Here is a 113,350-nt window from a genome sequence, read left to right as displayed (position 1 = left end):
GGGTCTTCGGCCACGCCGTTGTGCGGCACGTTGGGCGGCAGGTAGAGCATGTCGCCCGGGGCCAGCACCCAGTCATGGGTGGGTTTGAAGCGGCGCAGCAGCTTGAGTTCGACGTCGTCGCGGAAATCCAGCGGCGGGCGCTTGCCCTTGGTCGATTCGCTGGCATCGATCTGCCAGCGGCGGTGGCCGTGGGCCTGCAGCAGGAACACGTCGTACTGGTCGACATGGGCGCCGACCGAGCCGCCGGTGGCGGCGAAGCTGATCATCACATCGTCCATGCGCCAGCGCGGCAGGAAGTCGAAGTGGCCGATCAGGGCGCGCACGTCCGGGTCCCACTTGTCCACGTCCTGCACCAGCAGGGTCCAGTCGTGGTCGGGCATGCCCGGGAACTCTTCTTCCTGGAACGGGCCGCTGCGCACGGTCCAGCCGTCGCTGGCGCGGTCGTGGCTGATCAGCCGCGACAGCGCGCCTTCCTCGCAGGCCAGGCCGGCCAGGTCTTCGGGCTGGACCGGGCTCTGGAAATCGGGGAAGGCGGCGCGGATCAGCAGCGGGCGCTTCTGCCAGTAGTCGCGCAGGAAGGTGGCCGCGGGCATGCCCAGCGGCAGGCCCGGACGGGCCTGGATTTCGATGACGGGGGTCTTGGTCTTGCGGGCAGCCATGGGGGACATCCTTGCAGCATGTAGACGGGAATGCGGGGGCGCGGCCGTGGCCGGCGCGTACCGGGCTATTGTCCGCTGGTTGAGGGGGGATGTGCACCTGCGCCGGGATGTCACGGCAGACGGCGCTGGCGCGCCGGGCGGTGGTGGTGCCGGGCTCCGGCCGGGGTCATGCCTTCGCCGCGATGATCGGCGTCATCGGCAGTTGATCGGGATGCGACCCTACCAGGGGGTGTTGACGCATGCGGAGGCGGCCCTGGTAGGGTCGGTTCCCAAACGACTGCCGGTGGTGCTTCCGCGCCCGGCAACGCATTGCGACGAACGGAGCGGAAGGGACCCAGGCCACACCCGCGTCCCTCCGGTGTATCGACCGTTGGCGCGATCCTCAGATCGCCTTGGCCAGGTCGGCGGCCAGGCCGATGTAACCGCCCGGGGTCAGGGCGCGCAGGCCCTGCTTGGCGTCTTCGGGCAGGTCCAGCGATTCGATGAAGCTGCGCATCGAATCGGCGGTGATGCCGTGGCCGCGGGTCAGGGCCTTGAGCTGTTCGTAGGGATTGGGCAGGCCGTAACGGCGCATCACCGTCTGCACGGCTTCGGCCAGCACTTCCCAGGACGCATCCAGGTCGGCATCCAGGCGTTCGGGGTTCACGGTCAGCTTGCCCAGGCCCTTGGCCAGCGAATCCAGCGCGACCTGGCTGTGGCCGAAGGCGGTGCCGACCGCGCGCAGCACGGTGGAGTCGGTCAGGTCGCGCTGCCAGCGGCTGATCGGCAGCTTGGCGCTGAAATGTTCGAACAGCGCATTGGCGATACCGAAGTTGCCTTCGGCGTTCTCGAAGTCGATCGGGTTGACCTTGTGCGGCATGGTCGAAGAGCCCACTTCGCCTTCCTTGAGCTTCTGCTTGAAGTAGCCCAGCGAGATGTAGCCCCAGATGTCGCGGGCCAGGTCGATCAGGATGATGTTGGCGCGGCGGGCGGCATCACCGATCTCGGCGACGTTGTCATGCGGTTCGATCTGGGTGGTGTAGGGGTTGAACACCAGGCCCAGGCTCTCCACGAAACGCTGGGCGAAGGCCGGCCAGTCCACGTCCGGGTAGGCGATCACGTGGGCGTTGTAGTTGCCGACCGCGCCGTTGATCTTGCCGGTCAGTTCGACCGCGGCGATCTGGCGGCGCTGGCGCTCCAGGCGTGCCACCACGTTGGCCACTTCCTTGCCCAGGGTGGTGGGCGAGGCGGTCTGGCCGTGGGTGCGCGACAGCATCGGCTGGGCGGCCTGGGCGTGGGCGAGGGTGCGCAGCATGCCGGCGATGTTGTCCAGCGCCGGCAGCAGCACGTCCTGGCGGGCCTGCTGCAGCAGCAGCCCATAGCTGAGGTTGTTGATGTCTTCGCTGGTGCAGGCGAAATGCACGAATTCCAGCGCCGGGCCCAGCTCGGCATCGGCCTGCAGCTGTTCCTTGATGAAGTACTCCACCGCCTTGACGTCATGGTTGGTGGTGCGCTCGATTTCCTTGACCCGCGCGGCGTGGGCCGGGGCGAAGTCGTCGGCCAGGGCACGCAGGCGGGCCGCTGCGGCGGCCGGGAACGGCGCCAGCTCGACGATGCCCGGCTCGTCGGCCAGGGCCAGCAGCCATTCCACTTCGACCTTCACACGGGCCTTGATCAGGCCGTATTCGGAGAAGATCGGACGCAGCGCGTCGACCTTGCCGGCATAGCGGCCATCGAGCGGGGACAGGGCGAGCAGGGCGAATTCGGACATGGTGGGCGCGGGGCGATGGCAGCGGGGGCCGTCATTCTACGCTGCCGGGGCCGCCACGGTCGGTGCCCGGCGCCGGCAGGCCGCGCCCACGGCCGCCTGGCCGGCCTGAACGTCGGCGCATTGCCCCGGCCCGGGACGCGACCGCGCCTGTGTTTGGGCGGCGCATCGGAGTATCGTTCATGCAGCCGCAAGCCAGGGAATCAGGCCCGTTGCCAGCCGCAGGTTCCCTTTCCAAACCGAAAGCATCGCGGAGTGAAGCAATGAGCAAGGGTTTCAGGATCGAACACGACAGCATGGGCGAGCTGCAGGTACCGGCCGATGCGTTGTGGGGCGCGCAGACACAGCGCGCGGTGAACAATTTCCCGGTGTCCGGGCAGCGCATGCCGCGCGGCTTCATCCGCGCGCTGGGGCTGGTCAAGGGCGCGGCCGCCGCGGTCAACGTGGAACTGGGCCACCTGCCCAGGAACATCGGCAAGGCGGTCCAGGCCGCCGCGGCCGAGGTCGCCGCCGGCCAGCATGACGCGCATTTTCCGATCGATGTGTACCAGACCGGTTCGGGCACCTCCTCGAACATGAATGCCAACGAGGTCATCGCGACCCTGGCCAACCGCGCCGGCAAGGCCGGCAAGGCCGGCAAGCTGGCGGTGCATCCCAACGACCACGTCAACCAGGGGCAGAGCTCCAACGATGTGATCCCCACCGCGCTGCGGGTGTCGGCCCTGCTGGGCGTGCAGGAACAGCTGCAGCCGGCGCTGACCCACCTGCGCAAGACCATCGACAAGAAGGGCCGCAGCCTGCGCAAGGTAGTCAAGACCGGCCGCACCCATCTGATGGACGCCATGCCGCTGACCTTCGAACAGGAGTTCGGCGCCTGGTCGGCGCAGCTGGCCTCGGCCCAGGAGCGCATCGACGACAGCCTCAAGCGCCTGCGCCGGCTGCCGCTGGGCGGTACCGCGATCGGCACCGGGATCAACGCCGACCCGCGCTTCGGCGAGCGGGTGGCCAAGCTGCTCAAGCAACAGACCGGGGTGAAGTTCGACAGTGCGCAGAACAAGTTCGAGGGGCTGGCCGCGCAGGACGATGCGGTGGAGCTGTCCGGCCAGCTCAATGCGCTGGCGGTGGCGCTGATCAAGATCGCCAACGATCTGCGCTGGATGAATGCCGGCCCGCTGGCCGGGCTGGGCGAGATCGAACTGCCGGCGCTGCAGCCGGGCAGCTCGATCATGCCGGGCAAGGTCAACCCGGTGATCCCCGAGGCGATGGTGATGGTGTGCGCGCAGGTGATCGGCCACCACACCGCGATCACCGTGGCCGGGCAGACCGGCAACTTCCAGTTGAACGTGACCTTGCCGCTGATCGCGGCCAACCTGCTGGACGGGATCGGCCTGCTGGCCAACATCACCCGGCTGCTGGCCGACAGCGCGATCGCCGGGCTGACGGTGCGCGAGGACCGCGTCCGCGAGGCACTGGGCCGCAACCCGATCCTGGTCACCGCGCTGAACCCGATCATCGGTTACGAGAAGGCCGCCGCGATCGCCAAGCGCGCCTACAAGGAGCAGCGCCCGGTACTGGACGTGGCGCTGGAGGACAGCGGGCTGGCCGAAGCCGAGCTGCGCCGGCTGCTGGACCCGGCCGCGCTGACCGCCGGCGGCATCCATGCCGGCGGCGGCGGTTGAGCCTGCGGCCGGAGTGAAACGAAAACGGGCCGAAAGGCCCGTTTTTGTGGTTCACCGCCGTGGGGCGGCGCAAAGGCAACACGCCGCCGCGCGCAGGTAATGCCGGCCGCTGGCCGGCAACCGCACCGATGCTTGGCCAAGAGCAGCGTCTTGATCTTCCCTGTGGGAGGAGGACGGGCAGCCCCATGCGGGACACGCCGTAAACCCATCCGTGGGGGCTTGGCGAAAACTTGCTCGGGTGCGCTGTCCTGCGTACCCGGCAAGGCCGGGGTTGGGCATCCTGCCCAACCCGTCCGGCGTATACGCCGGACCCATGTTTTCGACAGTCCCACATGGGGCTGCCCGGCCTCCTCTGGATAGAGTGACGTGTGCGGCTGGGCGAGCCCAAAGCTCTTCGTTCCAATACGCGCTGTCTGACCATGGGTCAGAACTACGGGCGTACCCGCTCGCCTCGGCGCGAAATAAGTGAACCGATGCTATTTAAAGCCGGGCAGGTCTAGTGCCGATCGGCCTGCAGATTGCCGAAGGTCTCGGTGTAATCCTTGAACTCGGGAATGCGCTGCACCAGGTCCGGTGGAATCGGCTGCAGGCCGGCCGGAACCTGGATCCTGACCGCGCGCTTGGCCGGGTCCGGCGGGGCGTCGGTGAGGGTGTTCTGGCGCAATACCTGCAGCTGGCCGAACATGGTCTGCAGCATGGCCTGCTGGTCCGGCTTGAGCGGAATTTCGATCTCATCGATCTTCATCCGGCCATCGGGCAGCACGATGATGTTCGGTGCCGGCGCACGGCGCACGATCAGCATGCCGTCGCTGACGGTGATCTTCGGCTTGCCGCGCTCGGCGCGGTGGTTGCGGTATTCCTGGTCGCAACCGGTGGCGGCCAGGCAGAACAGGGCAAACAGCAGCAGACAGAGCTTCTTCATCGGCGCAGCGCACAAAAAGGGGGAGGCTAGTGTAGTCCTCCCCCGTCCAGCCGCGCCGGCCTGCGACCGTACGTCGCAGGCCGGCGGGGCTTACTTGCCGCAGTCGTCGATATCGCTCTGGTCCATCGTGGCGTAGGGCTTGAACGCCGGCAGCGCGGCGGCCAGCGCCTGCTGCCTGGCCATCATCTCCGGCAGCAGCGTGCACAGCCGCTTGGCTTCGGCTTCGATCTTGCTGCTTTCGGCATTCACCCGCTCCTCGATGCCCTGGGTATCCCCGGAGAAGATGCCCTTGAGCGCCTCGCCGGCCGCCTTCACGCCCAGGTTGGCGCCGGCCACGCCTATGTTCATGCCGGCCCCGGCCAACGCCTCCACCTGCCGCCGGTAGTCCAGCAGCAGCTTCCGCTGGTTGGCGTCGGTGGGCACGGTGGTGCCGTCGATCAGCAGGTCCCCCTGCGGGGTGATCTCGGCCTTGGCGCTGTTGCTGCCGGAAATGGAGATATTGCCCTGGGCCAGTTCCTTGCGCGCCTTGTCGGTGGCCTCCTGCACGGTCTTGCCGATCGAATCGGTGTCCACCGCGGCCGCGGTCTTGCCGGCCGGTTGACCGGCGGCGGGGGCGGGGGCGGTCTTGCCGGCATCGGGGTTGCCGCAGGCGGCCAGGGGCAGGCACAGCAGCAGGGCGGGCAGCAGTCTGGAAGTCATCGGACGATCCTCGAAGAAGGGGTTACTTGCCGCGCGGCAGATTCACCGGGCCGCTGACATTGCCGTGGCGCACCTCGCCACTGCCGCTGCGCGATACCGTCAGCGAACCGCCGACGTCGTGCACGGTGACATCGCCCGAGCCATGGCGTTCGACGCTGACATTGCCGCCGGCGCCGCGGATGTCCACATCGCCCGAACCCACCGTGCCGATGGTGACATTGCCCTTGACCTGGCGCACGTCCACGTCGCCCGAGCCGATGTCGCCCAGCGCCACGTTGCCCTGCACGCCGGTCAGGCCGAGGTCGCCCGAGCCGACGTTGCCGACCTTGGCATTGCCGCGCACGTTGCGCGCCTTGAAATCGCCCGAGCCCACCGAGAGCAGGTTGAGCGAACCGGCGCCGTCAAGCTCCACATCGCCGGAGCCGACCGCGGCGGTGACCAGGCCCTTGATCTCGCGCAGCGAGACGTCGCCCGAGCCGACGTCGGCGCTGAGCGAGTGCGCGCCGCTGACGCTGGCATCGCCCGAGCCGACCTTGAGCTGCACCAGCAGGGTGTCCGGTACGCTGCCGCGGATGTCCAGGTAGGCATAGCTGTTGCCGCCCAGGGTGATGGCGCGCTGGGCGCGCTGCAGGCGTACCACCAGCTTGTCGCCCACCTTCTGCTGGGTCAGGGTCAGCTCGCCCAGCCAGTCGGCGTTGGAGGCGCAGGCACGCCCGCCCAGCCGGGCCGGGCCGGGCCCGGCCTGCAGCACCAGGTCGTGCTGGTTGACCTCGAACACCACGGCCTTGGCACCGGCCAGGTCCAGCTTCAGATCACGCGCTTCGGAGAACTTGCACTGCGGTTCACTGGCCAGCGCGGCCAGCGGCAGCATCAACAGGGAGGCAACAGCGAGGGTGCGGATCATGGGTGGCTCCTTGGAGGGCGGTCAGATTTCGCCGGCGCGGCGGCGCAGGCGGATGGCGAGGACGATGAACACCACGCCGGCGGCGGCACCGATCCACACTTCCGGCAGGCTCAGCGCGGCCAGCTGGTTGGACGGGGCCAGCGCGGCGACCAGGTCGTCGCGGTCGCCGATCAGCGCACGCAGCTGGTCGGTGCGGTAGAGCATGTCGCTGCCCGGCAGGGTGCCCAGCAGCAGGCGGCCGACGATGTGCTTCCAGAACCAGCCACTGGTCAGGTCGAAGGCACTCATCAGGTGCGTGGTGCTGACGATGATGCCGGCAAACAGCGGCAGCATCACCGCCCACAGGAACGGCTTGGTCCTGGCCCAGGCCGAGCACAGCAGCAGCCAGCCCACGGTCGGCAGCGCCCACAGCAGGTACACCGGGATCCAGGACAGGTGGCCGGCCACGATGTTCAGCGGGCTGGCCGGGCCCCATACCAGGGTCATCGCATCGCCGCCATGGGCCAGCACCACCACCGTGATGATCAGCAGGAAGCCGAACATGGTCACGATCGAGGCGGCCACTGCCACCAGCGGCGCCACCAGCAGCGCGCTGAGTGCCTTGGACAGCACGGTCTGGGTGTCCGACAGCGGCAGCGATTTCCAGAACAGGATGCTGCGGTCGCGGCGGTCGTCGTACAGCGCGCCCAGGCAGTAGAAGAACACCACGAAGGCCAGCACGATGAACGGCCACAGCGAACTCAGCACCAGGGTCAGGTCCAGCCCGTTGGCCAGGTCGTGCATGTTCTTGGCGTCCAGCTTGCTGGTCAGCAGCGCCAGGTCCAGGCCGTTGACGCTGACGTTTTCATCGTCCAGCACCAGGCCGCCGCTCTTGGCGGCGCGGTGCATGGCCAGCAGCCCGAACAGGATGCCGACCAGGCTCATCACCAGCGAGATCGCGCCGGCGATCAGCGGGGCGTACAGGAACCCGCCGCGGTTCTCCCAGTACTCGCGCTTGAGCATCCACTTGAAGGTACTGGCCTTGCTGATGGGGTGGTGGACGGTGTTCATGCGTAGGTTCCCTTCATGATGGCCACGAACAGATCCGCCAGCCCCGGGCTGCGGATTTCGCCCAGGGGCGTGAGCTGGGCGCGTGGCACCCCATCGAACAGCAGCACGGTCTTGCCGAACGGCAGCGCGCGTTCGTCGATCGGCTTGAGCGCGCGTGCCGCCTCCAGCGTATCGGCCGACACCAGCACTTCGCTGTAGCGCTCGCCGATGTCTTCCATGTCGGTGGTGAGCACGATGCGGCCATCGCGGATGAACATCACATCGGTGAGGATGTGTTCGATCTCTTCCACCTGGTGGGTGGTGACGATGATGGTCTTCTGTTCGTCGAAGTAGTCTTCCAGCAGGCGCTGGTAGAACTCCTTGCGGTACAGGATGTCCAGGCCCAGGGTCGGCTCGTCCAGCACCAGCACCTTGGCATCGATGGCCATCACCAGGGCCAGGTGCAGCTGCACGATCATGCCCTTGGACAGCTCGCGCACGCGCTGCCTGGGCTGCAGTTTGGTGGAGGCCAGGAAGCGCTCGCAGCGGGCGCGGTCGAAGCGCGGGTGCACCCCGGCGACGAAATCGATCGCCTCGCGCACCTTCATCCAGCGCGGCAGCACGGCTACGTCGGCGATGAAACAGACCTCGTTCATCAGCGCGTTGCGCTGCACGGCCGGGTCCAGCCCGAGCACCTGCAGCTCGCCTTCCACCGTGGTCAGGCCGAGCAGGGCCTTGAGCAGGGTGGTCTTGCCGGCGCCGTTGGGGCCGATCAGGCCGGTGATGCGGCCCGGGGCGATGGTGAAGTTGGTGTTGTCCAGCGCCACGGTCTGTTTGTAGGCCTTGCGCAGGCCGCGGGCGGAAATGACGACATCACTTGCAACGGCATTCATGAGGATTTCCCCTGGGGCAGCAATTCGTCGAGGTTCAGGCCCAGGCGCTGGATACGTTCCAGCACCAGCGGCCATTCTTCATTGAGGAACCGGTCGCGCTCGCTGCTGCGCAGCTGCGTGGCCGCTTCCTCGGTCATGAACATGCCCAGCCCGCGGCGTTTCTCGACCAGGCCTTCATCGGCCAGTTCCTGGTAGGCACGCGATACGGTGATGGGGTTGAGCTGGTACTCGGCGGCTACCTGTCGGACCGAAGGCAGGGCGTCGCCGGGCTTGATGATGCCGTCAAGCATCATGGCGATCACGCGTTCCTTCAACTGACGGTAGATCGGAGCACCATCGCTCCATTGAATATCGCTCATGGTCAGCTCCGTGGGTTCAGCGACTGTGCGAACGAGAAGTAAGGCATGGACAGGGAGCTGTGCAGCCGGCGGGGGCGGGCGGGGGTGTCGTCGGCGGTCCCTGCCTGGATCACGCCTGCGTCCTGCGGGCCGGGCAACGCACTGCCGGCGGCGGCGCCGCCGGCATCACCGTCGGGGGTGCCGAACCAAGCGAGCAGCAGCAGTGCCGAAGCGGCGGAAACAGCGTGGGTGGTTCGGCGGCGGCGCATGCGGTTCATGGGCTTCCCCTGCATCAGGTGACTGGTGTTGTATGCAACTATAACACCGGCACGCCGGAGTGCAAGCGATGACCGACCCCAACTGATGGCAGGGGGGTGACAAGGTGCTGGGATTGAGTTGCAAGCCATTGATTTAAAAACGATCAATTGGATTTTTCGGGGCGGGCTGGCGTCTGCTTACGTTCAGCCACATCAATGGTATGAGACGCCGTGTGCCCATTCAGCAGATAAGCGAGGCGCCGAATCCACGTTGGCCAAGGCCGTCATCGTCGGCAAAGCCGGCCCTGCGGCGCCTGTCGGGGGAGGTCCGAATCCGGGTCGGACGCTGCAGCGCCGCGGCGGTTGAAACCGTCACAGCAGGGCCGCCGCCGTCTTGCGCATCCCATCCACGCCCGGTAACGGCCGGCCGCGCCGCGCACGCGGCGGTAAAAGGCCCGGTGATATAGTCCGCAATGGCCCGGCCAGGGCGGTTTTTTCGCGGTTCCGGGCCATTGCCGTCTCCTTTCCCGAACCCTGCCGGAGTGTTGCGATGCCCCAGATCCGTTCCCTGCTTTCCCTGCCCGGCGCCTGGCGCGTGCGCGGTGGGATGGCGCTGCTGCTGGCGTGCGGGCTGCTGGCCGCCACCGGTGCCCAGGCTGCCGGCCTGCTGGACCTGAGCTACCGGCCACTGGCCGGCAAGGGCGAGGTCAACCTGCAGAAACAGTACGGCGGCAAGGTGCTGCTGGTGGTCAATACCGCCAGCAAGTGCGGCTTCACCCCGCAGTACGAGGGTCTGGAGGCGTTGCAGAAAAAGTACGCCGCGCGCGGCTTTTCGGTGCTGGGCTTCCCCTCCAATGATTTCAAGGGCCAGGAGCCGGGCGATGAAGCCCAGATCCAGGAGTTCTGCACGCTCACCTACGGGGTCAAGTTCCCGATGTTCCAGAAGGTGCAGGTCACCGGGCCGGCGGCCACGCCGCTGTACCAGCGCCTGGCCGCCGCCACCGGGGTGGCGCCGGGCTGGAACTTCCACAAGTATCTGATCGCCCGCGACGGACGGGTGGTGGCGCAGTACCCGAGCAAGACCACGCCCGATGATGCCGGGCTGCTGGCTGCGCTCGAACGCGAGCTGTCCAAACCCGCGCCCAAGCGCTGACGTTCTCGACATCTCGCACGTGCGTGCGACAATGATCGCTTTCGCGCCGACGTCGGCGTCCAGTCACTTCCAGGAATGCAGCGAATGAAGATGGGAATGCGCGGCGCCGCGGCGTCGGTTCTGATTCTGGCGATGGGTGCCACCGGTACCGTGATGTCGCAACAACCGGCCGCAGGTGCGGCTGCCAAGGAGACTTCTGCTTTGAACTCCCAACGGGAAAAGCTCGGCTACGCCATCGGCATCGATGTGGCCAACTCGTTCGCCCCGATCTCCAGCGAGATCGACCTGGCGGCGTTGCGCCGTGGCGTGACCAATGCCTTCGCCGGCAAGCCGCCGCTGATCAGCCAGGAAGAGGCACAGAAGACCGACGCCGCGCTGCGCCAGGCGATGATGGTCAAGAGCGGCCAGCCGGTGCCGGGCATGGCCCCGGGTACCCCGGCGCCGAAGGTGGACCGTGAAAAGGTCGGCCTGATGCTGGGCAGCTACGCGGTCGGCCCGTCGCTGGCGCCGATGAAGGAAGACCTGGACCTGGACGCGCTGTTCGACGCGGTCGGCACCACCTTCAACAAGGGCACCCCGAAGATGACCGCCGAGCAGGCCAAGGCCACGCTGGAAGGCTTCATGTCGGCCAAGCAGGCCCAGGCCCAGGCCGATGCGGCCGCGCAGGGCGGCAAGAACCGTGAAGCCGGCAATGCGTTCATGGCCAAGAACAAGACCGTGCCGGGCGTGGTCACCACCCCGTCGGGCCTGCAGTACCAGGTGCTGCGCCCGGGCAACGGCGAGCGTCCGCTGCCGACCAGCAAGGTCCGCGTCAACTACGAAGGCAAGCTGCTGGACGGCACCGTGTTCGACAGCAGCTACCAGCGTGGCCAGCCGATCGAGTTCGGCCTGGACCAGGTGATCAAGGGCTGGTCCGAAGGCGTGTCGCTGATGCCGACCGGTTCCAAGTACCGCTTCTGGATCCCCGGCGAGCTGGCCTATGGCGAGCAGGGCACCCCGGGTGGTCCGATCGGTCCGAACGCGACGTTGACCTTCGACGTTGAACTGCTGAACGTTCTTCCGTAACGGACTCTGGAGCCACCACGGCCATGCGTGTAGCGATTTTTGGTACCGGCTATGTCGGTCTTGTCACCGGCACCTGCCTGGCCGATGTCGGCCACCAGGTGATCTGCGTGGACATCGACCAGGCCAAGGTCGACGGCCTGAACCGTGGTGTCATCCCGATCTATGAGCCCGGCCTGGAGCCGATGGTCAAGGCCAACCACGCTGCGTCGCGGTTGACCTTCACCAGCGATGCGGCCGCGGCGATCACCCACGGCCAGGTGATCTTCATCGCCGTGGGCACGCCACCGGACGAGGACGGCAGTGCCGACCTGCAGTACGTGCTGGCGGTGGCCCGCACGATCGGCACGCACATGCGCGTGCCGACTGTGGTGGTCAACAAGTCGACCGTGCCGGTGGGCACGGCCGACAAGGTGCGTGCCGCCATTGCCGAGGCATTGGCCGCGCGCGGGGAGGAGATCGCCTTCGACGTGGTCTCCAACCCGGAATTCCTCAAGGAGGGCGACGCGGTCGCCGACTGCATGCGGCCGGACCGCATCGTGGTGGGCGCCTCCAACCCCGATTCGGTGGCGTTGATGCGCCGCCTGTACGCGCCGTTCAACCGCAACCACGACCGCGTGGTGGAAATGGACGTGCGTTCGGCCGAGCTGACCAAGTACGCCGCCAACGCGATGCTGGCCACCAAGATTTCGTTCATGAACGAAATCGCCAACATCGCCGAGAAGGTCGGTGCCGACATCGAGCAGGTCCGCCAGGGCATCGGCTCGGATCCGCGCATCGGCTGGCACTTCATCTATCCCGGCGCCGGCTACGGCGGCTCGTGCTTCCCCAAGGACGTGCAGGCCCTGGCCCGCACCGCGCAGCAGCACGGCCACGAGCCCAGGCTGTTGAATGCGGTCGAAGCGGTCAACGATGCCCAGAAGGGCCATCTGTACCAGCTGATCCAGCGCCACTACGACCGTGGCGAGGATGAAGGCGTGCGCGGCAAGACCTTCGCGGTCTGGGGCCTGGCCTTCAAGCCCAATACCGACGACATGCGCGAGGCCTCCAGCCGGCGCCTGCTGGCGCAGCTGTGGGAAGGCGGTGCGCGCGTGCGCGCCTACGACCCGGAAGCGACCGAAGAAGCCCGCCGTATTTTCGGCGAGCGCGAGGATCTGGTGTTCTGCGACAACGCCTATGAGGCGCTGGACGGCGCCGATGCGCTGGTCGTGGTCACCGAATGGAAGCAGTTCCGCAGCCCGGATTTCGTCCGCCTGCGTGAAACGCTCACCGACGCGGTCGTGTTTGACGGCCGCAATCTGTACGACCCGCAGGAAATCGAAGCGGCGGGCGTGGCCTACTACGGCATTGGCCGGGGACGTTCGTTGCATGCATGATTCCACCCCCACACCGCGTGAGCAGGCGCTGGAAGCGCGCCTGGTCGAGCTGGAAATGCGCGTGTCCTTCCAGGAACAGGCCTTGGCCGAGCTCAGCGAAGCCTTGGCCGATGCGCGCATCGAGGGCAGCCGCAATGCTGACCTGACGCGCCTGTTGCTGGAGGACCTGGGCAAGGTCCGCAATGCGCTGTATTCCGATTCGGGCGAAGAACCACCGCCCCCGCACTACTGATCGATCCGACGTCATGAGCGATACCCTCCGCGACCAGCTGCTGGGCCTGGGCTTCAAGTCCGCGCCCAAGCCCGAACGCAAACCCGATGCCCGCCGCGATGGCCGGCCGGGCAATCCCCCCAAACCCCAGGGCGCGCGTACGCCGGCCAGGGCCGGCGATGGCCCGCGCCCGCCGCGCGATGGCGACAACCGTCGCGCCGGGCCCGGCAAGGGCCGCCCGGGCGGTGGCCGCCCCGGTGGTGCCCGTCCCCAGGGCCAGGCGCCCGGCCAGGGCAAGCCGCGCTCGCGCGAGGATATCGACCTGGCCAAGGCCTATGCGATCCGCGCGCAGAAGGAAAAGGACGATCGCATCGAGGCCGAGCGCCTGAAGCAGGAAGAGGCGCGCCTGCGCCGCGAAGCCAAGGCCAGGCTGGACGTGCTGCTGGAAGGCAAGGGCCTGAACGATGCGGCGGCCGAGATTGCCCGCCACTTCAATTATGGCGGCAAGATCAAGCGCATCTACGTCACCTCCGACCAGCTCAAGGCGCTCAACGCCGGCGAACTGGGCGTGCTGCAGCAGAATGGCCGCTACCTGCTGGTGACCGCCGCGGTGCTGGACGAAGCCGAGGCGGTGTTCGCCCCATCGGTGGCATTGCGCGTGGATCCCAACGCGACGGTGGAAGAAGACCCGTACGCCGATCCGGCCTACCAGGTGCCCGACGACCTGGTCTGGTAACCACGGCAACATGCACCAATGCAAAGGGCGCCATCAGGCGCCCTTTGCATTGGTGCGGCCCGGGCAGGGCGCGTTCGGGCAATGCGACGTCCGCGCGCATACCGGTACCGACCAACGGTCGGTACCTACCGGCGCTGGCAGCCCCCGACCGAACGACGGTAGCCCTCGACCGTTGGTCGAGGGGGATTATTCGGGATCGTAATCCAGGTTGGAAGCCAGCCAGCGTTCGACCTGGGCGCGGTCCACGCCCTTGCGCTTGGCATAGTCGCTGACCTGCTCGCGGGTGACCCGGCCGACCACGAAGTACTGGCTGCGCGGGTGGCTGAAGTAATACCCAGACACCGCCGCGGTCGGCAGCATGGCAAAGCTCTCGGTCAGCTGCATGTCGGCGTTGCGCTCGGCATCCAGCAGCGTGAACAGCGTGGCCTTCTCGCTGTGCTCGGGGCAGGCCGGGTAGCCGGGGGCAGGGCGGATACCGCTGTACTTTTCGGCGATCAGCGATTCGTTGTCCAGCGCCTCGTCAGGCTGGTAGCCCCAGTAATCGGTGCGCACGTGCTGGTGCAGGCGTTCGGCCAGGGCTTCGGCGAAGCGGTCGGCCAGTGCCTTGAGCAGGATCGCGTTGTAGTCGTCGTGGTCGGCCTCGAAGCGCGCCACGTGCGCGTCGATGCCGATCCCGGCGGTGACCGCGAAGGCGCCGATCCAGTCCTGTCGGCCGCTGCTGGCCGGGGCGATGAAGTCGGCTAGGCAGAAGTCCGGGCGCTCGACCGGCTTGTCCACCTGCTGGCGCAGGAAGTGCAGCACCGCCGGGCCGGCATCGGTGCTCAGGTGCACGTCATCGCCGACGCTGTTGGCCGGCCACAGCCCGAACACCGCCTTGGCGGTCAGCCACTTCTCCTCGACGATGCGCGCCAGCATCGCGCACGCGTCGCGGTACAGCTCGGTGGCCTGCGGGCCGACGATTTCGTCGGTGAGGATCGCCGGGTACTTGCCGGCCAGTTCCCAGGCCTGGAAGAACGGGGTCCAGTCGATCACCTCGACCAGGTCGGCCAGCGGGTAGTCGTCCAGCACATGCAGGCCGGGCTTGCGCGGGGCCGGCGGCTGGTAGTGGGCCCAGTCGCCGTCGAAACGCTGCGCGCGGGCCTTGGCCAGGGTGACCAGGCGCTTGGCGTCGCCGCGGTTGCGGTGGCGCTGGCGGATGTCGGCGTAGTCGGCTTCGTTGGCGGCCACGAACGGCCCGCGCAGCTCGCTGGAGATCAGCGACTGGGCCACGCCGACCGCGCGCGAGGCATCCTTGACCCATACCGTGGGCGCCTTGTAATGCGGGTCGATCTTCAGCGCGGTATGCGCGCGCGAGGTGGTCGCCCCGCCGATCATCAACGGCATGGTGAAGCCCTGGCGCTGCATCTCGCGGGCGACATGGCTCATTTCCTCCAGCGAGGGGGTGATCAACCCGGACAGCCCGATGATGTCGGCGTTCTCGGCGCGCGCGGCATCCAGGATCTTCTGCGCCGGCACCATCACGCCCAGGTCGATCACCTCGAAATTGTTGCAGGCCAGGACCACGCCCACGATGTTCTTGCCGATGTCGTGCACATCGCCCTTGACCGTGGCCATGATGATCTTGCCGTTGCTCTTGGCGGTGTCGCCGCTGCGGGCCTTTTCCGCTTCGATCCAGGGCAGCAGGTAGGCCACCGCCTTTTTCATCACGCGGGCCGACTTGACCACCTGCGGCAGGAACATCTTGCCGGCGCCGAACAGGTCGCCGACGATGTTCATGCCGTCCATCAGCGGCCCCTCGATCACGTCCAGCGGTCGGGTCGAGCGCGCCCGCGCTTCCTCGGTGTCCTGCTCGACCCAGGCGTCCATGCCGTGCACCAGCGCATGCGCCAGGCGGTCGTTGACCGGCTTGTCACGCCAGGCCAGGTCTTCGCTGCGCACCTCGCCCTTCTTGCCCTTGTAGCGTTCGGCGATCTCCAGCAGGCGTTCGGTGCCGTCGCTGCGGCGGTTGAGGATCACATCCTCCACCCGCTCGCGCAGCTCCGGGTCCAGCTCGTCGTAGATCGGCATCGCACCGGCGTTGACGATGCCCATGTCCATGCCGGCGGCGATGGCGTGGTACAGGAACACCGAATGGATCGCCTGGCGCACCGTTTCGTTGCCGCGGAAGGAGAACGACACGTTGGAGACGCCGCCGGAGACGTGGCAGTGCGGCAGGGTGCGCTTGATGATGCGGGTGGCTTCGATGAAGTCCACCGCATAGTTGTCGTGCTCTTCGATGCCGGTGGCCACGGCGAAGATGTTCGGGTCGAAGATGATGTCCTGCGGGGGGAAGCCGACCTGATCGACCAGGATGTTGTAGGCGCGGGTGCAGATTTCCACCTTGCGCGCGCAGGTGTCGGCCTGGCCATCCTCGTCGAAGGCCATCACCACCGCCGCGGCACCGTAACGCAGCACCTTGCGCGCGTGCTCGATGAACTGCGCCTCGCCTTCCTTGAGCGAGATGGAGTTGACCACGCTCTTGCCCTGCAGGCACTTCAAGCCGGCCTCGATCACGCTCCACTTGGACGAATCGACCATCACCGGGATGCGCGCGATGTCCGGTTCGGACATGATCAGGTTCAGGTAGCGCGTCATCGCCTTTTCCGAATCGATCAGGCCCTCGTCCATGTTGACGTCGAGGATCTGCGCGCCGCTGGCGACCTGCTGGCGCGCCACTTCGACCGCTTCCTCGTAGCGTTCTTCCTTGACCAGCTTGCGGAACTGCGCACTGCCGGTGACGTTGGTGCGCTCGCCGATGTTGACGAACAGCAGGTTCGGCGTGATCACCAGTGGCTCAAGGCCGGACAGGCGGGTGTGGCGGGAAGGCGTCATGGGCAGGCGGGCACGGTCTGGCAAGGGAGGGTCAACAACAACGGGGTGGGGCAGGGGCGCCGTGGCTCAGGCGGCATCCTCGAGCCGGTCGGGCAGGGCGCGTGGCGGCAGGCCGGCCACCGCCTCGGCGATGGCCTGGATATGCGCCGGGGTGGTGCCGCAGCAGCCGCCGACCAGGTTGAGCAGGCCGGCTTGGGCGAACTCGCGCAGGGTGGTGGCCATTTCGTCGGGGGTTTCGTCGTACTCGCCGAACGCATTGGGCAGGCCGGCGTTGGGGTGGGCGCTGACCAGGCAGTCGGCCACGGTGGACAGGGTTTCCACGTGCGGGCGCATGTCGGTGGCGCCCAGCGCGCAGTTCAGCCCCACCGACAGCGGGCGGCTGTGCGCCACCGAGGCGTAGAAGGCCTCGGCGGTCTGCCCGGACAGGGTGCGGCCGGACGCGTCGGTGATGGTGCCGGAGATCATGATCGGCAGGCGCGCGCCGCGGTCGTCGAAGGCTTCTTCGATCGCGAACAGCGCGGCCTTGGCGTTGAGCGTGTCGAAGATGGTCTCGACCATGAGGGTATCGGCGCCGCCGTCGATCAGGCCGTCGATGGCTTCGCGGTAGGTCTCGCGCAGCGCATCGAAGCTGGTGTTGCGGAACCCCGGGTCGTTCACGTCCGGGCTGATCGATGCGGTGCGGCTGGTCGGGCCGAGCACGCCGATCACAAAGCGCGGCTTGCCCGGGGTGGTGGCGGCCACCGCATCGCAGCAGGCGCGCGCCACCGCGGCACCGGCCTTGTTGAGCTCATAGACCAGGTGCTCGAGATGGTAGTCGGCCTGGCTGACCGAGGTTGCGTTGAAGGTATTGGTTTCCACCAGGTCCGCGCCGGCCTGCAGGTAGGCAGTATGGATGCCGGCGATCACCTCGGGCTTGCTGAGCAGCAGCAGGTCGTTGTTGCCCTTGAGGTCGTGGCCTTCCGGGGCCGGCCCGTCATGCGCGCAGCCCGGGCCATGGGCATGGTCGTAGCCGTCGGCGAAACGCTGGCCGCGGTAATCCTCTTCTTCCAGCCCGTGGCGCTGGATCATGGTGCCCATGGCGCCATCGATGATCAGGATGCGCTGGGCCAGGGCCTGTTGCAGGGCGTGGACGCGTTCGGGGTGCAGCCAGGGCAGGGATGACATGGGCGGGCCTCAGGGCTTGCTGGCGATCAGCGAAATGACTTCGAAATGCGGCGGGCGCTTTTCGCGGGTCACCGTTTCCAGGTTGGAGACGACCAGACCGGCCTTCTCGGCGAACTTGCGCAGTTCCTTGTCGCTGAAGCCCAGGTTGACGTGGCCATAGGCCTCCACCGCTGCCTTGTGCTCGTGGCGGGCCAGGCTGCACAGCAGCAGGCGGCCGCCCGGGCGCAGCACGCGCGCGCCTTCGGCGACGGCCTGGGCCGGTTTGGCGGCATAGGTCAGGGCGTGCATCAGTACCACCAGGTCGAAACTGCGGTCCTTGAACGGCAGGGCGTGCATGTCGCCTTCGCGCACTTCCACATTGGCCAGCCGGCGCAGGCGTTCGCTGGCGGCAGCCACCACGCGCGCGCTGGTGTCGATGCAGATATAGCGTTTGGCATGCGGGGCGACCAGTTCGGCCAGTACGCCGTCGCCGGAGGCGATGTCGAGCACGTCGCCGGTTTCCAGCAGCGGCAGCGCGGTGCGCGCCAGCGCCTCCCAGGTGCGGCCGGGGGAATAGTGGCGCTCCATGTCGCCGGCCACGCTGTCGGCCCAGTTCTGGTCGGCCGCGCGGCTGGCCAGTACCGAGGCCACCCGTTCGGCATCCTGGCGCAGCAACGGATCGTCGCTGCCGGTGCTGAGCGCATGCCACAATGCGCGCTGGGCCGGGTCCAGCGCGGCATCGTCGAAGCGGTAGTAGGCCGATACCCCGGAGCGGCGGTCGCGGACCAGGCCGGCTTCCTTGAGGCGGGCCAGGTGGGTGGACACCCGCGGCTGGGCCAGCGTGGTGATGGCCGACAGCTCGGCCACGGTCAGCTCCTCCTGCTCCAGCAAGGTGAGCAGGCGCACACGGGTGGCGTCGGCGAATACCTTCAGCCGGACCGACCAGTCCTCCAGATCCATAAATATCTACCTATCGCGATATAGAGATATTTTCGTCCCTCGGCCCCGGCGCGGTCAAGTCAGCCCCGATCCACCGCCGCTGGGTACAATGCCGCACCATTTTCCCGGGAGGGTGCTGTGGATTTCAGTTTCACCGAAGAGCAGCTGATGCTGCAGGACGTCGCGCGGCGCATCGCGCAGGAAAAGATCGCGCCCAGCGCCGAGCACCATGACCGGACCGGCGAGTTCCCCCTGGACAACATCCGCCTGTTGGGCGAAAACGGCCTGATGGGCATCGAAGTGCCGGCCGAGTATGGCGGCGCGGGCATGGACCCGATCGCCTATGTGCTGGCGATGGTGGAGGTGGCCGCCGGCGATGCGGCGCATTCGACCATCATGTCGGTGAACAACTCGCTGTTCTGCAACGGCATCCTGACCCATGGCAGCGAGGCGCAGAAGCAGAAGTACGTGCGCGCCATTGCCGAGGGCGAGGCGATCGGCGCCTTTGCGCTGACCGAGCCGCAGTCCGGTTCGGACGCCACGGCGATGCGCTGCCGGGCGGTCAAGCAGGCCGACGGCAGCTTCGTGATCAACGGCAAGAAGAGCTGGATCACCTCCGGCCCGGTAGCCAAGTACATCGTGCTGTTTGCGATGACCGACCCGGACCAGGGCGCGCGCGGCATCACCGCGTTCATGATCGACACCGACAAGCCCGGCTTCCACCGCGGCAAGACCGAGCCGAAGCTGGGCATCCGCGCCTCGGCTACCTGCGAGATCGAGTTCCAGGACTACCAGGCTGCTGCCGAGGACGTGCTGGGCAAGGAAGGCGAGGGCTTCAAGATCGCCATGGGCGTGCTCGACGCCGGCCGCATCGGCATCGCCTCGCAGGCGATCGGCATCGCCCGCGCGGCCTATGAGGCGACCCTGGAGTACGTGCGCGACCGCAAGGCCTTTGGCGCTGCGATCGGCACCTTCCAGATGACCCAGGCCAAGATCGCCGACATGAAGTGCAAGCTGGACGCGGCCTTGCTGCTGACCCTGCGTGCGGCATGGGTGAAGGGGCAGGGCAAGCGTTTCAGCAACGAGGCGGCGATCGCCAAGCTGACCGCGTCCGAAGCGGCGATGTGGATCACCCACCAGGCCGTGCAGATCCACGGCGGCATGGGGTATTCCAAGGAAATGCCGCTGGAACGTTACTTCCGCGATGCCAAGATCACCGAGATCTACGAGGGTACCTCGGAGATCCAGCGGCTGGTGATCGCGCGCAACGAGACCGGGTTGCGCTGAACCTGGTTGGGTTGAATCGAAGAGGCCACGACCGCATGTCGTGGCCTTTTTTTGGGGTTCTTCGACGATTTGCGTGGGAGGTCAGCTGCAAAGCACGGCCTCAGATCAAAGGCCGTGATCTAGGTTTGCGCTGATGGGGCTGGCGCGGATGGGTTGGCGGGACACGCCGTGAACCCATCCGTGGGGGCTTGGCGAAAACATCCATGTTTTCGACAGTCCCGCCAACCCATCCGCGCCAACCCTCCACACTTGGCTGGCACGCATGGGAAAGCGTAGGTCCGAGCCACGCTCGGACAACGTGATGCCGAGGCGAAGCGTGTCCGACCATGGGTCGGACCTACCCTGATGGGGTTGCCGGGAACTGGAGCAGTAGGGCCGAGCGCTGGTCGGACGCTGTTGCCGTTGTTGCTGTTGCTGTTGCTGTTGCTGTTGCTGTTGCTATTGCTATTGACCTTGATCTACCTCCCCCTTGGAGCGAGCCGAGCATCGCAGCGGCGGCAAGGGCGAAGAGGTGCGGGTGTCTGAGCGCAGCGAGTTCCGCACCGTCCCTTGCCGACGCGAGAAGCGCAGGGCACCGGCAGGCGTAGCCTGACGGCGAGCGGACGGGGCGTGTTCTTTGGTTACTTTCTTGCACGAGCAAGAAAGTGACTCGCGCCCCGTAGGGGCACGAAACGCTTTTAAAGTTATCCGCGAAGCGGAAACAGCAACGCCAATGCATCCGACAATGGCCGGCTGTAGTCCCGCACATAGGCGAAGAACCACAAAAAAACCCGCGGAGGCTGGAGGGATGTCCAACGTCCGCGGGTCGGTTCAACGCGCCGGGCCTTTCGCTTCAGCGCATCACCGCCGGATCAACGATCCGGACGGTGCGCGGCGTTGCCTTCGCTCTGGCGTTCCAGGAACTCCCTGGACGGCTCGTCCAGCTTGTCGCCCAGCATGCGCCGCACCACCACGAAGAACACCGGGATCATCAGCAGGCCCAGGAAGGTGGCAAACACCATGCCGCCGATCACGCCGGTACCGATGGCGTGACGGGCATTGGCACCGGCGCCGGTGGAAATGGCCATCGGGATCACGCCCATGATGAAGGCGAACGAGGTCATCAGGATCGGGCGGAAGCGCAGGCGCGAGGCCTCGATGGTGGCTTCGCGCAGGTTCTTGCCCGCCGCGCGTTGCTCCACCGCGAACTCCACGATCAGGATCGCGTTCTTGGCCGCCAGGCCAATCACCGTGATCAGGCCGATCTTGAAGTACAGGTCGTTGGGCAGCCCGCGCGCGAGCGAGAACGCCAGCGCACCGAGCACGCCCAGCGGCACCACCAGCAGCACCGCCACCGGGATCGACCAGCTCTCATACAGCGCGGCCAGGCACAGGAACACCACCACGATCGACAACACCAGCAGCAGCGTGGCCGCGTTGCCGGCCAGGATCTCCTGGTAGGACATGCCCGACCAGTCGTAGCCGAAGCCGGCCGGCAGGTCGTCGGTGACGATCCGCTGCATGGCGTCCATCGCCTCGCCCGAGCTGCGCCCCGGTGCCTGCGAACCGACGATGTTGATCGCCGAGTAGCCGTTGTAGCGGCTCAGCGACGGCGGCGCGGAGACCCACTCGGACTTGACCACGGTGCTCAGCGGAATCATCGCCGGGGTACCGTCGGGGTTGGTCTGCAGCGCGCTGGGCGTGTAGAAGCTGTTCAACGACTCGGCACCGGTGCGGTACGGGCCATCGGCCTGCATGGTCACCCGCTTGATGCGGCCTTCATAGAAGAAGTCGTTGACGTACACCGGGGCCAGCATCAGCTGGATGGTGCTGTACACGTCCGACACCGACAGGCCCATGGTCTGGGCCTGCACGCGATCCACGTGCAGCTGCAGCTGCGGGGCGTTTTCCAGGCCGTTGGGGCGCACGCCGGTGAGCAGTTCGCTCTCCTGCGCGGCCTTGCCCAGCAGGATGTTGCGGGCCTCGGTGAGTTTCTCGAAGCCGGCACCGCCGCGGTCCTGCAGCCACATGTCAAAGCCGCCGAACTGGCCCAGGCCCTGCACGGTGGGCAGGTTGACCACGAAGATCTGGGCTTCCTTGATCCCGTAGAACGCGCCGTTCATGTTGTTGATGAACTCGGGCACGGTGATGTCGCGGTCGGCCCAGGGCTTGAGCCGGATGAAGCCCATGCCGACGTTTTCGCCGGAACCGACGAAGCTGAAACCGGCCACCTGCAGCATGCCTTCGAAGCCATCCTGCTTTTCCAGCACGCCGCGCATCTGCGCGAAGGTGGCGTTGGTCTGGGCCTTGGTCGAGCCCGGCGGCAGCTGCACGATCGCCAGCGCATAGCCCTGGTCTTCCTCGGGCAGGAAGCTGCCGGGCATGCGCGTGAACAGGAAACCGCACAGCACGGTGAGCACCACGAACAGGATCATCCAGCGCGGCGCGTGCTTCACCGCCGAGGTGATGTGGCCCACGTAGGTATTGCTGACCTTGTCGTAGTACTTGTTGAAGGTACGGTAGACGATGTTGGGGTGGTCGTTGTGGGTCGGCTTGAGGAAGGTCGCGCACAGCGCCGGGGTGAAGCCCAGCGCCAGGAACGCCGAGAACCCCATCGCAATGGCGATGGTCAGGGCGAACTGCTTGTAGATCTCACCGGCCGCGCCGCCCTGCAGGGCCGAGGGAATGAACACCGCCGCCAGCACCACGGTGATGGCCACCACCGCACCGGTGATCTGGGTCATGGCCTTCTGGGTGGCGGCCTTGGGCGGCAGCTTCTCCTCGGTCATGATCCGCTCGACGTTCTCGATCACCACGATCGCGTCATCGACCACGATGCCGATCGCCAGCACCATCGCAAACAGGGTCAGCTGGTTGATGGTGAAGCCGATGATGCTCATGCCCAGGAAGGTGCCGAGCAGCGCCACCGGGATGACCAGGGTGGGGATCAGGGTGGCGCGGAAGTTCTGCAGGAAGATCAGCATCACCAGGAACACCAGGAACACCGCTTCGATCAGCGTCTTGACCACTTCCTCGATCGAGATCTTGACGAAGGTGGTGCTGTCGTACGGCGAGAACCAGCTCACCCCGGCCGGGAAGCTGGGCTGCAGCTCGTCCATCTTGGCGGTGACCGCGTTGGCCACGTTCAGGGCATTGGCGCCGGGCAGCAGCTGGATCGCGAAGGCGCCGGTGGGCTTGCCGTTGTACTGGGTGTCAAAGCCGTAGTTGTTGGCGCCGAAGGCGATCCGGGCCACGTCCTTGAGCATCACCCGCGAACCGTCGGCATTGGCGCGCAGGATGATGTTCTCGAACTCCTGCGGCGAGCTGAAGCGGCCCTCGGCCGAGACCGTGGCGGTGAAGTAATGCCCGGCCGGGGACGGGTCCGAGCCCAGCGAGCCGGCAGCGAACTGCACGTTCTGGTTCTTGATCGCGGCCAGCACCTGGCTGGCCGACAGGCCGTAACCCTGCATCTTCTCCGGATTGAGCCAGATGTTCATGGCGTACTCCGAACCGAACTGCTGGGTGCTGCCCACGCCGGGGATGCGTGAGATCTGGTCGAGCACGCGTGACCCGACGATGTCGTTGAGCGCGTCGCGGTCGATCGCCGCGCTGTCGGACTGCAGCGCCACCACCATCAGGAAGCCGGCGTTGGCCTTGGCCACCACCACGCCCTGCTGGGTCACTTCGGTGGGCAGGCGCGGGGTGGCCAGCGACACCTTGTTCTGCACCTGGACCTGGGCGATGTCCGGATCGGTACCGGTTTCGAAGGTCAGGGTGATGCTGGCGCGGCCGTTGGAGGCCGAGGACGAGTTGAAGTACAGCAGGTGATCGATACCGGTCAGCTGCTGCTCGATCACCTGGGTGACCGACTTTTCGGTGGTGTCGGCGCTGGCGCCGGGGTAGGTGGCGCTCACCGTCACCTGGGGCGGTGCGATGCTTGGATAGGACTCCACGCCCAGGCCAAGGATCGAAATCACGCCCGAAAGCGAGATCAGGATCGCGACCACCCAGGCGAATACCGGGTGTTCAATGAAAAATTTAGGCATGACCGAGGGTTCCCGTTATTGCTTGTTCGGTTCGGCGGCCGGAGCGGCGTCGGACGTGTCGGCGGCGGCATCGGCCGGCGCGGCGGCAGGCTTGGCCGCCGCGGCCGGGGCGGCGCCTGCCGCGGCGGGGGCCTTGCCGGTGCCGTTGGCAGCGGCCGGGGTCCACGGGGTGGCCTTGGCCGGCGCGCCTTCCTTGACCTTCTGCACGCCGGCCACGATCACCTGGTCGCCGTTGTCCAGTCCACCGCTGACCAGCCAGTTGCTGCCCTGCTGGCCTTCGCTCTTGACGTTCTTGCGGACCACCTTGCCGTCCTTGCCGACCACCATGACATAGCCGCCGACGGTGTCGCGCTGCAGGGCCTGCAACGGCACCAGGAAGGCGTTGTTGCGCTCGCCCAGGGTGGCCTGGAAGCTGACGAAGGCACCCGGCAGCAGGATCTGCTGCGGGTTGGGCAGCACCGCGCGCAGCGAGACCGCGCCGGTGGCCGGGTCGACCGTGGTCGAGGAGAAGTCCAGCGTGCCCGGCTGGTCGTAGACGCTGCCGTCGGACAGCTTGACCTGCACGGTGGACTTGCCGTCCCCGCTCAGGGCCAGCTGGCCCTTGGCCTGGGCGGCGCGCATCTGGGTCAGCTCGTCCACGCTCATCGAGAAGTTCACGTACAGCGGGTCCAACTGGTCCACGGTGGTCAGCAGGGTCACATCGCCCTGGCCGACCAGGGCGCCTTCGGTAACCTGCTGCTTGCCGGCGCGGCCGCTGATCGGCGAGGTCACTTCGGCATAGCCGAGGTTGATCTTCGCGCTGGTCAGGGCGGCCTGGGCCTGCTGGACGGCCGCCGCAGCGGTGCGTTCGGCCGCTTCGGCGCTGTCCAGGTCCGAGCGCGAGACGAACTTCTGCGGGGCCAGCGAGCGGGCGCGGTTGGCCGCGGCCTTGGCATTGGCGTAGGTGGCCTGGGCCGAGGCCAGTTCGGCCTGCGAGGCGTTCAGCGAGGCGCGCAGCGGGGCCGGGTCGATCAGGAACAGGACCTGGCCCTGGCGGACATCGGCCCCTTCCTGGTAGACGCGCTTGAGCAGCACGCCCGGTACCCGGGCGCGCACATCGGCGCTGCGGAACGGCGACAGCCGGCCGACCAGCTCACGCTGCAGCGGCAGGGTCTGCGGTTTGGCTTCGATCACGCCCACTTCCGGCGGCGGGGGCATCTGCTGCTCTGGCTTCTTGCAGGCGGTCAGTGCAACAGCAACTGCGCACGTCAGGGCAAGGGTGCGGAGTGGGGCGATCATCAGGAGAAACTCCGGTGTTGGTTTGAAGAAGGGTCCGGGGCCGCTTCGGGCGTGGCGAACGCGCGCAGGAAGCTGTCGACGGAAAATTCTGCCCAGCGGCGGCGCACGGTGGCGTCGGCGCGATGGGGGGTATGGAAGCGCTGCTTTTCGACATCCAGGCCGATCAGCATGCTCAATAGCAGTTCGGCCATGAAGTGCGGGTCGTCATGCCGCAACTGGCCACGGGCGCAGCGCGTATCGATCCATTCAGCAACGTGAATAAGTAGCGCCCCGGCGCCGTCGCGGTAGAGCGCGCGGGCTTCCTGGGGGAACTGGCCCGAATCGGCGGCGATCAGCCGGCGGGCCTGGATCACATGGGGTTGGTTGCTGTGCTCCAGGTAGTCGGTGGCGAACTGCAGCAGGCTGCCGCGCAGGTCGCCTTCGTCCAGGCTGTGCAGGCCGGCGGTGGCGCGGCTGACATGCCGTTGCATCACCCGGCGCAGCAATTCCTGTTTGCTGCCGTAGCGGCTGTAGAGGGTCTGCTTGGAGCAGCCGGCCTGCTGGGCCACCGAGTCCATGCTGATCTGCATGCCCTGGGTGGCGAACAGGTCGCGCACGGCGTCGAACACGCGCTGGTCGCGCGCATCCATGGCGCTGGCGGCGGGGTGTGGGGGAGTCACGGGGTGGACTATACCGTCCAGTTCACAATTGGAGAAGCCTTGCATTTCGCTGGCGTGTGATGGCCGACGTCAAGTTGCAACCGCAGCGGCCGATGCTGGCGAGCATGGCATCGCGCAGGGGGCGTCCGTACCCGGCCGGATCGCGCGGTGTCGATGTAAACGGCACCCAACCCGAAATGGCTTATTCCGTCCTGCAGCAAGGTATTTTTGTGCGGTAGGCCTACAATTTCATTTTCCCAACTGGGCAACACCACCGCTCCGTCATGAAACCGCAGAAACCAGCAGCCAAGACCGTGAAAAACAAATCCACCCCAGCCGATACGCAGACTGTTTCGCCAGTGGGCTTCTCGCTGGAGCCGGTGTACACGGCCTTGCGCAAGCGTTACCCGGCGGCCGGGCAGGCCGAAGCAGTGGCGTTCGCCGCCGGCTTCTACAAGCGCATGGAGCCGGACGAGTTCCCGCACCATACCGCCGAGGAGTGGGCCGCCCTGGCCGCCGACACGCTGGAGTTCGCGCGTGTCCGCAAGTCGGGCAAGGCCAATGTGCGCGTGTTCAACCCGAGCCTGAAGGGCAACGGGTGGGAATCGGCGCACACGGTGCTGCAGATCGTCAACGACGACATGCCGTTCCTGGTCGACACGGTGACCATGTCGCTGGCCGAGCACGGCATCGGCGTGCACGTGCTGGGCCACCCGGTGCTGCGCTTTGCGCGCGACAAGGCCGGCAAGCTCTCCGGCGTTGGCCAGGGCAATGCCGAGTCGGTGATGCTGCTGGAAATCGACCGCCAGCCGGCCGATGCCATGGCCGACGTCGAAAAGGCGATCACCAAGGCGCTGGACGAAGTGCGGGCCATCGTGCGCGACTGGGAGGCCATGCGCGGCAAGGCGCTGGCCCTGGCCGAGGACCTGGGCAGCCGCCAGCTGCCGGTGGATGCCGCCTCGCGCGGCGAGGCGCAGGAATTCCTGCGCTGGGCCGCCGACAACCACTTCACCTTCTTCGGCTACCGCGAATACCGCGTGGAGAAGCAGGGCAAGGAAGAGGTGCTGGCACCGCTCAACGATACCGGCCTGGGCCTGATGCGCGGGCAGGACAAATCCGCCGCGCGCCCGGTCAAGACCCTGGCCGCGCAGGGCCTCAACGCCACCACCGGGTTGAAGGACGCGCTGATCCTGACCAAGACCAATGCCCGTTCGCGCGTGCACCGTTCCGGTTACATGGATTACATCGGCGTGCTGGAATTCGACGCCAAGGGCAAGATCATCGGCGAACAGCGCTTCCTGGGTCTGTTCACCTCCAGCGCCTACAACCGCCGCCCGTGGGAAATCCCGCTGGTGCGCCAGCGCCACGAATACGTGATGAGCCAGTCCGGCCTGGCCCCGGCCAGCCACAGCGGCAAGGCGCTGCGCCACATCCTGGAAACCCTGCCGCGCGAAGAACTGTTCCAGTCCAGCGAGGACGAGCTGTTCCGCACCGCCATGGGCGTGCTGGGCCTGCAGGAACGCGTGCGCAGCCGCCTGTTCCTGCGCCGCGACAAATACAGCCGCTTCATCTCCGCACTGGTCTACCTGCCGCGCGAACGCTTCAACACCGATGTGCGCCTGCGCATCGAAGCCATGCTCAAGGACGCGCTGCAGGGCGAGTACGTGGACAGCTCGGTGGTGCTGGGCGAATCGCCGCTGGCCCAGGTGCACCTGATCGTGCGCCCCAAGGCCGGCCAGACCCTGGAAGTGGACACCAGCGAACTGGAACAGAAGCTGGCCCAGGTGTTGCGCAACTGGCAGGACGACCTGCGCGAAGCGCTGGTGGCCCGCCACGGTGAAAGCGAAGGCCTGCGCATCGCCGCCCGCATCGGCAAGGCGCTGCCGGCCGGCTACATCGAAGACTCCAGCACCGAGATCGCCGCCAACGACGTCAGCCAGCTCGATGCGCTGACCGGCCCGGACGACCTGCGCCTGAGCCTGCAGGCCGTGCAGCGCGAAGGCGGCGATGGCCTGCGCCTGAAGCTGTACCGCCAGCTGGACGACATTCCGCTGTCGGACGCGCTGCCGATGATGGAAAACATGGGCCTGCGCGTGATCGCCGAGCGTCCGTACCGCCTGACGGTGGACAACGCGCCGGTGTATGTGCAGGACTTCGAAGTGGAATCGGTGGCCGGCGCGATCGACGCCGCCAGCGTGGATGCCGCCTTCGGTGAAACCTTCGCCCGCGTCTGGCACGGCGATGCCGAGAACGACGGCTTCAACCGCCTGGTACTGGCCGCCGGCCTGCATTGGCGCCAGGTGGCGATGCTGCGTGGCTACTGCAAGTACCTGCTGCAGACCGGCGTGCCGTTCTCGCAGGCCTACGTGGAAGGCACGTTCGCCCGCTACCCGCTGCTGGCCCGCCTGCTGGTGGAGCTGTTCGAAGCGCGCTTCGACCCGGCCACCGGCAACGAAAGCAAGGACGCCATCGCCGAAGGCCAGGCCCAGCTGCGCACGCACTTGAATGTGCTGTCCGGCGGCGACGAGGCCACCTTGAAGGTGCTCAAGACCGTGGTCGAGGCCCGCAAGGGCGACCGCAAGGCACAGATGGATGCCGCTCGCGAGGCCCTGCTCAAGCTGATGGACCGCGTCTCCAGCCTGGATGAAGACCGCATCCTGCGCAGTTTCATGGGCGTGATCGACGCCACCCTGCGCACCAGCTACTACCAGACCGATGCCGACGGCCAGCCGGGCCACTGCATCAGCTTCAAGTTCGATTCGGCGCTGGTGCCGGACCTGCCCAAGCCGCGCCCGTACCGCGAAATCTTCGTGTATGGCCCGCGCGTGGAAGGCACCCACCTGCGCTTTGGCGCGGTGGCCCGCGGCGGCCTGCGCTGGTCGGACCGTCGTGAAGACTTCCGTACCGAAGTGCTGGGCCTGGTCAAGGCGCAGATGGTCAAGAACACCGTCATCGTGCCGGTCGGCGCCAAGGGCGGCTTCTTCGCCAAGACGCCGCCGCTCAACAGCGACCGCGACGCGGTGTTCGCCAACGGCGTGGCCTGCTACAAGCTGTTCATCCAGGGCCTGCTGGACATCACCGACAACATCGTCAACAACAAGATCGTGCCGCCGGTGGACGTGGTCCGCCACGACATGGACGACCCGTACCTGGTGGTGGCCGCCGACAAGGGCACGGCGACCTTCTCCGACATCGCCAACGGCCTGGCCCTGGCCCATGGCTTCTGGATGGGCGATGCGTTCGCTTCCGGCGGTTCGGTCGGTTACGACCACAAGGGTATGGGCATCACCGCGCGCGGTGCGTGGGAGTCGGTCAAGCGCCACTTCCGTGCGCTGGGCCGCGACAGCCAGAGCCAGGACTTCACCGCGGTGGGCGTGGGCGACATGTCCGGCGATGTGTTCGGCAACGGCATGCTGTTGTCGCGCCACATCCGCCTGGTCGCCGCGTTCGACCACCGCCACATCTTCCTGGACCCCAACCCGGATGCGGCCACCACTTTCGTCGAACGCGAGCGCCTGTTCACCGTGCCGCGCTCCAGCTGGGCCGACTACGACGCCAAGCTGATCAGCAAGGGCGGCGGCATCTTCCCGCGCACGCTGAAGTCGATCGAACTGACCCCGCAGGTGCGTGAGGTGCTGGGCCTGGACGACAGCGTCAAGGCGCTGTCGCCCAACGACCTGATGAGCGCCATCCTCAAGGCCCCGGTGGACCTGCTGTGGAACGGCGGCATCGGTACCTACGTCAAGGCCGCCAGCGAGCAGCACAGCGACGTGGGCGACCGCGCCAACAACGCACTGCGCGTCAACGGTGGCGAGCTGCGCTGCAAGGTGGTGGGCGAGGGCGGCAACCTGGGCATGACCCAGCTGGGCCGCATCGAGGCTGCCCAGGCCGGGGTGCTGCTCAACACCGACTTCATCGACAACTCTGCCGGCGTGGATACCTCCGACCACGAAGTCAACATCAAGATCCTGCTCAACGATGTGGTGCGGGCCAAGAAGTTGACCATCGAACAGCGCAACAAGCTGCTGGCCTCGATGACCGACGAAGTGGCCGCGCTGGTGCTCAACGACAACTACCGCCAGAACCAGGCCCTGAGCCTGATGGAGCGGATGGCGGTCAAGCGCCTGGGCTCCAAGCAGCACTTCATCCGTACCCTGGAACAGCAGGGCCTGCTCGACCGCCAGATCGAGTTCCTGCCGTCGGACGCCGAGCTGTCGGCCCGCAAGGCGCGCGGCCAGGGCCTGACCCGTCCGGAGCTGTCGGTGCTGTTGTCCTATTCCAAGCTGGTGGCCTTCCAGCAGCTGCTCGAATCGGACATCCCCGAAGACCCGTACCTGTCCAAGGAGCTGCAGCGTTACTTCCCCACGCCGCTGCAGAAGAAGTACGCCGACGCGATGGAGCGCCACCGCCTGAAGCGCGAAATCATCGCCACGGCAGTGACCAACCAGACCATCAACCGGATGGGCGCCACCTTCCTGATGCGCATGCAGGAAGACACCGGCCGCAGCGTGGCCGAGGTCGCCAAGGCCTATACGATCAGCCGTGAAACGCTGGACGCGCGCGCGCTGTGGGCGCAGATCGACGCCCTCGACGGCACCTTGCCCGAGTCGGTGCAGATCGACGCGCTGGAAGTGATCTGGAAGCTGCAGCGTTCGTTCGTGCGCTGGCTGCTGTCGCGCCAGGGCGCGATGCCGGGCATCACCGAAGCGGTCAACCGTTACCAGGCCGCCTTCAACGATATCCGCGTGGCCTCCGGCGTGCTGCCCGATTCGCAGCGCCCGGCCTACGAGGCCAGCGTGGCCGAGTGGAAGGAAAAGGGCCTGCCGCCGGCACTGGCGCAGCAGTTGTCCGAGCTGCAGTTCCTGGAACCGGCGTTCGACATCATCGAACTGGCCCGGACCCGCAAGCTCAAGCCGGTGGATGTGTCCAAGATCCACTTCCGCCTGGGCGATGCCCTGCAGCTGCCGTGGCTGTTCGAGCAGATCGATGCGCTGGAGGTCAACGGCCGCTGGCACGCGGTGGCCCGTGGCGTGCTGCGCGACGAGCTGGCCGCCCATCATCGCAACCTGGCTGCCCAGGTACTGTCGATGAAGGGTGGCAGCGCCGAAGCCAAGGTAGCCGCATGGATCGGCCGTGACGACAGCAGCCTGCGCTTCACCCTGGCGATGCTGCAGGAGCTGGCCGAGCAGAAGACGCTCGACTACCCGACGGTGTCGGTGGCGGTGCAGCGCCTCGGCCAGCTGGCCGCGCACGGCGCGTAACTGGCGCGGTGGTGCCGGGCTCTGCCCGGCAATGGCTACATGACAAGGCCCCGCCACCGGCGGGGCCTTTTCTTTAGAAGCTTGGTCGCGGTCTTCGATCGGATCTGCGGCGCGCGTTGAAGCAGACGCGGCTGCCGATGGGTCGAGTGCGGGGCCGCCATACCCTTGCCTGCGAATGTCCCCCGGCGTCGGCCTTCGGCCGCCCCCTCCTCCTTTACTTCGCCACAAGGGCATGGCGGCCCCGCACTCGCCCCACCGGCGTTGGCACCGTGACATCCGCTTTTCCCTGCGGACCGCAAGCCGAGCCCCGTCGCGGCCGGTAGGTCCCTGGCAAAGTAAAGGAGGAGGGGGCGGCCGCAGGCCGACGCCGGGGGACATTTGCATAGGGGCCTGCCGGCCGCGACGGGGCCCTCAACGCTCGCGGCAGATCTGATCGAAGACCATGCGCCAAGCTTCCAAAGCCCTTCCGTGCCGCGACCGGGTATGCTTCCTGCACATGCCATTCGCAGAAACCCCATGAGCGATTCCCCCCGCGTCGCCTTCCTGGCCAGCAACACCGAGGCAGCGCAGCAGGCGTTGGCGCAGATGGTGGCCCGCTACGGCGACCATCCGCCGGAACAGGCCGATGTGCTGTGCCCGCTGGGGGGCGATGGGTTCATGCTGCAGACCCTGCATCGCCACGGGGCGCTGGGCCTGCCGGTGTTCGGCATGAAGCTGGGCACGGTGGGGTTCCTGATGAACCAGTACCGTGAAGATGACCACGACCTGCCGGCGCGGCTGGCGGCGGCCGAGCCGGCCAACCTGCGCCCGCTGGAGATGCTGGCGCTGACCGAATCGGGTACCACCACCGGCTCGCTGGCCTATAACGACGTCTCACTGCTGCGCCAGACCCGCCAGGCCGCGCATATCGGCGTGGACCTCAACGGCCAGGAACGGGTGGCCGAGCTGATCGGCGACGGCGTGCTGGTGGCCACCCCGGCCGGCAGCACCGCCTACAACTATTCCGCGCATGGCCCGATCCTGCCGCTGGGCTCGCATACCATCGCGCTGACCCCGCTGGCGCCCTACCGCCCGCGGCGCTGGCGCGGGGCCATCCTCAAGGCCGACACCGAAGTGCGGTTCCGGGTGCTGGACCCGTACAAGCGCCCGGTCAGCGTCACCGCCGACTCGCACGAGACCCGCGACGTGATCGAAGTGACCATCCGCGAGTCGCGCGAGCGCCGGGTGACCCTGCTGTTCGATCCGGAACACAACCTGGAAGACCGGATCCTCAGCGAACAGTTCATGTTTTGACCGACAATAGCTCGCCGGCCACGTTGGCCGCATTGGATCTGTGACTGCCATGGGCGACAACACCCCCCGTTTGCTGACCGTAGCTGTGACCTCGCGCGCCCTGTTCGACCTGGAAGAGGGCCATGCGCTGTTCGAGGCCGAAGGCGTGGATGCCTACGCCGAGTACCAGCGCCAGCACGAGGACGACGTGCTGCGTCCCGGCGTGGCCTTCCCGGTGGTGCGCAAGCTGCTGGCGCTCAACCAGGGCCAGTCGCCGGAGTCGCCGCGGGTGGAAGTGATCCTGCTGTCGCGCAACTCGGCCGATACCGGCCTGCGCATCTTCAATTCGATCCAGCACTACGGGCTGGGCATCATCCGCGCCACCTTCACCGCCGGCGAGCCCACCTGGCCGTACGTCAAGCCGTTCGGCACCGACCTGTTCCTGTCGGCCAATCCCGAATCGGTGCGTCGCGCGCTGGCCCATGGCATTGCCGCGGCCACCATCCTGCCCAAGCCGCCGGGCGAGACCATCGCCGCGGCCGAGCAGGTCGACCTGGGCCGGCCGCTGGGCCAGCTGCGCATCGCCTTCGACGGCGATGCGGTGATTTTCGGCGATGAAAGCGAACGCATTTCGCGCGAGCAGGGCGTGGAGGCCTTCGGCCGGCACGAGCGCGAGAACGCGCGCGAGCCGCTCAGTGGCGGCCCGTTCCGCAATTTCCTCTCGGCCCTGCATACCCTGCAGGCGGTGTTCCCGTCCGGCGAAGATGCGCCGATCCGCACCGCGCTGGTCACTGCGCGTTCGGCGCCGGCGCATGAGCGGGTGATCCGCACCCTGCGCGAGTGGGGCGTGCGCCTGGACGAGGCGCTGTTCCTCGGCGGCCGCCACAAGGGGCCGTTCCTGGAGGCGTTCGGCGCGGACATCTTCTTCGACGATTCCCAGCACAACATCGACAGCGCCCGCCAGCACCAGAGCGTGGCCGCCGGGCACGTGCCGCATGGCGTGGCCAACGACGGGTGATCCACCGCCGGGACGGCCGGTGCGGGCGCCGGCGGTAGGCCGCCACCGTTGGTGGTGGCGCGTACCGGTGATCGGCACCGCATCGTATCCACCAACGGTGGCTACCTACCGCGTTGGGGGTGGTGCGTCGCTGAGCGGCAGTTGGATATCCACCAGTTTCCAGCGCAGGCCCGAGCGCTGCAGCACGAATACCAGCGGCGCGCCCTGTGGGGTGCGGGCGGTGGCGGTGAAGCGCGACAGCGACTGGAAACGATGCTCGGCGCCCTGCAGTGGCCGCGGCTTGCGCGGCGCGGCGTAGGCGTCGCTGCTTTCCAGGTCGTTGCTGGCGCGCTTCCACAGGGTATGACCTTCCAGCAATGCGTCGATCCCGGTCGGGGTGACCATCGCGTCCACCGCGGTGCCGGTGAGCTTCTCGCTGGCACCCAGCAGCAGCGCGCCGAGCAGGTTCGATTGCAGCTCCGGCCCGGCACGGCGCACCATGTAGTCGTTGAGCTGGGCGCGCAGGTTGGCGCGCAGCATCGGGAAATCGACATAGCGGTCGAGCTTGGCGGTGTCGCCGGTTTCGATCGCCTGGGCCAGGCCGCGCAGGGTCAGGTAGGGGCCGCTGACGCCGATCCCGCCCAGCAACAGCAGCACGGCCAGCAGCACCCAAGGCAGTTTCTTCATGTATCACGCATCGGCAGGAGTCCTCGATGAGCTTGCCGCAGCGCGCGTCAATCGGCGTGAAGGCCGCCGGCCCAGGCGCGGGTTGATGGTCAGAATTCCAGGTCCAGTGCCGCGCACAGGTAGTCCACGAACGGGCCGAGGATGGCCAGGTCGGCGGCCAGGGTCTGGCGCAGCCGCGGGCCGGTCATCACCGCATCGTCCAACGCGCGCCAGAACACCCAGTTGCGGTGCTTGAGATCGTCGATGAACTCGAAGTCCGGCTCGAAGCCGCGCGGCGCCCGCACCAGCTTTTCGCTTTGTTCGAAGTCGAATTTCCTGCGCAGCACCGGCGAGTGCGCAGCGGCCTTCCAGCTGCCCGGGTTGTCGACGATGAAGTGCCGCAGCTTGCGCTGGGTGGCCGGCTCGGGGTGCCACAGGCCGGCGCCGACGAAGCTGCCGCCGGGCTGCAGGTGGATGTAGAACGACGGCGCCGGCACCTGCTTGCGGCGCTCATGGAACAACCGCGCGCCCTGCCAGGTCTTGTACGGCGACTTGTCATTGGAGAAGCGCGCATCACGGTAGATGCGGAACAGCGAGCCGCCGACGCTGCGTGGGTCGGCGCGGAAGTGCGGGCTGACCGCGGCCAGGTCCGGCTGCAGGTCGGTGATCAGGCGCAGGAACGGTTCGCGTACGTGCGCTTCGTACTTGGGCTTGTGCTCGTTGAACCAGGTCTTGTCGTTGTGGCGGGCCAGCCCGCGCAGGAAGGTGAAGCTGGCAGGGGTGAAATAGGTACTCACAGGCTCTGCTCCAGGTGGGTGCCCCAGTCGCGCAGCTGCTGCAACAACGCCAGCTTGCCCGGGTCGGTGGCGTGCTCGGTGGCCAGCGCCTCCAGCTGCGCGCGGTACTGCGGCAGGGTCTGCTCGCCCAGCGCGGCGTCGCCCAGCAGGCGCTGGCGGCGGTAGTGGTTCCAGCGCGTGCGCTCGGTCGCATCCAGGCTGTCGGGATGGTTGCGCGCGCGGTAGCGGAACAGCAGCTCGGGCATGCGCGGATCGCGCAGGCGCTCGGCGAAGCTGGCCAGCTCGGCCGGCGGGCTGGTGCGGATGCGGGCCATCAAGGCCTTGTCGCCATCGGCAAGGAAGCCGTCATACAGCGAGGCGTCGACATCGCTGGGGCCCAGTGCGCGCTCGCCGCCGAACACCTGGCGGACCTTCTCGGCCAGCGCCGGGCCCAGCGCGCGCAGCTGCGCGGCCTTGGCCTCGATCGCGGCCACGTCCAGGCCCAGGCGCGCATGGTCGGCCGGGCGCAGGTGGTTCCATGCCACCAGCGCCGGCACCTTGTTGAGGTGCACTTCCTTGAGCGGCACGCGCTGCTCGCCTTCGGCCATGTCCGCCGCGCGGGTATACAGGCGTGCGGCGATGGTTTCCGGCGGCAGCTCCAGCAGCGGCGCGATGTCGCCGTCCAGGTCGAGCACGATGACGCGGTTGTTGATGAACGGGTGGCGCGCCAGCGGCAGCACCGGGGCGGCGCACAGCCGCTGGGCCGGGTAGCGCATGGAAATGTGCAGCACCGGCTGCATCGCATCGACATCCAGCAGGCCGCCGACAAAGCGCTTGTCGCGCAGCTTCAGCGCGTACTCCCACAACCGCGGCTGGGCCTGCTTGAACAACCGGGCCAGGCCGATGGTGGCATGCACGTCCGACAGCGCTTCGTGGGCGTCGCCCTGGCGCACCTGGTTGGCGCTGGCCAGGTGTTCGAGCTTGAACGAGGTGGCGCCGTCTTCGCGCTGTGGCCAGACCACGCCGTCCGGGCGCAGTGCATGCAGCAGGCGCATCATGTCCAGCAGGTCCCAGCGCGAGTTGCCGTTGCGCCACTCGCGCTCGTAGGGATCGTAGAAATTGCGGAACAGGCCGTGGCGGACGAACTCGTCGTCGAAGCGCAGCGTGTTGTAGCCCAGCGTGCAGGTGCCCGGCCGCGCCATCAGGTCGTTGATGCGCGAGAACGCCTCGGCTTCGCTGATGCCTGCCTGCAGCGCGTGCTGCGGGGTGATCCCGGTGATCAGGGTGGCGATCGGCGAGGGCAGGATGTCGTCGGCGGGCTTGACGTAGAAGCTGACCGGCTCGTCGATGATGTTCAGGTCGGCATCGGTGCGGATGCCGGCGAACTGCGCGATGCGGGTACGGCGCGGGTCCTGGCCGAAGGTTTCCAGGTCGTAGAACAGGAAGCTGTCAGTCATCAGTGCGCGCCCTCCAGCACGGGGAGCTGCGCGTGCACGATGCGCTCCAGCGCGGTCCAGTCGATGCGGTCCAGGCTGTCGTGCCCGGCGATGGCGTCCTGGAGGATGCGCCGCTGCAGTTCGGTGCGTTCCAGCGCCACCGCGTACGGGGTGTGCAGGAAGGTGACCATCGTGTAATGCGGCACGAAGCGGGTCGGCCAGCGCGCCTGCAGTTCCTGTTCCAGTTCGCGCTGGAGCAGGAACTGCGGGTCGGCGACGCGGTCGCGCATTTCCAGGTAGTTTTCCAACGCCATCTGCTGGATGGCCTGGGCGTTGGGCTTGCGGTCGGCCTCGAAGGCGGCGAAGGCCTCGGCCAGCGAATCCTGTTCCAGCAGGTGGCCGGCCAGCGCGATGCAGTCCTCAAAGGCGCAGTTCATGCCCTGGCCGTGGAAGGGCACCATCGCGTGGGCGGCGTCGCCGAGCAGCACCGCGCGGCCCTGCAGGTGCCAGTGGGCCAGGTGCAGGGTGCCGAGCAGCCCGGGCGGATGTTCTTCCCAGTCGCGGCGCAGGTTGGGGATCAGCGCCAGCGCGTCGGGGAAATCGCGCGCGAACAGGGCTTCGGCTTCGGCGCCGCTGTTGGTGGTGGCAAAACTCGGGTCGCCTTCGTTGGGCAGGAACAGGGTGACGGTGAAGGTGCCTTCGTGGTTGGGCAGGGCGATGCACATGTAGTGCCCGCGCGGCCAGATGTGCAGCGCATTGGCCTCGATGCGGAAGCCGCCGTCGGCGGTCGGCGGGATCTCCAGCTCCTTGTAGGAGTGGTCAAGGAATTCGGTGCGTTCGTCCAGCGGCTGTTTGCGGTTCATCGCCGCGCGCAGGGCCGAGCCGGCACCGTCGGCCCCGATCAGGGTGTCGAAGCGGATGTCGAAGCGGATGTCGTGCGGCTGGTCGTCGCGGTCGTCGATGAAGCGCGCGTAGCCGGCGTCGAAGTCGACCGTATGCAGGCGGCGGTGGAAATGCACGGTGGCGCCGGCGTCTTCGGCCAGCTGCAGCAAGGTGGTATTGAGGTCCCTGCGGTGGATCGACCAGATCACCTCGCTGTCGTCGCGGCCATAGCGTTGCAGCTGCGGCTGGCCCTGGCGCGGGTGGACCATGCGCCCGCGCATCATCACCGCCTTGGCCATCACCGCGTCTTCGACGCCGGCCTGGCGCAGCGCATTGCGGCCGCGTTCGGCCAGCGCCAGATTGATCGAGCGGCCGGACTCGTAGTCGCTCACGCGCGGGTCGCCGCGGCGTTCGTACAGGGTGATCCGCCAGCCCTGGCGGGACAGCAGGATGGCCAGCAGGGAGCCGGCCAGGCCGGCGCCGATGATGCTCAGCGAGCGGGAGGGGGTAGCGATCAAGGCGGTGTCCGTGGGGGCGGGGAGGGCAGGCGGGCTTACAGGCCTGCCCAGGCTTCCACTTCGTCGATGAAGTGGTGCAGGTCCTGGTAGCGGTTGTACAGCGGGGTGGGCGAGATGCGGATGACATCCGGCTCGCGCCAGTCGCCGAGCACGCCGACGGTCTGCAGGTATTCGAACAGGCTGCGGCCGCGTTCGCGGCCGCCGGCCACGCGCAGCGAAAGCTGGCAACCGCGGCGGTCCGGTTCGGTGGGGGTGAGCACGTCGAGTACGCCGGGCAGGCGGGCGCGCACCAGGGCATCGAGCAGGCCGGTCAGGCGCAGCGATTTGTCGCGCATGGCGGCGATGCCACCGGCCTTGTCGACCACGTCCAGGGCCGCGCGCAGCGGCGCCAGGCCGAGCACGGGCGGGTTGCTGAGCTGCCAGCCCTCGGCTCCGACGGCCGGGACGAACTGCGGGGCCATCTTGAAGCGGGTGGCTTCTTCGTGCCCCCACCAGCCGGCGAAGCGGGGCAGGCTGGTGTCGCGGTGGTGGCGTTCGTGCACGAAGCAGCCGGCAACCGCGCCGGGGCCGGCGTTGAGGTACTTGTAATGGCACCAGACCGCGAAGTCCGGGGCGATGTCGTGCAGCTGCAGCGGCACGTTGCCGACCGAGTGGGCCAGGTCGAAGCCGACCCGGGCGCCCTGCAGGCGCGCCATGCGGGTGATGGCATCGAGGTCGAACACCTGGCCGCTGCGGTACTGCACGCCGGGCCACAGCACCAGCGCCAGGCGCGGGCCGTGCTCGGCGATGGCGCGTTCGATGGCCTGCAGCGAGATCGTGCCGTTGGGTTCGTCGGGCTGGACTTCGATGAGGTCGGTGGCCGGGTCGAAGCCGTGGAAGCGGATCTGCGATTCGACCGCGTGGCGGTCGGTGGGGAAGGCGCCGGCTTCCATCAGGATCGCCGGACGCTGCGCGGTGGGCCGGTAGAAGCTGACCATCATCAGGTGCAGGTTGACGCTGAGGGTGTTCATGGCAACCACTTCAGACGGCAGGGCACCGACCACGCGGCCGAGCTGTTCGCTGACCAGGCGGTGGTAGCGCAGCCATTGGGTATCGCCGGTGAAGTGGCCTTCGACGGCCAGGCTGGCCCACTTGTCCATCACTTCCTGCACGGCGGCTTTGGCGCCGCGCGGCTGCAGGCCCAGCGAATTGCCGACGAAGTAGGTCTGGTCGCGGTGGTTGTGCTGGGGGAACACGAAGTCGTTGCGGATGGCGCGCAGCGGATCGGCGGCGTCCAGGGCAACGGCATGGGTGCGGCTGAGGATCTCGGACATGGTACGGCCAGCGGTGACAGTGGCCGACAGTTTACCGGGTGGTGGGGGTGTGGGCTGAATCTTGGGGGCGCTGGCAGGTTCAACGGCAACAGCAGCGAGTGTCAGCCCCGCTTGTGGGAGGGTCGGCATGGGTGGGGTTACGGGACACGCCGTAAATACATCCCTGTAGGCTCGTGAGCGCCATCCATGGCGCCCAACGGTCCCGTAACCCCACCCATGCCAACCCTCCGACGATTGACTGGTGGCCTGGGAAGAAGCGGGCAGGGCTGCGCCATGCTCGGCACCTCCCCACCTAAAAACAGGAAACCGTGTGCTCTTGGTGGAGCCGACCGCAGGTCGGCTGCATTCCGTTCGGAGGTCATGCTGCCACCGGGCGGGGAGAGGGTATCGGCAGTCGATCGAGGATCGACCCTACCAGCGCGTCTTGTTCGTGCATGAAACGCTGGGCGTCAAGCGATTTTCCCGTGAGCACCAGCCAGCTATGGAAGGGTTGGCGCGGGTGGGTTTGCGGGACTGTCGAAAACATGGATGTTTTCGCCAAGCCCCCAAGGATGGGTTTACGGCGTGTCCCGCAAACCCACCCGTGCCAACCCAGCCTATGGACACTGGACCGTGCAGCTCCAAGCTCTGTGGCTTCTCGGCTTCTCGGCTTCTCGGCTTCTCAGCCTTCAGCCTTCAGCCTTCAGCCTTCAGCCTTCAGCCGCAACAGCACCCGGCAACGGATCCACATGCCCACAATTCGCGCACGTCCGCAGTGCCAGCGAAGACTGATACCGCGCAAACACCTTCGGCAGATCGGTCTCGATGTTCTCCAGCGTGAAGTACTCTTCGTGCAGCTTGTGGTTGCACCGCTCACAGAACCACAGCAGCCCGTCGCGCTCGTGCGCCAGCCGCTTGCGTTCCACCACCAGCCCCACGCCACCGGCTGGGCGCCGCGGCGAATGCGGCACCTTGCCCGGCAGCAGGAAAATCTCGCCGGCGCGGATCGGGATGTCGCGCACCGCGCCGTCTTCCTGCACCTTCAGCACCATCTCGCCTTCGAGCTGGTAGAACCACTCCGGGCCCTCGTCGTAGTGGTAATCGGTGCGGCTGTTCGGCCCGCCCACCACCATCACGATGAAGTCGCCGTTGTCGATCATCTTGTTGCCCACCGGCGGCTTGAGCAGGTGCCGGTGTTCCTCGATCCAGGCCAGCAGATTGATGGGGGGGGCGAGCATGGGGGCGGTTCCGTGAGGGAAAGGGTCAGTCGCGCCGGCCGCGGCGCGGAACATGCGCCAGCGCCTGCTCGTAGGCCGGCATCAGGTCTTCCGGGCGGCCCACGTCGATGCCCATCTCGCGCACCCGGCCGTCCTTCAGGCTGTACACCCAGCCATGCACCATCAGCTTCTGCCCGCGCGCCCAGGCATCCTGCACGATCGTCGAACGGCAGGCGTTGACCACCTGCTCGATCACGTTCAACTCGCACAGCCGTGCATGCTTGAGGTCCGGTTCCTCGATCGCATCCATGATCGCCGCATGCTTCTGCGCCACATCGCCGACATGCCGCAGCCAGTTGTCGGCCAGGCCCACCCGCGTGTTGTGCAGGCTGGCGTGCACCCCGCCGCAGCCGTAATGGCCCACGATCAGGATGTGCTTGACCTTGAGCTGGTCCACCGCGTACTGGATCACGCTCAGGCAGTTCAGGTCGGTGTGCACCACCACGTTGGCCACGTTGCGGTGCACGAACACCTCGCCCGGGGCCATGCCGATGATCTGGTTGGCCGGCACCCGCGAATCGGAGCAGCCGATCCACAGGTATTCCGGGTGCTGCTGCCTGGCCAGCTGCTGGAAGAAGTCCGGGTCTTCCTTCTCGATCCGGTCGGCCCAGTCGCGGTTGTTCTGCAGCAGCTTGTGGATGTCTTTCATCGTGCGGTGTCCCTGACGTGAGGTGGGGGCAAGGCGCGGCCGGCGGGGCCGCGTCGTCGCGGGAAACAGGGAGGGTCAGTCGGTGGCCGTGCCGCCCTCGCGGCGCCAGCGCATCCACTGCGCCAGCTCGCGTGAAGCAGGAGCCTCCAGCGCGGACAGCGCGTCGATCACGCTGTGCTGGTTGGCCTCGGGATGGTTCTGGCTGAGCTTGAGCTTGATCTGCACCTGCGCCGGGCGGAAGCGGAAACCGACGATGCCGCCCAGCATGCGCTGCTGCCGGGGATCGATCGGCAGCAGATCCCAATCGCCACCGACCTGCGCCTCGTAGTGTGCGCTCAGGCCGTCCAGCATGCCGATCAGCGTTTCCGGATCCGTGGTTGGTTCCAGCACGCCACGCAGTTCCGCCGCGGCGTAGTTCCAGGTGGGCACCCGCGCCTGCGCTTCCTTGTCCGGATACCAGCCCGGCGACACGTACGCGTGCGGCCCATGCACCAGCATCAAGGCCGGGCCGGCGTGACCCGCCTGCGGATTGGGCTTGGCCCAGTGGCCTTCGATCAGGATGCCATCGGCATCGCGCTTGTACAGCACCGGCAGGCGCGTGGCCTGCGGCAGACCGTCGGCCCCGGTGGTGACCAGGGTGACGAATGCATCGCGTTCCAGCAGCCGGTCCAGCCAGGTCAGGTCGGTCTCAGCGAAAGCGGAAGGGAGGAACATGGCCGGTTACGCCCTCGCGCCCAGGCTCTGGATCATGCGGCCGTGCAGCGCGTCGTCGCTGTCGGCCTGCGGCGGCTGCACTTCATGCAGCGAGAAGCCGCGGATCAGCGCGTCCTCTTCGTCCAGGCCGTCGTAGGCGACGAACTCGGCGTCGAACAGCTGCGAACGCGCGGTGTCTTCGCTGTCGTAGCTGAGCGTGTTGCCATCGCTGTCCAGCACTTCGGCGGTGCCGCCCGGGCGGACCCGCAGCCGTGCCCAGATCAGCGTGTTGCCCAGGCTGGCCAGGAACCATTCGTCGCGGTTGGAAAGGGTGTCGTTCATGTCATCACCATCGAAAGCAGCCAGAGCAGGGCAGCCATGCCCAGTCCGGCCAACAGGGTCAGCAGCGCGACCCAGGCTGGCGTGGCCAGCCCGGACAGCGCCCGGTCGGGGGTCTGGCGGTAGTGCCGGCCAAGCAGCCAGCCCAGCGCGTCCGGGCGCAGGAACGCACCGGCGCCGAAGCGATCGGCCAGGGCCGGGTGGCGGTCGCGGATATGCACCAGGGTCAGTGGCCAGAAAATCACGAAGGCACTGAACCCGGCGATCGCCACGCCGACGAAACACAGCGCGAGGAACAGGGTCATGGGTCAGTGCCTCCTTGGGCGGGCCAGAACGCGTGGATCAGAGCGCGTGGATCAGAACTCGGCGCTGCCCGGCGCGCGCGGGTAGGGGATCGCGTCGCGGATGTTGCCCAGCCCGCACACGTACACCACCAGGCGCTCGAAGCCCAGGCCGAAACCGGCATGCGGGACCGAGCCATAACGTCGGAAATCGCGGTACCAGCTGTAGTGCTCGCGGTCCAGGCCGAACTGCGCCATGCGCGCGTCCAGCACGTCCAGGCGCTCTTCGCGCTGGCTGCCGCCGATGATCTCGCCGATGCCCGGGGCCAGTACGTCCATCGCCGCCACGGTCTTGCCGTCGTCGTTCAGGCGCATGTAGAACGCCTTGATGTGCTCGGGGTAGTTGGTCACCACCACCGGGCGGCCGATGTGTTCTTCGGTCAACCAGCGTTCGTGCTCGGTCTGCAGGTCCAGGCCCCATTCGACCGGGAAGTCGAACTTCCTGTCGGCCTTCTGCAGCAGCTTCACCGCCTCGGTGTAGTCGATCTGCTCGAACGGGGCGTTGATGAAGCCTTCCAGCTTGGTGATCGTATTCTTGTCCACGCGCTCGGCCAGGAACGCCAGGTCGTCGCCACGCTCGTCGAGCACCGCGCGGAACAGGTACTTGAGGAACTGCTCGGCCAGGCGCGCATCTTCGGCCAGGTCGGCGAAGGCGATTTCCGGCTCGATCATCCAGAACTCGGCCAGGTGGCGGGTGGTGTTGGAGTTTTCGGCGCGGAAGGTCGGGCCGAACGTATAGACCTTGCTCAGGGCCAGGCAGTAAGCCTCGACGTTGAGCTGGCCGGACACGGTCAGGAAGGTTTCCTTGCCGAAGAAATCGCGGCTGAAATCGACCTCGCCCTTTTCGTTGCGCGGCAGGTTGGCCATGTCCAGGGTCGAGACCCGGAACATCTGGCCGGCGCCTTCGGCATCGGAGGTGGTGATGATCGGGGTGCTGATCCAGTTGAACCCGTTCTCATGGAAGAACCGGTGCACGGCCTGGGACAGGCAGTTGCGGATACGGGTGACCGCACCGAACAGATTGGTGCGCGGGCGCAGGTGGGCCACTTCCCGCAGGAACTCGGCGCTCATCGGCTTGGGCTGGATCGGGTAGGTCAGCGGATCTTCGACCAGGCCGACGATCTCGATGTGGCTGGCCTGGATCTCGAAGGACTGGCCCTTGCCCTGGGACTTGACCAGGGTGCCGCGGGCGATCACCGAGCAGCCCGGCGTCAGGCTCTTGATGTCGTCGAAGTTGACCAGGGTGTCGTTGGCCACCACCTGAATGGGGGCGAAGCAGGAGCCATCGGTGACATTGACGAAGGCCAGCGCCGCAGAGCCGCGTACCGTACGTACCCAACCGCGTACGGTTGCCTCGCCGCCTTCCGGGATCTTCCCGGCAAGCGCATGTTCAACGCTGACCACCGTCATGACTTGAATCCTCTGTTGATCGACTCGATCTCTGAACACGGAGTTTAACGGGTGCGGTGTTCGGCTTGCGAGGCATTTCTCGCGATGGTCCGGGGCTGTTGCCCGCATGAACCGCGGGCTGCGCCCGGTGCTCCCCGGGGCGCGCCACCCTCTATAATGATCACGATCCGCTGGAGTCACCTGTCATGGCCGTAAGCCTTACCCCTGTTGCCTTTGCCCGTGTGCGCACGTTCGTCGAGCAGACCCCCGGCGCGCTGGGCCTGCGTTTCGGCGTGACCCGCACCGGCTGTTCGGGCTGGGGCCACGTCACCGACCTGGCCCGCGACCAGCGCGAGGGCGATACCGTGTTCGAGCAGGACGGGGTGCGCATCTACGTGGATGCCGACAGCCTGGGCCTGGTCGACGGCACCGAAATCGACTTCGGCAAGCAGGGCCTGAGCGAGACGTTCATGTTCAGGAACCCCAACGCCACCGCCGAATGCGGCTGCGGGGAGAGCTTCACCACCGAGGCCGACAAGGCCTGATCGGGGCCGGCGCGGGGCGTCCAGCCCCGTTGTTGCTTGCCTGCGGGCGCTGCTGCTGCCATACTTTGCGGCTTCCTGCCTGATTCCGGGCAGGACCCTTGCCCCACCGCGTTCACCTGCGGGGGGCTGTCCGGCCCCCAAGGGGCCACATCCGAAAGGTAAAAACACATGAGTCGTCATTACGAAGTCGTGTTCCTGGTCCATCCGGACCAGAGCGAACAGGTTCCGGCCATGATCGAGCGCTACAAGTCGCTGGTCGAGAACGGCAGCGGCACCATCCACCGTCTGGAAGACTGGGGCCGTCGTCAGCTGGCCTACCCGATCCAGAACCTGGTGAAGGCCCATTACGTCATGCTCAACATCGAGTGCGACCAGGCCGTGCTGAGCGAGCTGGTGGAAAGCTTCCGCTTCAACGACGCGGTGCTGCGCAACCTCGTCATCAAGCGTGACGAAGCCGACACCGAGCAGTCGCTGATCATGAAGAGCAAGGACGAGAAGGGTGACAAGCCCGAGCGTGGCGAGCGTCGTCGTCGTGATGACGAAGAAGGTGAAACCACCCCCGCCGCTGACACCGATGCCGGCGAAGACGCCGCTTCGGCCGCTTAAGGAGCACTGACATGTCCAAGTTCTTCCGTCGCCGCAAGTTCTGCAAGTTCACGGCCGAAGGTGTCAAGGAGATCGATTACAAGGATCTCAACACCCTGCGCCAGTACCTCACCGAGAACGGCAAGATCGTGCCGAGCCGCGTGACCGGTACCAAGTCGAAGTACCAGCGCCAGCTGGCAACGGCCGTCAAGCGCGCCCGTTTCCTGGCCCTGATCCCGTACACCGACAACCACGACGTCTGATGAAGGCCGGCGGCTTCGGTCGCCGCTTTCGTGGACCTGGCCGCCCGCGCCGTGAAGCGTCGGGCGGTTTCCAGGTCTGCCGTTCGGATATTCGGACAGCCATCCGCTGCGGGGCCTGGGCCTCGCTAACGAATACATTTGGAGCTACATCATGAAGCTGATTCTTCTTCAGAAGGTCACCAACCTCGGCGGCCTGGGCGACCTGGTCGACGTGAAGCCGGGCTACGGCCGCAACTTCCTGGTCCCGACCGGCAAGGCCGTTCCGGCCACCGCCACCAACGTGGCCGAGTTCGAAGCCAAGCGCGCCGAATACGAAGCCAAGGCCCAGTCGATCCACGCTGACGCCGAAGCCCGCAAGGCCAAGCTGGAAGGCAAGAGCGTGCTGATCGCCGCCAATGCCTCGACCGAAGGCAAGCTGTACGGTTCGGTCGGCCCGCGCGATATCGCCGAAGCCTTCACCAAGATCGGCCTGCCGCTGGAAAAGAGCGAAGTCATCCTGGGCGAAGGCGCCTTCCGCAACGTGGGCGAGTACGAGGTGACTGTTCACCTGCACGCCGACGTGGAAACCACCGTCAAGGTGGTTGTGGAAGCCGAAAAGGCCTGATCCCTGCCGAAAGGCGGGAGTCACTGAAACGGGTGCCCGCAAGGGCGCCCGTTTTTGTTTGTGCCGGTTCGGTTTTGTTTGTTGGAAGCTTAAAGCCAGAAGCCAGATCAACGGCAACTGCCGGCGCTTTGATGCTTCCGAGGGGAGGGTGCCGGGTAGCCTTGGCCGGGACACGCCGTAAACCCCGCTCCGCGGTCCGGCCCAGCCGCTGGCGGCTGTGCGTTCGACCGCATGCGAGGCAGTGCCTCGCAAGCAATGCGCTCTCACCCTTGGGGGCTCGTGGACGCCATCCATGGCGCCCAACGGTCCCGGCCAAGGCTACCCGGCACCCTCTTCCAATGGGTCGGTGTAGGCGGAGGATAGAGCTGAAGCGCCGGTTTAATGTCAAATAAATCAATAAGATATGAAATATATCCTGCCGTGCCGAGTGAGCTAGAGGCGTCAGCCTGAGCCGAATGCGGGAAGCATGCATGGCGATGCTCTACCCATGCTCGGCGGACGGCGCGCGGGCCTTGGTTTGGCATTTTCCATGCGCGCCGACCAACTGTCATAGGCCGGTGCGGTAGGGTTCGCGGGACCGTTGGGCGCCATGGATGGCGCTCACGAGCCCCCAAGGATGGGTTTACGGCGTGTCCCGCGAACCCTACCGCACCGGCCTTCACTGATGAAGTACGGGACAAAGCCTTGTTGTGGCTGTGGCTTCGCCTTTGGGCGACCCACCGCCCGTGGAACACCCGCCCCGTTATACTCAGCCTATCGCGTCGCCCTCGAGGCCATTGAATTCCAGCAACATCAATGGCTTGGGGGTGGGATTCGCCCCGACATCCACCCTGGCGGGGGTCGCTTCAGGCCCTTGCCCCGGAAACCAACCACGCCATGCGTCTGTCCACGATCAAGCTCTCCGGCTTCAAATCCTTCGTCGATCCGACCACGCTGCACCTGCCGACCAACATGACCGGCGTGGTGGGCCCCAATGGCTGCGGCAAATCCAACATCATCGACGCGGTGCGCTGGGTCATGGGCGAAAGCTCGGCCAGCCGCCTGCGCGGCGATTCGCTCACCGACGTCATCTTCTCCGGCTCCTCGGCGCGCAAGCCGGTGTCCCAGGCCACTGTTGAACTGATCTTCGACAATACCGACCACACCATTTCCGGCGAGTACGCCTCGTTCAACGAAATCTCGGTCAAGCGCCAGGTCAGCCGCGACGGCAGCAGCAACTATTACCTCAACGGCACCAAGTGCCGCCGCCGCGACATCACCGACCTGTTCCTGGGCACCGGCCTGGGCCCGCGCAGCTACTCCATCATCGAACAGGGCATGATCAGCCAGATCATCGAAGCCCGCCCCGAAGACCTGCGCGTATACCTGGAGGAAGCCGCCGGCATCTCCAAGTACAAGGAACGCCGCAAGGAAACCGAAACCCGCATCCGCCACACCCGCGAGAACCTGGACCGGCTCGGCGACCTGCGCGAGGAAATCGGCAAGCAGCTCGAACACCTCAAGCGCCAGGCCCGCCAGGCCGAGCAGTACCAGGCCCTGCAGGAAGAGCGCAAGGTCAAGGATGCCGAGTGGAAAGCCCTTGAGTTCCGCGGCCTGGACACCCGCCTGAGCGGCCTGCGCGAAGCGTTGTCGCAGGAAGAAACCCGCCTGCAGCAGTTCATCGCCGAACAGCGCGATGCCGAAGCCCGGATCGAAACCAGCCGCGTGCGCCGCGAAGAAGCGGCCGATGCGCTGAGCACCGCCCAGGCCGAGGTCTACCAGGTGGGCAGCACCCTGGCCCGGCTCGAACAGCAGATCCAGCACCAGCGCGAAATGTCCCAGCGTCTGCACAAGGCCCGCGACGAAACCCAGCAGGCGCTGGCCGAACTGGGCCAGCACATCGGCGGCGACCAGGCCCGGCTGGGCGTGCTGCGCGAATCGGTCGAGCTGGCCGAGCCGCAGCTGGAACAGCTGCAGGAAGAAAACGAAATCAAGCAGGAAGCCCTGCGCGACGCCGAGGGCCGCCTGGCCGACTGGCAGGCGCGCTGGGAAGCGCATACCCGCAGCACCTCCGAAGCCTCGCGCGCCGGTGAAGTCGAACGCACCCGCGTGGACTACCTGGACCGCCAGGTGCTGGAAGCCGACCGCCGCCGCGAAGCCCTCAGCGCCGAGCGCACCGGGCTGGACCTGGATGCGCTGGCGCAGACCTTCGAAGAACTGCAGCTGCAGCACGAAACCCAGAAGGCCGCGCTGGACGGGCTCAACGAACAGGTCGAGCTGCGCAAGGAGGCCGTGGCCGGCCTGCAGGAGCGCCAGCGCAGCGGCCAGACCGAGCTGGCCGACATCCGCAAGCAGGCCCAGGCCGCGCGCGGCCGCTTGTCTTCGCTGGAGACCCTGCAGCAGGCCGCGCTGGGCCAGGAACAGGGCGCCGCCGTGGCCTGGTTGAAGGCGCGCGGGCTGGATTCGGGGGCACGCGTCGGCGAGCGCCTGGAGGTGGAAGCGGGCTGGGAAAATGCCGTGGAAAGCGCGCTGGGCCAGCTGATCGAAGGCGTGCTGGTCGATGCTCCCGAGCACCTGGTCGGCGAACTGGCCGAGCTGGGCGATGGCCGCATCGCCCTGGTGTCGGCCGATCAGCAGCCGCTGCAGGTCGCCCCGACTTCGCTGGCGGCCAAGGTGCAGGGCCCCACCGCGATCCGGCGCCTGCTGGCCCGCCTGCATGCCGCCGAGGACCTGGAACAGGCGCGCGCCCTGCAGGCGCAGCTGGGCGAGGGCGATTCGGTGATCACCCGCAGTGGCGAGCGCCTGGGCCAGGGCTGGGTGCGCGTATCGCGCTCCGGCGCGGCCAAGCAGGGCGCCCTGCTGCGCGAACGCGAGATCGTCACCCTGCGCGAGCAGATCGACGGCCTGCAGGAACGCGAAGCCGCGTTGGAAGCGCGCCTTGCCGAGTTCCGTGACCAGCTGCTGGCTGGCGAACAACAGCGCGAAGACGCGCAGCGCCAGCTGTACCTGGCGCACCGCAGCGTGTCCGAACTGGGCGGCCAGCTGCAAAGCCAGCAGGGCAAAGTCGAGGCCGCGCGCACCCGCATCGACCGCATCGAAGGCGAGTTGTCGCAGTTGCTGGAAACCCTGGATGCCGGCCGCGAACAGGTGCGCGAGGCACGCGCGCGGCTGGACGATGCGGTCAACAGCATGGGCGACCTGGAAGCGGTGCGGCAGGCGCTGGAAAGCGAACGCCGCCAGCTCAGCGACGCCCGCGACCAGGCCCGCGAGGCCGCGCGCAGCGTGCGCGAAAGCGCGCATGCGCTGGCCTTGACCCTGGAATCGCAGCGTACCCAGGTCGGCTCGCTGAGCCAGGCGCTGGAACGCATGAGCACCCAGCGCAGCCAGTTGGAGGGGCGCCTGGGCGAACTGCATGCGCAGCTGGACGATGGCGATTCACCGGTGCAGAGCCTGGAAGCCGAACACCAGAACGCCCTGGGCGAGCGGGTCCGCGCCGACCGCGTGCTGGGCGAGGCGCGCACCCTGCTCGACGGCATCGACGCCGAGCTGCGCAGCTTCGAACAGACCCGCCACCAGCGCGACGAACAGGCGCTGGCCCAGCGCGAACGCATTTCCCAGCGCAAGCTGGACCAGCAAGCGCTGGTACTCAGCGCCGACCAGTTGTCGGCGGCGGTGGAGAAGGCCGGTTTCGTGCTGCAGGATGTGATCAACAGCCTGCCCGACGAGGCGCGCATCGGCGACTGGGAACAGGCGGTGCACCAGATCGACGGGCGCATGCGCCGGCTGGAGCCGGTCAACCTGGCCGCCATCCAGGAGTACGGCGAGGCCTCGCAGCGTTCGGAGTACCTGGACGCGCAGAACATCGACCTGACCACCGCGCTGGATACCTTGGAAGAGGCGATCCGCAAGATCGACCGCGAAACCCGCGGCCGCTTCAAGGACACCTTCGACCGGGTCAATGCCGGCGTCCAGCAGCTGTACCCGCGCCTGTTCGGTGGCGGCCACGCCTACCTGGAACTGACCGGCGAAGACCTGCTCGATACTGGCGTGGCGATCATGGCCCGGCCGCCGGGCAAGCGCGTGTCGAGCATCTCGCTGCTGTCCGGTGGCGAGAAGGCGATGACCGCGGTGGCGCTGGTGTTTGCGATCTTCCAGCTCAACCCGGCCCCGTTCTGCCTGCTGGACGAAGTCGATGCACCGCTGGATGAAGCCAACGTCGGCCGACTGGCCAATATGGTCAAGGAAATGAGCGAGAAGGTGCAGTTCCTGTTTGTCAGCCACAACAAGGCCACCATGGAGGCCGCGCACCAGTTGTCGGGCGTGACCATGCGCGAACCGGGCGTGAGCCGTCTGGTCAGCGTGGACCTGGAAGAGGCGGCACGATTGGCGGGCGCCGCCTGACGTGCCATGCTTATCTGAATGATTTAGCCGGAGACTCCCCGAATGTCCGACATGGCACTGCTCCGCATCGGCATCCTGGCCGCCGGCCTGCTGTTGATCGCCGCGATCTTCCTGTTTGGCCGTCCCAAGAAAAAATCGCAGGGCCGCCGCGTTGAAGGCGCCGAAAACGCCAACGGCGCGCGCCGTGAGCCGGTGCTGGGTGAGCCGGGCAGCGCGCCCGATGGCGGCAGCGAATCCGGCCAGGACGGGGTCACCCAGCCCGAACTGGGCTTGCCCGAGGTAGATGGCGCACCGGCCAGCGATCTGGGCAAGCGCGCCAACCAGGACTTCGACAAGATCGTCTCGCTGTTCGTGGCCGCCCGTGCCGGCGAACAGCTGCGCGGCGAAGACATCGTGGTGGCCGCGGAAAAGACCGGCCTGGTGTTCGGCCACATGAACGTGTTCCACCGGCTGGTGGAAGGCCACCCCGAACGCGGCCCGATCTTCTCCATGGCCAGCATCATGAAGCCGGGCAGCTTCGACATGGCCAACATCCGCGAGATGGAAACCCCGGCGATCGCCTTTTTCCTGACCCTGCCGGCACCGCTGACCGCGCTGGACGCCTGGGAAAAGATGCTGCCGACCGTGCAGCGCATGGGCGAACTGCTCGATGGCGTGGTACTCGACGACGGCCGCAACGCGCTGGGCCGCCAGCGCATCGCGCACATCCGCGACGAACTGCGCGCTTACGACCGCCAGCACCAGGCACCGCCGTTGACCAAAGCACCCCGCTGGTAAGGCTCACGGTCGCCTTACCAGCGGGTCGCATGCGCTGTTGCGCATGCGACCGGCGGTTTGCGCTGCAAACCACCGGCCCCCCGTCATGCCACCAGATCCCCGCGCCTTTATGCCCGCCGTCCTTGGCGGGCACCCTTCGGGCCGTTGCCCGGCAACGTTGGGAATCGCTCCTGCGATTCCCAGCGGCGCGCCCCCTTGACTCAAGGGGGCTCTTCGTCGGAGCCAGCACCACACCCTCCGGCAATCACAGGCCGCCACCGGTAGGGTCGGTTCCCAAACGACTGCCGACGGCGCCGATCAGCACATTGACGCAGCCAACCGGGCCGAAGCCGCGCCGTCGTTCCGGCATCACTCCCGCCGTCGCCGTTACCCCACGCCCGCCACCGCCGCAAACGCCCCACCGAACCGCGCCATCTCCGCCGCGGTGCCCACCGTGACCCGTACCCGCTGGGCACTGCACATTGACCACGAAACAATTCGCCTCCGACCACACACAGGCAAACCCGCGCTTGCCCAGCCAGGCAACCGTTGCCTGGCGCACCTGCGCGTTCTCGGCGCTGCGCCACCAGGCCGGGCGCGCGCAGGCCGGCGGCTACGGCGGTCACCGGCAATGGGTTGTCGCCCAGCTGGCCAGCTCGCGCAGGCGCTCGGTGTGCGCGGCGGCCACGCCCAGGCGCAGCCCGGCCATCCAGCTCTTCCTGGCGGGCGAGCTCACCGGCCAACGGGAACAGATAACGCCCGCTGCCCCGGCGAGGATGTCGCGCGCGGCGGCCTGCGCGGGGTCGTACGGGCATTCGTTGAAATTCAGCAGCACCGGACCGGTGTTGTGACCTGCGTGGCCTGGGCGGCTGCCTCCCTGGCGGTCGGCAGGCCCAGGCCGGACAACGCCAGGCCGGTGCCGGCCAACTACAGGAACGAACGGCGGGAAGGGATCGGGAGTGAGGAGGGAAGTTCAACAGGGGGGGGGGGCAGCTTCATCCCGGTTGAACCGAGGAAAACGATAGAATTCCTACGCCGTACCACGAAGCCGTTTCCCATGAAGCCCACCATCCCCGAGCGCGCCGCAGAACTCCGACTGATCATTGGTAAGGCATCTGATGCCTACAACGATCAGGACTACTCGATCATTACTGATGCTGAGTACGACGCTCTCGTCAGGGAGCTGATTCAAATTGAATCGGATCATCCAGAGCTGATCGTTGTCGACTCGCCCACTAGAAGAGTGGGTGGGGACGTTAAACGTTCATTTCGAAAGGTCATGCACGAAATTCCGATGCTGTCCTTGGATAACGCGTTTTCAAAAGAAGAAGTGATGGAGTTCGCTCGTAGAATTGAGCGGCGCCTGGGTAAAAGTCGAGTTATGTACGCAGCGGAACCCAAGATTGACGGCCTTGCAATGAGCCTTCGATATGAGTTGGGTGATCTGGTACAGGCGGTTACTAGAGGTAATGGGGCGGTCGGCGAAGACGTTACCGCCAACGTTCGCACTATTACCGATGTGCCAAAGAAGCTCTCTGGAAAAAAGTTCCCGGCCGTCTTGGAGGTTCGTGGCGAGGTCTACATGCCTCGAAAGGGCTTTCAGGCTTACAACGAACGTGCTCGTCGAGAAGATGGAAAGGTTCTAGCAAATCCGCGAAATGGCGCAGCAGGATCAGTTCGCCAACTAGATTCAAGGGTTACGGCGACCAGGCCGCTTGGTTTCTTCGCCTACGGTTTAGGTGTCGTGGAGGTTGAGCCTGATTTCTTTGAAGGACGTGATTCAAGGCTCGCAGCTTCACATTTCGATGGGCTGATGCTTCTGCGGGAGTATGGATTCCAGGTCTCACGCCTTGCGGAAAGAGTGGAGGGAACAGATGCGTTGCTTGACTACTACAGCAAGGTAGGAGGGATTCGCGACACGTTGGATTTTGATATCGATGGCGTTGTCTACAAAGTAGACGGTTTTGACGAGCAAGAAAAAATGGGCTTCGTCTCGCGGGCACCGCGCTGGGCGATCGCGCACAAGTTCCCGGCGCAGGAACAGACCACCACCGTGGAGGCGATCGAGATCCAGATCGGCCGTACCGGCGCGGCCACGCCGGTGGCGCGGCTGAACCCGGTCGCGGTGGCCGGGGTGATCGTCTCCAACGCCACCTTGCACAATGCCGACCAGATCGCGCGGCTGGACGTGCGCGTGGGCGACACGGTGATCGTGCGCCGCGCCGGCGATGTGATTCCCGAAGTGGTCAGCGTGATCGCCGAGCGCCGGCCGGCCGGCACTACGCCGTGGACCATGCCCAGCCATTGCCCGGTCTGCGGTTCGGAGATCGTGCGCGAAGAGGATGCGGCCGCCTGGCGCTGCTCGGGCGAGCTGAGCTGCCCGGCCCAGCGCAAGGAAGCGATCGCGCACTTCGCCTCGCGCCGCGCGATGGACATCGACGGGCTGGGTGGCAAGTACATCGAAACCCTGGTCGATGCCGGCATCGTGCGCGGCGTGGCCGACCTGTACCGGCTTACCCGCGACCAGCTGCTGCAGCTCAAGCTGGCACTGGACGCCGAATCGCCCGAGGCGCTGGCCGCCCAGATCGGCCTGCACCTGCCGCCGGAAGGCAGCGGCGACTACCTGCGCGGCATCCTGCAGCTGGACGGCAAGGAAGAAGGCTGGCGCGCGCGCGCGCTGGCGATGCCGGCCCGGTTCAACTGGAACACGAAGAAGATCGCGACAAAGTGGGCCGACAACCTGATCGCCGCGATCGATGCCAGCCGCACCACCACGCTGGAACGGCTGCTGTTCGCGCTGGGCATCGAACATGTGGGCGAAAGCACCGCCAAGGCGCTGGCCGCCTGGTTCGGCGACCTGGAACTGATCCGCCACCTGCCTTGGCCGCTGTTCAAGCGCGTGCCCGATATCGGTGGCGAAGTAGCGCGCTCGCTCGGTCACTTCTTCGAGCAGCCGGGCAACCAGCAGGCGATCGATGCGCTGCTGCAGGTGGGCCAGGTACGCATCGGCGATGTGCACCTGCCTTCGCCGAAGTTGCGCGACGGCCTGGATTTCGCCCAGCTGCTGGTGGAGGCCGAGATTCCCGGGATCACCCGCCTGCGTGCCGAGAAGCTGACCGCCATGCTGCCCGATGCGGCATCGCTGCTGGATGCCGAGCCGGTGCAACTGGTCGCCGCCGGCCTGCCCAACGAGGTGGCGCTGGGCCTGGCCGATTGGCTGGACCGCGACGGCCATGGTCCGCTGCTGCTCAAGGCCGAGGACTACCGGCGCAGGCTGCTGGAACTGGCCCCGGAACAGGCCGAACAACCCGCCGGTGCGCTCGACGGCCAGACCGTGGTGCTGACCGGCACGCTGGCGCAGATGAGCCGCGACGAGGCCAAGTCGCGGTTGGAGGCGCTGGGCGCCAAGGTGGCCGGCAGCGTGTCGAAGAAGACCGCCTTCGTGGTGGCCGGCAGCGAAGCCGGCTCCAAGCTGGCCAAGGCCGAAGAGCTCGGCATCGAGGTCTGGGACGAAGACCGCCTGGTCGCTTTCCTGGCCGCGCATTGAACCCACTGCGGGGCGCGCCGCGCCCCGCTACCTGCCACACACGAGAAACCGCATGCATACCGCCCCCCTCGATTTCCGCCTGGCCACCGTCGCCGACACCGAGTTGCTGCTCGGGCTGATGCGCGCGTTCTATGCCGAGGACAAGCTGGACTTCGACGCCGCGCGGGTGGCCCCGGCCCTGGCCGCGCTGCTGGAAGACCCACGCAACGGCGAGGTGCTGCTGTGGTTGTCCGAAGACGGCAGCGTGGTCGGTTACGCCGCGCTGGCGATGGGTTTCAGCCTGGAGCAGGGCGGCCATTTCGCCCTGCTCGATGAGCTCTATCTCGGCCATGCCGCGCGCGGCCGCGGCCGCGGCAGGCAGGCACTGGCGATCCTGGAGCAGCGCGCCAACGCCCGCGGCGTGCAGCGCATGCGGCTGGAGGTGAACCACCACAACGAACTGGCACGGCGGCTGTATCTGGCCACCGGCTACGTCGATGACACCCGCAACCTGCTGACCCTGCCGCTGGCCGAGCGCCTGCGCGACGCCCGCGCATGATTGCCGCCCTGCGCCAGCGTGCCGCGCTCAATGCCCTGATCCGCGGGTTCTTTGCCGCGCGCGATGTGCTCGAAGTGGAAACCCCGATCCTGTCGGCCGCCGGCAACACCGAACCGAACATCGACAGCTTCCACACCTGCTTCAGCGGGCATGTCGATGCCGGCAGCGCGCAGCGCTGGCTGCGCACCTCGCCGGAGTATCCGCTCAAGCGGCTGCTCGCCGCCGGTGTCGGCGACTGCTACGAGTTGGGCCGGGTGTTCCGCAACGGCGAGGCTGGAGGCCGCCACAACCCGGAGTTCACCATGCTGGAGTGGTACCGGGTCGGCTGGGACCACCACCGCCTGATCGAAGAAACCGTCGCGCTGGTGCGTGCCGCGCTGGGGCTGGTGCAGCGCCAGGCCGGGCTGCAGGTCATCGACTACCGCAGCCTGTACCAGCAGCGGCTCGGCCTGGACCCGTTCACCGCCACGCTGGAGCAGTTGCAGGCCCCGCTGGCCGATGTCCGCATCCACGCCGACGGGCTCAACCGCGATGACTGGCTGGATCTGTTGATGACCCACCGCATCCAGCCCGGCTTCAACCAGGACACGCTGACCGTGGTCCACGACTGGCCGGCCAGCCAGGCCGCGTTGGCACGGGTACGCCCGGGCACGCCGCCGCTGGCTGAACGCTTCGAGCTGTACCTGGGCGCGGTTGAGCTGGCCAACGGCTACCACGAACTCAACGATGCGGCTGAACAGCGCGCACGCTTCGAACGCGATCATGCGTTGCGCCGCGCGCGTGGCGCGGTATTGCCGCCGCTGGATGAACACCTGCTTGCCGCGCTGCCGGCATTGCCCGATTGCGCCGGCGTTGCGGTCGGCGTGGACCGGCTGCTGATGGCGCTCAACCGCACCGGCCGGATTGCCGATGTACTGGCGCTGGATTTCGCTCGTGCATGAACGGCGCAACCTGACTGACGGATGTCTTGCGCGGCCTGCATGATGATGCTCTGATCACGCAGGATGTCCGAAGGTGGTCATGTGATCGTTCAGGTGCGGCGGGGACTGTGTTGATGAAGCTGTGGGAAGTAACCGACCTGCCCGTGCGCGGCGTACCGCGCTGGACGCTGCCGCTGTGGACGCTGGTGCTGTGCGGCGCGGTGCTGCCGGCGCTGGCGGCCGAGCCGCGCCAGGCCGGCTATGCCGGCCAGGTGGTGCGCTGCGAATCGCGCGACATGGAATGGGTGCATTGCGATATGCCGGTGGAGCGGGGCGTGGACCTGGTCCGCCAGCTGTCGGACAACAGCTGCATCCGCGGCACCGAGTGGGGTACCGATCGTTCCGGAGTGTGGGTGACGCTGGGGTGTCGTGGCGAATTCCGCAGCCGCGCGCCGGCAGGCGGCAGTGCCGCCGGCGGGCCGCGCCTGGTGCGCCGGGTGTTGCGCTGCGAATCCAACGGCCGCCCGCAGAACTGCCCGGTGGTGCTGCAGGGCGCGCCGGTGCGGCTGCTGCGCCAGCTGTCGGCCATTCCGTGCCGTGAAGGCCACAGCTGGGGCGTGCGCCGCAACGAAATCTGGGTGACCCGTGGCTGCCAGGGCGACTTCGAGATCGGCGCCGCCGACGGCTCGGGGTTCCTGGATGTGCCGCGCACGGTGGTGTGCGAATCCAAATCGCGCCAGCGCCGATTCTGCGGGGCCAGCATCGGCAAGGGCGCGCGCCTGAGCAAGCAGCTGTCCGGCAGCCCCTGCGAAGAGGGCACCGGCTGGGGCTGGGACGCGCGCGGGGTCTGGGTCGACAAAGGTTGCCGGGCCGAATTCCTGGTGAACTGAGTACCGTCGGCCGCTGCCGGAACGGGCACTGGGCGATGGGTTCAGCGCAGGGCGCTGATCGATGCGCGGTGCGCCGTTACAATGGCCGGATGAACGCATCCACCGACATCGACTACGCCCGCTACGACCATATCCGCCCGATCCTGTGGACCGGCCAGACCCTGCAACTGCTCGACCAGCGCAAGCTGCCGTTCGTGGTTGAGCACGTGGAATGCCGCGACAGCGACGCGGTGGCCGAGGCCATCCACGCCCTGACCGTGCGCGGTGCGCCGGCGATCGGCATCGCCGCGGCCTGGGGCGTGGTGTTGGCCGCCGGGCAGGTGCAGGCCGCCGACGGCGCCCAGGCGCTGGCCCTGCTGGAGCCGGCGCTGCAGCGACTCAATGCCGCCCGCCCGACCGCCGTCAACCTGGCCTGGGCGCTGGCCCGGATGCGCCGCGCGCTGGCCCCGGCCGGCGCCGACTGGCAGCAGGTGCTGGCCGCCGAAGCGCAGGCGATCGCCGACGAGGACCTGGCCGCCAACCGCCATATGGGCGCCCTCGGCGCCGGCCTGATCGAGGCCGGCAGCGGCGTGCTGACCCACTGCAATACCGGTTCGCTGGCCACCGCTGGCTTCGGCACCGCGCTGGGCGTGATCCGCGCCGGCAAGGCCCAGCAGCGCATCGCCAAGGTGTTCGCCGGCGAAACCCGGCCGTGGCTGCAGGGCGCGCGCCTGACCGTGTGGGAACTGCAGCAGGACGGTATCGACGCCACCCTGATCGCCGATTCGGCTGCCTCGCACCTGATGAAGACCGGGGCGGTGCAATGGGTGATCGTCGGTGCCGACCGGATCTGCGCCAACGGCGATACCGCCAACAAGATCGGTACCTACCAGCTGGCCATCGCTGCCCGCCACCACGGGGTCAAGTTCATGGTGGTGGCCCCGTCCTCGACCGTGGACATGGACACCGCCGACGGCGAGCAGATCGAGATCGAACAGCGCGACCCGGGCGAGCTGTACGGGGTAGGGGGCACGCGTACCGTGGCCGAAGGCATCGCCGCCTGGAACCCGGTGTTCGACGTCACCCCGGGCAGCCTGATCGACGCGATCGTCACCGAGCGCGGGGTGATTCTCAATCCGACGGCGGTGAACATGCGCGCCGCGTTCGGGTAAGCGACCACGGCTGACGGTCGCCCGGTGCCACGACCAATGGCCGCCTAGTACCACGACCAACGGTCGCCTCGTGCCACGACCAACGGTCGTGGCCTACCGGGATCCGGGTGGACGGCCGAACCCTTCGCGGGTAGGTACCGGCCGTTGGCCGGTACGGCTTTCCCGACCGAACCCCGACCACGCCTGCAACGCCCCCGTAAGTTCCTGATTCTTGCAGGTAAAACGCCGTTGAACACGGGCGGAAATCGGCCCGTTGTGGTAGACTCCAACGGTTAATCGAGATTCCGGCGCCGCCGCCCCGCAAGGGCTGGCGCGACGGACTGGACCGCACCCAGACAACGGAACCCGAATGGCAGAAACCGCCAAGGAAATCATCCAGGTCAACCTGGAAGACGAGATGCGCAAGAGTTACCTCGATTACGCGATGAGCGTGATCGTGGGGCGCGCACTCCCGGATGCGCGCGATGGCCTCAAGCCGGTGCATCGCCGCGTGCTGTTCGCAATGAGTGAGTTGAACGCGCACAGCAACAAGCCTTACTTCAAGTCGGCGCGTATCGTCGGTGACGTCATCGGTAAGTACCACCCGCATGGCGATCAGTCGGTGTACGACACGCTGGTGCGCCTGGCGCAGCCGTTCTCGCTGCGCTACATGCTGGTCGATGGCCAGGGTAACTTCGGTTCGGTCGACGGCGATTCGGCCGCGGCGATGCGTTACACCGAAGCGCGCATGTCCAAGCTCACCCATGAGCTGATGGCCGACCTGGACAAGGAAACCGTCGATTTCCAGCCCAACTACGACGAAAAGGAACTGGAGCCGACGGTCATGCCGACCCGGTTCCCGAACCTGCTGGTCAACGGTTCGGCCGGTATCGCGGTGGGCATGGCCACCAACATCCCGCCGCACAACCTGACCGAATCGATCAACGCCTGCATCGCGATGATCGACAACCCGGACATCGATGTCGACGGCCTGATGGAGTTCATTCCCGGCCCTGACTTCCCGACCGCAGGCATCATCAACGGTACCGCCGGCATCATCGCCGGCTACCGCACCGGCCGTGGCCGGGTGCGCATCCGCGCCAAGGCCGATGTCGAGGTGGCCGACAATGGCCGCGAATCGATCATCGTCACCGAGATTCCCTACCAGGTGAACAAGGCCCGGTTGATCGAGAAGATCGCCGAGCTGGTCAAGGAAAAGAAGCTCGAAGGCATCAGCGAGCTGCGCGATGAGTCCGACAAGGACGGCATGCGCATCTACATCGAAATCAAGCGCGGCGAGTCGGCCGAGGTTGTGTTGAACAACCTCTACCAGCAGACCCAGATGGAGTCGGTGTTCGGCATCAACATGGTGGCGCTGGTCGATGGCCGCCCGCAGTTGATGAACCTCAAGCAGATGCTCGAGGCCTTCGTGCGCCATCGCCGCGAAGTGGTCACCCGTCGCACCGTGTTCGAGCTGCGCAAGGCGCGTGCACGTGCCCACGTGCTGGAAGGCCTGACCGTTGCTCTGGCCAACATCGACGAGATGATCGAACTGATCAAGACCTCGCCCAACCCCACCGAGGCGCGCGAACGCATGCTCGCCCGCCTGTGGGCGCCGGGCCTGGTCGGTTCGATGCTGGGCGCTGCCGGTGCGGAAACCTCGCGCCCGGAAGACCTGCCCAAGGGCGTTGGCCTGCTCGACGGCGGCTACCAGCTGACCGAGATCCAGGCCACCCAGATTCTGGAAATGCGCCTGCACCGCCTGACCGGGCTGGAACAGGACCGCCTGACCGAAGAGTACAAGCTGCTGCTGGAAACCATCGCCGGGCTGATCCACATCCTGGAAGATCCGGACCGCCTGCTGCAGGTGATCCGCGAAGAGCTGATCAACGTGCGTACCGAGTTCGGCGACGAGCGCCGCACCGAGATCCGCCACAGCGAAGAAGACCTGGACATCCTCGACCTGATCGCCCCGGAAGACGTGGTGGTCACCCTGTCGCACGCCGGCTACGCCAAGCGCCAGCCGGTCAGCGCCTACCGGGCCCAGCGCCGCGGTGGCCGTGGCCGCAGCGCGGCGTCGACCAAGGAAGAGGATTTCATCGAACAGCTGTGGCTGGTCAACACCCACGACACCCTGTTGACCTTCACCAGCGCCGGCAAGGTGTTCTGGTTGCCAGTGCACCAGCTGCCCGAAGCCGGTTCCAACGCCCGTGGCCGCCCGATCATCAACTGGATTCCGCTGGAAGCCGGTGAGCGGGTGCAGGCGGTGCTGCCGGTACGCGAGTACGCCGAAGGCCAGTTCGTGTTCTTTGCCACCCGCAACGGCACGGTCAAGAAGACCCCGCTCAGCGAGTTCGCGTTCCGTCTGGCGCGCGGCAAGATCGCCATCAACCTCGATGAAGGCGATGCGCTGGTCGGCGTCGGCCTGACCGATGGTGAGCGCGACATCCTGCTGTTCGCCTCCAACGGCAAGACCGTGCGCTTCGGCGAAGACAAGGTCCGCTCGATGGGCCGTACCGCCACCGGCGTGCGCGGCATCAAGATGCCCAAGGGCGAGGAAGTGGTCAGCCTGATCGTGGCCGAAAGCGCCGGCGGCAACGGCGATGAAGCCGAGGATGACAGCCAGGTCGAAGAGGCCGCGCCCGATACCGGCGATGCCGCGATCGAGAACGGGGCCGACGACGACAACGCGCTCTACATCCTGACCGCGACCGAGAACGGCTACGGCAAGCGCACCCCGCTGCCGGATTACCCGCGCAAGGGCCGTGGCACGCAGGGCGTGATCGGCATCCAGACCACCGAGCGCAACGGCAAGCTGGTGCGTGCGGTGCTGATGGGGCCGCGCGACGAAGTGCTGCTGATTTCCGACGGTGGCACCCTGGTGCGTACCCGTGGTTCGGAAATCTCGCGCGTCGGCCGCAACACCCAGGGCGTGACCCTGATCCGTCTGTCCAAGGAAGAGAAGCTCCAGGCGGTCGAACGCATGGATGCCTCGCTGGACGAGGGTGTGGAAGAAGATGCACCGGCGGCGCTGGATGCCGACGTGGTGCAGGTGCCGCCTCAGGCCTGAGCCTGCCGCACGGTACCGCGGACAACGCCGGCGCAAGCCGGCGTTGTCCGTTGTGGCGCCGACATCGTCGCGCCCGGCATCGGGCTGCGTAGCTGCCCGGCAGGTGCGGGGCAGGGGTGGCCTTCCAGCCGCGATCGGCAGGCAAAGAACGCGTTGCTTTCACGATGGCGGTGGGATAACCACCAACGGGACCGGCGGCAACGTCGGCGATGCAGATGCCTCGGGAGACTGCGATGTCCACCTCCACGCCGAACCGCTCTGCGCTGCTGGCTGCGCTGGCGCTTGTGATCCTGCTGCTGGGCGCGGTGCTCACCGCCGGCGGGGCGTGGTTGGCCAGCCTGGGCGGCTCCTGGTACTACGTGCTGGCCGGTATCGGCCTGCTGATTGCCGGTGTGCAGTTGTGGCGTGGCCGCTACAGCGGCGCGCTGTGGTTCGCCCTGGTTCTGGCCGGCACCGTGCTGTGGACCTGGTGGGAGTCCGGCGGCAACTATTGGCGCTGGGTGCCACGGCTGGGGTTGATGGTCGGCCTGGCCTTCGTGCTGGCGCTGCTGTTGCCGCGCCTGGACCGTCCGGTGTCGCGCACGCTCTCGCGCAGCATCGCCGGCGTGCTGGCGCTGGTGTTCGTGGCCGCCTTCACCCTGGCCTTCGTGCCGCACGGGGTTACCGCCGCCAGCGGCGCCTTCCCCGAGCCGATCACCAGTGCCGGGCTGGCCCCGGCCAGCGATGCACCGCTGCAGCCGGCCGACCGCCCGGCCGAGGGCGACTGGGCCGCCTACGGCCGCAACAACGCCGCCACCCGCTTCTCGCCGCTGCAGCAGATCACCGCCGAGAATGTCGGCACCCTCCAGCAGGCCTGGATGTTCCGCACCGGTGACCTGCCGGAAAAACGCTGGGGCGCCGAGACCACGCCGCTCAAGGTGGGCGACAGCCTGTACCTGTGCACCGCGCGCAACCAGTTGATCGCGCTCAACGCCGCCGATGGCAGCGAGCGCTGGCGCTTCGACCCCAAGGTCAAGGACGCTTCCATCCCGTACACCGCCGCCTGCCGCGGCGTGGCCTATTACGAAGTGCCGGCCACCGCACAGGACGCGGCACTGGCCGATGTGGCCGCCGACCTGGCGGTACCGCCGGCCGGCGTGCCGCTGCTGACCAACCTGCCGCGCAGCGCCTGCGCGACGCGGATCATCGAAGGCACCCTGGACGGCCGCCTGATCGCGGTGGACGCGGCCACCGGCAAGCCCTGCGCCGGCTTTGGCAACAACGGCCAGGTCGACATCACCGCAGGCATGGGCGACAGCCCGCCGGGGTATGTGTCGATCACCTCGCCGCCGGCGATCGTGCAGGGCGTGGTGGTCACCGGCCACCAGGTGCTGGACGGCCAGCGCCGCGATGCGCCGTCGGGGGTGATCCAGGCCTACGACGCCGTCACCGGTGCGCTGCGCTGGGCCTGGGACATGGACCAGCCCGGCCGCAGCGGCGCACCGCCGCACGGGCAGACCTATACCCGTGGCACCCCGAACATGTGGACCACCGCCACCGGCGATGACCAGCTCGGCCTGGTCTACCTGCCGATGGGCAATGCGGCCGGCGATTACTGGAGCGGGTCGCGCACCGACGCCCAGAACACCTACGCCACCTCGCTGGTCGCCATCGACGTCAACACCGGCAAGCCGGTCTGGCATTTCCAGGCGGTGCGCAAGGACGTCTGGGACTACGACCTGGGCTCGCAGGCCACCCTGGTCGATTACCCGACCGCCGCCGGCAAGGTGCCGGCCCTGCTGTTGCCGACCAAGCAGGGCGATCTGTACGTGCTGGACCGCCGCACCGGCCAGCTGCTTACCCCGGCCGAGGAACGCGCGGTGCCCGGCGGTGGGGTGGAACCGGAGCAGCGCGCCCGCACCCAGCGGTTCTCGCTGTACCACACGCTGCGCAAGCCGGACCTGACCGAGCGCGACATGTGGGGCATGACCCCGATCGACCAGCTGGTATGCCGCATCCAGTTCCGCAAGGCCAGCTACGAGGGCTTCTACACCCCGCCGACCGCCGACCGCCATTCCATCGAGTACCCCGGTTACAACGGCGGCTCGGACTGGGGCAGCGTGGCGGTGGATCCGCGTCGCGGGGTGATCGTGGCCAACTACAACGACATGCCCAACTACAACCTGCTGGTACCGCGTGCCAGGGCCGACCAGCTGGGCTGGGTGCCGCGCGAACAGGTGCGCGCCGACAAGGGCGGTGCCGAAGGCGCCGGCGACCCGCAGGCCGGTACGCCGTATGCGATCGACGTCAACGCCGGCTGGCGCCTGCCGTTCACCAGGCTGCTGTGCAAGCAGCCCCCTTACGGCGGCATCCGCGCGATCGACCTGCGTACCGGCAAGACCCTGTGGGACCGCCCGTTCGGCAGCGCCCGCGGCAATGGCCCGTTCGGTATCCGCTCGGGCCTGCCGATCGAGATCGGCACGCCCAACAACGGCGGCGCGGTGGTCACCGCCGGCGGCCTGATCTTCATCGCCGCGGCCACCGACGACCTGCTGCGCGCCATCGACCTGAAGACCGGCAAGGAACTGTGGCACGCCAAACTGCCGGCCGGTGGCCAGGCCAACCCGATGGTCTATGCATCCGGCGGGCGCCAGTACGTGGTGATCATGGCCGGCGGCCACCACTTCATGGAAACCCCGGCGGGCGACTACGTGATTGCCTATGCGCTGCCGAAGTGACCGCCAGTGGGGCGGGGGCATCGATTACGATGCGTTCACCCCACCGCCCTTCCAACGCCCATGAGCAGCACCTGCGCCGCGCGCCTTCCATCGTTGTCCCTGTGCTGCCTGCTGGCGCTGGCCGGCAACGCCATCGCCGGCACCCGCGATGCGGCCGCAGCGCTGGCCGAGTGGGAAGTCAACGGCCGCAGCGTCGGCCTGGCACGCCCGGATACGCCGTGCCAGGACTTCCTGCAGGCGCTGGGCGGCAAACCCGACACGGTCCAGTACGTAGGCTGCGAACAGGATGATGCCTCCTACCTCCAGCCGATGACCGCCCGCTATCGGGTAAGCGGGGCGTCCGCGGCGGCGGTGGAGGCCTACCTGCACCAGACCTTCGGCATGCCCACGCTCACCTATGAATGCTGCGGCTGGAGCAGTGGCGGGCCCCACATCTGGCGCGCGGGCGCCGACGCGGTGGGTTACCAGATCGGCATGGGCGTGGAAACCGTCCGTCATCGGCGTGGGCAGTGGGAGCAGATCCCCAGCTTCGACATCACGGTGGGCGTGATCAGGCGTAGTCCCTAGATCCCCGGCCCGGGGTCAGCGGGGGACCCGCACCATGCGGTTCAACAGGTGCTCCACCACCCCGGACGGATCGGCGGTGCGGCCCACATGCGTGCTGGACATCTGCACCACCGAGCTGCGCTTGGCGGTGAGGAAATGGAAGCGCGCGCGTGCCGGCAACTGCGCGATCGGGCCGGCGTCGGCGTCGCCGCGGCAGATCGCCACGATCGCATCCAGCCAGGGGTGCAGCGCGTCCAGGTCCAGGCTGGGCGCGAAGGCGTGCATCCGCGCCGGGTCGATCTCGATCGCCGCTTCCAGATGTTTGGCGCCGGGGCAGGACACGATCACCCCGACGTTGATGAACTCTTCGCGTTCGACCCGCGGCACCACGCGGATCACCGCATAGTCATAGGTATGCAGCGTGGGCACCGATGGCCTCCTGGACGAACGCGGCACGCGCCTGCAGGCGGCGCTTGAGGTAATCGATATAGGCCTGGCGGTACGCCGCCGGGCCGTCGAACGCCGGCTCATCCACCAGCCAGCTGTCGGGTACCCGCGCGACGATGCGCTCGATCTCGGCATCGGGCAGCAGGCCGGCCAGCTCGACGTCGGCCTCGGCGATGCGGCTGGCGAACGGCAGCAGCACATGGTCGCGAATCAAGACGAACGGCTTCTCGCAGGCCTCGCCGGCGTTTGCCCAGTCGTGGTGGAAGTACATCGCCGCGCCATGGTCGATCAGGTACAGCTGGCGGTGCCAGACCATCAGGTTCGGGTTGCGCGCGGTGCGGTCCACGTTGCTGATCAACGCGTCGAACCAGACGATGCGCGAGGCCAGCCCGGCATCCACCGGCATCGCGGCCGGGTCGTAATTGATCGCACCGGGCAGGTAATCGCTGCCCAGGTTGAGCCCCTCGCTGGCGCGGATCAGGTCCTGGATCTCCGGGTCCGGTTCGGTGCGGGCGAACTCCCGGTCCAGTTCGACCAGCACGATCTCCGGAATCGGCAGGCCGATGCTGCGCGCCATCTCACCGGCGATCAACTCGGCGATCAACGCCTTCGGCCCTTGCCCGGCACCACGGAACTTGAGCACCACCATTCCGTCGTCGTCGGTCTCGACCACGGCGGGCAGCGAGCCGCCCTCGCGGAGCGGGGTGATGTAGCGAAGTGCGTGCACGGTGCGCATGCCGGATCCATTGACGGGGTTGCGGCGTCATCTTACCGTGAGGCGCATCCGTATTCCGACGGCGCTGCCGCGCCCCGGGCGTACCATCGGCTGCGATCCACGAACTGATCGGGGTGGGGCGATGGGCAAGGGATGGGCGTATCTGGCACTGGCCATCATCGGCGCACTGCTGTTGTGGGCCAACGGCCGGTTCGACGAAGTGGCCGGTGGAACCAACCTGCGCGACCGCGAGGCGTACTGGCAGGACCAGGCCGACAGGGCGGCATTGCAGGACGCCGGCCGCGCCGACGTTGATGCCTTCGCCGCCCGGCATGGGCTGGTACTGGAGTGCACCCGGAGCGCTGCCGGTCCGGACGTCACCGAGTGTGTGGCCGACGACCACCTCGCCAAGGGCGGCACCGCGACCCACCCGATGACGTTGCAGCTGTTCTTCATGTTCTACGGCGACCGCCTGCACACCTTCACCAGCAGCCCGCGTTCGCTGGAGTAATCGGCCTGCCTGCGCCCATGGCCTGGCGGGGAAAGTGCCCGGCGCGCCTGAGGGCGAACGTAAATGGGTTCATATAGTTGGTGAAAATGTTTAGTGCATCACAAAATGCAAAGGTGCCCGCCACATTCGATCAAATATCGCGTGTCCGCCGTTGCAGTGCGTGCTAGAACGGCAGGGCCAGTCAATCGGTTGGCATTCGATATCAGATAGCAACAAAACAACAAGGAGTCATGTTATGGCTGGTTTTGTTCGCGCTATGCAAGTATCCCTGAATCTGCGTTCGCACAGTCCCACCCAGAGCATCCGCTCGAAATACATCTACTGGATTATTTTCTAAGCGTAGATGCTCGGCGTATTTTCATGAACATTCCAGGGGTGGCCAATGGCCACCCCTGGTATTTCGGGGGTGGACGATGGCCGATCGTGCAGCAGATGCGGAAGTAGTTTCAATCGACCACCTGCTGGAGCGGGTCGGCCGCGAAGGACCGGTGCTCACTTTCCAGAACGAGGTGGTCGGCATTTTCGATCCGGCGCTGGCGGTCAAGGTCGACAAGGCCAATACCGACCAGCACACCGTTCCCGATTCCTTGATCGACTACCTGGGCCTGCGCGGCGCGGCCGCACCGGTGGCCTGGCGCGAGGTGCGCGCCTTGCTCAGTGAGCAGGGCGGTCGGCTGGCGGCGCCCCAACACATGCGCGGCCTGTACGCGCGCATGCACGCCTTCCTGACCCGGCGCTGCGGCGCGGTACAGGACTTGAGCGAACTGAGCTGGTGGACCATCTCCGAATCGCTGTTGCCGCTGCTGGTCGACGGCATGGACCAACGCGATACCGATGCGCTGATCGGCGAGCAGAAAACCCGCTACAACGGCATCGTGCTGCAGGACTTCTCGTTCTGGCGCCGGGTGCTGAACTTCCACTTGTCGCGCCGCGCCGCGCGCACGGTGGTGCGGCATATCAAGCGCCGCGCCCGCGCAGCGGAGCCGCGCGACGATTTCCTGCAGTCGCTGCTTCCGCTGGCCGACCGCATCGGCGTGGACCGGGTGGCCTACCTGGTCTCGACCGTGCTGGCCGGCATGTCCGGCCTGCCCGGGCTTACCGCGGCCAGCCTGCTGTATGCGATGCACCGTTACCCCGAGTGGCAGCAGCGCATCCGTGCGGAAACCACCGCGCTCAGCCTGGAGGCGCTGTACACGCTGCCGATGCGGGAACTGCCGTGCACCTCGCGCTTCATCAAGGAAACCATCCGGGTCTGGCCCGGGCTGTTCGCGCTGCGCCGCCCGGCCTGGCACGACATCGATGCCGAAGGGGTGTCGATCAAGAAGGGCGCCGCCTACGAGCTGTCCTCCTATTACCAGCATCACTCCCCCGAGTTCTGGGACGCACCGGACGTGTTCGACCCGGACCGCTGGCTGCCCTCGCGCCGGCAGCCCAACAAGGGCGCCTACGTCCCGTTCGGCTTCGCCTCGCGCGCCTGCATCGGCAGCGCCGTCGGCCATGCGCAGCTCGTGCTGTTCTGCGCCCTGGTCACCCGCGAGTTCGATATCCAGGTACAGACCGATCCGGCACCGTGGATGAAGCTGGAAGGGTTCGCATTGCCGATGGCGTTCAGGGGCGTGGTGACGCCGGCACCGGGGTGACGGTGCGGCGCTGGCAGATCGCCGGCGTGGCGATCACGTTTCACCGCTGGCGGGGGCGCCGATTGCCGCGTTACCAGACGGACGCAGGGATGGAGCGGCGCCCGAAGGCGTACTGTCTTCGGGAACCGTATCCATCTTGACGCTGCAGCAGTTGCCCGGCAGGTTCAACGGCAGTCGATGCCGTTGGGGAGGATGCGTGCAACGTCGACGAATGCTCTGCTGCAGGCGCGTATGCGCACAGCGCCAGTGCACCCACCGCGATGGCCCACGATTGAATACCTACATACCTGGGCATGTGCATGGCCTGCGTGAAAGTGACGGCCCCGAAAGGGACTGGATGAAGCAAACATAAGCGCAAATCACGGCATGGGGTGGCGACGCGGATCCTGGTCTAGGATGGCTCCAGGCATTGAGGAGACGCAGCGATGAACGAAGGGTTCAACGGTGACCGGCTTTCCCTGGATGCGTCCAAGGCCGAACAGATGATCGGCAAACTGGTCCTGGTGGGGGTGACCCGCTATGGTCATGACGGTCGGATGCAGGACCGGCAGCAGTACGCGGGCACGGTGCTGCGCATCAACGTCGATGAAGGCGTGGTGTTGTGCGATGACGTGGACGGGCACGAGCGGTATCTGCCGCCCTTGCTGGAGCAGTATCTGGCCGCCGAGCCCGGCGCGTACCGCATGCAGTCCAATGGCACCATGGTGTTGGATCCGGATTACCTGGTGACCTGGGACCTGCGCGTGCGGCACTAGGCTCGGTGCGTCTGCGGTGCACCCGGCGGCCCGCTCCCCGACCCTCGGTGGCGTGCCTGCGCCGGCTACCGGCATGGCGTGCATGCTAGCCTCTGTCCAGCCACCACGGGAGATCCACCGATGCCCTCGCTGTTGCACGCCGTCGTTGCCGCTACCGCGCTTTCCCTGCTGTCGCCGGCCGTCCGGGCCGAGCCTGCGGCGCCACCGGCGTCCGGCGGTGCGCCGGTGGAGGGCCGGCGCAGCGATGCACAGCAGCGCCTGCGCGACTGGCCGCAGCTGCAGTACTACCGTGCCGAGAATGCCGCGCTGCCGGCGCCGGCGACGGGCCAGCCACGGGTGGTGCTGTTCGGCGACTCGATCACCGAAGGCTGGGGCCGCACCGGCAGCGATACGTTCTTCCCGGGCAAGGGCTATATCAACCGCGGCATCAGCGGACAGACCACCGCGCAGATGCTGCTGCGCTTCCGCCAGGACGTGATTGCGCTGCAACCGGCGGTGGTGGTGATCCTGGCCGGTACCAACGACATCGCCGGCAATACCGGCCCGGCCACCCAGGCGATGATCGAAGACAACCTGCAATCGATGCTGGAGCTGGCCCAGGCACATCGCATCACGGTTGTGCTGGCCTCGGTGCTGCCGGTCAGCGATTACCCGTGGATGCCCGGCATTGCACCGGCGCCGAAGGTGCGCGCGCTCAACGCGGCGCTGCAGCGCCATGCCGCCACCCACCACGCGATCTATCTGGATTACTACACCGCACTGGCCAACCGCGACGGCGGCCTGGACAAGGCACTGGCCGAAGACGGCGTGCATCCCACCGCGGCCGGCTATGCGCGCATGGCGCCGCTGGCCGAGGCGGCAATAGGCAAGGCGCTGGCGCAGCGACGCTGAACCGAACGGCCCGGAGGGCTCAGGCGTCGTCCAGCTTGAGCGCCGCATCGGCGGCCAGCAGCGCTTCGGCGGCCGGGCCCAGGGCGGGCGAGGGCACATCCGCCACACCGATGGACTGCATCATCCGCGGCATGTCCACGAAACGGCGTTGGCGGCGGTCGTAGATTCCGGTGACCAGCAGCGCGCGGGTGGCGATCTTCTCATCGCCCAGCAGCACCCGCTGTTCCATGATCACCCGGGTGCCGACCCAGCCGACCAGGCGCGTTTCCAGGGTGAAACGCTGGAATGGCTTGAGCTCGCGGCGGAACTGGATGGTGCCGGCACCGACGATCGGCGCCCACTTCTCGCGCAGCGCCACCCGGCCCAGGCCCATGCGCAGGATCAGGTCCAGCCGGCCCAGATCGAAGATGTTCCAGTAGCGCCCGTTGGTCATGTGCAGGTTGCTGTCCAGGTCGTTGGGCAACACCCGGAATGGCAGGCGCGACACGCCCAGCGGCGCGGCCAGGCGCGGGCGGAAGAAGCTGCACAGCAGCAGATGGAGCAGGCGGAACCAGAGATTCATAAATCTATGACGACTGTTATAAAGCCGATACGCTAGGCTATGACGACCGTCTTAGCAAGGATAGGCCCATGAGCCCCCCTCCCACCGATACCCCACAGCGCGTGGTCGCTGCCGCGGCGGACATGCTGGCGCGGGTGGGCTTGAACGCCACCAGCATCCGCGAGGTGACCAAGGCCGCCGATGCACCGTTGGGCTCCACCTATCACCATTTCCCCGGCGGCAAGCAGGAATTGCTGGCGCGCGCCACCACGTTGGCCGGCGACAAGGTCGGTGTGCTGCTGGAGACGCTGCTGCGCGACGGCGCGCAGGAAGGCATGCGCCAATTCCTGGCGATCTGGCGCGAGCGTCTGCTGCGTTCGCAGCTGCGTGCCGGGTGCCCGGTGCTGGCAGCGGCGGTGGAAGAACCCAGCGATGGCAGCGAGAGCATCGCGCGCGCGGCGGCAGCGGCGGCGTTCGCGGGTTGGGAAGTACGCCTGGCCGAGGCGCTGGAGCGCGAAGGCCATGCCCCCGGGCAGGCGCCGCAGCTGGCCACGCTGGTGATCGCCGGCATCGAAGGCGCGGTGGCCCTGAGTCGCGCTGCCCGGGACATCGCACCGTTCGACCGGGTAGCGGCGCAGTTGCAGGCGCTGGTTGCCGCGCCTGCACGCAACTAGGCATTGGGCGGTGCGCGGCGCACTACAATGCGACGGTGCATTCCGCACTCATGGCAAGGACGTCCGCATGCTGCATCACCTTTCCCTTGGCGTCCGCGACCTGGCGGTGGCTGGCGCGTTCTATGACGCCGTGCTCGGCGCGCTGGGCTACCGCCGGGTGTTCGAGGACGACACCGCGATCGGCTACGGGCTGATCGACGACCAGGACCTGCTGTGCCTGAAGCTGCGCGACGACGCCAGCCCGCCGGGCGCGGGGTTCCACCTGGCCTTCAGTGCGCCCTCACGTGCGTCGTTGCAAGCATTCCATCGGGCCGCGCTGCAGACCGGCGGGCAGGACAATGGCGCAGCTGGACCGCGCCCGGACTACGGCGATCATTACCACGCGGCGTTCGTGATCGATCCAGATGGCCACCGCATCGAAGCGGTGATCAATGCCGCGGCAGCCTGACCGCCGTCAGCTTTGATCCAGCGCAGACCGGGGCTACCCGCACCGGTTGCCTCGCTATAATCAGTCGGATGCGGGCACTTGCCTGCCAACGCCCCAGACTGTAGACAAGGAAGCACATGGCAGACGTCACTCGGGCGCGCACAGGTCACCTGATGCGCAAGCTGTTCGGCATCCTGCAGACGCTACCGGAAGGGATGCGTGCGGCTGATGCATTGCACGTGTTGGAGCAACAGGTGGAGCTCACGCCTTACGAAGCCGGCGACTATGCCTCGGGAGGACGCCGCTTCGAGAAGATCGTGCGTTTCGCCACAGTCGACACGGTCAAAGCCGGCTGGCTGATCAAGGACAAAGGGATCTGGACCGTCACTGGCGAGGGCGCCGCGGCGTTCCAGTTGTATCTGGATCCTGAACAGTTCTACGGCCAGGCGGTGAAACTGTATGGCCAATGGAAGAAATCGCAGCCCTCGCCGGACGCTGAGGTGGTGGATGATGCGATGGTGGAGAACTCGGCAAGCATCACGCTTGAACAAGCCGAGGAAATGGCCTGGGACGAGATCTCGGCGCACCTGGCCGTCATGCCGCCCTACGAGTTCCAAGAATTGGTGGCATCGCTGCTCTCGGCGATGGGATACCACGTGGCCTGGATTGCGCCGCCCGGCAAGGACGGCGGTGTGGATGTGATTGCCTACAACGATCCGCTCGGCACCCGGCCGCCGCGGATTAAGGTGCAGGTAAAACGCAATGCCAATTCGCCACGTATCGATGTGATGGGCCTGCGTAGCTTCATGGCGGTGTTGGGCGAGGGCGATGTCGGGCTGTTCGTGGCGCTGTCCGGGTTCACCAAGGACGCGGATCTGGAAGCTCGTCAGAGCCATCGGCGCATCACCCTGATTGATGCCAACCAGCTGGTCGACCTCTGGACCCGGCATTACGCACAGCTTGACGACGGCGCACGCCGCCGCCTGCCATTGAAGCCGGTATGGTTCCTGGCCAGCGACGACTAAGGGCAGGGCAATGGATTGAGGCGGTGAGCAAGCCGGCTGGCTGAGGGAACGTTCCGTTCCCCGGCACTGGCGTGGTGGCCGCCGCCCGCGCTATACAACCCCGACATCCACACCCGGGGGGCAGGCATGCTCGACGCACTGCGCATGACATTGCTGGCGCTGGCACTGTTGCTTGGAGGGGCCGCCCACGCGGCCCCCGCGCGCGGGCCGGACATCCACATCGAAGACGCCACGCGTTTCTTTGCGCTCTACGACGCCACCGGGGGCAGGCCCACGGCGCAGCAGATCGAGCAGGACTACCTGGCCAAGGGCTCGCCCAGCCTGCACACCTTTGCCAAGCTGCGCCGGGTGACCGCGCAGCGCATCGCCGACCAGATGGGCAAGGACCCGGCGATGTATGCCAAGGCCAGGCAGTGCCTGGCCGAGTTGCCTGCGGCGAAGCAGCGCCTGGCCGAATCGTTCCAGCACCTGCTGGCCGCCCATCCGCAGGCGCGCCTGCCGCCGGTGGCGATCGTGGTGGGTCGCGGCCGCCCGGTGGGCATCGCCGAACCGGCCGGCGTGACCATCGGGCTGGAAGCGCTGTGTTCGGCCGATTTCATGAACCCGAACGTGCAGGACCGCTTCGTACACGTCATCGCGCACGAATACGCGCACGTCCAGCAGGGGCCGATCACCGAGTTCGAGATCGGCGATCCTACCGCCACGGTGTTGCGGGTGTCGGTGGCCGAAGGCGTTGCCGAGCTGGTTGCCGAGGTGATTTCCGGCAATGTCGGCAACGCGCGCCACGCCGAGTGGACGCGCGGCCGCGAAGCGGAGATCGAAACGGCCTTCGTGCGCGACATGGACAGTACCGATCTCTCGGCCTGGGCGTACAACTACCGCAGCCCCGATCAGCCCTACGACCTGGGCTACTGGGTCGGTTACCGCATCGCCAAGGCCTACTACCTGCAGGCCAAAGACCGCAGGGCGGCATTGCGGCATCTGATGGCGGTGGACGATCCCAGGAAGCTGCTGGCCGAAAGCGGCTGGACGCCGGGCATGGTGCAGCCATCGATCGACACGCTGGAGTAGGGCAGCCACGCGGCGGGGCATGGCTATACTCGCGGCACACGCGGGCGTTGCCCGATACCCTTCCTGCGGAGCCTGTCATGCGCGACCCCCGTCGTACCCACGCTTCCCTGCGGCGCGCTGGATTGCATGTGCCGCGTTGGGCCACCGGTCTGGGCGGGTTGCTGCTGGGGCTGTTCTGCAGCGGTTTCGCCGCGACGGTGATGACCGTGCTGGGCGCCAGCGTGGTGCCGGAACTGCTGCAACCATGGGCCGATGCAGGCATGCCCGCGCCCGCGTTGACGCAGGCGTTCGCCCACGGCTATGCGGTGGCCTGGCTGGGCCCGCCAGCGGTGCTGCTGCTGTGGCGTCTGGGTGGCAGTGCCGGACCGCTGCTGGCCGGGTTGGCCGGCATGGCGGCGCTGGCGTTGGGTGCGATCTTCACCGTGTTCGCGCTGTACCTGCCGATCTTCCAGGCTGCCAGCGCGATCTGAGCGGACGCATGCGCGGCCGACGCATAGTGGCGTTTCCCGCGCAGTGCGGCCGGGACGCATGCACCCGTTCAAGATTCCGCCGTTGCTGCCGATTACGTTGATGGTGCCGCAGGCGATTGGCCACCGTGGCGAACGCTGCGCTGGCGCGGATCATGCTGCGGCTGGAGCCTTGGACACGGAGCAATACACATGGATGAAATGCCGGAATACCCGTATATCGACAGCCGTTACAGCGATCCACGCGAAATGGATGAGCTGAACAATTTCGTCGCCGCGCTGCGGCTCTGGAAGCTGAAGTACAAGGTCAAGCGGGTGTTCTACGACAGCAAAGTCAACCTGTGCGAGATCACGCTTGATCCGGATATCGACGCACCAACCGAAGATCTGATCTTTGCGTTGGTCGACGACCATGTCGGCCAGTACCTCCGCGACGGCGTGGTCTGCCATGGCAAGCCGATGGCGGACTGGTACGACCTGGACAGGGACCTGGACAACGAGGCCGACATCGACGGTGAAGAAGAGCCGGACCAGTGCGTGCTGGCTGGCGATGATGACGAGGGCCAGGAGGAGCCTGCCGGTTCAGCCATGGCCGGCATCGCTGCGCCGGTACAGGCGCTGCACTGGGATGAGCACCGGCAGACGCTGGCCGAACAGCGTGCATTGGCCGGCCTGGAAGGCGAGCGCGCGCTGGCGGAATGGTTCGAGCGGGAAGGGTTGTCTTATGTCGCCGTCTGCCAGCAACCGGAAACCTTCGCCAGCCTGTTCTCCGGGGCGGTCAAGCGTCCGGACTTCCTGCTGTTGTTCGACGCGTTGGGAATGATCGGCGTGGATGCCAAGAACCTGTCGCCCAACGAATGGCGGGGACGCCTGTTCTACTCGTTGACCCTGGACGATGAGCTCAAGAAGGCGGTCGCGTTCGAGCGTGTGTTCCGCATGCCGGTCTGGTATGCCATCAAGGGCAGGGAGGAGTGGCTCTGGATCAGCGCCTTGAAAGCGGTCGAGGTGGGGCGGACGTTCCAGAACAGCACCACCAAGGCCAATTTCGTCAGCATCGGCAAGCAGCATTTCGTGCACGTCCGTACCGGTGACGACCTGGCCGGCCTGTATGCCCAGCGGATGCCCTCGTACCAGCGGGTCGCCGCGTTGACTGGATGAGCCCGACGCCGGTCCAGGGGCAACCCTGAGCCGGCTTGTGGGGGCTGGCATCGTCTGCGTTGTCCAGGATCCTGCGCGGCGTTGCGGCACTCGCCCCGTTAGGATGGGCGCATGGACATTCCCGAAGACATCCACCAGCACGTGCTGGGCATCGCCCGCGCCATCGCCGAGGCTTCCAGCGCCGGCGACACGCGCGCGCAATGGCAGTTGCACGGGCAGTTGCGCGAGTTCTGCCACGCCATGGCCGACGCCGGTCGCGACCATCCGTTCCTGTGGGAAACCCTGGCCGATTTCACCCGCGACGACCGCGTGGCGATCGGCCTGTACCAGCGCGCCCTGCTGCAGGTACGCCAGCTGGGCTCGGCCGAGGCGGAAGCCTCGATCTGCATGGAGCTGGCGCAGCGCCATCTTGTACTGGCAGAGCCGGCCATCGCCTACGCCTTCGCGCTGCGCGCCGACGATGCGGCCCGGCTCACCGATGACCTGCCGCTGCGCCAGCGGGTCAGCCAGTTCCTGCTCGATCATTCGGTGGACGATCCGCAGGGATGAGCGCGCCACCGCGCAGGACGCGACGGCACCGTGCTCACTCGAAGCGCCAGCGCAGGCCGGCATACACCCCCCGGCCTTCGCCCGGGGTGGAGCGTGCCACGTCCTTGCCGGCATCGTTGTAGCCCGGCGTCACCGTGGCTGCATAGTGGCGGTCGCCGATGTTGCGCAGTTCCGCCCACGCCTGCCAGCGCCCGCTGGGGGCATCGAACCCGACCCGACTGCCGACGATGGCATGGCTGTCGGCGCGGACGCTGTTGGCGTAGTCCACGAACATCGCCGAGGCGTACTCGGTGTTGAGCGCGGCGTAGAAACCGCTGGGGTGGTCGTAGCGCAGCTCGGCCTGGTAGTAATGGCGGGGCAGGCCGGGCAAGCGATTGCTGCCGAACAGCGCGTCATCGCGGTAGCGGAAGTCGCTGAAGGTGTAGGCCTGGCGCAACGACAGGCGGCCATCGCGTCCCTGCCACAGCGTGCTGTCCAGCCCGGCTTCCAGGCCGCGGTGCACGGTGGGGCTGGCGTTGTTCTCGGCCACGAACAGGTTCGGTACCGGCAGTACTTCCACGGTGAGCAGTTCATGCAGCACACGGGCGTAGTAGCCGGTCAGCTCCCAGCGGCCGAGCGCGTTGTCGCCGCGTGCGCCCAGTTCCAGCGTGGTGGCGGTCTGGTTGTCCAGCTGTACGGGGGCGCGCTGGCGACCGGTGGATGCGCCGTTGCCTGCCGCGAAATACTGGTTGGAGCCCCAGATCATCGACCACGGGTGCGCCGGCTCCACCGAGCGGCTGAGGTTGCCGAACCATTGCAGCTGCGGGCTCTGCTGCCAGGTGAAGCCCAACCGTGGCGCATAGTCCCACTGGTGCTCGCGCAGGCGCTCGGGCGTGGCCGGCCAGGTCACCTGCACATCGCGGCGGGTGTTGATCAGCGCCAGCCCGGTCTGCAGATGCAGGGCGTCGGTCAGGGCCAGGTCGTTGCCGATGTGCAGCGTGCTGTCGGTGCCGTGGTGCGAGAAATCGCGCGTGTGGGTGCCGGCGGCATAGCCGTTGCTGGCAAAGCGCAGCGTCTCGCGCACGTCCGCGTCCAGGTCGTGGGTGACGCGCAGGCCCAGCGTGGTGACGCTGTCGCGGCCGAACAATACGTGCCGGTGACGGTAGTCGAGCATGGCATTGAGATTGGCGTAATCCAGCTGCTGCCGGTACAGGCTTTCGTTCAAGTCCATCGGGTAGTTGTGATACACCAGCCCGGCCTGCAACGAGGACGCCTCGTCGATCTGCCACGTGGTCATGTTGCCGATCCAGGTGCTGCCCGGCTGCGGGCGGCGCGCGTCGACGGCCAGGTTGGCCGGGTTGGCCGCGCGCGGGTCGTTGCGGATCTGGTCGCGGGTCAGGCGCCCGGGGGTTTCGTGGTGGGTCTGGCGGTAGCGCACGAAGAAGCGCGTTTCCAGCTGAGGGGTGATCTGCCAGCCCAGGTTGGCCATGGCGCCCTTGCCGTCGCCACTGGCGTGGCGCTGGTAGCCATCGAACTCGGTGTCGGTGTAGGCGAGGTAGTAATCGACATCGCCGCTCACCCCGCCATAACCGACCCCGCGCTTCTGGTACCCGCGGCTGCCCGCTTCGTACTGCAGTTCCAGCCCCGCCGAATCGCGGCCACTGCGGCTCACGTAGTTGATCGCGCCGCCCAGCGCCAACGCGCCGCGCTCGAACCCATTTGCACCGCGCAGCACCTCGGCCCGGCTCAGCCACAGCGGTTCGAGCAGTTCGTAGGGCGTGCCGCCCGGGCCGGTCAGCGGCAGGCCGTCCAGCGATACCGAAATGCCCGACGCGTGCGCGCCGGGGCCACGGTTGATGCCCGAGCCACGGATGGACACCTTGGCGCCTTCGTTGCCCGGCGACTGCGCACTGATGCCGGGCTGGTAGGCCAGCACGTCGGCGCTGCCGGACAGGCGGCGGTCGGCATTGGCCAGGTCGATCACATTGCCGGCGCCGGGAATGCGCTTGAGCGCGGCGCGGGCCTGCTCGGTATCGCTGGCGGCGGTAACGTTGACCGCGTCCAGGGTGACCGCCTGCGCGGCGGGCGCGGCTCGGGCAGCAGGGGCGGCGGCAAGGATGGCCGACAGGGCGATGGCGAGCAGGGACAGGGCAGGGGCGGTGGAGCGATTCGGGAGGGCAGTCATTCGTGCGCGGTATCAGTGCGGACAGGGCCCACGTTGCCGTGCCATCCTGTCAACTTTATGTGGGTGGCGAAAGTTAACAGAATGTTGCGTGTTCGTCACCCTTGTGGGGCGTATGGGAGGTCGTGGGGCGGTCGCTGCCCACTGGAACCTCATGCAGTCGGTCACGACGATGCGGCACGATGATCCTGTATTCGTTGGACTGGTCAAGCGCGGTGTTGGGATATTTCTGCGCAGATGGGGGCATATCTGACACGCGCCGATGCGAAGGATCCCCGTGCCGCCCTGTTGCCAGATGCCTTGTTGCATCCGTCGCTCGGCCCGGCTTTCGTTTGGTCTATATAGGTGGACCGAGTCGTTCTCTAGTCTTGTCGCAGCAGGCTTCCTCCGCCTGAAAACTGGGATACGACCGTTGATTTGGTTTTATGGGAGGGTGAGGAAAGATGAAGGACCCAGATTTCGAGCTTTTTGTCCGGACGTTTGGCGAGGCAGCCGATCGCGTGAGCGTTCCGGAGGAATGCTTCGACAAGTGGACCAACGTGTTGCCAGCCTCTTTGCTCAGCTATTGGCGCGAAGATGGCTGGGCGAGCTATGGAAGCGGTCGACTATGGACGGTTAATCCAGATGATTACCGGGATGTAAAAGACGCATGGCTCGAACAGACTCCCTTCGCATCGATCGACACATATCACGTGTATGCCAGAAGCGGATTCGGAAGACTCTATCTCTGCGGAGAGGCATCGGGACGTGGGGCAAGTATCGATCCGATCGGCAATGAGGTGTTTGCTCTGCAGAACTGCCTACGATTCAAGTCCCTGGACCGTCAGGACGGGGGTATCCGTGCCTTCTTCGCATGTCGCGATCTTGAGGATTTCGATTGCCGCGACGACGAGGGTGAGCTCTTGTTCGAGCGGGCCCTGGAAAGCCTCGGACGCCTGCGGGTGGACGAAATGTATGGTTTTGAGCCAGCGTTGGCGCTGGGTGGCAAAATCTCCCTTGAGGGGATGCGTCGGGTGAAGATCCAGCAACATCTGCACCTGTTCCGCGAGCTGGAGCCGCCTTCGTTCCCCAAGTACTCCGTGGGCGTCAAACCACTCATTAAGCGGTGAACCAGCAGAGCACGCAATGAGCTGACGTCAGGGGCAACCGCTGCAGTGCTCGCCAAGCCCCGGCACCCGGCCGGGGCTCACCCCAATCAGCCCAGAATCCCCGGCAGATCCAGCCCCTTCTCCTTCGCACAGTCCACCGCAATCTCATACCCGGCATCGGCATGCCGCATCACGCCGGTGGCCGGGTCGTTCCACAGCACCCGGGCGATGCGCTTGGCGGCGGCCTCGGTGCCGTCGCAGACGATCACCATGCCGGCGTGCTGGGAGAAGCCCATGCCGACGCCGCCGCCGTGGTGCAGCGATACCCAGGTGGCGCCGCTGGCGGTGTTGAGCAGGGCGTTGAGCAGCGGCCAGTCGGACACCGCGTCCGAGCCGTCCTGCATGGCTTCGGTTTCACGGTTGGGCGAGGCCACGCTGCCGCTGTCCAGGTGGTCGCGGCCGATCACCACCGGTGCCTTCAGTTCGCCGCTGGCGACCATCTCGTTGAAGGCCAGGCCCAGCCGGTCGCGGTCGCCCAGCCCCACCCAGCAGATGCGCGCGGGCAGGCCCTGGAACTTGATCTTCTCGGCGGCCATGTCCAGCCAGCGGTGCAGGTGCGGGTTGTCCGGGATCAGTTCCTTGACCTTGGCGTCGGTCCTGGCGATGTCTTCGGGGTCGCCGCTGAGCGCGGCCCAGCGGAACGGGCCGATGCCGCGGCAGAACAGCGGACGGATATAGGCCGGTACGAAGCCGGGGAAGTCGAAGGCATTTTCAACGCCTTCCTCCAGCGCCATCTGGCGCAGGTTGTTGCCGTAGTCCACGGTCGGCACGCCCAGCGCATGGAAGGCGAGCATGGCGCGGATGTGGTTGGCCATCGAATCGCGCGCGGCCTTCTCCACCGCCTTCGGCGCGGACACGCGCTTGTCGTCCCATTCTTCCACCGTCCAGCCCTGCGGCAGGTAGCCGTTGACCGGGTCGTGCGCGGACGTCTGGTCGGTCAGCAGGTCCGGCTTGACCCCTCGCAGCAGCAGTTCGTCCAGCACGTCGGCCACGTTGCCAAGCAGGCCGACCGACAGCGGTTTCTTCGCGGTGCACGATTCCTCGATCAGGCGCAACGCTTCGTCCAGGTTGTCGGTCCAGGTGTCCAGGTAGCCGGTACGCAGGCGCATTTCGATACTGCTCCTGCGGCATTCCACCGCCAGGCACGAGGCGCCGGCCATCACCGCGGCCAGCGGCTGCGCGCCGCCCATGCCGCCCAGGCCACCGGTGAACAACCACTTGCCGGCCAGGCTGCCGGTGTAGTGTTGGCGGCCCATTTCCACGAAGGTCTCATAGGTGCCCTGCACGATGCCCTGCGCGCCGATGTAGATCCAGCTGCCGGCGGTCATCTGGCCGTACATCGCCAGGCCCTTCCTGTCCAGTTCGTTGAAGTGGTCCCAGTTGGCCCAGCGCGGCACCAGGTTGGAGTTGGCGATCAGCACCCGCGGGGCATCCACGTGGGTGCGGAATACGCCGACCGGCTTGCCCGACTGCACCAGCAGGGTCTGGTCATCGTCCAGGCGCTTGAGCGTTTCCACGATCGCATCGAAGCTCTCCCAGTCGCGCGCGGCGCGGCCGATGCCGCCATACACCACCAGCTCCTGCGGCCGCTCGGCCACGTCCGGATGCAGGTTGTTCATCAGCATGCGCAGCGGCGCTTCGGTCAGCCAGCTCTTGCAGGTGAGCGTGGGGCCGGTCGGGGCGAGGATGGTGCGGGTGGGATCGTGACGGTTCATGCAGCGCTCCGGGAATGGGCGAAATCCAGGCAGGCCTTGAGCACCTGCTGCAGGGTCTGGTGCACGGGGGCACCCAGGTAGGGGTTGTAGCTGCTGGGCCACTGGCTGGGGTCCAGCTGCAGGGGCTCGTCCATGTAGCCGCGGCAGGCCAGCTCCATCTGCAGGCTGTGCACGCCGCCGGCGATGTCGCTGTAATGGCGGGTGATCCAGCCGCCCTTGAAACGGCCGTTGCGCACGTGGCTCATGCCGCTGCCCGCGCACAGGTTCTCGACCACATCGGCCAGGGCGTTGTCGCAGCTGGTGTCGTCGTTGGTGCCCAGGTTGAACTGCGGCAGCTGCCCGTCGAACAGGTGCGGGATGATCGAGCGGATCGAGTGCGCGTCGTAGACCACCACGGTGGCGTGGCGCCGGCGCAGCCGCGCGATCTGCGCGGCCAGCGCGGCGTGGTAGGGCGCGAAATAAGTGTCGCGGCGGCGGGCGATTTCGGCCTCGTCCGGTTCCCGGCCCGGGTGGTACAGCGGCTGGTTGTCGAAGGTGACCAGCGGGCACAGGCCGGTGGTGTTCTGGCCGGGGTACAGGGTGGCGCCGCTGGGGTCGCGGTTGACGTCGATCACCGAGCGCGAAATCGTCGTGCGCACCGTGGTGGCGCCCAGGCCCTGGGCGAACGCGTACAGCTGGTCCACCCACCAGTCGGTATCGCGGCGGGCCAGCCACGGCGAGACGAAATCGCCGGCCAGGTCCTCGGGCAGGTCGCTGCCGGTATGCGGGAAGCTGACGATCAGCGGCGCATCGCCCACGTGTACCTGCAGCCACGGTGGGCGTGCGTAGTGGATGGGGTGGTCGGTGGCCGGCAGGCCGGTGATCGCCGCGCCGTGGCGCGGTGTGCCGATGCGTGGCGTGCTCATGCCAGCGGCTCCACCTGCGGCAGCAGCGCGGCCAGGCCTTCGGCCAGCGCGCCGCTGCGCACCAGGGCGGTGGCGGCCACCATGTCCGGGTGGAAATAGCGGTCGTCCTGCAGGGTGGGTACCTGCGCACGCAGGCGCGCACGCACGCCTTCCAGGGCCTGGCTGGAGCGCAGCGGGGCATGGAAGTCGCAGCCCTGGGCGGCGGCCAGCAGTTCGATGCCGACCACGTTGGCCGCGTTCTCGGCCATCGCCAGCAGGCGGCGCGCGCCGTGCGCGGCCATCGATACATGGTCTTCCTGGTTGGCCGAGGTCGGGATCGAATCCACGCTGGCCGGGTAGGCGCGCTGCTTGTTTTCCGAGACCAGCGCCGCGGCGGTGACCTGCGGAATCATGAAGCCGGAATTCAGGCCGGGCCTGGGGGTCAGGAAGGCGGGCAGGCCGGACAGGGCCGGGTCGACCAGCATCGCGGTGCGGCGTTCGCTGATCGAGCCGATCTCGCAGATCGCCATGGCCAGCATGTCCGCGGCGAAGGCCACCGGCTCGGCGTGGAAGTTGCCGCCGCTCAGCGCCTCGTTGGTGTCGGTGAACACCAGTGGGTTGTCGGACACGCCATTGGCTTCGATCGCCAGCGTGGTGGCGGCCTGGCGCATCACATCGAAGGCGGCGCCCATCACCTGCGGCTGGCAGCGCAGGCAGTACGGGTCCTGCACGCGCACGTCGTTGTCGCGGTGCGATTCGCGGATCGCCGAGCCCTGCATCAGGGCGCGCAGGGTGGCGGCGGTGGCGATCTGGCCGCGTTGGCCGCGGATGGCGTGGATGCGCGGATCGAACGGGGTGTCCGAGCCCTTGGCCGCTTCCACCGACAGCGCGCCGGTGACCAGCGCGGCCTGGAACACGGTGGTGATCTCGAACAGGCCGGCCAGTGCGTAGGCGGTGGAGTACTGGGTGCCGTTGAGCAGGGCCAGGCCCTCCTTGGCGCCCAGCACGCGCGGGGCCAGGCCGAGCCGGGCCAGTGCGTCGGCGGCGGTCAGGCGCTCCCCGTCGAGGAAGGCCTCGCCCACCCCGATCATCACCCCGGCCAGGTGCGACAGCGGGGCCAGGTCGCCGGAGGCGCCGACCGAACCCTGGCAGGGAATCACCGGCACGATGTCGTGCTGCAGGAAGGCTTCCAGCAGCGCCAGGGTGTCCGGGTGGATGCCCGAGGCGCCCTGGGCCAGGCTGGTCAGCTTCAGCGCCATCATCAGCCGCACCACCGGCGCCGGCATCGGCTCACCCACGCCGGCGGCATGGGAGAGCACGATATTGCGCTGCAGGGTGGCCAGGTCGTCGCGCTCGATGCGCACGCTGGCCAGTTTGCCAAAGCCGGTATTGATGCCGTAGACCGGGTCGCCCTTGGCCACGATGTCGGCCACGGTCTGCGCGCTGCGCAGCACCGCCGCGGCCGAGGCCGGGTCCAGCCGCACCCGCGCGCCATCGTAGATCGCGCGCCAGTCCGCCAGCGTCACCGCACCGGGGTTCAGGGTCAAAGTCGTACTCATGGAATCTCCAGACATCACAGGGTTCAGACGGATACGCCGCGCATCACGCGCGCGTGCAGGGGATTGAAGCCCATGCGGTACACCAGGTCGGCCGGCGCCTGGATGTCCCACACGGCCAGGTTGCAGTCCAGCCCGGGCGCCAGCCGGCCAATGCGCTCGTAGCGGCCCAGCGCACGCGCCGCTTCACGGGTGAAGCCGGCGATGCACTCGTCCACGGTCATGCGGAACAGGGTGGCGGCCATGTTCATGGCCAGCAGCGGGCTGGTCAGCGGCGAGGTGCCGGGATTGGAATCGGTGGCCAGGGCCAGCGGCACGCCGGCCGCGCGCAACGCGGCGATCGGCGGCACGGTGGTGTCGCGGGTGAAATAGAACGCGCCCGGCAGCAGCACCGCCACGGTGCCGGCCGCGCGCATGGCGGCGATGCCGTCGGCATCGAGGTGTTCGATATGGTCGGCCGACAGCGCGCCATGGCGCGCGGCCAGGGCGGCGCCGTGCTGGTTGCTGAGCTGCTCGGCGTGGATCTTGACCGCCAGGCCGTGCCGGCCGGCGGCCACGAACACCTGCTCGGCCTGCGCGGCGCTGAAGCCGATGGTTTCGCAGAACACATCCACCGCCTCGGCCAGCCCGTCGGCGGCCACGGCCGGAATCATCACGCCGCAGACCTCGTCGATGTAGTCCTGTGCCTGGCGCCCGGGCGGCACGGCATGGGCGCCCAGGAAGGTGGGCACCACCTCGACCGTGCGCCGCCGGCCCAGTTCGCGCGCCACCCGCAGCTGCTTGCGTTCGTCTTCCAGGGTCAGGCCGTAGCCGGATTTGATTTCCACCGTGGTGATGCCCTCGGCCAGCATCGCATCCAGCCGCGGCAGGCTGGCGGCGATCAGCTCGGCATCGCTGGCCGCGCGGGTGGCGCGCACGGTGGAGACGATGCCACCGCCGGCGCGGGCGATATCGGCATAGCTCACGCCCTGCAGGCGCTGCTCGAACTCGCCGGCGCGGTTGCCGGCGTAGACCAGGTGGGTATGGCAGTCGACCAGGCCGGGGCTGATCCAGCGCCCGCCGCAGTCGATGCGCTGTGCCGGCTGCAGGTGCGCGGCCGAACCGGCCGCACCGACATGCACGATGCGGCCGTCGGTGGCGGCGATCACGCCGTCCTCGATCACGCCCAGGCCCGGGCCATCGACGGTGATCAGGTTGGCGTGGTACCAGAGGGTGTCACAGTGCATGGCAGCAACCGCTTCGGCTTATATGTCTATACAATATAGGCGCCACTTCCGGGATGTCCAGTGATGCCAGCCACCCCCGCCGCGACCCTTGTTTTCCATGCCACCCACGCGCTGCTGCCGCAGGGCTGGGCCTGCGATGTGCGCATTGTGTGCGCCGACGGCCGCCTGGCCGAGGTTACCGCAGGCGTGCCCGCGCAGCCGGGCGATACCGCGCTGGCGATCGCGCTGCCGGGGCTGGGCAACCTGCACAGCCATGCCTTCCAGCGCGGCATGGCCGGGCTGACCGAGATCGGCGGCAACCGCGGCGACAGTTTCTGGAGCTGGCGCGAGTTGATGTACCGCTTCCTGGCCCACCTGCAGCCCGAGGCGGTGCAGGCCATTGCCGAGCAGGCCTATGTGGAGATGCTGGAATCGGGTTTCACCCGGGTGGGTGAGTTCCATTACCTGCACCACGCCGCCGATGGCACCGCCTATGCCAACCGTGCCGAGATGGCCGAACGCATCGCCGCTGCCGCGCAGGGCAGTGGCATCGGCCTGACCCTGTTGCCGGTGTTCTATGCGCATGCCGATTTCGGCGGGGCCGCGCCGAACCCGGCGCAGCGCCGGCTGATCCATGACGTGGATGGGTTTGCCGACCTGCTCGACGGCTGCCGGCGCGCGTTGGCCGGCATCGACGATGCGGTGCTGGGCATCGCCCCGCACAGCCTGCGCGCGGTCACCGGCGACGAGCTGGCCGCGCTGCTGCCGCTGACCACCGGGCCGGTGCATATCCATATCGCCGAGCAGACCCGTGAAGTGGATGCCTGCGTGGCCTGGAGCGGGTTGCGCCCGGTGCGGTGGCTGTACGAACACGCCGCGGTGGACCCGCGCTGGTGCCTGGTGCATGCCACCCACGTGGACGACGACGAACTGCAGCGCATCCTGGCCAGCCAGGCGGTGGTGGGGTTGTGCCCGATCACCGAGGCCAACCTGGGCGACGGCCTGTTCCCGATGCAGGCGTTCGCGCGCGCCGGCGGCCGCTTTGGCGTAGGCAGCGATTCCAATGTATTGATCGATGCGGCCGAAGAGCTGCGCCTGCTCGAGTACGGCCAGCGCCTGCACTGGCGCGGGCGCAACGTGCTGGCGCCGGGCGATGGCCAGTCCAGCGGGCGCTGGTTGTACCAGCAGGCATTGCAGGGCGGCGCGCAGGCGCTGGGGGTGGTCACCGGCCTGCAGGTCGGTGCGCCGGCCGATCTGGTCGAACTGGACCGGCAGCACCCGGCACTGATCGCGCGCGACGGCGATGCCTTGCTTGACAGCTGGCTGTTCGCCGCACGTAATGGCGCGGTGCGCTCGGTATGGCGCCACGGGCGCCAGCTGGTGCGGCAGGGCCGCCACGTGCAGCGTGAGGCGGTGGCCGCCCGCTTTGCTGCCGCCCTTCGCACGTTGTTGCTGGCCCGCTGAGTGCCGGCCGTGCCTGACCAGGAACCCCGAGTGACGGGCAAGAAAGCGCAAACCCTCAACCAGCGCATCCGCGCTGAACTGGAAAGCCGCATCCTCAGCGGGGAGTGGCCGCCGGGCTTCCGCATTCCCTACGAGCACGAGCTGATGGAGCAGTACGGCTGCTCGCGGATGACCGTCAACAAGGTGCTTACCGCGCTGGCCGAGAGCGGCATGATCGAGCGCCGCCGTCGCGCCGGGTCGTTCGTGGCCCGGCAGCCGCCGCACCTGGAACAGGTGGCGCTGGAAATTCCCGATATCGCCATGGCGGTCGGCGCGCGCGGCCATGTCTACAGCTACCAGCTGCTGGAACGGGCCTATCGCCGCCCGCAGGCGCAGGCCGAGGACGAGATGGCATTGTCCGGCGGGGAAAAACTGCTGGCGATCCGCTGCCTGCACCGCGCCGATGGCCGGCCGTTCGCGCTGGAGCACCGGCTGATCAGCCCGGTCGGCGTGCCGGAAGTACTGGACGTGGATTTCAACACCACCGCACCGGGCAGCTGGCTGCTGCAGAACGTGTCGTGGACCCGTGCCCAGCACCGCATCAGTGCCTGGGGCGCCGATGCGGCCGCCGCGGCACTGCTGGAGGTCAAGCCGGGTACCGCCTGCCTGGTGATCGACCGGCTGACCTGGCGCGGCGAACAACCCATCACCTGCGTGCGGCAGATGTTCCTGGGCGATGCCTGGGACCTGGTGGCAAGATTCGCCCCCGGCGCCCGCTAGATCACAACGTCGTGCACTGCCGCCAGCGCACCGGCTCGTCCACGCCCGGGCGCGGATTGAGCTGGATGCGCACCGTGCGCAGGGCAGGGTAGCGTTTGACCTCGGCGCAGATCAGCGGCCACATCGCGTCGATCTCGCCGCTGCGGTTGATCGACAGGGTCTGCCGGGTCAGCCAGAACGCGCTGACCACGCCGGCCTGGCCGGCCAGCGTGCGGGTCAATTCCTTCTGGTAGCGCGCCAGCGTGGCCGGGTCCGGGTCAGCCTCGATGCCGACGACAGCCGTAGCAGCAGCGTGGGGCGCGGCCGGCGGCGTGGCGGCGGCCGGGGCGGTTGCCGGCACCGGCGCCACGGCGCGCGCTGGCGGAGCGGTCGGCGCGGCGGCCGCGTTGTCGTTGTCCAGCCGCGCGGTCATATAGCCCATGCCTACCAGCAGGCCCAGGGTCAGCGAACCCAATGCGGCGATCGAAATGCGCCGGATCGCCTCGCGGCGGGCCTCGTTCTTGACCCGTGCTTCCATGTCGCCGGGCAGGTAGGGCTGCAGCAGCGGCCACAGCAGGTTCCCATCGAGTATTTCCACGCCCTGTTTCTCGGCGGCCACGCGGCCGTCGCGTTCGACCATGCCCTCGGTGATCAGGATCCCGCCCCGGGCACCGGCCAGGCGCGCGGCGGCGCCCAGCTCGTTCACCGCCGCGGTGCCGATCCGATAGGCGCGGCCGTGCTTGCATGACAGCAGCCAGCGGTGCTGGCCATCGCCCATCAGGAAATCGCTGCGCGGTTCGCGGTTGTCATCGACCTCGCCGGGCACGTCCTGCAGCCCGCGCTGTTCGCGCATGGCGCGGCGCACGATCTCGGAAAAATCACGCCAGTGCATCCCCGCCAGGGCATTGAGCCCCAGCCGGGTTTCCTTGCGGCGGCGCTTCACCAGCCAGAACCAGGCGGTGGCAAGGGACCAGACCACAAGGGCCAGCAGTAAAGCCAGAATCCAGGAGAACATGAGGTACTAGGGGATGAACACGGATGTGCGAGAGACAGTTTATATGCGCCCGCAGGCGTGTGCGGAGTGTCGTATTCGCAGCGGGCGCGTCCCGAGCTTCCTGTCGGTGACGCAGTTCTCATTTCGTGTGCAGTCCGGTACCCCGGGGCCATCACGCAGGCACAAAAAACCCGCCAATCCTTAGCCGTGAGGGGAGGGAACAAACGGCGCAACAGCGATTGGCGGGTCGATCCGATTGTCAACAAAGTCGTGTTGCTTTGCAACAATCCAGTAGCAGGGCACGCGTTCTTCGGGGTTACGGGCCGGTGCCGGGCCCGGGCGAGGCAGCGCGGCTCTCGGCGCGGCTGACCCGTGCATTGAGCGCATCGATACGCGCATTCAACCCGGCCACGTCCTCGGCGGTGGGGATGTGCAGGCGCTTGAGTACGCCCTGGACGCGCTCGTCGAAGGCTTTTTCCACCTTGTCCCAGGTACCGGCCGCCTTCTCGCGGGCCTCGCCCAGGTGTTCTTCCACATTGTCGCGCCAGCGCAGGGCGTCGCCGGCCTGCTCGCGGTTGCGCGCCTCGATCGATTCGCCTTCCTTGACCAGGGTGTCGAACACCCGGCTGCCCTCGGCCTGGGCGCGGCCCAATGCCCCCAGCCCGGCCAGCCACACCTGCTGCGCCGAGCCGGTCAGCTTGCGCGAGAAACGCTCGGCCTGTTCCTGCAGCGAGGGCTGGTCGTCGCCGGCGGCGCTGCGGTCATCGAAGTTGTCGTGCTTGGTCATGGGGGCAATCCTGTCGGTGGACACCCGCCCGATCGTAATCAGCACCGGCGTTGCGCGGTGTGATGGCCGGCGCCCGGGCGGCGCCGGGTGCAGCATCGGTTCAGCCGAGCTTTTCCTGCAACACGCGCTGGATCTCGCCTTCGACCATGCCCTTCATCGCCGACAGCAGGAAACCCAGCGTGGCAGTCACGCGCACCTGGCCGGGCAGCAGTTCGATCGCGCCATCCACCCCGGAGCCATTGAAATTCAGCACCTCACCGGCCCAGTTGCTGCGCAGCCCGAAGCGATCGGCCAGCTTGGCGGCCACGTCCTCGATCGCCTGGCGGGCCTGGTCGGCGGGCAGGGCGTGGGCGTGGCGGATATCGATGCTGGACATACAGGCTCCTGGCGGGGACAGCGGGGAAGGGGCGTGCATTGTGCGCATCCTCGGCGATAACTCCAAGGACTGCGTCACACTTCTTCTTCGATGACATCCAACCTGCTAGGCTTTCGCCGCGTGCAGAACCTGCTAGTTCACTTCACCCATCGCCAACACCCCGACCAGCCGTTGCGGCCCGGGGTGCAACGTATCGTGCGCCATGCCTCGGGCAGCGTGCGGCTGGGCAATGACGCAGTGGGCACCCTGCTGCTGGCCCAGTTCTGCCTGGACGACCGCGGCCTGTGGCTGCAGGTGGCCAACGGCATCCGCGGCATCCACGTCAACGGCCGCCCGGTGCGGCGCATGGCGCTGCTGCGCGCCGGCGATGCGGTATACGCCGACGGCGTGGAGATGCTGATCCAGGGCGAGTGCGAGGCGCTCAGCCAGGCCCCGGCGCGCAGCGACGAGTGCGTGGACGACCAGCGCGTGCTGCGCGGGGTGGGCGGCCAGCACCACGGCCGTGGCTTCACCCTGGACCGCCCGCGGCTGATCGGGCGCGGCGCCGAGGCCGATATCGTGATCGACGATCCGGCCTTTGCCGAACAGCACGCCCGGCTGGAGCGGCACGGCGAGCGCCTGCTGCTGCGCGACCTGGGCGCGGGCGAATCGACCCGCGTCAATGGTGTCAGCGTCCGCCACTGCTGGCTGCTGCCCGGCGACCAGCTGGTGTTCGACGCCCAGCACCGCTTCGTGCTGGAAGTGCCGCACGACGGCCGCAAGCGCATCGTCAGCGAAGACGAGGACGACCTGCTCGACCTGCCCAGCGCCCACACCGCCCCCGTCCGTCCGCCGCGGGTCAGCCGCTGGCCGTGGCTGCTGGCCAGTGCGGTGCTGTTGGCGGCGATCATCAGCAGCCTGCTCTGGTTCGGGGCGCGGTAAACGTCAACGCATGCGCGCTGACGCCCCACGGTGTGCTGCGCACGCCGCGGGCCCCCGCCTCACCGGGCTTCCAGACCCCGCCGCTGCGCGGCGCCCCCTGACTCAGGGGGCTTTCCACCCGACAGACTTCGGCGCATCACGATCCTCGACCGTGACCAGACCGACGGTTGACCACGATCGGCGGCCACCGGTAGATCACGACCGTTGATCGTGACAACAAGCTACGCGCGACGCCGGTAGTGCCGGCCGCTGGCCGGCTCCTCGTGATCCGGCAGGATCCGCACGGAACGGGTCAGCACGCAACACGGCCCCGATAGATTCCAATGCAACCAAATTCGCCTTGCCCGGCAAGGCCTAAAGCCTGGTGCGCTGCGGCATACTAGGGGTCTTGCCCCATAGGTGTGACATGACGCGCGCGTTCAATTTCAGTGCCGGCCCTGCAACCCTGCCGGAATCGGTCCTGCGCAAGGCGCAGGAAGAGATGTTGGAATGGAATGGCGCTGGCGCCTCCATTGTCGAGATGAGCCACCGCGGCCCGGAGTTCATGGCCGTGGCCGCCCAGGCCGAGGCCGATCTGCGCCGCCTGATCGGCATCCCCGACGGCTACGCCGTGCTGTTCCTGGCCGGTGGCGCCACCACCCAGCAGGCCCTGCTGGCGCTGAACTTCGCCCAGCCCGGGCAGACCGTGGACTACGTGCTCACCGGGCACTGGGGCAAGACCGCGATCAAGCAGGTCGCCCCCTACGTCAACGTCCACATCGCCGCCAGCAGCGAAGCCAACGGCTTCCACGACATCCCTGCGCGCGATGCCTGGCAGCTGTCCGACGATGCCGCCTACGTGCATATCACCGCCAACGAGACCATCCACGGCGTGGAGTTCCGCGACACCCCCGACGTGGGCAAGGTGCCGCTGTTCGCCGATTTCAGCTCGTCCATCGCCAGCGAGCCGCTGGATGTCAGCAAGTACGGCCTGATCTATGCCGGTGCGCAGAAGAACCTGGGCCCGGTCGGGGTCTCGGTGTTGATCGTGCGCCGCGACCTGCTCGAGCGCAGCGGCCAGCCGCGCGCGGACATCTTCGATTACCGCTCGCACGTGGCGCGCGATTCCATGCTCAACACCCCGCCGACCTGGAACTGGTACCTGGCCGGGCTGGTGTTCCAGTGGATGCTGGCCGAAGGCGGCGTGGAAGAGTTTGCCCGCCGCAACGCGGCCAAGGCGGCGCTGGTCTACGGCGCCATCGACGGCTCCGGCGGCTTCTACCGCAACCAGGTGGTGCCGGCCGCCCGTTCGCGCATGAACATCCCGTTCTTCCTGCCCGACGACACCCTCAACGCGCGTTTCGTCAGCGAGTCCAAGGCCGCCGGTCTGCTGGCGCTGAAAGGCCACGCCGCGGTCGGCGGCATTCGTGCCTCGCTGTACAACGCCCTGCCGGTGGAGGGCGCCCAGGCACTGGTGGCCTTCATGGCCGACTTCCAGCAGCGCCACGGCTGAGTCTTTCGTTTCAACCGGGGCGCCCGCCGCCCCACTGCACCTGGAACCCCTGATGGCCAAACAACCCGCCAAGCCCACGCCCAAGACCCGCGCCGCCAAGCCCGCGCCGACCAGGACCAAGGCCGCCGCCAAGGCCACGCCTGAGAGCAAGCGCGCTGCCAAGCCCGTCGCCGCGCCGGTGCTGTCGGACGTGCGCGCCAAGATCGACCACATCGACCGCAGTATCCAGGCACTGATCGCCGAGCGCGCCCATTTCGCCCACCAGGTCGGCAAGGCCAAGGGCAAGCTGGCCGCCGCCGTGGACTACTACCGGCCCGAACGCGAAGCGCAGGTGCTGCGCATGGTGGTGGACCGCAACGAAGGCCCGCTCAGCGATGAAGTGCTGGTGCACGTGTACCGCGAAATCATGTCGGCCTGCCTGGCCCAGCAGGAGCCGTTGAAGATCGGCTACCTCGGCCCGGAAGGCACCTTCAGCCAGCAGGCCGTGCTCAAGCATTTCGGCCGCTCGGCGCTGGGCCTGCCGCTGGCCAGCATCGAGGAAGTGTTCCAGGAAGTGGAAGCGGGCAACGCCGATTTCGGCGTGGTGCCGGTGGAAAACTCGGGGCAGGGCACCATCCAGATCACCCTGGACATGTTCCTGACCTCCAACCTGAAGATCTGCGGCGAAGTGGAACTGCGCGTGCAGCAGTACCTGATGTCGCGCAGCGGCCGGCTGGAGGATGTCGAACGCGTCTACGGCCACCCGCAGTCGTTCATGCAGACCTCCTCGTGGCTGCGCGCCAACCTGCCCAAGGCCGAGAAGATCCCGGTCTCCAGCAACGCCGAAGGCGCGCGCCGCGCGCGCAACGCCGAAGACGCCGCCGCGATCGGCGGGGAGAGCGCCGGGCATGTGTACGGCCTGAAGAAGGTCGTCACCAAGCCGATCCAGAACGACGCGGACAACACCACCCGCTTCCTGGTCATCGGCCGCAACATCTTCCCGACCTCCGGCCACGACCGCACCTCGGTGCTGGTGTTCATCCACGACAAGCCTGGCGCGTTGTTCGACGTGCTCAGCCCGTTCGCCCGCCACGGCATCAGCATGAACCGCATCGAGTCGCGCCCCTCGCACAACGCCAAGTGGGAGTACGGCTTCTTCATCGACCTGGCCGGCCATGTCGAAGACGAGGCGATGCAGGCGGCGCTGGCCGAACTGGAAGCGCATTCGGCGCAGATCAAGATCCTCGGCTCCTATCCGGTGGCCGTGCCCTGACCCGAACGGCGTAGCGGCCTTGCCCGCTACGCCCGGCCCGGCGCCCGTGCGGGCGCTGCGGCCCCTCCCGCATACCGTTGCATCGCCGCCGCGGCGGCCCGCCCCCTAGGATTTTCGATGACCGCTACTCCGTACTGGATCGCCCACAAGGGCCAGCCCCTGCAGGGCAGCCTGACCATTCCCGGCGACAAGTCCGTCTCGCACCGTTCGGTGATGTTCGCCGCGCTGGCCGATGGCGTCTCGCGCATCGACGGCTTCTTGGAAGGCGAGGACACCCGCGCCACCGCCGCGATCTTCGCCCAGATGGGCGTGCGCATCGATACCCCATCGCCGTCGCAGCGCATCGTGCACGGCGTCGGCGTGGATGGCCTGAAGGCGCCGGGCGCACCGCTGGACTGCGGCAACGCCGGCACCGGCATGCGCCTGCTTGCCGGCCTGCTGGCGGCGCAGCCGTTCGATTCGGTGATGGTCGGCGATGAGTCACTGTCGCGCCGCCCGATGCGCCGGGTCACCGGCCCGCTGGCGCTGATGGGCGCGAAGATCGACACCGAGGCCGACGGCACCCCGCCACTGCGCGTGCACGGTGGCCAGTCGCTGAGGGGCATTGAATTCACCTCGTCGGTGGCCAGTGCACAGGTCAAATCGGCGGTGCTGCTGGCCGGCCTGTACGCCGACGGCGAAACCTCGGTAAGCGAGCCGCATCCCACCCGCGACTACAGCGAACGCATGCTGCGCGCCTTCGGCGTGGACATCGCGTTCTCGCCCGGCAAGGCCCGCCTGCGTGGCGGCCAGCGCCTGCGCGCCACCGACATCGTGGTGCCGGCCGATTTCTCCTCGGCGGCGTTCTTCCTGGTGGCCGCCAGCATCATCCCCGGGTCCGAACTGCGCCTGCGCGCGGTCGGCCTCAACCCGCGCCGCACCGGCCTGCTGGCCGCATTGCGGTTGATGGGCGCGGACATCGCCGAAGAAAACCATGCCGAGCAGGGCGGCGAAGCGGTGGCCGACCTGGTAGTGCGCTATGCACCGCTGCACGGCGCACAGATTCCCGAGGCCCTGGTGCCGGACATGATCGACGAATTCCCGGCCCTGTTCGTGGCCGCCGCCGCCGCGCAGGGCAACACCGTGGTGCGCGGCGCGGCCGAACTGCGGGTCAAGGAATCCGACCGCCTCGGCGCGATGGCCACCGGCCTGCGCGCGCTGGGCGTGCAGGTGGATGAAACCGAGGACGGCGCCACCATCCACGGCGGCGCGGAGCTGGGCAGCGGCACCATCGAAAGCCACGGCGACCACCGCATCGCCATGGCCTTCGCCATCGCCGGCCAGCTCAGCAGCGGGGAAGTGCGTATCAACGACATCGCCAACGTCGCCACCTCGTTCCCGGATTTCGACGGCCTGGCCACCGGCGCCGGTTTCGGCCTGCGCTGACCTCAAACCGCACGACCGGGTAGGTCCGACCCAGGGTCGGATGCCCTTCGCCCGGGTGCCGTGATGTCGGGGCATTGGGTCTGCGGAGCCGGATGTCCGTCGCCCGGATGTCCGAGCATGGCTCGGACCCACCCCGGCAACGGCAACAAAAAACGGAGGCCATCGGCCTCCGTTCTTCGTTGCGCGTTACCGCCGTGGTTACCGCTCGGTGCGGAAATCCACCGGCACCCGCACTACGCTGGCCACCGCGCGGCCATTGTGCATGGCCGGCTCGAACTGCCAGTCGCGCACGGTGCCCAGCACCGCGCGATCCAGCTGGCGGTCACGCGTGCCGCTGCGCTGCACGATGGCAGCGTCGGTCACCTGGCCGCGCGGGTCCACGTTCAAGCTGGCCACCACGCTGCCCTGCACGCCGCTGCGCAGCGCCGAGGCCGGGTAGGCCGGCTTGGCATTGCTGGCCAGCGGCCGCGCATCGCGGTTGCGTACCGCCGGCACCGCCTTGCGCTGGGCCGTAGCCGGTGCGGCCTGGCGGGTGGCCGGGGCCGCGGGAGCAGTAGCCACCGGCGTCTGCGTGGCAGGCAGCATGCGCTCGCCCACCGGTGCGGTGGCGGTTTCATCGGGGTTGGCATAGCGCAGCCACACCAGCGCGGCGGCGAACATCGCCACAATCAGCGCCATCCACAGCCACGGCGAGGTGCTGCGGCGGTTCGGTTCATCGGTCACATCGCGCTGCTGCTGCGGCGAGGCGTGCATGTCCGGGGCATGGGTAACACTCATGGCTGACTCCTGGTGTCGGTTGACGCCTGCAGTCTTGCCCGGGTCTGGTTGCCGGTGTGTCAGCGCAACGTCAACGCGGTGGTTGCGGTGCCGGCCTGGTTCAGTTTGCTGAGCCGTTGCCGAATCAGCGCGGTGCACACCGCGCTGACGCCGTTCTCACTGCGGCTTGAAGTCGAACGGCACTTCGATGCTGCCCGGCACCGGCTGGCCGTTGCTCTGCGCCGGCACGAAGCGCCAGCGGCGCACGGCCTCGGCCGCCGCCCGGTCCAGCTCGCGCGAACCGCTGCGCTGGATGAGGGTTACGGCCGAAGGCGCGCCAGTGGCGTCCACGTCCACCCGCACTACCACGCTGCCGCTGTCGCCACGGCGCAGGGCGGCCGGCGGATAGGCCGGCGGCGGCGACTGGCCGGCAATCGGCTGCGGGCGGTCGCTGCCCACCGCAGCGGCCGGAGCCGCCTCCGGTGGCGCTGCCGCCGGGGCGGCAGGCGGGGGCGGCGGGGTAGTTTCAACCAGCTGCGGCTTGTCTTCGCCGGCAGGCGGTGCCTTGGCATCGGGCATGTCGCTGGAGCCGGCCGCAGCGGCCAACGGTTCGGGCAGCGGCTCGATCTCGGCGGCCTGCTGCGGGGTCTGCGCCGGCCCGGCCGTATAGAAGTCGTCGTTGCGGCCGCTCAGCCACACCACCAGGAACAGCGCGATGCCCACGCCAAAGGCGATGCCGGCGATCATCAGGCTGCGCCGGGGCAGGTGGAAGGTGATGTTCTTGCCAGAAGGGGTGCGGGAAGCGGACATGAGCCATACCGTGGTGAACAGCCCGATTCTGCCACGGCCGGCCTGACTGGCGGCAGAAATCCGCGTAACAGGCGATAATCGCGTTCCGAACCTGCAACCAGCCCGACGCCATGCTCGATCCAGCCCTGCTTCGCCAACACCCCACCGACCTTGCCGAACGCCTGCGCTCCTCGCGCGGTTTCGAGCTGGATGTGTCCGGGCTGGAGTCGCTGGAGGCCGACCGCAAGCGCATCCAGGTGCGCACCCAGGAACTGCAGAGCCTGCGCAACAGCCGCTCCAAGGCGATCGGCCAGGCCAAGGCCAAGGGCGAAGACGTCTCGGCGATCATGGCCGAAGTAGCCGCCTTCGCCGATGAACTCAAGGCCTCCGAAGTGGCCCTGGACGAGCTGCGCGACAGGATCGAAGCGATCGCGCTGGGCATCCCCAACCTGCCTGCCGCCGATGTACCGGCCGGTGCGGACGAAAGCGAAAACGTCGAGCAGAAGCGCTGGGGCACCCCGCGCAGCTTCGACTTCGCCGTGCTCGACCATGTCGAACTGGGCGCACGCCACCACTGGCTGGACGCGGAAACCGCGGCCAAGCTGTCCGGCGCGCGCTTCACCGTGCTGCGCGGCCCGATCGCGCGCCTGCACCGCGCGCTGGCCCAGTTCATGCTCGACCTGCACGCCGGCGAGCATGGCTATGAAGAAACCAACGTGCCGCTGCTGGTCAATGCCGAGTCCCTGCGCGGCACCAGCCAGCTGCCCAAGTTCGAGGACGACCTGTTCAAGACCGCCGTGGGTGAGTCCACGCGCTACCTGATCCCGACCTCGGAAGTGCCGCTGACCAACATCGTGCGCGATGACATCCTCGACGCCGAGCGCCTGCCGCTGCGCATGACCGCCCATTCGCTGTGCTTCCGCGCCGAAGCCGGCAGCGGCGGCCGCGACGTGCGCGGCATGATCCGCCAGCACCAGTTCGAGAAGGTGGAACTGGTCACTGCCTGCACCCCCGAGCAGAGCGAGGACGAACACCAGCGCATGACCCGCTGCGCCGAAGTGGTACTGGAAAAGCTCGGCCTGCCGTACCGCAAGGTGCTGCTGTGCACCGGCGACATGGGCTTTGCCGCGGTCAAGACCTACGACCTGGAAGTCTGGCTGCCTTCGCAGGCCACCTACCGCGAGATTTCCTCGTGCTCCAACTGTGGCGACTTCCAGGCCCGCCGCATGCAGGCGCGCTGGCGCAACCCGGACACCGGCAAGCCCGAGCTGCTGCATACCCTCAACGGCTCCGGCGTCGCGGTGGGCCGGGCGATGATCGCGGTGATGGAGAACTACCAGAACGCCGACGGCAGCATCACCGTCCCCGACGCGCTCAAGCCCTACATGGGCGGCCTGGACACCATCGCCTGAACCGAAAAACCCGCCGAAAGGCGGGTTTTTTGTTTACGCCCCCGGGTAGAGCCACCCCATGGGTGGCTGCCATAACGTTCGCGCATCACCCGTAGCCACCCATGGGGTGGCTCTACCGGTGTTACACAACCTGCAGCACCCGCAGCGGTACCCAGCCTTCCCTCCCGCCACGGACCGCTACGCACCACACCCAGCCATTGAGTACCCGTCCCCCGGCCAGTTCCTGGTCCGGGTCCACATCCAGTTCGCGCGCGCAGTAGTCTTCCTGCGCGAAGGCCTCGCCCAGCCCATCGCGCCCGATCACCTGGGCCGGCACCCAGCCGGGCTGCTGGCCGGCCGCCTCGCACAGATACCAGTCGTCCCAGCCTTCCGGCCCCTGGTAGCGTTCGCCCACCCGCAGCGCCTGGCCGCGCGCCAGGGTGATGGGGTGGGGGAACTCACTGCGGTGCGGGGCGATGACCAGATAGCGCATGCGCGGCGATCCAGGGGAACAGGTGACCAGCGTAGTAAAACCGGCCGGCCCTGCCCAGCACCCGCGTCGCGTTTGCGGCATCGAAAAAAAGATGGCCCCGGAAGGGGCCATCAGGCGCAACACCGGCAAGGGAGAGAGAACCGGTGCTGCGCCCACCACGCCACCACGACGAGGGGGAGGGAGTGGCGTGGCGTTGCGACTCAGGCCGCCAGGGCCTGCGGTTGCGGCAGCGCGGCCAGGGCCCCGGCGATCGCATCGGTGCGGTGCTGCGGCGAATAGGCGATGCCCTCGGCGCGCACGAACTCCACGTTGTCGATCCCGAAGAAGGCGAACACCTGGCGCAGGTAGGGGTCCTGGAAGTCGGTCGGCGCACCGGTATGCAGGCCGCCGCGGCTGCTGGCCACGATCACCCGCTTGCCACCGGCCAGGCCCACCGGGCCGTTTTCGGTGTACTTGAAGGTGCGCCCGGCCACGGCCAGGCGGTCGATCCAGGCTTTCAGGGTGGAAGCGACGCTGAAGTTGTACATTGGGGAACCGATCACGACCATGTCCGCGTCCAGGAACTGGGTCAGCACCTGTTCGGCGTCGGCCGCTTCGGCCGGGTCGGACTGGGCCAGCGAACTGCTGCGCAGGTGGGCCACCGGCTGGGCGTCCAGGTCGCGGTAGCTGACCTGCAGGTCAGGCACCTGGTCGCGCCACTGCTGGACCACCGCGGCCGAGAGCTGGCGGGAAACCGAGTTGTCGCCAAGCACGCTGGCGTCGATGTGAAGAAGCTTCATGGCAGTCACCTGATTCTGGGGAGGGGCGGAAGTCGCCGCCGACGGAGATCAGGTTAGGTTGTTGCATCCGTAGGATAAAGGTGGTTGAATACCACATATTGTTCTATATCTGGAACTCGAGCATGCAGGACCTCAACGATCTTTACTACTTCGCCATGGTGGTCGATCACGGCGGTTTCGCCGCGGCCGAGCGCGCCCTGGGCATTCCCAAATCGCGCCTGAGCCGGCGCATCAGCCAGCTGGAAACCGACCTGGGCGTGCGCCTGCTGCAGCGCTCCACGCGCCGCTTCGCGGTCACCGACGTGGGCACCAGCGTGCATCGCCACGCCCAGACCATGCTTGCCGAGGCCCAGGCCGCGCGCGAGGTGGTGGACCGCCTCAGCGCCGAACCACGCGGCCTGGTCCGCGCCAGCGTGCCGGTATCGCTGGCGCAGATGCAGCTGCCCAAGCTGCTGCCCACGTTCCTGGCCCAGTACCCCAAGGTGCGCCTGCAGCTGAACATCAGCAACCGCCGCGTGGACATCATCAACGAAGGCTACGACGTCGCCCTGCGCGTGCGCTCGCGGCTGGATGACGACGGCAGCCTGGTCATGCGCAGCTTCGGCCAGGTGCAGGAACTGCTGGTGGCCAGCCCGAAATACCTCGACCGCGCCGGCCGCCCTAAGGACCCCGACGAGCTGATCAACCACGTCACCCTGAGCATCAGCGAAGACGAGGCGCGCCAACGCTGGGAACTGCATGGCCCGGAAGGCGCGGTACGCCGCGTTGACCTGCAGCCGCGCGTGGCCGGTTTCGACTTCCCGCTGCTGCAGAGCATGGTCAAGGACGGCTTCGGCATCACCATGCTGCCCGAAACCGTCTGCGCCGACGCGGTGCGCAACGGCGAACTGGAAGTGGTGCTGCCGGAATGGTCGCTGCCGCAGGGCATCTGCCACGCCGTGTTCGCCTCCCGCCGCGGCTTGCTGCCGGCGGTACGGGTGTTCATCGACTTCCTGGCCGAACACCTGCCGCCGCAGCTGGAGGCCTCGCGCCTGGATTGCGGCGGCGCCTGCGAGCGGGCCAAGGAGAAGATCCGCGCCAGCGCGCTGGGTGCGTTGGCGGTGGATGCGGGCTGACAGCACCCTGGGGTGTTGGCTAGACCGGTGCTCCCGTAGAGCCGGGCTCTGCGCGGCTGCCTTTCGCCTTACTACCGACGAAAAAGCCGGTTCCAGAAGCCGGGGCTAGCCACCTCAATTTCCGGTGCCGGTTCAACCAATGCCATCAATGCCGTGCTGCGCGGCACCTTAAGAATGCGTGCGTACTCCGGATAGCTGACCATTCCGTGTGCATGCAGTTGTTCCGGCATCGGCGGCAATACCTGACCCTGTAACAGCACCTGAAATGCAAGCGGCTTGTCCAGGCGAATCGCCTCGAAAAGTGCTGTTCCTCCGCTCTCCGGATTGATTCTATTGGCCCGCAGCGGATCGTCGATCAGTAATGCTTCGATTACCGGCAGATCCTCCTCTTCCACGGCTGTTGCCAGCCGTACCAGTGCCTCCTTCTCAGATAGAGACAGGCTGTCGTTGTAGGCCTGCTGGGCAATTTCATCCTCATCGCGACCGTCGCCGGCTTCGATGGTCAGGAAATCGGTAATCAAGGCGGCCGGCGCACCGCCAGCATCCAGCGCCCAGTAGCTGGGATAGGCACCGTCACCCCAGCCGCTGGTGAACACCGCCACAGCATGGGGGGAGGTTTCACCCCAAGGGCGATACATGGCCCCCTCATCCAGGCCGTCATGATAGATAAGTTCGTCGCACCATTGTCTGTCTTCGTCGGTATGTTGCTCAATCAGGGCCAGCAGCGCCTGCTGGGTGTCGGCATCCATGAAACAGCCGACGCCCGCGTCCACGGGATAGCCAATGTAGTAATCGTTCTCCAGCGTGGAAGCGTCCTGCGCCGACCAGCGCGCCATCTGCCAGCGCAGCGATGCGGCCGTCAGCGTCAGTCGTGGCTGAAACCATACTACGGAGAGGGCGGGTCGACCGCTGGCAGTAATAATCTCCACCATGTGCCGGCCCGGTGGCGCGACGTAATCAGCCAGGGGCGGCGTCTCCGGGTAGGCGAGCGGGTCGCAAACGACCAGCCGTCCGCTGCTCACCGGTAGTTGCCCGACTACACGGCGCTGAAGCGAGACCGCTGCCAGTTGAGGCTCCTCGAAGAAGCAGGCATGAAGGTTGGCCAAGTCTAGAAGGGCCATGGGGACTCCTGGGCAGGGGTGACAGGCTGCCACCGTGCCGGAACTTTGGGCGCGAAGGCAACCTCATGGTCTTGGGCTATTGGCCATCACGTGAGAGAATGGCCGCTGCTCAGGTAGAAGGCAGCGATACGGAGAGATGGCCGAGCGGTTTAAGGCACCGGTCTTGAAAACCGGCGAAGGGTCAAACCTTCCGTGGGTTCGAATCCCACTCTCTCCGCCAATACCGAAAAATGCATTCTAAAACAAGGTGTTACGGGTCCAAATGCTCCCGGTCTAGGCTAGGGCGCTAGGTACACCCGTGCGGTGTACAAAGCCCGAACGAATGCTGGTCTGATAACGCCAACCCCTTTTGTCTCTCGGCCGTTTGGCACCCTGCTGCGCTGTCCTCGACGGCCTTATCCCCTCCCGGATCGGCAATGGCTGTCATCGCACTCACGTGCCTAATCGGCTAGCCTGAACTTCTACACCCTACTGGGTGTTGGACAGGGAGCGTGCTTATGAGCGGTGAAGGAGCTGGTCCGTGCCACAGTTTTTGACCCGTAGTGCGGTTCGCCTGCTAGAGGCCGCTTTGGACAGCTTGTCGCTAGCGATGACTGCGGCGGCTGCGCCTGTTCGCCATATACCGAAGTCAGCCGACTCCGCCTTCGCCACGGTCGTAGGCATGACGGGGGTTGCAGCAGAGCAAGTGCTATCCGCAATTTTGATTCAGGTGGATGGCGATTCGGCAGCTCTCACGCCAGATGGAAAATTCAAAACTGCAGGGCATGTGCTGAGTGATGTTCGTAGAGTTCTCACGGCCCCGCCTGTGGCTAGGGCTGCATTTCTAACAGCAGGGCTTCAGGACGTCGCACGGCACCGTCAGGATCTGCTGAGCTATTTGGAGAGGTTCACCCTGTTAACCGCTCAACGAGCGGGGGCGCTTCATGGTGGGCTTGGTGTAAGCAGGGAGGTGGCCCTGCACTCAGTCAGAACTGTTCATGGTTTCATCTCGCTGCTGGGAAAGTCAGCGAAGATCAAGCCCTATATCTCTGCGATGCCTAGCATGCCGGAGACGCCAACCGAACCTTATCTCATACTTGACGAACTAGTAGCTCGACTCGCAAGCGCTGAGACGGCACCTCAAAAGGGTGCAATACTCCGACAGCTTTTTCTGGTGCTACCCGAGGTTCCGGCGGCTGCGCCAGATTGGCTTGAAGCTTTCGAGCGAGTGATGGTAGTTCCAACCGACCGAGATGTCAGCGTTTTGATGACGACACTTCAGGCCGCGCAGCCGGCGCGTTTTTCGAGACTGACTGGCGGTGGCCGAGCAATCAATGTCTCTGTCTCCCGCTCTCCAGCCGCTCTGCCAGTAGAGCTGCAGTCGCTTCGATCCGAGTTTACGAACATCACCGATCAGATCGGTGGTGACATAGCGAACGCTAACGGTAGGCTCAACCAGAACACCCTCCACCTTCCGCCTGATCGGATCATAGCTAGTTTGTTCGCGATGCCGGAAAGGCAGCTTGAAGATGCATTTGGAGGCAGCGTGCTTACCGCGCATAAGGCATGGGCCTTCATCGCTAGCGCGCTAGGTTTGCGAAATGGAACCCCTTGGCCTTACTGGTTCTTAGTTCGGCGGGTACAGGACTTGGGTCAGTTGCGCACGCAATTGCAGCGGGCTGCTCGAGTGGGGCAGCGCGACACGTTGACGCAAAAGATAACTGAAGAAGCCGTAGTCGGGATCAATGCAATTGAGAGGTCCAGGCCTCTTTCTGCCAATCACCCATTGTTTATTGAATGTCAGAATCGCAGCACTACAGCAGCAGTAGCGGCAGCATCGTTGCCCGACGCAGTCGAGCGAGCTATCAATTCGGGGAGGAGGTCTATCACAGAGAGAGCACGTGAAGCCGTATTGGATCTAAGCACTGGCTTTGGCACAGCAGGGGAGGCTTGGGCGGCTCTCGAAGCTGACCCGGTACCAGGTCGTGGCGCGGCCGATAGTCGCGCCTATTGGGCGCGCATGCTCGCGTGCTCTACCACGAGTCCAAACGACGTCGCATTCTTGGCAGCTGTCTGCATGGATCCGACGCTGAGCAATGCGCATACCGCTGCACGCAAAGCTCTGCGACTCATCGACGCGACTACACATGGGCCTTCAATGGATTTTGAGGATAATTAGTAACCTGCGTCAGCAGGCATTGATCCAATCAGTCAATTCATGGAGCTGATGCTCCCAGAATAGGGTTAGGCCCCTCGATCGCGCGTCCTCAAGGGCGGCGCTTTTCGTCGTGCACACACAGATGAAGGCATGACGCATATCGACCTGACTGGCGCGCCCGGGGTGCATCGCGCGCGGGTGATCAGTTTTGAGCGCGGGTTCCCTTCAGATCGTATCGATCGGCTGAGCGCCGCTACTTCATTGCCTCAAGCGGACCAGGGACGCCCACGTCAGCGACGGGGCTACCGACAGCCAGCACCAACGACCCATGCCGTGCCACGCCGCGCGGCAGGCCCCGGCGGTTTTGCCTGCCTCCTCTCTACCGTTGATCGTAGCGAAATTCACTGTACGAGGCCCGTAGAAATAAAGGTGGCGTGCAGATCGCACGCCACCTCAACATCAACCGTAAGTAGAAAATCAGATTTTCTTTAGTTTTGTTGCTTCTGAACATGGACGGGGCCGACGGTTACAGTGCCGGTCTTTCCACCACCGCCACCGCCACCGCCGCCGCCAGTGGGAGATCTGTGCCCGCCGCCACCGCCACCGCCACCGCCACGAGGCGGGTTACTGGTCTGCCGCTTTGGTTCCCCGCCCTCCCAGCCGCCATCGAACGAATACTCGTAGCTGACGCAACTGGAGCCATTGCAGACAGTCACGATATCGCCCGCCGTTACATGCATTGGTTGGGCAGTGATGCCCCCTGAGGAAAGTCCTTTGCGATAGGCATTTAGGAATGCCCTTGTTGAGGGGTCGGCCAGTGGTGTGGACAATTGGCAGGTATTGCAGTGCACTGGCGCAAATCTGGCGCCTGCCCATAAATCTTTGGAGAGGATGCTAAGTGCGGCTACAGTTAGTGTTGCTGCCAGTACGTACATGCCTCGCTTTCCTGCAGTGGACATCAATGATTCCTTTCTAAGTTAGGGTTTGCAGCAGTTGTTCAAGACTTTCTTTGCCAGTAGGGCCGCCTGGTGTTTCTGGGGTGACGTTAATTCAGCCTCTTTGGTAGTTAGAAGTTCATTTGTGTATGGAGATGGGGATATTTGGCTCGATGCAAGCAGGTATGCGTAACTGCGTACGGGGTCTGGGTCGGTCAGAACCCCGCGCTCATATGCCTCAGACAATGACGAAATGGCGTCGGCGCTGCCCCGCGAAGCTGCCTCTTCAAGGTAAGAAATGGATTCCCGCTTCCACTCGATAACCTTTTCGGGGTGTCTAAGTAGTTCTTCCGGCCCTCCCACGGCATTCTTTGCGCTATTTGCATACATGAGCTGCGCTTCTAATGAACCCTGTTCTGCGGCCTTGGCAAGCCAGTTGACAGATGAAATATCCGAATCGGTTAGAAGTGATTCGCAGTCTTGCAACGCATGGTTCGAATTCTCATCAACCAGTTCGTTGTTCCGGAAAGAGTTCGAGCACGACAGTAGGGCCAAAAAGATGTTGTACGTTGCCGCAGCGCTCCCTGCGCTAGACAGAATTAGCTGTGATTTAACGAAGTCGAGCGCATTTCCTGGCGGGCGAAAATCCCCGGTTCTGATCACTTCGTACCATCCGTTCTGGAGGGGCCTCTTAAATTTCGGATCTATCTCGTCGTCGGTGAATGGTGCAGCTCTGCTGATGAGCTGAGGCGCATGCCCGCTTGAAGGCGTGACCTCGTGCAGAACCGATACCGCGACACGATCCCGTACTGGCGGTTCTCCCTTCTTCCCATCAAAGCGCGCCTCTGTGAGAAAAGCGGCCCCGGCGATGATGATCACTACGGCTGTGGCTGTGAGCAGTGCCTGCTTTCGTTTCATTGCAATTTAGATATCCTATTAATGTGGAGCAGGGGCGGAGGGCGGCTTCGATAGACGACTGTTTTGTTGCCCTGCGCTCATAACCGATAACGGGTGTGGGCACCGATCACCCCCAGTCCAAGAAGAAGATGTGTCAATAACGTCATGTTGTTACGTCAAAGGCATCTCACGGGGGAATTGATTCCTCGTCATTCCCGCAGATAGGGCTATTGCCGACAAGGAGAGAGCGACTACTATTCACATGGCTCATCACATGTAGCGGGGCTGTTGGTAACGTGTCCGTTGATCCAGTCAACTGGTCGACACAGATCAACAGGAAAAATCGATTTCCAAACGTCTACACCAACGCGCATGGTGTGTGCTGGAGCCTAGAAACTCCGCACACAGATCAAGCATGTGCACTCCTTCGTCGGGAGGGTGGCTAATACAAGACCCTCGAGGGAATACGCCCGCCGGCTGTGTGCGGTTTCTAGCCTCCCGACACCCTCGCCATCCCGGCGGGGGCGCTTCTTACAGGAGGTCCAACATGCATACGTCCTGGGTGACCCCGCCCGAATTCGTCCCGCCGAAACGCAAGCCCTACGCCCGCCCAGCGCCCAGCTGCAAAGTAGGCGCGCAGCACTATCCCGTTCGCGAGGAGTACGGCAGCGAGGAGGTCATTCCCTACGTGCGCCTGCGAGGCCGCTGGCTGGACAAGCTGGGCTTCGACGTAGGCGCGCGCCTGAAGATTGAAACCAGCCCCGGCTGCATCATCCTTACGGTGGCGGAGGGGCCGGTGGTGGCGGCCAAGAAGATCCCCAGGAAGTTGCAACGCAACGCCGGCTGATCTTCACCGCCAGCCAGGCGGGCACTGCACGGCGGGTGCCGAGTGGTTGGCATCCTGTTTTCACTATCCAGCAGTAGGAGGAACTCATGAACGAGAGTGTCTTCATGCAGGTAACGATGGACGCCGGGCTGCGCGCCAGCTTCCAGCAAGTGGCGGCACGCGAACGCCGTCCCGCAGCGCAGGTGCTGCAGATGTTGATGCGCGAGTATGTAGCGTGGCATTCGGGGGCAGGGGAGGCGCTGGACGTGTCTGGCGCCGACCGTGACCTGGAGGAGATGGCGCGCCGGCAGCAGGGCTGGCATTCCAGCCCGTTTGGTGTGGACTGACGCTGCTCAGCGGGCATGATGGTGGTGGATGAGGAAGCCCGCTGCGCTGGCGGGCTTGCCTCATTGGCGCCGTCACTCAGTGGGATAGAACGCCGCGCGCTTGGCCTGCGAGCGGACGATGGTCGGAAAGTTGAGTGCAATCCAGTCGGCCTGATCGCGGATCTTCAGTGCCGATTCGCGGCATGCGTGCGGTCAGGCACCGCTACTTCATGGCCTCCAACGGCACCAGCGACGCCCACACCAGCAACAGCACCAGCCACAACCAGCGCCAACGACCCATGCCGTGCCACGCCGCGCGCCAGGGCCCCGGCAGCTTTCCATGGCTCATGCCTGCCTCCTCTTTGCTGCCGATCGCAGCGAATCCACCGTGCGCAGCCCGTAGAGATACACGCCGGTAAAGCACAGCCCGGTCAACAAGGTGCCGGCCAGCAACCAGAGCAGTCGGATGGGCCAGCCACCGAAGCTGCCGAAGTGCAGGGGGTCGGCCATTTCGGCGATGCGCTGGTGGACTCCCAGCGCACGGCCGTCATGCATGCCCATCACCTGCCCGGTATGCAGGTCGACGGCGATGTTGTTGGCCCGCTCGCGCACCAGCCAGGCGTCGGCTTCGCCCATGAAGAGGATGCTGCCGCCATCGCGCGTGGGAATGGCCGCGAGGATGTCCAGGCTGGGCCAGTGCTGGTGGACGGTCCGCACCACGTCGTCGACGGCAGCCGGGTCTACCGCGGCAATGCGGTCGCCGCCCTTGGCCAGTCGCATGGTCGGTGCGGCCGGTGCATCGCCGCCGAGGGATTCGACCAGGTACCACGCCCCGGTCAGGCCGATCAACAGCAGGAACCATAGCGACCATACTCCGGCCAGGCGATGCACATCGCCCCACAGGCGGCGCGGTCGCGAAGCGTCGGGCCATTTGAGGAATCCGCGCCACCACTTCTTGTAGATGTAGAGACTGCTGAGCAGCGAGAGCAGCAAGGGAATGGACAACGCCGTCACCAGTGGCACGCCCCAGGCCACGGGCAGCATCAGGTGGCGGTGGGTGTTGCGGAGCAGCCGCTGCGTATTGAACCAGCCCGTGTCGCCGTTCACCTGCGCGGTATAGGGGTTGATCCAGACGAAGCGCCGTTTGCCATCGGGCAGGCGCATCTGCGCACGCGCGGCGAACAGGCGGGTGTGGCCGGCGGTGATGCCTTCCAGTTCCCAGTCCGGATGTGCCGTCTGCGCGGCATGGATGACCGCGCCCCAGCCGGCCTGCTCACCCCCATCGGCTACGCGCATGGGGGAATGCAGCAGCCAGTCGATCTCCTGGGAGAATACCGCCAGCGTGCCGGTGAGGCAGACAAAGCCCATGAACAGGCAGAGTTTCAGGCCCAGCCAACTGTGCAGGTCGAACCACAGCCGCCGGCCACTGCCGGCGCGTGCCGGGCGGGTGGGGGGCGCTGGCGAAGGCTGGCGCATGGGCGGGCTCAGAACGCGTATGCGGCTTGTACGTACACCCGGCGCGGCTCGCCCGGGAAGTGGCCGGTGCGCGCGGTGAAACCGCTGGCGGCATAGACCTTGTCGAACAGGTTCTTGACGTTGGCCTGGAACTGCCACTGCTGCCACTGCGTCTTCCAGCTCATGTCGAACACGGTGTACGGCTTTACCCGTTGGCCATCCAGGCTGACGCGCTCATCCACGTAATCGGCGCCGAAGCCGATGGCGGAGTTGATCGCCGGCAGCTCGTAGCGTGTCCACAGGCCGAGCTTGTTCTGCGGGGCATTGGCGAAGCGGTCGCCGGAGGCATTGGTGATGCCGTTGCTGCCGGCATCCTTCACCCGGGCATCGTTGTAGGCGTAGGTCAGGTTGAGCACCCAGCGTTCGGTGACATCGGCCAGCAGATCCAGCTCCATGCCGGTACTGCGTACCAGGCCGAGGGCGGCCAGTTGGTTCACGCCGTCCACGATCTCGCCGGTGGCCTGCACGATATTGCTGCGGTCGATCCGGTAAGCGGCCAGGTTCAGGGTCACGCGCTCGGCCAGCAGGGATTTCAGGCCCACTTCCCACTGCCTGCTGCGCTCGGCATCGAACGGGCCACCCGAATCGGCGCTCTGGTTGGCCGCGCTCTGGGGCATGAAGCCGCTGGCGATGTTGGCGTAGACATTGACGCCTTCGCGCACGGTGTAGGTGCTGCCCAGCCGCCAGCTGATGTCGTTGCCATCCACGGCGGTGCCGGCGATGCGGTCATCGTCCTTGAACCCGTCCCAGCGCAGTCCGGCCAGCACGTGCCAGCGCGGGGTCAGCGCCAGTTCGTCCTGCAGGTAGCCGCCATAGCGCTTGCTGCGCGTGCTGGTGCCGCGCCAGGGCAGGGTGGCCAGGTTGTAGTCCCGCCACGAGCTGGCGCCATACACCGGGTTGAACAGGTCGATGCCCGGCACCGGGCCGGCACCCCGCGCCAGGTCGGCGCTGTTGGCCGTCTGCGCGGTGAAGTCGGCGTCCTGCTGGTAGACATCGGCGCCGAACAGCAGCTTGTGCCCGATGCTGCCGGTGCTGAAGCGCCACACCGCGTTGCCGTTGGCGGTAAACGCGTCGTTGTCGCGGATCTGGTTGCGCAGCTGGCGGGTCATCCATTCGGGCACGCCGTCGCGGTTGCGGTCGATCAGGCCCATCGGTTCGTGGTAGATCTGATGCTCGTTGTTCTCGAACCAGCGTGCGCCAAAATCGAGGTCGAGGTTGCTGCCGGGCGAGAAGCGGTACTGCACCAGCGCCACCTTGGCACGCATATCCAGGAAGTCGCTGGCTTCGTTATGGTTCCATCGCCGGTCGGTCAGGAAACTGCCGTTATCGTCCACCGGCACGCCGCGCAGGCGGTTGCCGCCCAGGTTCTGGGTGATGTCGGTGAACTGCAGGGTCAACTCGCCGGTGTCGCCCACGTCGAAGGCCAGCGACGCATCGCCGATCACGCTCTCGCTGTCTGCGTTCCAGCGCACGCCCTGTTCGGTGTCGCCATACAGCCCGGCGCGATAGCGCACGCTGCCCGCGGCGTTCATTGGCCCGGTGGCCTCGACCGATGCCGCGCGGAAACCGTTGTTGCCGGCCTGCAGTTCAATGCGGCGCTCGGGCGTGGCTTTGGGCTTGCGCGTTACGTAGTTGATGACACCCCCGGCATCGCCGCCGCCATACAGGGCGCCTGCCGGTCCCTTCAGGACTTCCACGCGCTCGATGTTGAACAGCTGCGGCACCGAAAAGCCGGCATACGGGTCGCCGCGCAGGCCGTCATACAGCACGTTTTCCTGGCGGAAGCCGCGCAGGGTCACGCCGGCGTAGCTGAAGAAACTGATGCCGCTGATGCTGCGGTACAGATCGGTGATCTGGCGTGCAGCCTGGTCCTCGATCAGCTCGCGCGGCACCACCTGGATGGACTGCGGCACCAACGCCAGCGGCGTATCGGTGCGCGTACCCACCGTCGCATCGTCCACCCGGTAAAGGGTCTGGGCCCGGCCGTGCACTTGCACTGCATCCAGCTGGTGCACATCGGCGGAGGATGGCGGCGCTGCATGGGCCGAAGCGCAGGCCAGGGTCAGGCCCAAGCTCAAGGCGGAGATAGGAAGGGACGGGCAGGTCATCGGAGAGGCGGGGCTGTAGTTGCGAATGAGAAATATTAACATGCGGCTCGGCTGGCTGTCAGCGGCCGGAGCCTGGGGGGCTTTGCCTGACCGCAGAGGAACAAGGAGGGGGCGCATGGTGGCGCCTCACCATCCCGCCCGGGCTTTTCCGCGGTTCATGGAACCCTGAAAGCGGAAGGGAGTGGGGCAGGCAGGGAGTTGATCCAGCGGCGAAACAGTGGGATGCTTTTTGCGTATCGCTTGCCTGAAAAATCGGAGCAGGAAGTGCACAAGGACTGGCCTGGACCATGGCATTGAACCCGCATCCATCGCTCCAGAAGCTGGCGCTTGAGTGCAGCCAGTGGCTGGAGAACGCTCGGAAGAAGGGCAAGGCCGAGCAGGCAGAGGCTGCTATCCAGAAGTTCCTGGACACGCCCGGTGCGTTGCATCAGAAGGCAGCGGGCCAGCTCAATGATCTGGCGCTTGTCTACGATGTCCGCAGCTGCGACGCCTTCTTCCGATCCGACATCGAAACACTGGCCGTATTCGTCCAGCGAGCCGTTCGCCTGCGCGCCCTGTTCTTCCGGTGGATGGGGATGTATTCGGACATGCGCCAGGACCTTGGCAACTGGCCCAGGGAATTTTCAGACAGCATGATGGCCATGGGTCCTTCCATGCTCTCCTGGTGGGACGAAGGCTCCATCTGCGCGCAGCGCTACATCGAGATGGCGGAAAAGGATCAGCGCATCAATACGATGCCTGAAATGCGACGCATCAGAAACGCCACTTCCGATGTCTTCGCCGTCGCGCTGTTCTCGGCCGGGTTTGAAATTCCAACGCGCTTTGAACCTCTCCATCCGCTCATTCCCGAGTACCGGGCGGTGCTCGATGCCTGGAACACGGATGACCAGCTGAAGTTCCAGACTGCCATGCAGGTGGCTGCCGAATTCCATATCTCTCGAAGCAGGGAGAGCACCGACAGGCAGAAGTTCGAGTTCGACGCGACGATGGATCGCGTGTTTCCGGCAGAACTTCTCGCCATCCAGGCGCTACGGCGCAAGCATGGGCTTCCCGGATTCGAGACGAACCATTCGCTTATCGATGCGCCTTGGAAGATCCTGCGTGACATCACATCCGTAGCCGCGTTTCCACTGGCTCAGGCCGTCGAAGACCGGCTGATCAGGGACTATCCGCAGTTCCGTTGATTCACTCCTGTCGTGAGGAATGGACTCTGACATGAACGATGCAACCCGCCAGACTCGAAGTGCTGACATTGCCGCACTGGCCCAAGCCACCGCCGCTGATGGCCAGGTTGATTTAACCGCCTACCAAGCTTATCGATTGATCTATTCCCATCAGTCCATGGATGGCCTGGATGCCAGGAGCGTGGTCAACGACATCGTGAGTTCGCCTGCCTATGCATCCGAACAGGGACGAGAACAGGTAGGACCGCTGCTGGAGGCGATCGCGGCACGCCTGCCGAGCGCTGACGCCAGGCGTTTTGCTGCCGCGCTGGATGCCGCCAACGTCAACGAATCCTGGGTCGAGCGGAACTACGAACGGTTCGTTGAAGATCCGGTCTCGGCCGGTTACGGGACGGTCACTGCCAAGGTGGGTGAAGCCCTGGGTTGGACGGACCAGCAGATCAGCGACAGCCTGGCCACTGCCAGGCGCTGGGCCAATGAGGCTCGTGACAACCCGCAGAACAGCTACCTGGATCGGGCAGCAGCGGGGCTGGCCGGGCACACGGCAGGAGAGGCGCAGGAAAGCTACGGGGCGATGAAGGGGGCCACGTCCCATGGCTTGAGCATGATTGGCGACACGATCGATCTGGCCATGCTCGCGCATCGTTTCAGCACAGATCGCGACTTCCGCAATTTTGTCATCGGTGCGGCGTCGATCTATGCCAACGATGCCATCGACGATCCTGGCAAGGTGCCACGCGACATCCGGAATGCTGCCGTCGGTGCCTGGAACGAGTGGGAGGCCGGGCTTGAAAAGGCGACCCGGGAGGGCAAGGAGCAGGAGTATCTGGGGCAAGCCCAGGGCGCCGTTGCGATTGAGATCATCGCGACCTTCGTCCCTGTCAGCAAACTCACCAGCCTGGCCAAGGTCGCCAAGGCGGCAGACGTTGCAGAAGACCTCGCCCCGGCAGCAGGAACCCTGGCGGGACGGGTGGAGGCTCGCGTCGGCAGGGAGCTGGCGAGCGAGCTGGTAGAGCTGGCTAACGATGCGCGGCGGGTGCAAGCCAAGGGCGGTATCGCCGCCGAGGGCGCCGACCTGATGTTCCATGGCCTGGCTGGCATGAAGCGCAGCCAGGGCGAACTGGGTGAACTGGTCGAAGGCTTCCGGAAATCGGGAAGCCTGGATGGATTGCTGCAGAGCGGTGCGCTTTCTCCCCGGGAACTGGGCCATCTCGCCCGAAAAGACATCTCGGTGTTTGATGGACAGGTCTCAATGGAGAAGGCCATCGAGGCCTATGTGGGGAAGAGGGAGTTGGCTGCGTTGACCGATCCGGAAGTGGGTGACATCGGTGAGGCTTTTGTCTCCCATGACCTCGCTCGCAGAGGCTATACCGATCTTGTTGCCATCCAGAACAAGCAGGGCCACGGCATTGATGTCGTCGGAAAGAATCCTGAAGGCAATTGGGAGAGCTTCGAGGTCAAAGCGTCAGTTCAAGGCTCAGCCCGCAAGCAATTTGGCAACCCGGAAGAATTCATCACCGACCGGCTTGAAAAAGCAAAGGCTGAGCAAGGTTCCTGGGCTCCCAAAAATATGTGGGAAGAACAAGCCCAGGCCACTGCTGCCAGGATCCTGGATGACACGGTGGATCTGACGACCGGCAAGGTCGATATCGGATCGCACTGGGCGAGAGTGAACATCGAGCGCGATCCGGCGACGGGGGCGATCAACGCAACGCCGGAGATCGAGAAATGGAAGACGCCACTCGAACGCCAGCAGGATCGGCAGCTTGAACGAAGCCTTCGTCAAGAAAACCAGGGCGGGAAGACGCCCGTGGATGCAGATCATCAGGACTTCGGTCTTCATCAGCAGATCACAGGCAAGGTCGCCGAGCTTGATTTGAAGCGTGGGCGCATCTTTGATGCCAGCAGTGAACGCATGGCGGCCAGTCTGCTGACTCTGGCCAAGGACAATGGGTTGACGCAGGTTGATCACGTTGTTCTGAGTGCCAGGACCGACCACCTGGCTGCAGCCCAGAACGTATATGTAGTCCAGGGATCACTTGATGACCCGGCCATGCTTCGTGCCCACATGCCAACCCTGCAGGCCACGCAGACGCCGGTGGAGCAGTCATTCAGCCAGCTGGAGCAGGTCAACCAGCGCCTTGCCCAGCAGCAAGCCCAGCAACGCACGCTTGACCATGCGCAGGAACAGTCCCAGGGCGCGCCACAGGCGCGGATGGTCTGACCGGGCGGGTTGCGCCACCAGCACCAATAGCGTGATCTGCAGCCCCAAAACCCTCGATTGGATTGCTTTCCTGGATTATCCATCCAGCCAACGGCTGTTTATCGCCCCAGGTGAAACCGCCTAGGCTCGACGCTTCATCGATGCGTGAAGGAGTTTTTCCATGGCAGACCATTCCATCCGGGGCAAGGTTGTCCTCATCGCCGGCGGCGCCAAGAACCTCGGCGGCCTGATCGCCCGCGACCTGGCCGCGCAGGGCGCCAAGGCCGTGGTGATCCACTACAACAGCGCCGCATCCAAGTCCGATGCCGACGCCACCGTCGCCGCGGTGCAGGCCAGTGGTGCGCAGGCCGTGGCGTTGCAGGGCGACCTGAGCACGGCCGGTGCCGTCGAAAAGCTGTTCGCCGACGCTGTCGCGGCGGTCGGCAAGCCCGACATCGCCATCAATACCGTCGGCAAGGTGCTCAAGAAGCCCATGGCCGAGATCAGCGAGGCCGAGTACGACCAGATGACGGCCGTCAATTCCAAGACCGCCTTTTTCTTCCTCAAGGAAGCCGGCAGGAACCTCAACGACAACGGCAAGATCTGCACGATCGTGACCTCGCTGCTGGGCGCCTTCACCCCGTTCTATGCCGCCTACGCAGGCACCAAGGCGCCGGTGGAGCATTTCACCCGCGCGGCCTCCAAGGAGTTCGGTGCACGCGGCATCTCGGTCACGGCCATCGGCCCGGGCCCGATGGACACGCCCTTCTTCTATCCGGCCGAGGGCGCCGATGCGGTGGCCTACCACAAGACGGCCGCGGCGCTTTCGCCCTTCAGCAAGACCGGCCTGACCGACATCGAGGATGTCGTGCCCTTCATCCGCCACCTGGTGAGCGACGGCTGGTGGATCACCGGGCAGACCATCCTCATCAATGGTGGATACACCACCAAGTAGGCATCCATGCCCGCCGCCGGGGTCTGGGCCCGGGCGATAGTTGAACTTTGGAGGGCACAGCCATGCCAGCGTCTGACCTGAAAGTTGAAACCCGCATCGGCGTGAAGCGCAAGCCGCGCCGCATCCTGTCGATCGTCTCCAATACCGCCCAGCTGAAGGGCTTTGCGGTGGGCTTCTTTGGCGAAGAGATGACCCGCGCCTTCCTGATGTTCACAGAAGCCGGGCATCGGGTGGACCTGGCGTCTCCGGAAGGCGGCGAGGTCATGATCGACACGCACAGCGACCCGCGCACGCCCGGCGGCCCCTACGCCGACGACCTGGTCACCCTGGGCTTCGTCCATCACGCCGGGTTTGGCCCGCTGCTCAGGCAGACGCTGCCGATCAGTGCGGTGAACGTGGAAGACTACGACGCGGTGTGGGTTGCCGGCGGGGGCGGGCCGCTGCTCACCTTCAAGGACGCCCCGGCGCTGCACGCGCTGATCGCCGACTTCTACGAGAAGGGGAAGGTCGTCGCCTTGATCTGCCACGGCGCTTGCCTCCTGCTCTGGACGCGGCTGTCCGATGGCAGGTTGCTGGCCGAAGGCAAGACCTGGACCGGCTTCAGCGACGAGGAGGAGGACGAGGTCAACAAGGCCTTTGGCATGACCCTGAACGACTACACCATCCAGGGCGAAGCCGCCCGGATCCAGGGCACCACCTACCGCTG

General features: G+C 66.7%; 97 protein-coding genes, 1 tRNA gene and 1 pseudogene (2 of these 99 cut by a window edge). 51 read left to right on the top strand and 48 right to left on the bottom strand.

Annotated features, from left to right (window positions below; genetic code table 11):
- Both AC3ITM_RS11925 and purB read right to left on the bottom strand, forming a co-directional pair.
- On the bottom strand, positions 1 to 659 hold the 5' end (the start) of the coding sequence (locus tag AC3ITM_RS11925) for a ribosomal protein uL16 3-hydroxylase (protein ID WP_489265238.1). 727 nt of this gene lie to the left of the window's left edge; the window shows 659 of its 1,386 coding nt (coding positions 1-659); the start codon lies at positions 657 to 659; its stop codon lies beyond the left edge, outside the window.
- Positions 660 to 1,041: 382 nt separating this feature from the next.
- The gene (purB, locus tag AC3ITM_RS11920; protein WP_489265237.1) at positions 1,042 to 2,409 is read right to left on the bottom strand and encodes an adenylosuccinate lyase; all 1,368 of its coding nucleotides are present in this window, start codon (positions 2,407 to 2,409) and stop codon (positions 1,042 to 1,044) included.
- 260 nt (positions 2,410 to 2,669) lie between these two features.
- Between purB and AC3ITM_RS11915 the strand changes: the two genes are divergently transcribed.
- Complete coding sequence (locus AC3ITM_RS11915) at positions 2,670 to 4,085, top strand: class II fumarate hydratase (RefSeq protein ID WP_489265236.1); 1,416 nt, start codon at positions 2,670 to 2,672, stop codon at positions 4,083 to 4,085.
- A gap of 496 nt (positions 4,086 to 4,581) precedes the next feature.
- Here the strand turns inward: AC3ITM_RS11915 and AC3ITM_RS11910 are convergent, their stop codons facing one another.
- The 7 genes from AC3ITM_RS11910 to AC3ITM_RS11880 form a co-directional block, all read right to left on the bottom strand.
- Positions 4,582 to 5,007, bottom strand: a complete 426-nt coding sequence (locus tag AC3ITM_RS11910) for a hypothetical protein (RefSeq protein ID WP_489265234.1) — start codon at positions 5,005 to 5,007, stop codon at positions 4,582 to 4,584.
- A gap of 90 nt (positions 5,008 to 5,097) precedes the next feature.
- Complete coding sequence (locus AC3ITM_RS11905; protein WP_489265232.1) at positions 5,098 to 5,706, bottom strand: DUF2884 family protein; 609 nt, start codon at positions 5,704 to 5,706, stop codon at positions 5,098 to 5,100.
- A gap of 22 nt (positions 5,707 to 5,728) precedes the next feature.
- The gene (locus AC3ITM_RS11900; protein ID WP_489265230.1) at positions 5,729 to 6,610 is read right to left on the bottom strand and encodes a GIN domain-containing protein; all 882 of its coding nucleotides are present in this window, start codon (positions 6,608 to 6,610) and stop codon (positions 5,729 to 5,731) included.
- Between the two features lie 21 nt (positions 6,611 to 6,631).
- Complete coding sequence (locus AC3ITM_RS11895; protein ID WP_489265228.1) at positions 6,632 to 7,660, bottom strand: hypothetical protein; 1,029 nt, start codon at positions 7,658 to 7,660, stop codon at positions 6,632 to 6,634.
- Positions 7,657 to 8,532 (bottom strand): ABC transporter ATP-binding protein, encoded by an 876-nt coding sequence (locus AC3ITM_RS11890; protein ID WP_489265226.1) that lies wholly within the window; start codon positions 8,530 to 8,532, stop codon positions 7,657 to 7,659. Before AC3ITM_RS11890 ends, AC3ITM_RS11895 begins: the two co-directional genes overlap by 4 nt.
- Positions 8,529 to 8,891, bottom strand: coding sequence for a GntR family transcriptional regulator (locus AC3ITM_RS11885; RefSeq protein WP_019185943.1), 363 nt, complete (start codon positions 8,889 to 8,891; stop codon positions 8,529 to 8,531). Before AC3ITM_RS11885 ends, AC3ITM_RS11890 begins: the two co-directional genes overlap by 4 nt.
- A 2-nt stretch (positions 8,892 to 8,893) precedes the next feature.
- Entirely contained in the window at positions 8,894 to 9,148 is a 255-nt protein-coding gene (locus tag AC3ITM_RS11880) for a hypothetical protein (protein WP_489265224.1), read from the bottom strand.
- Between the two features lie 586 nt (positions 9,149 to 9,734).
- Here AC3ITM_RS11880 and AC3ITM_RS11875 point away from each other — a divergent pair.
- From AC3ITM_RS11875 to AC3ITM_RS11855, 5 genes are all read left to right on the top strand, one after another.
- Complete coding sequence (locus AC3ITM_RS11875) at positions 9,735 to 10,280, top strand: glutathione peroxidase (protein ID WP_489270097.1); 546 nt, start codon at positions 9,735 to 9,737, stop codon at positions 10,278 to 10,280.
- Between the two features lie 84 nt (positions 10,281 to 10,364).
- The gene (locus AC3ITM_RS11870; protein ID WP_489265222.1) at positions 10,365 to 11,345 is read left to right on the top strand and encodes an FKBP-type peptidyl-prolyl cis-trans isomerase; all 981 of its coding nucleotides are present in this window, start codon (positions 10,365 to 10,367) and stop codon (positions 11,343 to 11,345) included.
- Positions 11,346 to 11,368: 23 nt separating this feature from the next.
- Entirely contained in the window at positions 11,369 to 12,718 is a 1,350-nt protein-coding gene (locus AC3ITM_RS11865) for a UDP-glucose dehydrogenase family protein (RefSeq protein ID WP_489265220.1), read from the top strand.
- Positions 12,711 to 12,950 (top strand): SlyX family protein, encoded by a 240-nt coding sequence (locus AC3ITM_RS11860; RefSeq protein WP_489265218.1) that lies wholly within the window; start codon positions 12,711 to 12,713, stop codon positions 12,948 to 12,950. Before AC3ITM_RS11865 ends, AC3ITM_RS11860 begins: the two co-directional genes overlap by 8 nt.
- A gap of 13 nt (positions 12,951 to 12,963) precedes the next feature.
- Positions 12,964 to 13,665 carry a DUF2058 domain-containing protein gene (locus AC3ITM_RS11855; RefSeq protein WP_489265217.1) on the top strand — a complete coding sequence of 234 codons (702 nt, stop codon included), beginning with the start codon at positions 12,964 to 12,966 and terminating at the stop codon, positions 13,663 to 13,665.
- Between the two features lie 186 nt (positions 13,666 to 13,851).
- On the opposite strand, the gene metH is transcribed toward AC3ITM_RS11855, so the two are convergent.
- The 3 genes from metH to AC3ITM_RS11840 form a co-directional block, all read right to left on the bottom strand.
- On the bottom strand, positions 13,852 to 16,536 hold the full coding sequence (gene metH / locus AC3ITM_RS11850) for a methionine synthase (protein WP_489265215.1): 2,685 nt from the start codon (positions 16,534 to 16,536) through the stop codon (positions 13,852 to 13,854).
- A gap of 66 nt (positions 16,537 to 16,602) precedes the next feature.
- On the bottom strand, positions 16,603 to 17,700 hold the full coding sequence (locus AC3ITM_RS11845) for a homocysteine S-methyltransferase family protein (RefSeq protein ID WP_489265213.1): 1,098 nt from the start codon (positions 17,698 to 17,700) through the stop codon (positions 16,603 to 16,605).
- 9 nt (positions 17,701 to 17,709) lie between these two features.
- Positions 17,710 to 18,639, bottom strand: coding sequence for an ArsR/SmtB family transcription factor (locus AC3ITM_RS11840; RefSeq protein ID WP_489265211.1), 930 nt, complete (start codon positions 18,637 to 18,639; stop codon positions 17,710 to 17,712).
- Between the two features lie 117 nt (positions 18,640 to 18,756).
- On the opposite strand from AC3ITM_RS11840, the gene AC3ITM_RS11835 reads away from it, so the two are divergent.
- The gene (locus AC3ITM_RS11835; RefSeq protein WP_489265209.1) at positions 18,757 to 19,905 is read left to right on the top strand and encodes an acyl-CoA dehydrogenase family protein; all 1,149 of its coding nucleotides are present in this window, start codon (positions 18,757 to 18,759) and stop codon (positions 19,903 to 19,905) included.
- 851 nt (positions 19,906 to 20,756) lie between these two features.
- Here AC3ITM_RS11835 and AC3ITM_RS11830 read toward each other — a convergent pair.
- Genes AC3ITM_RS11830 through AC3ITM_RS11820 form a run of 3 tightly spaced genes read right to left on the bottom strand, consistent with a single transcriptional unit; the run spans position 20,757 to position 25,837 of the window.
- The gene (locus AC3ITM_RS11830) at positions 20,757 to 23,930 is read right to left on the bottom strand and encodes a multidrug efflux RND transporter permease subunit (RefSeq protein WP_228887127.1); all 3,174 of its coding nucleotides are present in this window, start codon (positions 23,928 to 23,930) and stop codon (positions 20,757 to 20,759) included.
- Between the two features lie 15 nt (positions 23,931 to 23,945).
- The gene (locus AC3ITM_RS11825; protein ID WP_228887128.1) at positions 23,946 to 25,208 is read right to left on the bottom strand and encodes an efflux RND transporter periplasmic adaptor subunit; all 1,263 of its coding nucleotides are present in this window, start codon (positions 25,206 to 25,208) and stop codon (positions 23,946 to 23,948) included.
- Positions 25,208 to 25,837, bottom strand: coding sequence for a TetR/AcrR family transcriptional regulator (locus AC3ITM_RS11820; RefSeq protein ID WP_489270096.1), 630 nt, complete (start codon positions 25,835 to 25,837; stop codon positions 25,208 to 25,210). Before AC3ITM_RS11820 ends, AC3ITM_RS11825 begins: the two co-directional genes overlap by 1 nt.
- Before the next feature lie 293 nt (positions 25,838 to 26,130).
- Here AC3ITM_RS11820 and AC3ITM_RS11815 point away from each other — a divergent pair, with 293 nt between their 5' ends.
- From AC3ITM_RS11815 to AC3ITM_RS11805, 3 genes are all read left to right on the top strand, one after another.
- Positions 26,131 to 31,107 carry an NAD-glutamate dehydrogenase gene (locus AC3ITM_RS11815; RefSeq protein WP_489265208.1) on the top strand — a complete coding sequence of 1,659 codons (4,977 nt, stop codon included), beginning with the start codon at positions 26,131 to 26,133 and terminating at the stop codon, positions 31,105 to 31,107.
- Positions 31,108 to 31,623: 516 nt separating this feature from the next.
- Positions 31,624 to 32,400 carry an NAD kinase gene (locus AC3ITM_RS11810; RefSeq protein ID WP_489265206.1) on the top strand — a complete coding sequence of 259 codons (777 nt, stop codon included), beginning with the start codon at positions 31,624 to 31,626 and terminating at the stop codon, positions 32,398 to 32,400.
- Positions 32,401 to 32,449: 49 nt separating this feature from the next.
- Entirely contained in the window at positions 32,450 to 33,397 is a 948-nt protein-coding gene (locus AC3ITM_RS11805) for a 5'-nucleotidase (RefSeq protein ID WP_228887132.1), read from the top strand.
- Between the two features lie 105 nt (positions 33,398 to 33,502).
- On the opposite strand, the gene AC3ITM_RS11800 is transcribed toward AC3ITM_RS11805, so the two are convergent.
- From AC3ITM_RS11800 to asnS, 11 genes are all read right to left on the bottom strand, one after another.
- Entirely contained in the window at positions 33,503 to 34,063 is a 561-nt protein-coding gene (locus AC3ITM_RS11800) for a DUF2939 domain-containing protein (protein ID WP_489265204.1), read from the bottom strand.
- An 89-nt stretch (positions 34,064 to 34,152) separates the two neighbouring features.
- Entirely contained in the window at positions 34,153 to 34,839 is a 687-nt protein-coding gene (locus tag AC3ITM_RS11795; RefSeq protein ID WP_489265202.1) for a DUF2461 domain-containing protein, read from the bottom strand.
- Positions 34,836 to 36,275, bottom strand: a complete 1,440-nt coding sequence (gene sbcB, locus AC3ITM_RS11790) for an exodeoxyribonuclease I (protein ID WP_489265201.1) — start codon at positions 36,273 to 36,275, stop codon at positions 34,836 to 34,838. The genes AC3ITM_RS11795 and sbcB overlap by 4 nt, the downstream gene beginning before the upstream one ends.
- Positions 36,275 to 37,654, bottom strand: a complete 1,380-nt coding sequence (locus AC3ITM_RS11785) for an FAD-dependent oxidoreductase (protein ID WP_489265199.1) — start codon at positions 37,652 to 37,654, stop codon at positions 36,275 to 36,277. The genes sbcB and AC3ITM_RS11785 overlap by 1 nt, the downstream gene beginning before the upstream one ends.
- A 35-nt stretch (positions 37,655 to 37,689) precedes the next feature.
- Positions 37,690 to 38,967 carry a kynureninase gene (gene kynU / locus AC3ITM_RS11780; RefSeq protein WP_489265198.1) on the bottom strand — a complete coding sequence of 426 codons (1,278 nt, stop codon included), beginning with the start codon at positions 38,965 to 38,967 and terminating at the stop codon, positions 37,690 to 37,692.
- Positions 38,968 to 39,656: 689 nt separating this feature from the next.
- On the bottom strand, positions 39,657 to 40,184 hold the full coding sequence (locus AC3ITM_RS11775; protein WP_489270095.1) for a 3-hydroxyanthranilate 3,4-dioxygenase: 528 nt from the start codon (positions 40,182 to 40,184) through the stop codon (positions 39,657 to 39,659).
- Positions 40,185 to 40,209: 25 nt separating this feature from the next.
- Positions 40,210 to 40,872, bottom strand: a complete 663-nt coding sequence (gene can / locus AC3ITM_RS11770; protein ID WP_228887138.1) for a carbonate dehydratase — start codon at positions 40,870 to 40,872, stop codon at positions 40,210 to 40,212.
- A 75-nt stretch (positions 40,873 to 40,947) separates the two neighbouring features.
- Positions 40,948 to 41,586: an FMN-binding negative transcriptional regulator gene (locus tag AC3ITM_RS11765; protein WP_489265196.1), complete on the bottom strand. Its 639-nt coding sequence runs from the start codon at positions 41,584 to 41,586 to the stop codon at positions 40,948 to 40,950.
- 6 nt (positions 41,587 to 41,592) lie between these two features.
- Positions 41,593 to 41,907, bottom strand: coding sequence for a hypothetical protein (locus AC3ITM_RS11760; protein ID WP_489265195.1), 315 nt, complete (start codon positions 41,905 to 41,907; stop codon positions 41,593 to 41,595).
- Positions 41,904 to 42,209 (bottom strand): hypothetical protein, encoded by a 306-nt coding sequence (locus AC3ITM_RS11755; RefSeq protein ID WP_228887141.1) that lies wholly within the window; start codon positions 42,207 to 42,209, stop codon positions 41,904 to 41,906. Before AC3ITM_RS11755 ends, AC3ITM_RS11760 begins: the two co-directional genes overlap by 4 nt.
- Before the next feature lie 51 nt (positions 42,210 to 42,260).
- Positions 42,261 to 43,655 (bottom strand): asparagine--tRNA ligase, encoded by a 1,395-nt coding sequence (gene asnS / locus AC3ITM_RS11750; protein ID WP_489265193.1) that lies wholly within the window; start codon positions 43,653 to 43,655, stop codon positions 42,261 to 42,263.
- 185 nt (positions 43,656 to 43,840) lie between these two features.
- Between asnS and AC3ITM_RS11745 the strand changes: the two genes are divergently transcribed.
- From AC3ITM_RS11745 to zipA, 6 genes are all read left to right on the top strand, one after another.
- Positions 43,841 to 44,179: a HesB/IscA family protein gene (locus AC3ITM_RS11745; protein ID WP_228887143.1), complete on the top strand. Its 339-nt coding sequence runs from the start codon at positions 43,841 to 43,843 to the stop codon at positions 44,177 to 44,179.
- Positions 44,180 to 44,347: 168 nt separating this feature from the next.
- Positions 44,348 to 44,785 carry a 30S ribosomal protein S6 gene (rpsF, locus tag AC3ITM_RS11740; RefSeq protein WP_228887144.1) on the top strand — a complete coding sequence of 146 codons (438 nt, stop codon included), beginning with the start codon at positions 44,348 to 44,350 and terminating at the stop codon, positions 44,783 to 44,785.
- Positions 44,786 to 44,796: 11 nt separating this feature from the next.
- Entirely contained in the window at positions 44,797 to 45,027 is a 231-nt protein-coding gene (gene rpsR, locus AC3ITM_RS11735; protein WP_002804494.1) for a 30S ribosomal protein S18, read from the top strand.
- Positions 45,028 to 45,178: 151 nt separating this feature from the next.
- Positions 45,179 to 45,631 (top strand): 50S ribosomal protein L9, encoded by a 453-nt coding sequence (rplI, locus tag AC3ITM_RS11730; RefSeq protein WP_228887145.1) that lies wholly within the window; start codon positions 45,179 to 45,181, stop codon positions 45,629 to 45,631.
- Between the two features lie 876 nt (positions 45,632 to 46,507).
- On the top strand, positions 46,508 to 50,011 hold the full coding sequence (gene smc, locus AC3ITM_RS11725; protein WP_489265189.1) for a chromosome segregation protein SMC: 3,504 nt from the start codon (positions 46,508 to 46,510) through the stop codon (positions 50,009 to 50,011).
- 42 nt (positions 50,012 to 50,053) lie between these two features.
- Positions 50,054 to 50,788: a cell division protein ZipA gene (zipA, locus tag AC3ITM_RS11720; protein ID WP_228887147.1), complete on the top strand. Its 735-nt coding sequence runs from the start codon at positions 50,054 to 50,056 to the stop codon at positions 50,786 to 50,788.
- Between the two features lie 366 nt (positions 50,789 to 51,154).
- On the opposite strand, the pseudogene AC3ITM_RS11715 reads toward zipA, so the two are convergent.
- A pseudogene (locus AC3ITM_RS11715) lies at positions 51,155 to 51,476 on the bottom strand (pyridoxal phosphate-dependent aminotransferase); the annotation flags it as partial.
- A gap of 348 nt (positions 51,477 to 51,824) precedes the next feature.
- Between AC3ITM_RS11715 and ligA the strand changes: the two are divergent.
- The 8 genes from ligA to AC3ITM_RS11675 all read left to right on the top strand — a co-directional run bounded on the left by ligA (position 51,825) and on the right by AC3ITM_RS11675 (position 64,146).
- Complete coding sequence (gene ligA, locus AC3ITM_RS11710; protein ID WP_489265187.1) at positions 51,825 to 54,314, top strand: NAD-dependent DNA ligase LigA; 2,490 nt, start codon at positions 51,825 to 51,827, stop codon at positions 54,312 to 54,314.
- A 52-nt stretch (positions 54,315 to 54,366) separates the two neighbouring features.
- Positions 54,367 to 54,852, top strand: a complete 486-nt coding sequence (locus AC3ITM_RS11705) for a GNAT family N-acetyltransferase (RefSeq protein WP_489265185.1) — start codon at positions 54,367 to 54,369, stop codon at positions 54,850 to 54,852.
- Positions 54,849 to 55,793: an EF-P lysine aminoacylase EpmA gene (epmA, locus tag AC3ITM_RS11700; protein ID WP_489265184.1), complete on the top strand. Its 945-nt coding sequence runs from the start codon at positions 54,849 to 54,851 to the stop codon at positions 55,791 to 55,793. Before AC3ITM_RS11705 ends, epmA begins: the two co-directional genes overlap by 4 nt.
- A gap of 113 nt (positions 55,794 to 55,906) precedes the next feature.
- Complete coding sequence (locus AC3ITM_RS11695) at positions 55,907 to 56,662, top strand: DUF3011 domain-containing protein (protein ID WP_489265182.1); 756 nt, start codon at positions 55,907 to 55,909, stop codon at positions 56,660 to 56,662.
- Positions 56,663 to 56,751: 89 nt separating this feature from the next.
- Complete coding sequence (mtnA, locus tag AC3ITM_RS11690; RefSeq protein WP_489265181.1) at positions 56,752 to 57,813, top strand: S-methyl-5-thioribose-1-phosphate isomerase; 1,062 nt, start codon at positions 56,752 to 56,754, stop codon at positions 57,811 to 57,813.
- A gap of 349 nt (positions 57,814 to 58,162) precedes the next feature.
- On the top strand, positions 58,163 to 60,862 hold the full coding sequence (gene gyrA, locus AC3ITM_RS11685; RefSeq protein WP_489265179.1) for a DNA gyrase subunit A: 2,700 nt from the start codon (positions 58,163 to 58,165) through the stop codon (positions 60,860 to 60,862).
- A 233-nt stretch (positions 60,863 to 61,095) separates the two neighbouring features.
- The gene (locus AC3ITM_RS11680; protein WP_489265177.1) at positions 61,096 to 63,579 is read left to right on the top strand and encodes a membrane-bound PQQ-dependent dehydrogenase, glucose/quinate/shikimate family; all 2,484 of its coding nucleotides are present in this window, start codon (positions 61,096 to 61,098) and stop codon (positions 63,577 to 63,579) included.
- Between the two features lie 60 nt (positions 63,580 to 63,639).
- Positions 63,640 to 64,146, top strand: a complete 507-nt coding sequence (locus AC3ITM_RS11675; protein WP_489265175.1) for a DUF4952 domain-containing protein — start codon at positions 63,640 to 63,642, stop codon at positions 64,144 to 64,146.
- Positions 64,147 to 64,161: 15 nt separating this feature from the next.
- Here AC3ITM_RS11675 and AC3ITM_RS11670 read toward each other — a convergent pair whose 3' ends face one another.
- Positions 64,162 to 64,554, bottom strand: coding sequence for a DUF3037 domain-containing protein (locus AC3ITM_RS11670; RefSeq protein WP_489265173.1), 393 nt, complete (start codon positions 64,552 to 64,554; stop codon positions 64,162 to 64,164).
- On the bottom strand, positions 64,532 to 65,308 hold the full coding sequence (locus AC3ITM_RS11665) for a HipA family kinase (protein WP_489265172.1): 777 nt from the start codon (positions 65,306 to 65,308) through the stop codon (positions 64,532 to 64,534). Before AC3ITM_RS11665 ends, AC3ITM_RS11670 begins: the two co-directional genes overlap by 23 nt.
- 121 nt (positions 65,309 to 65,429) lie before the next feature.
- On the opposite strand from AC3ITM_RS11665, the gene AC3ITM_RS11660 reads away from it, so the two are divergent.
- The 4 genes from AC3ITM_RS11660 (at position 65,430) to AC3ITM_RS11645 (ending at position 69,084) form a co-directional block, all read left to right on the top strand.
- Entirely contained in the window at positions 65,430 to 65,798 is a 369-nt protein-coding gene (locus AC3ITM_RS11660; RefSeq protein WP_489265170.1) for a hypothetical protein, read from the top strand.
- Between the two features lie 413 nt (positions 65,799 to 66,211).
- Complete coding sequence (locus AC3ITM_RS11655; RefSeq protein WP_228887157.1) at positions 66,212 to 67,438, top strand: cytochrome P450; 1,227 nt, start codon at positions 66,212 to 66,214, stop codon at positions 67,436 to 67,438.
- Positions 67,439 to 67,863: 425 nt separating this feature from the next.
- Positions 67,864 to 68,193: a hypothetical protein gene (locus AC3ITM_RS11650; protein WP_228887158.1), complete on the top strand. Its 330-nt coding sequence runs from the start codon at positions 67,864 to 67,866 to the stop codon at positions 68,191 to 68,193.
- 120 nt (positions 68,194 to 68,313) lie between these two features.
- Positions 68,314 to 69,084 (top strand): SGNH/GDSL hydrolase family protein, encoded by a 771-nt coding sequence (locus AC3ITM_RS11645; RefSeq protein WP_489265167.1) that lies wholly within the window; start codon positions 68,314 to 68,316, stop codon positions 69,082 to 69,084.
- 19 nt (positions 69,085 to 69,103) lie between these two features.
- Here the strand turns inward: AC3ITM_RS11645 and AC3ITM_RS11640 are convergent, their stop codons facing one another.
- Positions 69,104 to 69,646, bottom strand: coding sequence for a thioesterase family protein (locus tag AC3ITM_RS11640; protein ID WP_489265166.1), 543 nt, complete (start codon positions 69,644 to 69,646; stop codon positions 69,104 to 69,106).
- 68 nt (positions 69,647 to 69,714) lie between these two features.
- Here AC3ITM_RS11640 and AC3ITM_RS11635 point away from each other — a divergent pair, with 68 nt between their 5' ends.
- From AC3ITM_RS11635 to AC3ITM_RS11605, 7 genes are all read left to right on the top strand, one after another.
- Positions 69,715 to 70,299: a TetR/AcrR family transcriptional regulator gene (locus AC3ITM_RS11635; protein WP_489265164.1), complete on the top strand. Its 585-nt coding sequence runs from the start codon at positions 69,715 to 69,717 to the stop codon at positions 70,297 to 70,299.
- 67 nt (positions 70,300 to 70,366) lie between these two features.
- A complete protein-coding gene (locus AC3ITM_RS11630) occupies positions 70,367 to 70,747 on the top strand; it encodes a VOC family protein (protein WP_489265162.1) in 381 nt (126 codons plus the stop codon).
- Positions 70,748 to 70,863: 116 nt separating this feature from the next.
- Positions 70,864 to 71,751, top strand: a complete 888-nt coding sequence (locus AC3ITM_RS11625) for a restriction endonuclease (RefSeq protein WP_489265160.1) — start codon at positions 70,864 to 70,866, stop codon at positions 71,749 to 71,751.
- Positions 71,752 to 71,877: 126 nt separating this feature from the next.
- A complete protein-coding gene (locus AC3ITM_RS11620) occupies positions 71,878 to 72,822 on the top strand; it encodes a DUF2268 domain-containing putative Zn-dependent protease (protein ID WP_489265159.1) in 945 nt (314 codons plus the stop codon).
- A 77-nt stretch (positions 72,823 to 72,899) separates the two neighbouring features.
- Positions 72,900 to 73,292: a hypothetical protein gene (locus AC3ITM_RS11615; RefSeq protein ID WP_489265157.1), complete on the top strand. Its 393-nt coding sequence runs from the start codon at positions 72,900 to 72,902 to the stop codon at positions 73,290 to 73,292.
- A gap of 642 nt (positions 73,293 to 73,934) precedes the next feature.
- A complete protein-coding gene (locus tag AC3ITM_RS11610) occupies positions 73,935 to 74,447 on the top strand; it encodes a hypothetical protein (protein WP_489270094.1) in 513 nt (170 codons plus the stop codon).
- A gap of 111 nt (positions 74,448 to 74,558) precedes the next feature.
- Entirely contained in the window at positions 74,559 to 74,996 is a 438-nt protein-coding gene (locus AC3ITM_RS11605) for a hypothetical protein (protein WP_489265155.1), read from the top strand.
- Between the two features lie 34 nt (positions 74,997 to 75,030).
- Here the strand turns inward: AC3ITM_RS11605 and AC3ITM_RS11600 are convergent, their stop codons facing one another.
- Complete coding sequence (locus tag AC3ITM_RS11600; protein ID WP_489265153.1) at positions 75,031 to 77,160, bottom strand: TonB-dependent receptor family protein; 2,130 nt, start codon at positions 77,158 to 77,160, stop codon at positions 75,031 to 75,033.
- A gap of 440 nt (positions 77,161 to 77,600) precedes the next feature.
- On the opposite strand from AC3ITM_RS11600, the gene AC3ITM_RS11595 reads away from it, so the two are divergent.
- Positions 77,601 to 78,266 (top strand): GAD-like domain-containing protein, encoded by a 666-nt coding sequence (locus tag AC3ITM_RS11595; RefSeq protein ID WP_489265152.1) that lies wholly within the window; start codon positions 77,601 to 77,603, stop codon positions 78,264 to 78,266.
- An 86-nt stretch (positions 78,267 to 78,352) separates the two neighbouring features.
- Here AC3ITM_RS11595 and hutU read toward each other — a convergent pair whose 3' ends face one another.
- From hutU to hutI, 4 genes are read right to left on the bottom strand one after another with little or no spacing between them, the layout of a single operon-like run.
- Positions 78,353 to 80,020 (bottom strand): urocanate hydratase, encoded by a 1,668-nt coding sequence (gene hutU, locus AC3ITM_RS11590; RefSeq protein ID WP_489265150.1) that lies wholly within the window; start codon positions 80,018 to 80,020, stop codon positions 78,353 to 78,355.
- Complete coding sequence (hutG, locus tag AC3ITM_RS11585; protein WP_489265148.1) at positions 80,017 to 80,925, bottom strand: N-formylglutamate deformylase; 909 nt, start codon at positions 80,923 to 80,925, stop codon at positions 80,017 to 80,019. Before hutG ends, hutU begins: the two co-directional genes overlap by 4 nt.
- Positions 80,922 to 82,463, bottom strand: coding sequence for a histidine ammonia-lyase (hutH, locus tag AC3ITM_RS11580; RefSeq protein WP_489265146.1), 1,542 nt, complete (start codon positions 82,461 to 82,463; stop codon positions 80,922 to 80,924). Before hutH ends, hutG begins: the two co-directional genes overlap by 4 nt.
- Positions 82,464 to 82,486: 23 nt before the next feature.
- Positions 82,487 to 83,686 (bottom strand): imidazolonepropionase, encoded by a 1,200-nt coding sequence (hutI, locus tag AC3ITM_RS11575; protein ID WP_489265144.1) that lies wholly within the window; start codon positions 83,684 to 83,686, stop codon positions 82,487 to 82,489.
- Positions 83,687 to 83,749: 63 nt separating this feature from the next.
- On the opposite strand from hutI, the gene AC3ITM_RS11570 reads away from it, so the two are divergent.
- Positions 83,750 to 85,129 carry a formimidoylglutamate deiminase gene (locus AC3ITM_RS11570; RefSeq protein ID WP_489265142.1) on the top strand — a complete coding sequence of 460 codons (1,380 nt, stop codon included), beginning with the start codon at positions 83,750 to 83,752 and terminating at the stop codon, positions 85,127 to 85,129.
- A 30-nt stretch (positions 85,130 to 85,159) separates the two neighbouring features.
- A complete protein-coding gene (hutC, locus tag AC3ITM_RS11565; protein ID WP_489265140.1) occupies positions 85,160 to 85,888 on the top strand; it encodes a histidine utilization transcriptional repressor HutC in 729 nt (242 codons plus the stop codon).
- A gap of 1 nt (position 85,889) precedes the next feature.
- On the opposite strand, the gene AC3ITM_RS11560 is transcribed toward hutC, so the two are convergent.
- From AC3ITM_RS11560 to AC3ITM_RS11550, 3 genes are all read right to left on the bottom strand, one after another.
- Positions 85,890 to 86,882 carry a restriction endonuclease gene (locus AC3ITM_RS11560; protein WP_489265138.1) on the bottom strand — a complete coding sequence of 331 codons (993 nt, stop codon included), beginning with the start codon at positions 86,880 to 86,882 and terminating at the stop codon, positions 85,890 to 85,892.
- Positions 86,883 to 87,177: 295 nt separating this feature from the next.
- Positions 87,178 to 87,648, bottom strand: coding sequence for a phasin family protein (locus tag AC3ITM_RS11555; RefSeq protein WP_489265137.1), 471 nt, complete (start codon positions 87,646 to 87,648; stop codon positions 87,178 to 87,180).
- Between the two features lie 100 nt (positions 87,649 to 87,748).
- Positions 87,749 to 88,024, bottom strand: coding sequence for a polyhydroxyalkanoic acid system family protein (locus tag AC3ITM_RS11550; RefSeq protein WP_489265135.1), 276 nt, complete (start codon positions 88,022 to 88,024; stop codon positions 87,749 to 87,751).
- Positions 88,025 to 88,144: 120 nt separating this feature from the next.
- Between AC3ITM_RS11550 and AC3ITM_RS11545 the strand changes: the two genes are divergently transcribed.
- From AC3ITM_RS11545 to aroA, 4 genes are all read left to right on the top strand, one after another.
- On the top strand, positions 88,145 to 88,945 hold the full coding sequence (locus tag AC3ITM_RS11545) for an FHA domain-containing protein (protein WP_489265133.1): 801 nt from the start codon (positions 88,145 to 88,147) through the stop codon (positions 88,943 to 88,945).
- 406 nt (positions 88,946 to 89,351) lie between these two features.
- Complete coding sequence (gene serC, locus AC3ITM_RS11540; RefSeq protein ID WP_489265132.1) at positions 89,352 to 90,437, top strand: 3-phosphoserine/phosphohydroxythreonine transaminase; 1,086 nt, start codon at positions 89,352 to 89,354, stop codon at positions 90,435 to 90,437.
- Between the two features lie 52 nt (positions 90,438 to 90,489).
- Entirely contained in the window at positions 90,490 to 91,689 is a 1,200-nt protein-coding gene (gene pheA, locus AC3ITM_RS11535) for a prephenate dehydratase (RefSeq protein ID WP_489265130.1), read from the top strand.
- Positions 91,690 to 91,806: 117 nt separating this feature from the next.
- Positions 91,807 to 93,114: a 3-phosphoshikimate 1-carboxyvinyltransferase gene (gene aroA / locus AC3ITM_RS11530; RefSeq protein WP_489265128.1), complete on the top strand. Its 1,308-nt coding sequence runs from the start codon at positions 91,807 to 91,809 to the stop codon at positions 93,112 to 93,114.
- Positions 93,115 to 93,312: 198 nt separating this feature from the next.
- Here aroA and AC3ITM_RS11525 read toward each other — a convergent pair whose 3' ends face one another.
- Positions 93,313 to 93,891 carry an energy transducer TonB gene (locus AC3ITM_RS11525; protein ID WP_489265127.1) on the bottom strand — a complete coding sequence of 193 codons (579 nt, stop codon included), beginning with the start codon at positions 93,889 to 93,891 and terminating at the stop codon, positions 93,313 to 93,315.
- 156 nt (positions 93,892 to 94,047) lie between these two features.
- Entirely contained in the window at positions 94,048 to 94,680 is a 633-nt protein-coding gene (locus tag AC3ITM_RS11520) for an energy transducer TonB (RefSeq protein WP_489265126.1), read from the bottom strand.
- Between the two features lie 110 nt (positions 94,681 to 94,790).
- Between AC3ITM_RS11520 and serS the strand changes: the two genes are divergently transcribed.
- The gene (gene serS / locus AC3ITM_RS11515; protein WP_489265124.1) at positions 94,791 to 96,071 is read left to right on the top strand and encodes a serine--tRNA ligase; all 1,281 of its coding nucleotides are present in this window, start codon (positions 94,791 to 94,793) and stop codon (positions 96,069 to 96,071) included.
- Positions 96,072 to 96,192: 121 nt separating this feature from the next.
- Here the strand turns inward: serS and AC3ITM_RS11510 are convergent, their stop codons facing one another.
- Complete coding sequence (locus AC3ITM_RS11510; RefSeq protein WP_489265122.1) at positions 96,193 to 96,543, bottom strand: SH3 domain-containing protein; 351 nt, start codon at positions 96,541 to 96,543, stop codon at positions 96,193 to 96,195.
- Positions 96,544 to 96,743: 200 nt separating this feature from the next.
- Positions 96,744 to 97,322: an FMN-dependent NADH-azoreductase gene (locus tag AC3ITM_RS11505; RefSeq protein ID WP_489265120.1), complete on the bottom strand. Its 579-nt coding sequence runs from the start codon at positions 97,320 to 97,322 to the stop codon at positions 96,744 to 96,746.
- Between the two features lie 122 nt (positions 97,323 to 97,444).
- Here AC3ITM_RS11505 and AC3ITM_RS11500 point away from each other — a divergent pair, with 122 nt between their 5' ends.
- Positions 97,445 to 98,437, top strand: coding sequence for a LysR substrate-binding domain-containing protein (locus AC3ITM_RS11500; RefSeq protein ID WP_489265118.1), 993 nt, complete (start codon positions 97,445 to 97,447; stop codon positions 98,435 to 98,437).
- A gap of 71 nt (positions 98,438 to 98,508) precedes the next feature.
- On the opposite strand, the gene AC3ITM_RS11495 is transcribed toward AC3ITM_RS11500, so the two are convergent.
- Positions 98,509 to 99,558 (bottom strand): DUF4241 domain-containing protein, encoded by a 1,050-nt coding sequence (locus tag AC3ITM_RS11495; RefSeq protein WP_489265116.1) that lies wholly within the window; start codon positions 99,556 to 99,558, stop codon positions 98,509 to 98,511.
- A gap of 130 nt (positions 99,559 to 99,688) precedes the next feature.
- Here AC3ITM_RS11495 and AC3ITM_RS11490 point away from each other — a divergent pair.
- Positions 99,689 to 99,778: transfer RNA gene (locus AC3ITM_RS11490), tRNA-Ser, on the top strand.
- A 936-nt stretch (positions 99,779 to 100,714) separates the two neighbouring features.
- Here AC3ITM_RS11490 and AC3ITM_RS11485 read toward each other — a convergent pair.
- On the bottom strand, positions 100,715 to 101,098 hold the full coding sequence (locus AC3ITM_RS11485) for a hypothetical protein (protein ID WP_489265114.1): 384 nt from the start codon (positions 101,096 to 101,098) through the stop codon (positions 100,715 to 100,717).
- Positions 101,099 to 102,672: 1,574 nt separating this feature from the next.
- Complete coding sequence (locus AC3ITM_RS11480; RefSeq protein WP_489265112.1) at positions 102,673 to 103,548, bottom strand: tetratricopeptide repeat protein; 876 nt, start codon at positions 103,546 to 103,548, stop codon at positions 102,673 to 102,675.
- 526 nt (positions 103,549 to 104,074) lie between these two features.
- Between AC3ITM_RS11480 and AC3ITM_RS11475 the strand changes: the two genes are divergently transcribed.
- Both AC3ITM_RS11475 and AC3ITM_RS11470 read left to right on the top strand, forming a co-directional pair.
- Complete coding sequence (locus tag AC3ITM_RS11475) at positions 104,075 to 104,374, top strand: SymE family type I addiction module toxin (protein ID WP_489265110.1); 300 nt, start codon at positions 104,075 to 104,077, stop codon at positions 104,372 to 104,374.
- Between the two features lie 86 nt (positions 104,375 to 104,460).
- Positions 104,461 to 104,700 carry a hypothetical protein gene (locus AC3ITM_RS11470; RefSeq protein WP_489265108.1) on the top strand — a complete coding sequence of 80 codons (240 nt, stop codon included), beginning with the start codon at positions 104,461 to 104,463 and terminating at the stop codon, positions 104,698 to 104,700.
- A 202-nt stretch (positions 104,701 to 104,902) separates the two neighbouring features.
- On the opposite strand, the gene AC3ITM_RS11465 is transcribed toward AC3ITM_RS11470, so the two are convergent.
- From AC3ITM_RS11465 to AC3ITM_RS11455, 3 genes are read right to left on the bottom strand one after another with little or no spacing between them, the layout of a single operon-like run.
- Entirely contained in the window at positions 104,903 to 105,028 is a 126-nt protein-coding gene (locus tag AC3ITM_RS11465) for a hypothetical protein (RefSeq protein ID WP_489265106.1), read from the bottom strand.
- On the bottom strand, positions 105,025 to 106,155 hold the full coding sequence (locus tag AC3ITM_RS11460; RefSeq protein ID WP_489265105.1) for a PepSY-associated TM helix domain-containing protein: 1,131 nt from the start codon (positions 106,153 to 106,155) through the stop codon (positions 105,025 to 105,027). The genes AC3ITM_RS11465 and AC3ITM_RS11460 overlap by 4 nt, the downstream gene beginning before the upstream one ends.
- 8 nt (positions 106,156 to 106,163) lie before the next feature.
- The gene (locus AC3ITM_RS11455; protein WP_489265103.1) at positions 106,164 to 108,302 is read right to left on the bottom strand and encodes a TonB-dependent siderophore receptor; all 2,139 of its coding nucleotides are present in this window, start codon (positions 108,300 to 108,302) and stop codon (positions 106,164 to 106,166) included.
- A 287-nt stretch (positions 108,303 to 108,589) separates the two neighbouring features.
- Here AC3ITM_RS11455 and AC3ITM_RS11450 point away from each other — a divergent pair, with 287 nt between their 5' ends.
- The 4 genes from AC3ITM_RS11450 to AC3ITM_RS11435 all read left to right on the top strand — a co-directional run.
- On the top strand, positions 108,590 to 109,486 hold the full coding sequence (locus tag AC3ITM_RS11450) for a hypothetical protein (protein ID WP_489265102.1): 897 nt from the start codon (positions 108,590 to 108,592) through the stop codon (positions 109,484 to 109,486).
- 31 nt (positions 109,487 to 109,517) lie between these two features.
- Complete coding sequence (locus tag AC3ITM_RS11445) at positions 109,518 to 111,710, top strand: XVIPCD domain-containing protein (protein WP_489265101.1); 2,193 nt, start codon at positions 109,518 to 109,520, stop codon at positions 111,708 to 111,710.
- 160 nt (positions 111,711 to 111,870) lie between these two features.
- Positions 111,871 to 112,644: an SDR family oxidoreductase gene (locus AC3ITM_RS11440; RefSeq protein ID WP_489265100.1), complete on the top strand. Its 774-nt coding sequence runs from the start codon at positions 111,871 to 111,873 to the stop codon at positions 112,642 to 112,644.
- A gap of 62 nt (positions 112,645 to 112,706) precedes the next feature.
- On the top strand, positions 112,707 to 113,350 hold the 5' portion of the coding sequence (locus AC3ITM_RS11435) for a type 1 glutamine amidotransferase domain-containing protein (RefSeq protein WP_489265098.1). The gene runs 112 nt beyond the window's last position; only the first 644 of its 756 coding nucleotides appear in the window; the start codon lies at positions 112,707 to 112,709; the stop codon falls past the right edge of the window.

This window comes from Stenotrophomonas sp. KH_029, assembly GCF_057839765.1.
The sequence above is the reverse complement of the archived record's forward strand: the minus strand, read 5'-3'. Positions and strand labels throughout refer to the sequence as shown.

Excerpts from the sequence above, each read along its gene's own strand:
- AC3ITM_RS11455 (WP_489265103.1), bottom strand. The coding sequence starts at position 108,302 with ATGACCTGCCCGTCCCTTCCTATCTCCGCCTTGAGCTTGGGCCTGACC.
- AC3ITM_RS11745 (WP_228887143.1), top strand. The coding sequence starts at position 43,841 with ATGGCCGTAAGCCTTACCCCTGTTGCCTTTGCCCGTGTGCGCACGTTC.
- AC3ITM_RS11840 (WP_489265211.1), bottom strand. The coding sequence starts at position 18,639 with ATGGATCTGGAGGACTGGTCGGTCCGGCTGAAGGTATTCGCCGACGCC.
- AC3ITM_RS11495 (WP_489265116.1), bottom strand. The coding sequence starts at position 99,558 with ATGGCCCTTCTAGACTTGGCCAACCTTCATGCCTGCTTCTTCGAGGAG.
- AC3ITM_RS11855 (WP_489265217.1), top strand. The coding sequence starts at position 12,964 with ATGAGCGATACCCTCCGCGACCAGCTGCTGGGCCTGGGCTTCAAGTCC.
- AC3ITM_RS11870 (WP_489265222.1), top strand. The coding sequence starts at position 10,365 with ATGAAGATGGGAATGCGCGGCGCCGCGGCGTCGGTTCTGATTCTGGCG.
- AC3ITM_RS11830 (WP_228887127.1), bottom strand. The coding sequence starts at position 23,930 with ATGCCTAAATTTTTCATTGAACACCCGGTATTCGCCTGGGTGGTCGCG.
- pheA (WP_489265130.1), top strand. The coding sequence starts at position 90,490 with ATGGCCAAACAACCCGCCAAGCCCACGCCCAAGACCCGCGCCGCCAAG.
- purB (WP_489265237.1), bottom strand. The coding sequence starts at position 2,409 with ATGTCCGAATTCGCCCTGCTCGCCCTGTCCCCGCTCGATGGCCGCTAT.
- AC3ITM_RS11620 (WP_489265159.1), top strand. The coding sequence starts at position 71,878 with ATGCTCGACGCACTGCGCATGACATTGCTGGCGCTGGCACTGTTGCTT.
- AC3ITM_RS11915 (WP_489265236.1), top strand. The coding sequence starts at position 2,670 with ATGAGCAAGGGTTTCAGGATCGAACACGACAGCATGGGCGAGCTGCAG.
- AC3ITM_RS11525 (WP_489265127.1), bottom strand. The coding sequence starts at position 93,891 with ATGAGTGTTACCCATGCCCCGGACATGCACGCCTCGCCGCAGCAGCAG.
- AC3ITM_RS11605 (WP_489265155.1), top strand. The coding sequence starts at position 74,559 with ATGGACATTCCCGAAGACATCCACCAGCACGTGCTGGGCATCGCCCGC.
- zipA (WP_228887147.1), top strand. The coding sequence starts at position 50,054 with ATGTCCGACATGGCACTGCTCCGCATCGGCATCCTGGCCGCCGGCCTG.
- AC3ITM_RS11875 (WP_489270097.1), top strand. The coding sequence starts at position 9,735 with ATGGCGCTGCTGCTGGCGTGCGGGCTGCTGGCCGCCACCGGTGCCCAG.
- AC3ITM_RS11510 (WP_489265122.1), bottom strand. The coding sequence starts at position 96,543 with ATGCGCTATCTGGTCATCGCCCCGCACCGCAGTGAGTTCCCCCACCCC.
- serC (WP_489265132.1), top strand. The coding sequence starts at position 89,352 with ATGACGCGCGCGTTCAATTTCAGTGCCGGCCCTGCAACCCTGCCGGAA.
- epmA (WP_489265184.1), top strand. The coding sequence starts at position 54,849 with ATGATTGCCGCCCTGCGCCAGCGTGCCGCGCTCAATGCCCTGATCCGC.
- can (WP_228887138.1), bottom strand. The coding sequence starts at position 40,872 with ATGAAAGACATCCACAAGCTGCTGCAGAACAACCGCGACTGGGCCGAC.
- AC3ITM_RS11755 (WP_228887141.1), bottom strand. The coding sequence starts at position 42,209 with ATGACCCTGTTCCTCGCGCTGTGTTTCGTCGGCGTGGCGATCGCCGGG.
- AC3ITM_RS11570 (WP_489265142.1), top strand. The coding sequence starts at position 83,750 with ATGCCAGCCACCCCCGCCGCGACCCTTGTTTTCCATGCCACCCACGCG.
- rpsR (WP_002804494.1), top strand. The coding sequence starts at position 44,797 with ATGTCCAAGTTCTTCCGTCGCCGCAAGTTCTGCAAGTTCACGGCCGAA.
- AC3ITM_RS11775 (WP_489270095.1), bottom strand. The coding sequence starts at position 40,184 with ATGCTCGCCCCCCCCATCAATCTGCTGGCCTGGATCGAGGAACACCGG.
- ligA (WP_489265187.1), top strand. The coding sequence starts at position 51,825 with ATGAAGCCCACCATCCCCGAGCGCGCCGCAGAACTCCGACTGATCATT.
- kynU (WP_489265198.1), bottom strand. The coding sequence starts at position 38,967 with ATGTCCGAGATCCTCAGCCGCACCCATGCCGTTGCCCTGGACGCCGCC.
- rplI (WP_228887145.1), top strand. The coding sequence starts at position 45,179 with ATGAAGCTGATTCTTCTTCAGAAGGTCACCAACCTCGGCGGCCTGGGC.
- AC3ITM_RS11705 (WP_489265185.1), top strand. The coding sequence starts at position 54,367 with ATGCATACCGCCCCCCTCGATTTCCGCCTGGCCACCGTCGCCGACACC.
- AC3ITM_RS11900 (WP_489265230.1), bottom strand. The coding sequence starts at position 6,610 with ATGATCCGCACCCTCGCTGTTGCCTCCCTGTTGATGCTGCCGCTGGCC.
- AC3ITM_RS11845 (WP_489265213.1), bottom strand. The coding sequence starts at position 17,700 with ATGTCATCCCTGCCCTGGCTGCACCCCGAACGCGTCCACGCCCTGCAA.
- AC3ITM_RS11695 (WP_489265182.1), top strand. The coding sequence starts at position 55,907 with ATGAAGCTGTGGGAAGTAACCGACCTGCCCGTGCGCGGCGTACCGCGC.
- AC3ITM_RS11760 (WP_489265195.1), bottom strand. The coding sequence starts at position 41,907 with ATGAACGACACCCTTTCCAACCGCGACGAATGGTTCCTGGCCAGCCTG.
- AC3ITM_RS11880 (WP_489265224.1), bottom strand. The coding sequence starts at position 9,148 with ATGAACCGCATGCGCCGCCGCCGAACCACCCACGCTGTTTCCGCCGCT.
- AC3ITM_RS11440 (WP_489265100.1), top strand. The coding sequence starts at position 111,871 with ATGGCAGACCATTCCATCCGGGGCAAGGTTGTCCTCATCGCCGGCGGC.
- AC3ITM_RS11665 (WP_489265172.1), bottom strand. The coding sequence starts at position 65,308 with ATGCGCACCGTGCACGCACTTCGCTACATCACCCCGCTCCGCGAGGGC.
- AC3ITM_RS11485 (WP_489265114.1), bottom strand. The coding sequence starts at position 101,098 with ATGCGCGGTAAGCACGCTGCCTCCAAATGCATCTTCAAGCTGCCTTTC.
- AC3ITM_RS11475 (WP_489265110.1), top strand. The coding sequence starts at position 104,075 with ATGCATACGTCCTGGGTGACCCCGCCCGAATTCGTCCCGCCGAAACGC.
- hutH (WP_489265146.1), bottom strand. The coding sequence starts at position 82,463 with ATGAGTACGACTTTGACCCTGAACCCCGGTGCGGTGACGCTGGCGGAC.
- rpsF (WP_228887144.1), top strand. The coding sequence starts at position 44,348 with ATGAGTCGTCATTACGAAGTCGTGTTCCTGGTCCATCCGGACCAGAGC.
- AC3ITM_RS11460 (WP_489265105.1), bottom strand. The coding sequence starts at position 106,155 with ATGCGCCAGCCTTCGCCAGCGCCCCCCACCCGCCCGGCACGCGCCGGC.
- AC3ITM_RS11765 (WP_489265196.1), bottom strand. The coding sequence starts at position 41,586 with ATGTTCCTCCCTTCCGCTTTCGCTGAGACCGACCTGACCTGGCTGGAC.
- sbcB (WP_489265201.1), bottom strand. The coding sequence starts at position 36,275 with ATGACTGACAGCTTCCTGTTCTACGACCTGGAAACCTTCGGCCAGGAC.
- AC3ITM_RS11635 (WP_489265164.1), top strand. The coding sequence starts at position 69,715 with ATGAGCCCCCCTCCCACCGATACCCCACAGCGCGTGGTCGCTGCCGCG.
- AC3ITM_RS11550 (WP_489265135.1), bottom strand. The coding sequence starts at position 88,024 with ATGTCCAGCATCGATATCCGCCACGCCCACGCCCTGCCCGCCGACCAG.
- AC3ITM_RS11520 (WP_489265126.1), bottom strand. The coding sequence starts at position 94,680 with ATGTCCGCTTCCCGCACCCCTTCTGGCAAGAACATCACCTTCCACCTG.
- AC3ITM_RS11500 (WP_489265118.1), top strand. The coding sequence starts at position 97,445 with ATGCAGGACCTCAACGATCTTTACTACTTCGCCATGGTGGTCGATCAC.
- AC3ITM_RS11815 (WP_489265208.1), top strand. The coding sequence starts at position 26,131 with ATGAAACCGCAGAAACCAGCAGCCAAGACCGTGAAAAACAAATCCACC.
- AC3ITM_RS11595 (WP_489265152.1), top strand. The coding sequence starts at position 77,601 with ATGAAGGACCCAGATTTCGAGCTTTTTGTCCGGACGTTTGGCGAGGCA.
- AC3ITM_RS11655 (WP_228887157.1), top strand. The coding sequence starts at position 66,212 with ATGGCCGATCGTGCAGCAGATGCGGAAGTAGTTTCAATCGACCACCTG.
- asnS (WP_489265193.1), bottom strand. The coding sequence starts at position 43,655 with ATGACGGTGGTCAGCGTTGAACATGCGCTTGCCGGGAAGATCCCGGAA.
- AC3ITM_RS11890 (WP_489265226.1), bottom strand. The coding sequence starts at position 8,532 with ATGAATGCCGTTGCAAGTGATGTCGTCATTTCCGCCCGCGGCCTGCGC.
- gyrA (WP_489265179.1), top strand. The coding sequence starts at position 58,163 with ATGGCAGAAACCGCCAAGGAAATCATCCAGGTCAACCTGGAAGACGAG.
- AC3ITM_RS11465 (WP_489265106.1), bottom strand. The coding sequence starts at position 105,028 with ATGAGCCATGGAAAGCTGCCGGGGCCCTGGCGCGCGGCGTGGCACGGC.
- AC3ITM_RS11445 (WP_489265101.1), top strand. The coding sequence starts at position 109,518 with ATGAACGATGCAACCCGCCAGACTCGAAGTGCTGACATTGCCGCACTG.
- AC3ITM_RS11805 (WP_228887132.1), top strand. The coding sequence starts at position 32,450 with ATGGGCGACAACACCCCCCGTTTGCTGACCGTAGCTGTGACCTCGCGC.
- AC3ITM_RS11450 (WP_489265102.1), top strand. The coding sequence starts at position 108,590 with ATGGCATTGAACCCGCATCCATCGCTCCAGAAGCTGGCGCTTGAGTGC.
- AC3ITM_RS11660 (WP_489265170.1), top strand. The coding sequence starts at position 65,430 with ATGGGCAAGGGATGGGCGTATCTGGCACTGGCCATCATCGGCGCACTG.
- AC3ITM_RS11470 (WP_489265108.1), top strand. The coding sequence starts at position 104,461 with ATGAACGAGAGTGTCTTCATGCAGGTAACGATGGACGCCGGGCTGCGC.
- AC3ITM_RS11615 (WP_489265157.1), top strand. The coding sequence starts at position 72,900 with ATGCGCGACCCCCGTCGTACCCACGCTTCCCTGCGGCGCGCTGGATTG.
- AC3ITM_RS11630 (WP_489265162.1), top strand. The coding sequence starts at position 70,367 with ATGCTGCATCACCTTTCCCTTGGCGTCCGCGACCTGGCGGTGGCTGGC.
- smc (WP_489265189.1), top strand. The coding sequence starts at position 46,508 with ATGCGTCTGTCCACGATCAAGCTCTCCGGCTTCAAATCCTTCGTCGAT.
- AC3ITM_RS11505 (WP_489265120.1), bottom strand. The coding sequence starts at position 97,322 with ATGAAGCTTCTTCACATCGACGCCAGCGTGCTTGGCGACAACTCGGTT.
- AC3ITM_RS11480 (WP_489265112.1), bottom strand. The coding sequence starts at position 103,548 with ATGAAACGAAAGCAGGCACTGCTCACAGCCACAGCCGTAGTGATCATC.
- hutU (WP_489265150.1), bottom strand. The coding sequence starts at position 80,020 with ATGAACCGTCACGATCCCACCCGCACCATCCTCGCCCCGACCGGCCCC.
- serS (WP_489265124.1), top strand. The coding sequence starts at position 94,791 with ATGCTCGATCCAGCCCTGCTTCGCCAACACCCCACCGACCTTGCCGAA.
- AC3ITM_RS11825 (WP_228887128.1), bottom strand. The coding sequence starts at position 25,208 with ATGATCGCCCCACTCCGCACCCTTGCCCTGACGTGCGCAGTTGCTGTT.
- AC3ITM_RS11800 (WP_489265204.1), bottom strand. The coding sequence starts at position 34,063 with ATGAAGAAACTGCCTTGGGTGCTGCTGGCCGTGCTGCTGTTGCTGGGC.
- AC3ITM_RS11640 (WP_489265166.1), bottom strand. The coding sequence starts at position 69,646 with ATGAATCTCTGGTTCCGCCTGCTCCATCTGCTGCTGTGCAGCTTCTTC.
- AC3ITM_RS11555 (WP_489265137.1), bottom strand. The coding sequence starts at position 87,648 with ATGACCAAGCACGACAACTTCGATGACCGCAGCGCCGCCGGCGACGAC.
- AC3ITM_RS11820 (WP_489270096.1), bottom strand. The coding sequence starts at position 25,837 with ATGGATGCGCGCGACCAGCGCGTGTTCGACGCCGTGCGCGACCTGTTC.
- AC3ITM_RS11910 (WP_489265234.1), bottom strand. The coding sequence starts at position 5,007 with ATGAAGAAGCTCTGTCTGCTGCTGTTTGCCCTGTTCTGCCTGGCCGCC.
- metH (WP_489265215.1), bottom strand. The coding sequence starts at position 16,536 with ATGACGCCTTCCCGCCACACCCGCCTGTCCGGCCTTGAGCCACTGGTG.
- AC3ITM_RS11860 (WP_489265218.1), top strand. The coding sequence starts at position 12,711 with ATGCATGATTCCACCCCCACACCGCGTGAGCAGGCGCTGGAAGCGCGC.
- aroA (WP_489265128.1), top strand. The coding sequence starts at position 91,807 with ATGACCGCTACTCCGTACTGGATCGCCCACAAGGGCCAGCCCCTGCAG.
- mtnA (WP_489265181.1), top strand. The coding sequence starts at position 56,752 with ATGAACGCATCCACCGACATCGACTACGCCCGCTACGACCATATCCGC.
- AC3ITM_RS11600 (WP_489265153.1), bottom strand. The coding sequence starts at position 77,160 with ATGACTGCCCTCCCGAATCGCTCCACCGCCCCTGCCCTGTCCCTGCTC.
- AC3ITM_RS11865 (WP_489265220.1), top strand. The coding sequence starts at position 11,369 with ATGCGTGTAGCGATTTTTGGTACCGGCTATGTCGGTCTTGTCACCGGC.
- AC3ITM_RS11905 (WP_489265232.1), bottom strand. The coding sequence starts at position 5,706 with ATGACTTCCAGACTGCTGCCCGCCCTGCTGCTGTGCCTGCCCCTGGCC.
- AC3ITM_RS11810 (WP_489265206.1), top strand. The coding sequence starts at position 31,624 with ATGAGCGATTCCCCCCGCGTCGCCTTCCTGGCCAGCAACACCGAGGCA.
- AC3ITM_RS11885 (WP_019185943.1), bottom strand. The coding sequence starts at position 8,891 with ATGAGCGATATTCAATGGAGCGATGGTGCTCCGATCTACCGTCAGTTG.
- AC3ITM_RS11650 (WP_228887158.1), top strand. The coding sequence starts at position 67,864 with ATGAACGAAGGGTTCAACGGTGACCGGCTTTCCCTGGATGCGTCCAAG.
- AC3ITM_RS11895 (WP_489265228.1), bottom strand. The coding sequence starts at position 7,660 with ATGAACACCGTCCACCACCCCATCAGCAAGGCCAGTACCTTCAAGTGG.
- AC3ITM_RS11625 (WP_489265160.1), top strand. The coding sequence starts at position 70,864 with ATGGCAGACGTCACTCGGGCGCGCACAGGTCACCTGATGCGCAAGCTG.
- AC3ITM_RS11645 (WP_489265167.1), top strand. The coding sequence starts at position 68,314 with ATGCCCTCGCTGTTGCACGCCGTCGTTGCCGCTACCGCGCTTTCCCTG.
- hutG (WP_489265148.1), bottom strand. The coding sequence starts at position 80,925 with ATGAGCACGCCACGCATCGGCACACCGCGCCACGGCGCGGCGATCACC.
- AC3ITM_RS11675 (WP_489265175.1), top strand. The coding sequence starts at position 63,640 with ATGAGCAGCACCTGCGCCGCGCGCCTTCCATCGTTGTCCCTGTGCTGC.
- hutI (WP_489265144.1), bottom strand. The coding sequence starts at position 83,686 with ATGCACTGTGACACCCTCTGGTACCACGCCAACCTGATCACCGTCGAT.
- AC3ITM_RS11680 (WP_489265177.1), top strand. The coding sequence starts at position 61,096 with ATGTCCACCTCCACGCCGAACCGCTCTGCGCTGCTGGCTGCGCTGGCG.
- AC3ITM_RS11560 (WP_489265138.1), bottom strand. The coding sequence starts at position 86,882 with ATGTTCTCCTGGATTCTGGCTTTACTGCTGGCCCTTGTGGTCTGGTCC.